Below are 115,343 nucleotides of genomic sequence, written 5' to 3' on the forward strand. Positions count from 1 at the left end.
GCATCATTTCTTTGCAACTGTTATTTCTGGGGTCGAACGTGTGGCAAATCAAAAAGGATATCAAGTTATTATAACTCTATCTGGTGAGAGCTTTGATAAAGAAGTAGTGAACATGGAAATGCTGGCTAATGGAAGTATAGACGGTTTTATTATGAGTCTTTCTAAAGAGACAATGGAAAAACAAGATTTTCATCATTTAAGAGAGGTGACTAATCAGGGTATGCCTATAGTAATGTTCGACCGTGTGTGTAATGATATACCATGCGATAAAGTAATTATAGATGACGTTGCGGCAGGTCATGAAGCGACCGAGTTCTTACTTAGAAAAGGTAGGAATAAACTAGGTATAATAAGTACGGTGGACTATGTTAATGTAGGTAGATTACGTTCTCAAGGTTTTAAAGAAGCGTTGCAACAGCGAGGTTTTGAAGTAGAAGATCATCAGTTTTTAAAGATAGAAGATATTGATAATTGTGAGGGTGCGATAGAAGATTTTATATTAAAAAATGATTTTGACTCGCTAGTTGCCGTGAATGAATTATTTGCAGTTACGGCTAGTAAAGCACTACAAAAAGCAGGTAAAAGAATTCCAGAGGATGTTGCGATGGTAGCATTTACAGATGGTATGTTGTCTAAATATGCTAGTCCAACACTTACCACTATAGGTCAACAAGGTGAAGAAATGGGTGGTATAGCCGCGGCAAAACTGATAGAAAAATTAGAATCAAAGCATCATGAGAATGAAAGTTACGAAACCGTTATCGTAAAAACTTCTCTAGTAGAGAGAGAATCTACACCTTAATTATATAAATTTACCACCGTGTTGAAAGGTGAACTTTTAACATAGAATCAAAACTTATCTTCTTCACACACAATAAGTTTTGATAAGTCATAAGGCTTGTCGTCATTAAATAAAAGATAACGATATGCAAAAACCTAAGTTAGGTTTCTGGGATATCTGGAACATGAGTTTCGGATTTCTCGGTATTCAGTTTGGTTTCGCCCTACAAGGCGGATTCATGTCCCGTATTTTTCAAACTCTAGGAGCTGTAAAGGATGAAATCCCACTACTGTGGATAGCCGCACCATTAACTGGTCTGCTAGTACAACCTATTATAGGTTTTTTAAGTGATAAAACTTGGTCATCAAGATTTGGTCGAAGAAGACCTTATTTTCTAGTAGGTGCCATTCTTAGTTCTATTGCTTTATTTTTTGTGCCATACTCATCTGCTTTATGGATGGCAGCAGGTTTTTTATGGATACTCGATGCGTCTATTAATATTTCTATGGAACCGTTTAGAGCTCTGGTAGCAGATAAGTTACCAGATTCACAGCGTTCTTACGGTTTTGTAATGCAAACTCTTATAATAGGTATCGGTACATTTATCGCTAGTTCACTACCTGCATTAGTATCTATGTTAGGTGTTTCTGACGAAGCTGCTCCTGGAGTCATACCGCCATCTGTTAAAGTTGCATTTGCAATAGGAGCTTTTGTTTTTCTAATCACAATCTTATGGACAGTGTTTAAAACAAAAGAATACTCACCACAAGAGATGGAAAAGTATAATGGGGAGATAGAAAATGATGACGCAGGGATGATGGAAAGTATTTCAAAATCTTATTCGCTCATACCGCCTACCATGATTAAACTAGGTGTGGTACAGTTTTTCTCTTGGTTTGCCTTTTTTACTATGTGGAGTCTAGCAACACCAGCGTTAACAGAGTCTGTTTTTGAAGCACCTGCGCCTATCGCTAGCGCATTTGATATGACAGACGCCGTACAGTCGGCTGCATTTGATACACAAAATACCGCATACCAAAAAGCGGCAAATAGCGTGGGTGGTTATATGGGGATTTATGGGCTTTCTTCTATGGTATTTGCATTACTACTTACTCTATATACTTCGCGTCGAAGAATTAATAGAAAATATGTTCACATGACTTGTCTTATCGCTGGTGGAGTAGGGTTTTTAATGATGAATTATATTACAGATCCTGCCATGTTAATTTTATCATTCACATTAATAGGTATCGCTTGGGGTAGTATTTTATCCATGCCCTATGCGATGTTGTCTAGTAGTGTTAATCCTAAACAGATGGGTTTAATGATGGGTATCTTTAATATGTTTATTGTAATTCCTCAAATTATAGCCGCTTTAGGCGGTGTTAACTGGACCTCTAGTTTATTAGGTAATGGCGCCATTCATGCCATGACAGTTGCTGGTATAGCACTAGTTCTAGCAGGTATAAGTAATTTCTTAATAACCGATAAAAACGCTATCACTTACCAAATTCAAGAATCAGATGATTAAAAAAGCATTCATATTTGACCTAGATGGTGTAATTGTAGACACTGCAAAGTTTCACTTTATCGCATGGCAGCGTCTTGCGGCATCTCTAGATATCAATTTTACAGAAGAAGAAAACGAACAGCTCAAAGGGGTTTCTAGAGTAAACTCCTTAAAGAAAATTCTAGAATGGGGAAACAAAGAAATCTCTCCAGATGTTTTTCAAGCCAAAATGGATCAGAAAAACACGGAATATCTAGACCTAATAAAAACCTTAGATACATCTGACATAATGCCTGGTGTACATGATTTTCTTTTAGAATTAAAGAAACAGGAACAGCCTATAGCTTTAGGTAGTGCGAGTAAAAATGCCCGACCTATTTTAAAGAAACTAGGTATCTATGACCTATTTGAGGTAATAGTAGATGGAACTAATGTGACTAAGGCAAAACCAGATCCAGAAGTCTTTTTAAGCGCCTGCGATCAATTAGGCTATGCCGCACAAGACAGTATCGTTTTTGAAGACAGTGTTGCAGGAGTACAGGCTGCAAATACGGCAAGAATGATATCCATAGGATTAGGAGAACCATCCATATTGAACGAGGCAGACGAAGTCTTTGCACACTTTACCGACATGCCACAAGATTATATCAACACATTACTAAGTAAGAAAAAATGAATCAAGAATATATCATACCAAACGCGTGGTCTATAATTGAAGAAGGATGGAAGCCGTCTCAAGTAGAATCTAGTGAAAGCCTTTTTTCCATCGGTAACGGTGCTATGGGGCAACGAGCAAATTTTGAAGAAAAATATACAGGTGCTACTTTTCAAGGTAGTTATGTAGCAGGAGTTTATTATCCAGATAAAACCAGAGTTGGATGGTGGAAAAATGGCTATCCAGAATATTTTGCAAAAGTACTTAACGCTCCTAATTTTATAGGGATCGATGTTTTTATAGATGGAGAAGAATTGGACCTTGCAACAGTTCAAGAAGTGACAGATTACCGTCGCGAGTTAAACATGAAAGAAGGATGGTACGAGCGTTCCTTTACAGCACACCTGTCTCAAGATAAAGCGATAAATGTAGTTGCAAGAAGGTTCATGAGTCTAGAAATAGATGAGCTAGCCGTTATTAACTATCAAGTAACTGCTGTAAAAGGAGATATAAGAATCTCTTTCCAGCCTTATATAGATGCAGGAATAACTAATGAAGATACCAACTGGGACGACGCGTTCTGGGAAGTAGAAGAATTAGTTTCAGAAGACCATCAGGCTCTCGTGTTAAGTCGTACTAATAAGACTAATTTCTATGTAGGTACCTACATGCAGTCAGAGTTGATTAAGAACGGAGAGCATGTCCAGTATGCAGAGCATTTTGATAAAAACGATACTGTTATACGTCATAAAGCAGCTTGTGATATCGCTCAAGGCGAAAGCGTAACTCTTAGAAAATATGCCGGTTATACTTCCAGCCTTAATCATGAGCATTTTGAACTTTTTCCTGCTGCAAAATCAGTTTTACAGAAAGCAACAGAGCTAGGTTATGAAAGTTTGCTTAAATTGCAGGCAGATTCATGGGCGCAAATTTGGGCCATGGCAGATATTACTATAGACGGTGATCTCAAAGCACAGCAAGGGATACGTTTTAATATCTTCCAGTTGAATCAAACATACTCAGGTAAGGACTCTCGTCTTAACATAGGTCCTAAAGGATTTACAGGAGAGAAATATGGAGGTTCTACCTATTGGGATACAGAGGCTTATTGTATTCCATTCTACATGGCTACCAAAGATCAACAGGTAGCACGTAATTTATTAAGATATAGATATGAGCAGCTAGACAAGGCCGTTGAAAATGCTGGGAAACTAGGATTTTCTTCTGGAGCTGCTCTATATCCTATGGTTACCATGAATGGAGAAGAATCTCATAACGAGTGGGAAATAACCTTTGAAGAGATACACCGCAACGGTGCGATGGTTTTTGCTATCTATAACTACGTTAGATTTACAGGAGATTATATCTACGTTCCCGAAATGGGACTTGAAGTGATGATCGCTATCGCCAAATTCTGGCATCAACGTGCGACCTTTTCACAGCGCGCAAATAAATACATGATCCTAGGTGTAACCGGTCCTAACGAGTATGAGAATAACGTAAATAATAATTGGTATACGAACTACCTAGCAAAATGGTGTATCAACTATGCTGTGGATAATATCAATAAAGTAAAAGACGGTTATAAGTCAGATTACGATAGAATTATTGCAAAAACTAAACTTACAGATTGTGAGATCACTGCATGGCTAGACGTAGCAAATAATATGTATGAGCCGTTTGATGAAGAACTGGGCGTTTATTTACAACAAGATGGATTTTTAGATAAAGAAATTATTCCAGTAAACGACCTTTCATCAACCCATAGACCTATCAATCAGAAATGGTCTTGGGATCGTATTTTAAGAAGTTGCTACATTAAACAAGCAGACGTATTACAAGGTTTTTATTTCTTTGAAGATCATTTTACCAAGGAACAATTAGAAAAGCATTTTGACTTTTATGAGCCGTTAACGGTTCATGAAAGCTCTCTTTCTCCATGTGTTCACAGTATACAAGCAGCAAAGTTAGACCGTATGGATCAGGCATATGAGTTCTATTTGAGAACATCACGACTAGATCTAGACGACTATAATAAAGAAGTAGAAGAAGGTTGCCATATTACTAGTATGGCTGGAACTTGGATGAGTATTGTAGAAGGTTTTGGTGGTCTTCAAATCATTGATGATAAGCCTAGTTTCACGACCAAACTTCCTGAACAATGGGATGGTTTCAGTTTTAAAATCAACTTTAGAAATCAGATTCTTGACGTGCAGGTAACGAAAACAGGTGCACAAGTAACTCTAGAAGGTAAACTTGCTCAAGATATTATACTTAATGGCGAGCACATTACTTTACAGCCTCAAATGGTAAATGCCTAGGCTATGAAGTTAGTACGCGATTAAAATTTTGTTAGTTGATTCAACATTTTACCTCACAAGTTTTCAAAACCTGTGAGGTAAGTTTTATGGAGTCATTAATTTAAAGTTTTTCCCTCAAGGGAAATGTTCGCAGGACAAAGGGTGTTTGCGCATGAGTGAAGTATGAGAAATAAAGACCGTAAACACCTAACTCTTATCTTTCCTCAAGGAAAGACGGTAGTTTATGTATGGCATAACCTGATTTCTGTAACTAGAAAAAAAGATTTTCCCTCGAGGGAAATGTCCGCAGGACAAAGGGTGTTTGCGCATGAGTGAAAACATATTGATAAATTACCGCCAAGCCTTTAGGATTTAAATAAGATAATAATCGCGAGCAAAGGGATTCCATGAAAACTTTCTCCTTTGGGGAAATGCCGCAGGCAATGGGGCTAGCAAAGCAATAAATATTAAATAAAGTGAAATGAAAAAACTACTAATCCTACTCATCGCAATTCTTATTATAAGTTGCGATAATCATCATAAAGAAAAAACTACCCTAGATACTAGAGCTAGTGCTATTGAGGTAATGACAACGCCTGTTTACAAAAATGTAGGGAGTAATAAATTTTCACTTTCCGATTACGTTTCAGATGTTACATCTATTGATAGTATAACTTTAGGAAAAGGATGTTATAAAAAGGATTTAGGTAGTAATAATGACATTAAAATCCCTGGGAAACTAGACGACTCCTATTATTTTGGACTGAATGATAATGCTCCCTTTGTCACTAATATCACATTATGGATCGATGGAATTAGGAACGATATTCCGGTTTATAAAACTCCACAAGGTCAGTTTTCATTGCCATACATTAATAGGACTAAGAATAAACCTAAGAAAGTTCAAGTTAAAGGAAGCTTTACAAATTGGGCAACTATAGACTTAGAAGAAAACAATGATGTCTGGATACATACGGTTGCACTTCCAGCTGGGAAACATCAATATATTTTTGTTTTGGATGGTGTCGAAGAAAAATTGACTGTAAATGATGAAAAGGTCATGAGTAATAATCAAGAAGGCTTTAATCGTTATATTGATAATTCTTTGTCAACAAATACAAAGCTATCCTACGATAAAATCCTTGACAAAGGATTTACTTTTAAGACATCAGGAAGTTTAGAAAACGTAGTTGTTCTCTATGAAAACCAACTCGTAGAAGCGATAAAAAGTAAAAATGATAATACGTATACAGTAAACCTACCAGAAAAAGACTTCTCAAAGCGTATTTCTAAAACACAACTGGTTAGAGTTTTAGCTAGTGATGAAAATGGTCGTACTAACGATTTATTGATTCCGGTACAAAATGGTCAGGTAGTAAAAGACCCAGCGCAACTTGCTAGAAATGATTTTCATAATCAGGTGTTGTATTTTATGATGGTAGATCGTTTTCTTGATGGAGATAAATCAAATACAAAACTTGTGAACGATCCAGAAATTTTACCAAAAGCAAATTATATGGGTGGCGATCTAGCAGGTGTTTTGGCAAAGATAAAAGACGGCTATTTTGAAGAATTGGGAATCAATACCGTATGGTTGTCGCCTATTACTCAAAATCCAGAAGGTGCTTATGGCTTGTGGCCAGAGCCTAAAACTAAATTTAGCGGTTATCACGGTTACTGGCCCATTTCTAATACTCAAGTAGATTACAGATTTGGTAATGAGATGATTTTAAAAGAAATTATTGAAGAGGCTCATAATCGCGATATGAATGTGATTTTAGATTATGTGGCAAACCATGTTCATGAAGAGCATCCTTTATATAAAGAACATCCAGAATGGGCTACAGACTTGTATCTAGAAGATGGTAGTTTAAACACAGAGCGATGGGACGACCACAGATTAACGACTTGGTTTGATACCTTTCTACCTACACTTGATTTTTCACAGCCAGAAGTAGTAGAAAAAATGACCGATAGCGCTTTGTACTGGGTTACCGAGTATAAACTAGACGGTTTCCGTCACGATGCGACGAAGCATGTGCCAGAAGAATACTGGAGAACACTGACTCAAAAAGTACGCAATAATACAGACAGACCTATTTACCAGATAGGAGAAACATACGGTTCTTATGACTTGATAAGAAGCTATGTGAGTACAGGAATGTTAGATGCGCAGTTTGATTTTAATCAGTATGATGCTGCTGTTTCCGCTTTCGCGAAAGCGGATGGAAGCTACGCAAACCTCACCGAAACCCTTAAAAAAGGTCTAGAATATTATGGTCACCATCATTTAATGGGTAATATCTCAGGAAACCAAGATCGTGCAAGATTCATAAGCTATGCAAGTGGTGATGTGAAATTTGATGAAGACGCAAAGAAAGCTGGCTGGACTCGTGAGATAGTCATGAGTGATTCTACCGCATTTGATAGACTAGGTATGTTACAAGCTTTTAATATGACCATGCCTGGTGTGCCGGTCATATATTATGGTGATGAGTATGGTTCTATAGGAGCAAATGACCCTGATAATCGCAGGATGATGAAGTTTAATGGCCTTTCTAGTAGAGAACAAAAATTACGTAAATTAGTTCAAGAATTAGTTTATCTACGTCGCAATTCTATGTCTCTAATTTATGGAACCACACAGGTAATCATGGAAGAAAATGGCTTGTTGGGTATAGAGCGTAATTATTTTAATGAGAGTACAAAGGTGATTTTTAACGAGAATTCTACGATTCTTAATGTGGGTTTAAATAATGCACGCTTTCGCGAAAGCGGAACCGCAATAAATGCCATTGTAACGGATAAGAATATTCAGATACTACCAGGCAATTTTGTGATTATACAAATGAAAAATGATCAAAAATAAAATTTAAAATAAGTTATAGAACTCCTACATTTGATACCTGACCATAAAATTAGGAAAACCAACTATTAATAAATTACTAGCTTAATGAAAAAATATATTTTAGGATTACTTGCCATCACAGCGTTATTAGCCTGCAAGGAAGAGGTGAAAGAAGAAACAGCTGTTGAAAATGTTGAGGTTAAAGAATACTCTCCTATCCAGGATGAAGATCTTGAAAATGCCGTTATATATGAGGCAAACATAAGACAGTATTCTCCTGAAGGTACTTTTAATGAGTTTACTAAAGATATTCCAGAACTTAAGGAGCTAGGAGTTAAAGTGATCTGGTTAATGCCTGTTTTTCCTATTTCAGAAAAGAATAGAAAAGCAAATGGGAACTTAATGGTAGAGGACATTAAAGACCCTAAAGAAAGAGAGAAATATCTAGGTAGTTACTATGCGGTAGCTGACTATGAAGAAGTTAATCCAGATTTAGGAACGCCAGAAGATTTAAAGAACCTTATTAAAACAGCACATGATAATGGTATGTATGTGATTCTGGACTGGGTTGCAAATCATACAGGATGGGATAATCGATGGATTAAGGAATATCCAGACTTTTTTACAAAGGATAAAAACGGTAAAATGATCCACCCAGAAGGTACAGACTGGACAGACACTGCAGACCTTAATTACGATAATAGAGACTTGTGGAATTATATGACGCAGGCTATGGCTTCATGGATAGAAAAATATGATGTAGATGGTTTTAGATGTGATGTGGCTCATGAAGTGCCTACTGAATTTTGGAATTATGCGACTAAAGAATTGGAAGACCGCAAACCGTTATTCATGCTAGCAGAAAGTGAAAAGAAAGATCTGTTTAAAGAAGCATTTGATATGGGGTATAATTGGGAAGGACATCATTTAATGAATGAACTGACTAAGGGCGACTTTGACGTTAAAAAGTGGGATGAGTATATGGAGCGTAATGAGAAAAATTATGAGAAGGATGATATTTTAATGAATTTCCTAACAAATCATGATGAGAATTCATGGAATGGATCGGTAAAAGAAAGAATGGGCGCAAAGGGTAATACTATGCTTACATTTAGTTATATGATACCTGGTATGCCATTAATTTATTCTGGTCAGGAATACGGTATGGATTACAGATTAAAGTTTTTTGAAAAAGATACTATTCCTAAAACTAAAGGGAAGACTTGGGATCTTATGAAAAAACTAGGAGAGTTGAAAAACAATAATGCTGCACTTAATGGAGGTAAAAACCCTGCTAGTTATACCAGATTAGAAACAAGTAATGATAATAGTATTTATGCTATTAAGAGAGAGAAAAATGGGGATGTTATTTATTACATTGTAAATTTATCTACAGAGAAGGAAAAAGTAAAAGTAAAAGGTATGTCAGGTAAAATAACTGATGCGATACGTGGTGGTACTGTTAATTTTAAAGAAGGTAACTTTCTTGATTTTCCACCATATGGATATCGTGTTTTTACTGTGGAAAAATAATACGGTTTTTAAAAATTTATAAAAAAGGCTTCTCATTAGGGAAGCCTTTTTTATGATACCTGGTGTCCGTTATAGAATTAAGAGGAGTATATAATAATGTTACTTATGTGGATATCTATTTTGCTTTTTATCTAATTTTTTAGAATTCATATATGCAAAAATGGATCAAAAAGTAAAAAGTGAAACTTTCGTGACAATTTTATTGTAATTATGCAAATATCATAGAGTAATGGTCATTTTGTAAAACCTGAAGAAGGAAGTTTTACGTATGTAATGCTGTAGTTTCTATTCTATGAATGCGAGCTTATTACCGATGATAAAAATGTAACGGTTAAAATTAAAAATTGATTTTTAAGAAATCTTCTCATACTGCTATTCTAGTCTTTGCCGCTTCTGGTAAGAAAGATGCGTGTCGTAAAGGTATTAAAGGCGGTGATGTGCTTTTTGATACTCTTACAGATCAAACGGTTGCTTTAGCTAGTAAAACTGGTTTGCCGTATTATGTACACACAGAAAAGCAACAAAAGGGATTTGATTTTGGATCTAGGTTAAGTAATTCTATTCAGGCAGTTTTTGAGCAGGGATATGATAATGTAATAGCCATAGGTAATGACACGCCGCATTTAAAATTATCACATTTTAAACAGACTATTGATAACCTAGAACAAGGGGTTGCTACAATAGGTCCTTCTCAAGATGGAGGTTTTTACCTTCTAGGAATTAATAAAGCTACTTTTTTAAAGGTAGAACATAAAGAAAACGAAGAATCTAAATTTTCAAGGTTACCTTGGAAAACGTCTCGATTAACTCATTCTCTTACAGATAGTTTTAGTGACGGTCTAGTACTGTATAAAATGCTAGATAAGTTGATAGATCTAGATGCAAAGGTAGATTTAAAGGCGATTTTAGATTACTCATTATCTTTAAATGAAATAATACTTCAGCTCATTTTATTATTAGTTGAAAGCGATAAAAGTATAGCGTCTAATAGTAGTATCTTTTATTTAATTAAAGATGCTGATGTATATTATAATAAGGGATCTCCTTGTTTTTAATTTCTACATGTAGCTATAAGCGCGTGATTTAGAAAATAAATTTGCGTGCATTTTTATCACTTTACTTTTATTAAATGAAACAATTATCCTTTTGGGTAATGCTATTAATGTGCATTACCGCATTTTCTCAAGATCTAACAGTTACCGTAACTGATTTCTCCACTTTTCAAGGTTTATCTGAAATTAAGGTAACCTTAATCAATAGCTCTAGAAATATTTCTATGGAGCAAACTACTGATGCTTTAGGAAAAGCAACTTTTAAATCCTTACCGACCATTAATGGTTATGTAGTAAAATTTGAAGGTAACGATCAGTATGAGTCTGCACAAAGTTCTGTTATTAACATACGTTCTAATGAGAATCCATCTGTAGTACTAAGTATTCTTTCAAAAAATGATGATAACACCTTAGATACGGTAGTTATCAATTCACAATCGAGTAACCGTATTAACCGTCGTGATGCTGAAGTTTCTTTTGAACTAGAGGCAACCGAAATTCAAGAGATTCCAGTAGAAGGTCGTGATATAACTAGAGTGTTATTTCGTTTACCTAACGTTACACAAGCAACAGGTTTCTTTCCAGAGGCACCTAATGTAAGTGTGAATGGAGCAAATCCATTATTTACATCATACACTATTGATGGTATGGATAATAATGAGCGTTTTCTAGGTGGACAGCGATTTGCGATTCCTTCTGGTTTTGTAAATGACATTACTGTTTTTACTAATAATTATAGTGCAGAGCAAGGTCTAACAGAAAATGGTGTCATAGATGTTACTACAAAGTCAGGTACCAATGAATTAACAGGCGAAGCCTTTTTTATCACACGTCCTGGTCCTAGTATAGATGGTACAAGTCAGTTTGCACAAAGAGATTTATCTGGTAATCAGGTTAAAGATGGTTTTGCTAGATACCAAGCTGGTGTAGGTGTAGGTGGAGCTTTAGTAAAAGATAAAACCTTTTATTATTTAAATATAGAACACACTACAGATGTAAAAGATAATTTATTAACGTCTCCACAATTAGGTGTTGCAGAAACTGTAGAAGGAACAAATACTTTTAATTATCTGTCTGCAAAAATTGATCATAAATGGTCAGATAGTTTCCGTAGTTCATTGAGAGCAAACGTAGGTTTTGTAGATATAGAACGTCAGGGTGGTGGACTAGATGGTGGTGCGTTATTTCCTAGTGCAGGAGATACGCAAGAAAGAAACTCTGTCAACATCGCTTTAAAGAACAGTTATAATATAGGTGATGTCTTTGCAGAATCTAATATCCAGTACTCTCGTTTTAGATGGAATTATTCTCAAGCAAATAACTTTGGTAGTCCTCAAGTAACGGTAAGAAATCCAGCAGATGAGACTATCGCTATTATAGGTAATCCAGGTTATATTTTTGACGCTTTAGAAAACACGGTGCAATTTCAACAGAAATTTAAATATTACTTAGATAACCACTCTCTTAAAGCAGGTTTAAATTACATACGTGGTGATCATGAGTTATTAGGTGGTGGTAATCCATCAGGTAATTATACAGTAGATTTAACGCAAGCACAATTAGATGCTTTAAGAGCTAGAAATCTAGGTGGCGCGCTTAATATAAACGACCTGCCGTCAGATGTAGAAGTGACTAATTACGGTGTAGAATTAAGACCTGCACAGTATGGTACAGATCAGTCTATTTATTCTATTTATGCAGAAGATCTTTGGTCGGTATCAGATCGTTTAAACGTGACACTAGGTTTGCGTTATGATTATGATAACCTGTCTAAAGGTGGTAGTGATGAAGGTGATAAAAACAACTTTGCACCTCGATTAAATTTGAATTATAAACTGACAGAAAAAAGTAGTCTACGTGGTGGATATGCTATTTCTTATGGTAAAATACCATATGCAGTATATAGTGATGCTTTACAACAAAACACAACTAGTGAAGATTATCAAGCGCAAATTCAGGAATTTGTAGATTTAGGTATATTACCATCAGACACTAACATTGATAGGGTAACCTTTGACGGTAACCTTACTGCAAACGTAGCAGGAGTTTCTTACCTTAATGGACCCACTGCAGCATCTTTACAAGATCAACGTGAAGGTGTTTTCTCAAATGAGAGACGTATTCTTAATCCTAATGGTTATGATAATCCATACTCACATCAGTTTGCTATAGGATACCAAGTACAAGTAGAAGATGATAAATTATTCTTTGTAGATCTTATTCATAATAGAGGTGAAGATCTTTTAAGATTGAGAAACTTAAATGCAGCTGCAGAGTATACGGTAGATCCTGATAACGTAGTTGTAAGAACACAGGCAGAAGCTGATGCTACACGACCTATTCCTATCGCTAATAATAGTGCGGTAATAGATGGGCAGACTAGAACAGGTGTCGCTAGAAGTGTTGTTATTACAGAAAATGGAGGTAAATCTCGTTATTATGCTGCTAGTTTTAATCTTCAAAAATCTAGAGGTGACGATAATTATTCTTACCGTATTAACTATACACTAGCTAGTCTAAAGAACGATACAGAAGACATTAACTTCAGAGCACAAGATGGTAACAACTATGGTGATGAATATGGTCCATCTATTAATGATAGAAGACATAACATAAACAGTATTTTTAATTATTACCCATTAGAAGGAACAACTATAACACTTGCAAACATCTTGCAAAGTGGACAGCCTATTAACCGTATTCCAGATGCTTTGCTATATGGGACGACAGATTTAAATGGTGACGGTAGCGGTTTTGGAGATGCATATCAAGGTAACAGTGATCGTTCTCCAGGAGAGGCTCGTAATAGTGACCGCCTTCCATGGTCGGTTAACTTTGACTTAGGAATACAGCACCAGTTTAAAATCAATGGCGATAAAAAACTAGAACTAAGAGCAGATGTCTTTAATGTTTTTAACGTAGAGAATTTGAGTGGTTATAGTAACAACGCAACACAATCTAATCAAATTCAGGCAGGTCCTGCTTCTAGTGGTCGTTTTGTCCAGCGCAACGCAGGTCCACCTAGACAGTTTCAATTTGGTGTTAGATATTTGTTTTAGAAATTTGAAAAGTTCCGCTTTCGCGAAAGCGGAACTTTTATCATACTCAATATAAGAGGTAAAGAATCTATGAAAAAAGTACATATGTACCTTATCCTAATCACAGCGGTTTTAATAACCGCTTGTGGTGGTAAGGAAAAGGAAGAAAATTCTATAGATCTGACTAGTGCTAGCTGGGAAGAAATAGAAAAAGAAGCGCATGGTAAAACCGTAAACATGATGATGTGGAGCGGTGACCCTAAAATTAATTCTTACATGAAGAATTATGTCGCTCCAGCAATGAAAGAACGTTATAATGTAGATGTAGAATTATCAAACGGTCAGGGAAATGCAGTTGTACAACTGATCATGACAGAAAAGCAAGCTGGTAAAAAAAGTAACATAGACATGATGTGGATTAATGGAGAGACTTTCTACCAGTTAAGACAAGTGAAAGGTCTATACGGTCCTTTTGTAGATCAATTACCTAATGCGCAATACATAGATTTAGACAATCCATTTATAGGAACAGATTTTCAAGAGCCCATTAATGGTATGGAAACACCATGGGGAAATGTACAAATGACACTTATCTACAATGGTGATAAAGTGGCCGATTTACCTCAAACACGTAAAGAATTACTTGATTTTGTAAAAGCAAATCCTGGTAAATTTACCTTTGATAATCACTTTACAGGACTTACCTTTTTAAAAGCGTTATTAATCGATATCGCTGGTGGTAAAGACGCACTAGCGGGAGATTTTAATGAAGAAAAGTACAATAAGTACAGTGCTCAATTATGGAGTTATGTTAAAGAATTACAGCCTTATCTATGGAAAAATGGCGAGGCATTCCCACAAAATGTGGCGCAAATGCACCAGCTATTTGCTAGTGGAGAGTTGCTGTTTACCATGAGTAATAACGATGCTGAGGTAGATAATAAAATTAACGAAGGTGTTTTTGCAGCTTCTTCTAGAGCTTATGTTCCTGAATTCGGTACCATACAGAATAGTCATTATTTAGGTATTGCAAGTGATGCAGTGGACAAAGCTGCAGCCATGGTCATGATTAATTTTATGATCTCTCCAGAGGCACAATTAGAAAAGCAAAATCCAGATGTGTGGGGTGACGGTACCGTTTTAAAAATGGATAGATTATCACAAGAATTCCAAGAGAAATTTCAAAACATTCCTTCTAGAAAACAAGCTCCTAACAGAAAAGATATTCAAGATAAGGCACTTCAAGAATTAGCACCTGAGTACATGATAAGGCTGGCCGAAGATTTTAGAAAAGAAATTATAAATAGTTAAATAGAAGAATACAATTTAAGAATGAGTTAAAGTAGCAACGGTTCTTTATTAATCTATTTAATCTTGTTAAAAATTTAAAGTAAAAATATAATTAAAGAAAACCATATTTAAATAAAGTGAAGCTTAAGTCAAAATATATCTCCATTACCATTTTCATCCTATTTGCAGCAGTGCCTGTTCTTTTAGGGTTTGGATATGCGTTGTTATATAGTTTCGGGCTTACAGGTATTTTAAGTGAAGGTTTTACAACAGAGTATTGGGAGAAAACATTACTAGCTACAGAGTTCTGGAAATCCTTAGGTTTCAGTCTTATGATAGCGTTGGTAGTCATGATTATATCACTGTTCTTTTCTATATGGATAGTGATCTCTTGGACTAAGAATTTATATAAAGGACTACTGTCTTATGTGACCTATTTACCACTCGCATTTCCCTCTATAGTAATGGCATTCTTTAGTTTTCAGTTGCTTTCTAAAAGTGGTTTTATAAGCCGTCTCATTTTTAATTTAGGATGGATCGATGACTTGACCCAGTTTCCAGACTGGACTAACGATGCTTATGGCGTTGCAATTATATTTAGTCTATGTTTATTAATCACACCGTTTTTTATCATTTTATATTCTAATTTATATCAAAATGAGCGCATTCCAGAGCTCAAAGCACTAGCCCAAACCCTAGGAGCAAAGAAAAATCAAATCACAACTAAAATAATAGTACCTATCTTATTAAAGAAAAGTGCTTTTACGATTATGTTGTTTGTCATATTTGTGATGGGAACTTATGAAATCCCTTTATTATTAGGTAGACAAGATCCATCTATGTTATCGGTTTTTATAATTCAAAAACTTCAAAAATTTAATCTAGCCGATATACCGCAAGCCTATGCAGTAGCGGTAATTTATATACTTTTAATAGCAACCTTGATAGCGGTAGTTTATAAAACGAGACCGGCATTCTTTAATCCAGAAAAAAACTGATGAAGAAAGCCCTCCAAATATTATTTATTCTATCGATCTTTTTCCCGATCGCATTCTTACTAGTACTTAGTTTAGGACGCAACTGGCCCTATCCAGAATTGTTACCGCAATCACTGTCCTTAGAAAACTGGGAATTTTTACAAAAGTCAGATAGTAAACTGTTACAAACATTTTTCTTATCTCTAGGTATTTCTATTCTGGTAGCAACGGTTACTACAGCGCTGGCTTTTATAACTAGTAAACATATCGCATTAAGTAAATACCGCAATAAGTTGATGTTGCTCGCATACATTCCTTATGTGCTATCGCCAGTTATACTAGCGGCGACATTACATTTCTTTTTTATATACGCTGGTATATCAGGTAACGTGAGTGGTGTTTTGCTAGCGCAGTTTTTTATAGCATATCCCTTTGGAGTTATTATACTCAATAACTTCTGGAACCATAAGACAAAAGCTATAGAAGAGCTTTCTAGAACATTAGGCAGTAGCAACTGGCAAACGTTTAAAAATGTATTATTACCCATTTCAAAAAATGCATTATTGCTATGTTTTTTTCAAACATTTCTAGTGTCCTGGTTTGAATTTGGACTTACTAATTTAATAGGAGTAGGAAGTGTGCAAACCTTAACGGTGCGCGTTTTCAGCTTTGTAAATGAGGCTAATATATTTTATGCAGCACTAGCGAGTTGCTTATTAATATTACCGCCTATGATTCTTATATGGATCAATAAGAGATACATATTTGCCACAGAAACCGTAATTTAAGACCATTGGAACCACTTTTACATATAGATAATATTACCAAAAGCTTCGGCAGTGAGACCGTTTTACACAACGTTAGTTTCACACTGCAAGAACATGAGGTGCTCAGTGTTCTAGGAAAATCAGGTAGTGGTAAAACGACTTTATTAAAAATATTAGCTGGATTAGAAAAAGAAGATGATGGTACTATTTCGCTTTCGCGAAAGCGGATGAACGACACGCCACCTAATAAAAGAAACATAGTTTATTTATACCAAGAGCCCTTACTGTTTCCACACCTTAATGTGTCAGAGAACATAGCATTTGGTTTAAAGATACGTAAGCAATCTGCAGGTGAGATTAAAACTAAGGTAGAAAATATGCTCCTAGAAATAGGACTAGAAAACCATGCAGAGAAGATGCCGCACCAGCTTTCTGGTGGACAGCGACAGCGTGTGTCATTTGCAAGAGCATTAATCATTGAGCCCAAAGTGCTGTTGTTAGACGAGCCCTTTGGTGCGTTAGATGCAGAGACTCGTGTGCAAATGCAAGAACTATTTAAAAAGCTCTCTAAAAAAATGAAGCTGACTTCTATATTCATTACCCATGATTTAAAAGAGGCACTGACTATGGGAGATCACATAGGGAAAATAGAATTAGGTCATTTTAAAAGATATGAATCAAAGCAAGATTTCTATGATGACGCAGATAGCGGTGCACAACAAGAAGCGGCTTTTTGGAAACAGTTTATGTAAAAGTGATTTAAATAATTAATATAAAGAAAGACCGTGGCACTTCTTTCTTGTAAAATACCTCGATAAGAGGAAAATGGATTGCTAGCAGCAGTCTGTAAAAAGATAAAATAATGACAGAAATAAAAAAAGATTTTAACCATTTACAATCCTTATACTGGGTGTTTACACAACTGTGTAATGATGATTGTGACCACTGTTATAACGATTCTAGTCCATTTGGGAAGCGTATATCTCAAGAAGACTGTATGGCGATTATAGATAATATGCCAGACCACATAGAGCGTATTATCTTAAGTGGTGGTGAGCCTCTAGCCGATATTAAATTACTGCATGCTATTCTAGATAAAATTCAAGACAAGTATAAAGGTAAAACGCAAGTAATGATCCAGACTAATGGTGATTTACTAAACCCTGCAAAGTTACAAGTCCTTATAGATAAGGGTGTTTCTAGATTTGACATCGCATCTATAGATAGATATCATAAAAAAGCTGGTGGTAGATTAATGGAGCTGGCAGATATTTTTGATACTTGCGGTGTAGTCGGTACAGAAAAAGATCCGCTTATAGAAGGTGGTCATTATCTAGCCGAAAATCCTTTAAGCTGGGGTTACTGGGGTGCAAGTGAAGAAATGTGGTTAGGTGGTAACTGGGCGAGAGGTAAGGCGATGAAGCACGATATATGGATGAAGGATCCTGAACATAATTTTTGTACCATCTTAAGTGGTGCAAGAAATTTCTTAGGTGGTCATGAAGATATTCCTAACGAGATAAGCATACAGTTATGGCGCATTAACCCATGTTGTCCAGGTACGCATTTCCCTATGGGTGATGCACGTAAACAAAAGGTGAGTGAGGTTCTGGATAGAGCAAGTAAGAACTTTGTTTTTAAAATGCTTAATGAAGGTGACCCACTTAAAATGGGATTAAAACTAGGTGTCTCTGAAGCAGATGCAAAGATTAAGAACGAAGAACTTAAAAACATCTGTCTGTACTGCGATCATTTCTTAAAGTGTAATAAAGATAAAATCTTTGATAAAGATGGCGTCATGGCAGACGTTGTTGAATAACACAATAACTTAATAAAAACTTTAAAAGCAAGGTGTAGATAAGCTATTACCTTGCTTTTAAATTTTCATACGCTGTGCTATTCACTATAGGTAGCTAGGTGAGTTAGTTTTCTCACTAGGCTTTATTTCTTAATTTTGTCACTTCTCTTAAAATTAAAATATGATTCCAGACTGGTTTTACAAATTACTTATCGCCATGTGTGTTATAAGTTTGTGTATCTTAGGTTATAAAATCGCCGACGGTGAACAAAACCGAAGTTTTATCTGGTTCGGCTTTTTATTTTTAATGGCTATATGGTATGGTCTAAGGCAGTTAAGAAACAATAAATAAGCATTTAAACTTTTATTAACCAGCATTCTATAAGACAGTTGGTGTAAAACGATTATTTTCACAACATGGCAATTTTTAAACGCGATCCTTGGATTCTCGACATATATCGTACGTATAGTGGTGCAAACCATTTGTATATACGTGGTCGCGCACTAGAAGATCAGCCTTTAAAACATTATGAGCAACAGACCTTGTACCAGACGCTGCGCAACACTTGGCGTACTTTTGCTACAGATGAGATAAGAAATGCTCAGGTAAAATTAACCTTGCCTAACGGTAAGTTTTTTGAGGTAAAAGCAGATCATGAAGGCTATTTTCTCTTTAATATAAAGACTGATATAGACCTTGATGCCTTAACAGATAAAGAAGGATACTTATCCTTAACGGTAAGTTTTGATGAGGATAATTCCGCTTTCGCGAAAGCGAAACGACAAAAACGTCTCAAAATAAATAAATTCTCTGGAGAGTCATTAATACCACTAGAAACTGCAGCTTATGGTGTTATAAGTGATATAGATGACACTATAATGCATACTGGTGTGACTAGTTTTCTTAAAATGCGTGTGGCTTTTAATACCTTTTTTAAGAATTATGACCGTCGTTTACCCTTAAAAGGGGCTGCCAGCTTTTATCAATTATTACATAGAGGCTCGTCGAGTAACGATCAAAATCCTATGTTCTATTTAAGTAATAGTCCATGGAATTTGTATAAATATTTAGAGAAATTTCTAGACTTTCATGGGTTTCCCAAAGGACCTATTTTATTGCGAGATTTTCCTACACCATGGGATAGAACGCCTAAATTAAAACGACCTCATAAAGAGCACGAACTAATAAACATCTTAAAACACTATCCCCATATGAAATTTATACTCATAGGAGATAGTGGTGAGCACGATGCCGATTATTATAAAGACGTCGCACAACAATTTCCTGATCGTATAATGGCTATTTATTTAAGGTCTGTAGATCATAAAAAGAAAATGTTGAGAGTAAAATCCATTGCGGACGGTTTTACCATATGCCCTATGTTATTAGTAAAAGAATCTAAAGAAGCCGTTACTCACGCTCGTGAGAATGGTTGGATAGTGTAAGAACTTGAATTCCAAAGAAGATTCAAGAAATTGGATTCAGGAATCAAGATTTATTTATAGCGATCCCGCTCTGCAGCGGAATGATAAATCAAAAATCAGATATCGTTAATCTCCAATCTCCAATCTCCAATCTCCAATCTTTTATCCTAATATTCCATTTTGTTTTTTATAGAAAGCATCGGCTTGTTTTTGCATGAGTTCTCTTGCTATTTTTTTCTTGTAGGTATAGAGTTCGTCTTCGTCTGCGATTTCTTTATAGACTCTGTTATTTAATTCTTTATCAGTTTGTGTAAGTATGGTTTGCTGTTGCTTTTGTTGTGTTACCCATGATATCACTCGATCTTCTCGCTCTGCATATTTGTAATCATATTCTCCTCGAGGTGATAATAATTTGGCAATGATAGGAGATGTTTCTATGGCTAGAAATAGTAAGAAGATGAAGAATGATGTGATAAAAGGTAATTTATTTAAGGCTTCAATACGCGCCATAAGTCCGTCTACGTTTTCTATAATAGGCTGCGATGCGGCCAGCTGTAAAGTTTCTTTAGTTTTTAAGTCGGCTAGTTGCGATTCTATGGCCGTTATTTTATCGGTATTTAAGATTTTTAATTCTTTAAGTTCTGCTAGAGCAGCATCATGCTTTTCTCGTTTCTCCTTGTATACCGGGCCTTTGCCTAATTTATTGGTTCCAGATGTTCCTTCGGCTTCTGTGATGTATGTGGAGTAGAGTGCTTCTACTTCGACTTCTTTTGTGGTGATTTCGGTTTTTAAATCTTGTATCGCTTTCGCGAAAGCGGACTCTTCAACAGCAAATAAACTAGCAACCTGCTCTTGATTATTTAAAGTCATCGCGTTTTTCTCTTCCAGTAAAACCTGATCGATTTCTTTCTCAAAAATCTTTAATTCAAGAGGTTTTGAAATAACAACAGCTATTATAAGTGCTAGAACTATACGAGGCGCAGCTTGCCACAATTCATTGATTTTACGGTCACTTTTCTTAAGTGTAGAAACTATATAACGGTCCAGATTAAAGATCAATAAACCCCAAACCAATCCAAAAGCACCGGCTATCCAGTAACTATCAAAAATGGTAAAAAGCGCATAACTGGCTGCAAAAAACGCCATAAGCGCGGTAAAGAAAACCGTTGCACCTATACCGGCATATTTATTACGCTCGCCAGCGCTGCACTGGTCCAGTAACTCAGCATCAGCACCACTGCAAAAGATAAAAAAAGATTGCATAAAAAAACGTTTATAAAAGGGTTGTCTTTTATAAACGCTTGAAATTGTGGATTGTTACAGTTTGAGAAGGAATATAATTCTGTTATTTTTTCACCTTCTTTTGAAACTGTTTATAACTAGGATTTGTATTGGACCAAGAATGTGGATCTAACTGAATAGTTGTGCTTTCTAAAGTAGATCCCAGCCATAAAAATGTGTTGCTCGCATCTATTTTTAATGCTTCTTTATAGTTTTTTGTATAATTACTTTTATTTCCAACTCTATAGAATACCGCATAAGTACCATTATTGAAACCTTCGATAATTTCCGGTTGTTTTAATAACTCTTGGTATTTCTGTTCTCCATCAATCCATACGGGATTAAAACCTACAGCTAGGTTTTTATATTCTATATCATTCAATAGTTTACCCTTGCTATCAAATATTTTAATTTGACTCAAGTTGCTAGAATCATACGTGTAATTTGCTCCATTTCTTTTAAATGCACCTTTATTTACCGTTGCATCTATAGTGACTACTTTCCATTGGGTTTCACGAACCATTGTAAATTTTACTTTTTCGTCTTTTGGTTTGTGCTCTTTGAAAAGCATTTCGTAAATTTTTTGCAGTTGGTCTGCACTCATTTTCTCTTTTGATTTATTGTACATATGTAACACCCTGGTGTTTTCATTAAATGAAACACCACAATCATGGTTACTTGTTATGAATGCATGAACTTCGTTCATCGTAGAGTTCCTATTGTTTATTAAATAAGAAATAGGTTTTTTCTGTTCTTGGCTTACCCTCAAAATGAGCATACGAGAATTATAATCTTCTCTATCTTGATCTTTATTAATGGAAGGGGTTTCTGAATCCGAGCTTGAAACTTTTATAGAGGCGCTTGATGAATTTTTAGAACTTTTTGTTGCACCTTCATTTGAAAAGTAAGATACATTTTTCCAAGAATCACTTTTTTCACTTGTCATCTTTAAAGAATTCACACCATTAACTGGCATAATTTGTACGCCTTTATTACCATTCTTTTCAATAAAAACTTTTGCTTTTTCTGCGTTTACTTTTACGTCATTGATGTAATAATTCATATTATCACCAGAGTTTTTTATATAATCTATAGGATCTGCAGGCGGCGGCGGTGGTAAATCTTTTTGGTCTAGATATTCTACGGTTTTATCCTTTACATCTATCTTATTTCCCCAGCGGTCATAAAAAGCCTTGTCATTTTCTTTTATGGTATAATAATGAATTTTTCCATCTACTTTTATATATCCTTGAACTTTAGATGGAGCTGCTGGCGGTGGCGGTGGAGGAATATCACCTGGAGTTATATCATTATCCCAATATAAATAGGGCCACGGTTCATTTTCTGCTTTTTGCTGGTCACTCATAGAATTAAAAATTAGTTGCATGCGTTTAGTGTCTTCCTTAAACACTACTACATGGCCTTTTTCTTCTATAAATTTTTGATGCTTTTTTGCCTGGAAATTATACTCTTCAATGTCTTTAGAAGTTACATTTTCAAGAACTTCAATGATCTCTATCTCTTCATCTGTTCTTCTTATTTCATAACCTTGACTTTCAAAATCTTGAAGTTCTCCATGTTCATTATAGATATCAATTTTATCTTCTGTTATTTTGTAAAAATGTGGTTTTCCTTGTATTGTGATTTTCCCTTCAGAATCAGTAGGATCTACTATAATCAGCTTTTTATTTGTAGGAATCTCTTCAACTTCTATGATTGTTTCCTCTACTTCTATAAATTCGGTCTCTTCTTTGCCACAACTTATAACAAGTAATGCTAGAATGGGTATAAGCGCTAGACTTCTTAGGACTAGGCTGGTATTTGATGTATGTGTTTTCATGATGTTAAATCTTTTTTTGATGATAGGAAATGTAAACGTGTTTGCCATCGCCTGTTGGTAGCTAGTGGTAGCATGTTTTAATAAAACCTCTTGATAGGATACCGTCGAGATTCCCTGGTTCAAAACAGCGCTATCTGCAAGAAATTCATGATTCAGCTTTATGGAATACCTAATGATGTATAACAATGGGTTGAACCATAGGACAATTAAAAGCAACTCAATAAATAATATGTCTAGTGAGTGCTTTTGATCTAAATGTGCTTTTTCATGTTCTAGAATAACCTTGGGAATGTTGTTGGATTCGTGGTCTTTCTTTGAAATGAAAATGCGCTTGAGAAATGAATGCGGTATGGTCAGGTGATTGCGCAAAATAAGCTGATAGGCTTTGTAAGAACTGATCTCATCTTCTTGTTGGATTCTAAAAGAGCTCAAATTCTTGCCAAAACGCCACAACATAATTGCAACACCTATAATGTAAATACCACTGAATACATAAAACCAATCGATCTCAAAACTAGGCTGATCTACCATAGTTTCTGTTATAACTAGAGAACTATAATCTACAAATGGAATCTCTTCTATGGGTATAATTATAGTTTTCACGACTATAAAAGGTATGATTATCGATATGATAAGTGCACCTATCAAATAGAATCTTTTAAAGGAATGCCATGATGTATTTTCTAGTAATAATTTGTATGCCAACCATAAGGTAAATAAACAGGCTGTGGAATTAATTAAAAAATGTTCCATTACTATTTATCTTTTATTTGTTGATCGATAATTTTTCTCAGTTCTTCTAACTCGTTTTTAGTCAAGTCGGTTTCCTTTGTGAAGAAAGATGCAAACTGTGAAGCGCTATCATTAAAGAAATTCTTAATCAATCCATTTACATGTTTTGAGAAATAGTCACTTTTTTTAACCAGTGGTTTATACTGACGGCTTTTACCGAATAGTTCATAGCCTACAAAACCTTTGTCTGTCATACGTTTTAAAAGAGTAGCAATAGTTGTGGTTGCTGGTTTAGGCTCTTCATATTCTTCTAACAGTTCTTTCATAAAAGCTTTTTCTAGCTTCCATAAATGACTCATAAGATCTTCTTCGGTTTTTGATAATTTCATTTTCTCAATAATTTATTAGAATCCAACTCTACAAATGTAGAACAATATTTTAATTCTACAAGTGTAGAGCATTTAATTTTGTATTGATTGCAGTTTTAGTATGGTGAAAAATGACTTAGGTTTTTATTAAAAGGTTTCCTTTTTGATCGGTCTGAGAGCCATCGGTGTAGGGTGTTTGTTAGAATCTTGTGTCTATTTATGATCACATATGTGAATTAAAAAGTTCCGCTTTCGCGAAAGCGGAATCATTAAAACAGCTTTTAGTCTTGTTATTTATGTATTAAATCGATGAACTGAGTTAAAATCATTGTTAAAAACGTTAAAATATTAATTTATAATTTAAAATTAAGCAAATTATTAACTACCGTTAATTAATTTGCAAAGACGTTTTTTATTATCTCTTTAATTTTGCAATACAAAGACGACTATATGAAATCAGTTATTACATTAATCATATTATTTGCTACCGGAATAGTTTTCTCGCAGGTAGGGATTAATACAAATTTACCAGACCCTAGTGCTATGTTAGATATTTCATCTGACGATAAAGGACTTTTAGTTCCTAGAATGACTACAGCCGAAAGATTATTAATAACCGCGCCGGCAGATGGTTTAATGGTGTACGATACAGATTTACAAGATTTTAAATATTACCGTAGTGGTGAGTGGAATTATATAGGAAGGTCGCAAATAAGAGAAAACTATAAGCTAGTTAAAGATATTTCAGATTTATCTGACGAGTTGATCGCAGGGTCTGGTTCTCAGTATTTATTAAATACAGATTTCTTATATGAAATTAATGGTAGTGTCACTTTTGATTTCCCAATTAATTTGAACGGTGCATATATGGAAGGTATAGACTCGGGAGAAGACATAATTATAAACGCTAGTGGTGCTGCCTTTTTCCAAGGTGCCTCTGGTGGTAGTCTAAGAAATCTAACGGTATCTGGTAATGGTAATCCTATTTTTGATATTACTGGTACTGGCACAGAATTGCTAGTTAGTAACAATACTATTTATGTAGGAGCAAATTCTGTAGGTACTTTGGATTCTTTAGGTACTGTGTTTTTTAGTATTTCTCAATTTTTAGGAAATACAGGTGGTCTTACGGTTTCTAATATGTCTACTTTTTTAATGAGTAATGTTTTCTGGACGGCATCAAATACAGGAACGTTTATCACTTTTTCTGGTACGTTCAATAATTTACAAATGAGTAGTGGTAGAATAGAGGCAGATACTGGTGAAGTAGGTGTGGATGTAAGTGCAAATCCTACTATTAATAATGATGCTACACTTTCTCAATTAAGTTTTGTAGGGCCTGGTATGCATGTAAATCCTTATACCGTTGGTACTTATACCGGTTTTAATTTTACAAAACACTGGAATGTGAATTGCTCTGGACTTCCTGTAGAAACAGATCAAGTTTCTGTAGCTGATATTAATTTTAATTTTACTGCTGGTGGTGGTGCTGGGACGACTTTTGGAAGTGTTAGTAATGGTACTCCTATAAAATTAGCTGGTGCAACAACTTCTAATAATTTATTTAGATTTTCTAGTTCTGGTAGTAATAGGGTGGTGTATGAAGGAAAGAAAAAACGTTTCTTTAATGTTTCTTCTAGTGTTTCTTTTGAGGGTAGTACGCCCGGAGATAGATATATCTTTTATATAGCTCGTGGACGTGCTGGTGATCCAACACCTACGGTAATAGACGCGACAGGCGTGTGGAAGGTAATTAATAATGCGGCTTCTGTGCCTCCTTCGACAACGGTGCGCGATATTAGTGCTGTTCCTATTGTGGGAGTATTTGACCTTGAGCCTAATGATTATATTGAGGTATGGGTAGAGCGTTTTAGTGGTACTGGTCAAATATTTACGGTTGCATTAAATCTAGCAATCAATTAATTTATATATCGCTTTCGCGAAAGCGCAACAAAGAAAAATCCCATTCTATCTAGAATGGGATTTTTTATATACATCAAAGAATCTGTAATTATTTACTCATTGCTGTAAAGTGTTTATAGAAATGTGGAATGGTCTCTATTCCTTTAAGATAGTTCCATACACCAAAATGCTCATTAGGTGAGTGAATTGCATCGCTGTCTAGTCCAAAGCCCATTAAAATGGATTTAGAGTTTAGTTCTTTCTCAAATAAGGCTACTATAGGAATAGAACCACCACTGCGTTGTGGAATAGGTGTTTTACCGAATGTGTCTTCATATGCTGCACTTGCTGCACGATATCCTAAAGAGTCAATAGGTGTAACATAAGCAGTACCACCATGATGCGGATTTACTTTTACCTTTACACCTGCTGGTGCTATGCTTTCAAAGTGTTTTTTGAAAAGGTCTGTAATTTCATGCCAGTCTTGATCTGGTACTAAACGCATAGAGATTTTTGCATAAGCTTTACTAGCAATAACTGTTTTTGCTCCTTCACCAGTATATCCACCCCAAATACCGTTTACATCTAGTGTAGGTCGTATGCTGTTGCGCTCGTTAGTAGTGTATCCTTTCTCACCGTGTTCTTGCGCGATGTCTAAGGCTTTATTATAGGCTTCTTGAGAGAATGGTGCTTTAGCCATTTCAGCACGCTCTTCAGTGCTTAATTCTTCTACTTTATCATAGAATCCAGGAATGGTGATGCGGTTATCCTCATCTTGTAATTGCGAGATCATGTCACAAAGAATGTTGATAGGATTAGCCACTGCGCCACCATAAAGACCAGAGTGTAAATCGCGATTAGGGCCTGTAACCTCTACTTCTACATAGCTTAATCCACGCAGTCCAGTAGTTATACTAGGTACGTCTTTTGCGATCATGCCAGTATCAGATATAAGAATTACATCGTTAGCTAGTTTTTCACGATTGCGCTCTAAGAACCATCCTAGTGACTCACTACCTACTTCTTCTTCACCTTCTATCATGAACTTTACGTTACATGGTAAGTCGTTGTTAGCAGTCATGTATTCCATGGCTTTGACATGCATGTACATTTGTCCCTTATCATCACATGCTCCACGAGCAAAAATAGCTCCTTCTGGATGTAGATCTGTTTTTTTAATTACAGGTTCAAATGGTGGGCTGTTCCAAAGATTGATAGGATCTGGCGGTTGTACGTCATAATGACCATAAACTAACACTGTAGGAAGGTCAGGATCTATGATTTTTTCTCCATAAACGATAGGGTAACCAGGAGTTTCACAAATTTCTACTTTGTCACAACCAGCTTCTAGAAGAGAGTTTTTAATAACCTCACTAGTTTTTATTACATCATCTTTATAGGCTGGGTCTGCACTGATAGATGGGATTTTGAGCAATTCTACAAGCTCGTTTATAAAGCGATCTTTGTTTTTCTCAACGTAAGATTTAGTGTTCATTTCAATTGTGTTTGATGTAAAGATAAGAAAGGTTGAAAATTTTTCTAATAAAGAATTTGTAATTGTTGAAAAGAGTGTATATTTGCCGTCCCAAATAGGGACATCAGTAAGCGGATGTGATGGAACTGGTAGACATGCTAGACTTAGGATCTAGTGCTTCACGGCGTGCAGGTTCGATTCCTGTCATCCGCACAAAAGAAAAGCTCTTCAGAAATGAAGAGCTTTTTTGGTTTAAAGCTTTTTATAAAACATTGAGTCAGTGCAGTTTTTTATTGAATTTCAGTATTTTTCAGGTAGATTTTTTTTTGATTTAAAAATAGGGCATAAAAAAAACCGCTATATAGCGGTTTTTATAATATAAATGATGGATTTAGTTACCGTTCATTTTGTCTTTTAATCCGTTAGTAGCTTTTTCAGTTGCTGCTTTAGCTTTAGCTGTAACATCGTCTACAGCTTTTCCAGCTTTGTCCATTCCTTCTGATGCAGCACCTTTTACAGTCTCTCCAGCTTCATTAACACCTTCTTTTACAGCGTCCATACTGTTGTTAGCGCCTTCTTTTACAGCATCCATGCTGTTGTTAGCTCCATCTTTTACTGCGTCGAGACCGTCATTTGCAGCGTCTTTTATAGATTCGCCAGCTTCGTTTACACCTTCTTTTACAGAATCCATTCCGTCAGCGGCAGCATCTTTCATGTCTCCTGCAGCGTCTTTCATAGAATCACCAGCTTCTTCCATTCCAGCTTTTGCGTCATCCATTCCTTTTTCTACTTCTCTACAGCTTACTGTGAAGATTAATCCTAAAGCTACTGCTCCTAAAAATACTTTTTTCATGGTTATGTTGTTTTAATTCTATGCAAATTTACATATTAATAGAGCTTCTGAAATTTTGTTTTTATAATTATACAAATAGTCGTTTAAAAGCTGTTTTAATAGTTTAAACGCATAGCAATTACCTATTTATGGTCGATTAATTGCGTCCTAGAAGTTTTCTTAATCGTATATAGATAAACTGGTTGGTCTTTACTCTATAAAGAGATAGTGCGCAAACAGTGGCGACAAATATGATTGCGCCGGCGCCAGTCTGATATGGATTGAGGTTTTTACCTATGATTTGATGCAGGCCTACACCTGTTAGGCTTCCGTAAATAATTACAAAGTGTATGACGTATATAGATAGTGTTTTCTGACCTATTTTAAGTATCAATGATTGTTTGACGTATTTTTCAAAACAGTAAAATGTTCCTAATAGAATAAGTACGTTACCTAACCTGGTGAATAGATAGTTGTAATAGGCGACTTTTTCAAATAGAGTTATATCGGACTGAAGATAGATCCAATTAAAGAATTTAGAGGAATACCATATAAGAGCTGTTCCTATTATTAATAGACCTGTAACTAATATAGTTTTAAATTTATTTTTTTCTAAAAAACCGTAGAATAAGGTAGCAATGAAAGCGCCGTATGCCATATATCCAAACCATGGAATTATAGTGAATACAGAGCCATTTGTTTTAGTTAAGTAATTTGCGATAAATAAAGGTAAGTGCGAGGTATCTAGAGATCTATAAAGAGGCTCGCAAAGAAATATTGTTGTGCCTAGACTAATCATGATTATTGAAAATACTGCAGACTTTTTAAAGGTGGCTAGATATATAAGTATGGTAAATAATATAGAAAGACCTATGCACTGAAGTACGTCTACGATTAAAAAGTAATCTTTAAACACGCCTTGTATCCAGTCAAATACTGGTGCTCTTAACGCATAACCTATAGATATGAGCATTGCACCTCTTATAGCTCCTTTCTTAATACGTATGTTACTGGTTCCATTTTTTTTGGACTTCACTAATAGGTAGGTAAAAATGATCCCAGAAATAGTGAAAAAGGTAGGTGCGGTGATGCCTCTAAAGTATTTCCAAATTTGAAAAACTATATTTTCTTCGTCTCTGTATTCTACAGCAAGTAATGTGTCTACAAAGTGACCTTGTAGCATCATTATGATGGCAAATGCTCTAACGGCATCAATGAAAAATAAACGATTAGCTTTCAAGAGAGGTTGATTGGTATTACAAAACTACGGTATTATTTCGATTGGAAGTATTTGTAGGAAAAGGTAAGGATTTAAATATTGCATAGAATGCTTAAGATCTAAAACTTCTATAAAACAAAAAAGCCTCTCCGTTTGGAAAAGCTTCTCAAAAAGTAATCTGTGATTACCTTCAAAGTCCTCAATTGTATCTGAGGACACACAACTTGAATTGCATACTTAAAAAGTATTGCGGTCTGGACGGGATTCGAACCCGCGACCCCATGCGTGACAGGCATGTATTCTAACCAGCTGAACTACCAGACCGTGTTCTAAAGAACGTTGCTAACTCGTTTCCTGCGTTAGCGGTTGCAAATATACGACTGTTTTGTAAACTGACAACACTTTTTTGAAAATAATTTCGAAAAAATTTGATAACAGCGATAGTTTTGTCACGTTTGTTTGGTTTTTATGAGTTTAAGTGCTTTGTATTCAGTGTTTAAAAACTATGTGGCCATAAAGAAAAAAATAATTTAATTTTTCTAAAAATATATATATTGATCGCTGTATTGATATTAAAGAATGATGTAAATAATTATCTTTGAATTATGATAAAACTTTTTGCAACAGACATAGATGGTACTTTATTAAATGATAAAAGATATCTATCAGATAGAACAATTGCTTCTCTTGAGAAACTAGACATGCCCAAAATTCTTATTTCGGCAAGAATGCCACAGGCTATGGTTTACCTTCAAGAGGCTTTGAGTATAGTGAAATCTCCTATGATATGTTATAACGGCGCCCTTGTGTTACATGAAGAAGAGGTGTTGTATGAGTTGAGTATTCCTTTTAATGAAATAAAAGCGTTGTCTGAAATAGCTCAAGAGAACGGACTTCATGTATCTCTTTATAGAAAAGAGGAGTGGTTTGTGCCTTCTATGGATAAATGGTCTGAGAGAGAAATTCATAATACTAGAGTGCAGCCTACTGTGCAGGATGTTTCTGTTACTTTGGATTATTTAGAAAAGACCCAAGATAAAGGTGGTGCGCACAAGATTATGTTTATGGGCGATAGAGATGCTATTGATTCCGCTTTCGCGAAAGCGGAACAGGAAATAGGTCCTAGTGTACGTCTTTATAGATCTAAAAGTACGTATATCGAGATCACACCTAGTGGAACATCTAAAGAAGTAGCTTTAAGAAAATTGTTGGATTTTAGATTTTCTGATATAGGAATGGAAAATGTTGTCGCTTTTGGTGATAATTATAATGACGAAGACATGCTAGGCGCTGTAGGTTATGGTGTTGCCGTAGAGAACGCAAGAGATGTCGTTAAAAAGGCAGCTAAATATTCTACAGTACATCATGCAGAGGATGGTGTTGCCCTTTGGTTAGAACAAAACGCATAAAAAAAAGGCAGCTCTAATAATTAGGAACTGCCTTCTTCATGAATGTTTAGGTTATTATTCTATAACCATAATGTCTTGTGTATCTAAGCCTACAGCGTTCATAACTGCGTCATAGTTGTTTATGTCTAAGTCTGAGCTAAAAAGTCCGACAGGAACTCTAACGATTCTAAAAGTTTGATTAGAGATGTCTGCATTGCTTAGTTGATTTAAATCTGTTGAGGCTGGAGCGTCAATGAAAATTCTTGTATCAGTAGTTGTAGCATCGTAATTATATTGAAATTCACCAAAGTCAGTATATAGTACTTGTGGTAATAATCTCCATACATCTCCAGCGTTTTCATCTACGTCAAAAAGTATATATACTAGAGTCATGTCATTTTCAAACTGGTCAATATTATTAGGTGTTGGAATGATTACTTCATAATCTGGAGCAATAAAATCAACTGTTGTTTCAAAAGATTGTGAGATAGTATCAGTGTTAGTGTCAATAAAATCGTCGTTACTGTTGCACGATGTTAACGTAATAGCGAGAGCAAAAAGAATAGTGATGTATTTCATAATAAGTAGTTTATATTTTTAGTTTTCAATAAGTGTGCCTAAATTTAGAACATGAGAAACTATTTACTTATTTTATTAATATTAATCTTTGTTAAAATGCATGGACAGCTTGCTGCTGCAGATAGCTTACTAGCGATAGGAGATTATAAGAATGCTATCGAGATTTATAAAACTACCGATGATAGTTACTTCAAACTTGCGAGAGCATACAGCCAGTTAGGTGAAGTGCATAACGCGCTATCTAGTTACCAAGATGGTTTTAAGAAGGATAGTGCGAGTTTGCGACCTCGATTTGAGTACGCTCGTCTTTCTTTAGGAAATAATGACCCTGCTACTGCTTTTGATGTTTTCGATAAATTAATAGTTGAATTTCCCGAGAATGCTACATACCGTTATTATATGGGTAAGACTTATAATGATTTGGGCAGGGTAGAGGATGCTGTGTCTTCTTTCGCGAAAGCGGTATCATTAAATGCTTCTTACAGAGCGGCCGATCAATTCTATGCGGATAAAACTAAGAAATTAGAATTTTATGAGCAGTTTGTTACTCAGTATCCTAATAGTTCTTACATGGAATATGTTGATGCGCGTAGGAAGGATTTACGTAAAGAGATCTTTCTAGCTGCCAAAAAATAGAAAGGTTGTAAATTAGCTCTATGAATAAAGGGTGTTTTGTATTAATGATACTTTTCTTAAGTGTTTGTGTTTCTTGTTTATCTGAGGAGGATAAAGAGGAGCGAGCGCAGGATATGGCTAGAAAAGAAATGCAAGGTATGGATATGGATTCTGTAGACCGTTACCCTGTATTTGATGATTGTGACGAGATGCTTACTACGTCAGATTGTTTTTATGAGATGTTATGTAACGTTATAGATCAAAAATTGAGAGAAGATTACATCGCTATACAACTGGAGCAAAAAGATAGTGTTTATGCTTCTATAAGCGTTGATAAAAAAGGTGTGATAGAATATGATAGTATTTTTAAATGTGCTCGTACTATCAATAAAGAGCGACTCGATTCTATACTAAAAGATCGATTAACTGATTTTCCAGTTATAAAGAGTGCTGTAAAACGATCCATACCAGTGTCTACTACGTATAGATTGCCTATTGTTTTTATTCCTGTGGATTCTCTAGGGAATTAACTTTCCTGCCTTGCCATTTAGGTTTTGTTAGGCTTTTGATTGCAATTAAAATTACTATAAATGGATATATGGTAAAGTTAATTATAGCAAGTTTCCATTTTACATTTTTAAATATTTGATCTCCTATCGATAGGGTAATGAAATCTGTGAAAACCTTTGTAAGAACTAGAGCTAGAAATGTCTTACTGGTAATTTGTGAAAAATACCACAGTATTGGGCTTGCAATAAAAGATATACTCATCACTAATACTTGTAAACTAACAAGTTTATTGAGTGCGCTCTTAGTTTCACTACCTTTTTGAGCCCAACGTGCACGTTGCGCTATTATGTCTATTAAATTGTTTTTAGAATGTGTATTTACAGTTGCGTTTTGAGATTTTAGATAATGACATTTTGTAATGTCTTTGCTAGCTAGTTTTTCTAATAAGAAAATATCGTCACCACTAGATATATGACTATTTCCACTATACCCACTTACATCATTAAAAGCCTTTTTAGTAAAACTCATATTTGCGCCGTTGCACATAAAAGGTTTATCATAAGCAAAACTACCTATAGTGATTAATTGTAAGGCTATCATTTCTTGATGTTGGAGGCTGGATAGTAAGTTGTGCTCTTGTTGTATTTGAACTGGTGCTGCGATAAAATGAGCATTTTTATGCTGTTGATATTTTGCGTTATAGCTAGAAATCCATTTAGATGGTAAAATACAATCTGCGTCAGTTGTAATAATATGTTTGTTTATGGCTTGTTTTATGGCTTGAGTAATTCCATCTTTTTTTGCGCTGGCAGATTTTGGTATTCTATCTAGTAATAAAATATCTAGTTTAGTATGGGTGCTTTTAAAAGAGTTTAAAATTTGAATGCCTCTATCTGTAGAACTATCATTAATAAAAACCCACTGTAATAGATTATAGTCATATTCCTGATTCCTTATTGATTCAAGTAATGTAGGTAGGTTGTTTTCTTCATTACGGTAATTAATAATGATGGTGAATGGTAATAGGTTGCTGTCTGTAATAGCATTTGTTTCTGGATAGGTTAAGGCTTCCTTAGAAAGCCATAAAATAACCAGTGCATAGCTTATCATTATTATAGAGAATAACCAGATCATTCTTTAACGGTTTTAAGTTTCTGAAAAGGTAATAATAAGCAGCCTAGAACTGTCGGCACTATGGAATTAGTGAACCATATAAGGGTAGTTGTTATAATTATAATCTCTGAATTATGAAATGTTTCTGTAAAAATGTACGTGGCAACTGTCCATTTTATGGCTATATCAAATAACTGAAATACGGGAATTATAGAAACCGCTAAGTAAAATATAGTGATGTTTCTAATCATTATTAAAATGGAAGAGTCGTTATCTAGAAGCAATAGTATTAGTAACCAATTGCTAGAAAACACAAGGTATCTCAATAGGGAATAGAATAATGTAGAAAACCACGTTGCTTTACTCATAGATCCGGAATCCCATTTTTTGAGTACCCATAGAGTTAGTGTAACTGCAAGTAAGCAAAGTAGTGTAACGGTAAATAGAAGTAAGAATACCGATTCTATTTCTAGGTTTTTTTTCAAGTAAAATAGTAGTCCTATAACTCCTAAAATGGTAGTGATTACCATTTGCGACGTGTTACCAGCTAGTATTCTTGATAGTATGTTTTTGCGTAGAAACTTGTTGTAGTATAAAGACTTGACAGCAAATTCTCCTGTTCTAAAAGGAGTTATAAAGCTGGCTGCTTGCGCTGTGAGGTTTTGAGTTACGCTTTCGCGAAAGCGTAACAAATAAAGGTCATTTATTAAGTATTGCCATTTTTTACTTTCTACCATCCAGCTAAGCATGCTTATTGCAATCATTAATGGTAAAGTGTAAAATGGTAAAGTTTTAATGGTAGCCCAAATGATGTCTGTATTTATGGAGCGATCTTGCCATTGTGAATAAAGTGCATATGCGCAAATCACAACGATGATGAATTTGATCAATGGAGCTAGGAATTGCTTAGATTTGTGAAGCGCGATAAACATGTGCGAAAAATACAACAATTGGCAACAGAAAAAATTATTCTAGGTATAGATCCTGGTACTGCGATCATGGGTTTTGGTATCATAAAGGTAAAAGGTAATACCATGAGTTTTATCCAGATGAATGAGCTGGATATGAGGAAAATAAAAGATCCGTATGTGAAGTTGCGTCGTATATTTGAGCGTACTATTGAGTTAATAGACACGTATAATCCAGATGAAATGGCTCTAGAGGCACCTTTTTTCGGTAAAAATGTACAATCTATGCTCAAATTGGGACGTGCTCAAGGTGTGGCTATGGCTGCAGGGTTATCTAGAGATATTCCAGTTTTTGAGTATGCGCCACTTAAAATTAAACAAGCGATTACTGGAAAAGGAAGTGCTAGTAAAGAACAAGTGGCAAAGATGTTGCAGAGTCTTTTAGGAATTAAAGAATTGCCTAAAAATCTGGATATGACCGACGGACTTGCTGCTGCAGTATGTCATTTTTATAACAGCGGCCGTATCGAAGTAAGTAAGAATTACAGCGGTTGGGCATCTTTTGTAAAACAAAATGAAAAGCGAATTAAAAAATAGAGAATGAAGAGTATTGTAGGGTTATTGATATTGATCTTTTTTATAATGTGCTCGACAATCGCTGCTGGGCAAGAAGCGGAAGTGTCTCAAAAAAATATTCCAGAATTATTAAATACCTATAATAAAATGAGCGTTCCGTATCTAAGTGTGCAAACCTTAAAAATGGATTATGATCAGTATGTAGTTCTAGATACTCGTAAGAAGGAAGAATACGACGTTAGTCACCTGCCAGGAGCTATATGGGTAGGAGAGAGATATAAAAATAAAAGGATGCCAGAGTTAAGTAAGGATGTAAAAATAGTAGTTTATTGTAGTGTAGGTATACGTTCTGAGAGTTTTGGTGAGAAAATGCTTAAAGATGGCTATACAGATGTCAGTAATCTTTACGGTAGTATATTCTCTTGGAAGGACGCTGGTTATGAAGTTTTAGATGTTAACGACACTCCTACAGATAATGTGCATGTGTACAGCAAAGTATGGGGTAGATTTTTAAAGTCAGGAGTTAAGGTTTTTTAATCATTTATTTTAACCATTTTACTCTGTATAATTGACTAGTAGTAAGCGCCTCGTCTTCTCCTAGTTTTATGTTTGCTGCTTCAGAAGATAGATAATACGTTTCTTTATTACTGTCGCTATTTATGGAAATGATGCCTTCTACCTGTGCGCCTCCTTCTATTAAGAGTTCTTCTTTTTTTGTAAACTCAAATTTGCCATTTTGATAATTAATTCTATATACAAAAGGAATTAAATTGGTATTATAACCGCATACGGTTACGGTATTAGTTCCATTATACGTTGCTCCAGTAACTAGACCTTTTATGTCGTAAGATGTTATATTTTGAGCTGTTTGATGCTGTTTATCTTTACCTATTTTGTAGATAATTGTGGTTTGATCCTTCCAGTCTTTTGAAAACACATAAAGATTCTCTTCTACTGCCACTATAGATTCTGCGTCATAAGGGTGATTTTGCTCACCTCTATCAAATGATTTTTGATCAGGGTAATCGATGTTTAATTGAGTTACTGTAGCATCTTCATTTTGTAAATCAGTTAATGCAATTTTATAAATAGTTAAGTCTTTACGGTCTCCATAGTTATTCCCTAAATCTGCTATGTAGAGATACTCGTCATCCTTTGTTATATCTTCCCAATCCACAGCTTTCATGTTTCTGTACGTTTTATTGTAGAGAAGATTTCCTAAGGTGTCTAAAAAGTATAATGTGGGCGAGTCTCCGCTATCGTTATGTGTTATAATTTGATTTTGATAATATTCTAGTCCAGATGTTTCTGTTATTACAGGTGCTAAATCTTTAAGGTGATCTATAGTTAATCCTTGATGTTTATTTTGAAGATTTGTTTCTTGTTTATATGTCTTACACGAGTATGTTGATATCGCTATTAAAATAATTAAAGTCAGCTGTTTCATTTTATAAAGTTCGTGAAAGTTAGTTGAACCACTCTTGGTTTAATTAAATTTTATCATTTCGCTTTCGCGAAAGCGGAATATATACAAACAAAAAAAATCCGATTCAGTTAAAAACTAAATCGGATTAATTATATAATAGTATGCTTAATTAAGCTATAGAAACTCTTTTGAATCCTACAACATCAGCACCTTTAGACTCTACAAATTTAGCAACAGTTTGCTTATCGTCCATGATGTAGTCTTGGTCTAATAAAGCTTGCTCTTTGTCAAGAGAAGTGTTATCAGCAACAAAACGCTCTAATTTTCCAGGTATGATTCTATCCCAGATTGCTTCTGGTTTCCCTTCCGCTTTAAGTTCAGCTTCATAAGTAGCTTTTGCTGTAGCAAGAGCTTCATCAGTTAACTGAGATCTAGAAATAAATAATGGAATGTTTAAAAGGTTTTTACCTAAACGACCACGTTCGATATTATCTTTTTCGATAGCAGCGATACGAGAAGCAGTTTCTGCTTGTACGTAATCTGCATCAAAATCTTTATAAGAAAGAGTAGTTGCTCCCATAGAAGCTACTTGCATAGAAACAGATTTTGCAACTTCTGCTGCATGATCACTACTAGTAGAAAGACCAGTTAAAGCACCGATTTTATTACCATGTACATAACCACCTACGAATGGAGCTTCAAAAGCTTCAAAACCACCTATTTCAATTTTCTCACCGATAACACCAGTTTGCTCAATAAGTTTTTCTTCTACAGTCATGCTGTCATCAAATTTAGAAGCAAGAACTTCTTCTTTTGAGTTACAGTTATGAGCTACAGCAGCAATCTTGTTTGCTAACTCTACGTAAGTGTCGTTTTTTGCAACAAAGTCAGTCTCACAGTTAAGAGATAAAAGAATACCTCTAGTGTTACCTTCATTGATATTTGCAACAACAACTCCTTCAGAAGAATCACGGTCAGCACGCTTTGCAGCTACTTTTTGACCTTTTTTTCTAAGGATCTCAATTGCTTGATCAAAATCACCTTCAGCTTCAACAAGGGCCTTTTTACAGTCCATCATTCCAGCTCCGGTTGTTTTTCTTAGTTTTCCTACTTCAGCAGCAGATATTTTAGCCATTTTAATAAGTTTTATACTAGTTAACTAGCGTTATAAGTTTATTCTTCTTCGTCTTTTGCAGGAGCAGCAACTTTAGCTTCTTCAGCTTTTGGAGCTTTCTTTTCTGCTTTTGCAGCTTCTTTAGCTTTATCTTCAGCGTTCTTTTCAGACTTGCGATCTTCAAGACCAGCTTTGATAGCACCAGTAACTTCTTTAATGATAATGTCAATAGATTTTGACGCATCATCGTTAGAAGGAATTACGTAATCGATATCACGTGGGTTTGCGTTAGTATCAACCATTGCAAAAATAGGAATACCTAATTTTAAAGCTTCTTTAACTGCGATGTGCTCACGTACAGTGTCTACAACAAAAAGTGCAGCTGGCATACGAGTCATGTCAGTAATAGAACCTAAGTTCTTTTCTAACTTTGCACGCATACGGTCTACTTGAAGACGTTCTTTTTTAGAAAGAGTTTCATAACGACCATCTTTCTTCATACGATCTACAAGAGCCATTTTCTTAACAGCTTTACGGATAGTTACAAAGTTTGTAAGCATTCCACCAGGCCATCTTTCAGTGATGTACGGCATGTTAGCTTCACCAGCATATTGTGCAACGATATCTTTTGCTTGCTTCTTAGTAGCAACAAAAAGAACCTTACGACCAGATGCAGCGATCTTACGTAGCGCTTCTGTAGCTTCGTTTAACTTTGCAGTAGTTTTATAAAGATTGATAATATGGATCCCGTTACGTTCCATATAGATGTAAGGAGCCATGTTAGGATCCCATTTACGAGTAAGGTGACCGAAGTGGACACCGGCGTCAAGTAGTGACTTGACATCTGAAGTATTTGCCATAATAAATAGTTTACGTTCTGTCGATAGCAATAATGTAGTGGTCATAAGCAATGCTTAATCGCCTTCATTATTTAGATGCTAAACTGAGCTCTGGTGGCAACCAGGCGTGACAGCAAATTAATATATAAATAAAAAAAAGAACAAATCCCGTTTAATTGTGAAATTAAACGGGAGTAATAATAATGTATTAACGCTTTGAGAATTGGAATTTCTTTCTCGCTTTCTTTTGACCGAATTTCTTACGTTCAACCATTCTAGGATCACGTGTCATAAGACCTTCTGGTTTCAATGCTAGACGATTTTCTTCATCGATCTCTACAAGAGCTCTTGAAATCGCAAGACGAATTGCTTCAGCTTGTCCAGTGATACCACCACCTGTTACAGTAGCTTTCACGTCGTATGTGTCAGTTGTTTCAGTTAAAGTAAAAGGTTGTTTTACTTTATATTGTAACATTCCTGTTGTAAAATAGTCAGAAAGTTCTTTTCTGTTAATTGTTACGTCACCTTTACCTTCTGAAAGGTAAACACGAGCAACGGCAGTTTTTCTTCTACCAATTTTGTGTAATGTTTCCATATTACTTTACCTCGTTAAGATTAATGGTTTTAGGTTGTTGTGCTTCATGTCCATGCTCAGTACCTGAATACACTTTTAGGTTACGGTAAATAGCGCTTCCTAATTTGTTTTTAGGTAACATACCTTTTACTGCGTGCTCTACAACACGTGCTGGATCTTTTTCAAAAAGCTCAGTTGCAGTAAGACTACGCTGTCCACCTGGGTAGCCAGTGTGTCTGATATATGTCTTCTCGCTCCACTTGTTACCGCTTAGCGATACCTTGTCGGCGTTTATTATGATTACGTTATCACCACAGTCTACGTGTGGAGTAAAATTAGTCTTGTATTTTCCTCTCAAAAACTTTGCAGCTATTGAAGACATACGACCTAGTGGCTGTTCAGCAGCGTCTATCAGTACCCATTCTTTGTTTACTGTTGCGCTGTTTGCTGAAACCGTTTTGTAACTTAAAGTATTCACCTTGAAATAGTTTTAATTCTGTGTATGATTTTACTAACTAAAATCGGGCTGCAAATGTAATCTTTTAATTCCGATTACCAAGCGCCTTTTTTTAATTTTATTATAAAATTCTAAACTAAGAATATTTTTTGCAATAATATGACTTTGTTTTAGTTATGCATCGATTTTAATTCGATTCTTTTTCAATTTTTTACGTTTTAACCAATATGTTCATTTATGCTTCATTTGTAATTGTTTCTAATAACTACTTGATTCATAGTTATTAGGTAACTTTGTGTTATATTTAGATAAATTTCTATATCATGAAAAATGTTTTCTTCTTATGTGTTCTAATCTTATCATTAAGTAGTTGTGAAAGTGATGACGCTGCTAGGTCTTCTTTAAACTCTACTGTCGCTGGTGATTATGTTCTTACATCTCTTATTTCTGATATTCCTGTAGATTTTAATGGAGATGGTGTCAGTAATGTAGAGCTGTTACTAGAGGCGTCTTGTTTTTCTTCTATGGATGTATCGTTCTTGATAAATGGTGACTTCACAAGTACTGTTGCTGAGCCAGCTTTTGATGGCAATAATAATTTAAGTTGTCCACTGAGTTCGCAGTCTGGTAGTTATTTGTTAGATGCAAATAGTGTCCTTACGGTAATAGCAAATGTAAGCGGCGGTACTATTACAGATAGTAAACAGGTTGTTTTTACGCCTACTACTTTTGAATTTACAGTTACTGGTGCTGAAATGGATCGTTATATAAGTGGCCGTAATTCTACACCTGCTGCTGGTATCAGTAGTTTAATGGCGGTTTATACTAGGAATTAATAATGGTAATATATTTAAAAAGCCACAATTTCATAGAAAATGAAATTGTGGCTTTTATAGTTTGAAGTAGTACTATGATTTATTCTTGTACGGTAACACCTTTCCAGAATGCTACGTACCCTTCTATTTCTTTTGCAGCATGTTTTGCTTCAGGGTAATACCATGCAGCATCCTTGTTCTCACTACCATCTACTTCTAAGGTGTGATAACTTGCTATACCTTTCCAAGGACAATTAGATTGTGTGTTGCTAGGTTTAAAGAATTCTTTCTTTATACTGTTTGCAGGAAAGTAATGGTTGTTCTCAATTACTTTTGTTTCATTACTTTCTGCAATGATTTGATCGTTCCAAATGGCTTTCATATTAGTTTCTTTTAAATAAGTAGTTTTTGAACAGCTTTTTGTTGTCTTCAAATATCTGAGTTATTTTAAGTCCAGATTGGTTTGCTAGCCATTCTACTATTTGGTCGTCATATTTTTGAGAAATTTCAGTGTGAATGGTTTCCCATTTATTGAAACTTACTTTTAGATTTAATTTTTTAATATGAACGTCGCATGCTTCAGTGGCCAAAAGATAGCTCTTAGCAGTTCCTGTTTCTGGATCATAAGCTTCCCAATGTTCAAATTTATCTACATTAAAATCTGCTTGCATTTCTTTATTTAATCGGTGTAATAAATTACGATTAAATTCTTGTGTAACGCCAGTCGTGTCTGCATAGGCATTTTGAATGGTAAGTGGATCCTTTTTTTGATCAAACCCCATAAATAAAACATCTTCAGGAGACATTATTTCCTGAATTTGTTTTAAGAAATTGATTGCCTCGTCATGAGATAGGTTACCTATGTTAGACCCTAAAACTATAATGGCCTTAGGTCTTTGATTGTATTTTGCTAACTCTTTAAGAACGTTGAAGTATGTTCCTTGTTCTCCTTGCACATCCATTTTAGGCCATGTTCCCTTAATGCTACTTGCTAGATCATCTATAGCATGTTGGCTTATGTCTATCGGTATGTAAGTGAATTTAGTGTCGTTTTCATGCAGCTCTTTAAGAAGTACTTTAGTTTTTTTACCATCACCGGCACCTAGTTCTATTAGGTCAAATCCCTTATCGTTTTCAAAAAGCTTTCTTAGGTCTGCTTTATATTGATCAACGATGTTATACTCTGCATTAGTTAAATAGTATTCTGGCAGTGCCATGATTTGCTGGAAGAGCTCGTCACCGCGATCGTCATAAATATATTTAGAGCTTAAAAACTTAGGAAAGGTCTTTAGTCCTTCTGTTACGTGTTGTTCAAATTCCAGTTGGAATGATTCTTTTTTTGTCATAATGATTTGGCAAGTCGCAAACTTGTAAATTGCCATCTAAGTGGCGCGTGAAAAAAGTTTCTATATGTAGGTCTAGCATGATTTGCTGGGGTGGCTATAGAGCTACCTCGCAAGACTTTTTGGTTGACCATAAATTTACCATTGTACTCACCTAGAGCGCCATCTGGTTTATTATAATTAGGGTAAGGAAGGTAGGCACTTTCTGTCCATTCCCATCTACTACCGTGGTTAAAGTGCGATTGTGCAGCTTCCCATTCAAATTCTGTCGGTAATCTCATGCCTTTCCATTGAGCAAAAGCAAATGCTTCATAATACGAGATGTGAGTGACAGCTGCGTCTGGATTTACGGCGGTATTTCCCTTTAATAGATAATTATGCCATTCTCCATTATTATTGTGCCAATACATAGGTGCTGTAATCGAGTTTTTCTTTACCCAATCCCATCCTTCTGTATGCCAAAGCATAACTTCAGAATATCCACCACTATTAATAAATTCGATCCAGTCTCTATTAGTCACTAATGTATTGCAAATAGCATATGGTTCTAAAAATACACGGTGTCTAGGTAATTCATTATCATAACAAAACTCTTCAGAGTTATGTCCTATGTGATAAATGCCTTCGTTGATATTAATAAATTCTTTGTTTTCCTTTTCAATCAACTGTTCGTTAGAAAAGTCTTTGTACTTAGGCTGTAATGGATTATTACCTAGTATATATTTAATATCTGTAAGTAATAGCTCTTGATGCTGTTTTTCATGATGTATGCCTATTTCTAAAATAGGTTCCATCTCTTCATTGAAATGATTTTCAATTAAATCAATCATGTTAGATGTAACGTGTTTTCTGTACTCGTAAACTTCTTTGACACTAGGTCTAGAAAGATTACCACGGTCCGTACGTACGACTCTTTTCCCTATACTCTCATAATAGCTGTTAAACACATAGGCATAGCTATCGTGGTATCTTTTATAATTAGGTAAGTAATGACCTAATAAAAACTCTTCAAAAAACCAGGTAGTATGACCTAGGTGCCATTTAGGCGGCGATACATCTACAATAGGTTGCACAACATAATCTTCCGTTTGTAACGGCTGGCATATGTGTTCAGAATCAGATCTTGTTTCTTTAAAAAGAGAGAGAAGTTTGTTCATTGAAATCATCTTCTCAAATTTATGGTGTTTTTTCTTTAAGTCTATTGTTCTCATAGACTTTTATGAAATTGTTGTGTTTTTTAATTGTTCGCTTTCGCGAAAGCGTTAACAAAAGTTAAATAACTTGTAGATTCTTTACTCTACCTTGACTATGCTCGTTATGGGTATGGTTACTCCTTTTTTTAAGATAATTGATTTTTGGGTGAGTCCCCATATGGTTGTGTTGATCATTAAAAGATTATTTAGCGAATCTTTAAATGTGATAAAAACCTTGTTCTTGTAAAGGTTCCCTAATTGCATGCCGCGATACAACTCATGAAATCTAATTTTCTGTTGGTCTTTATCTTCTAGTACATCGATAGAGTTAAATTTCAATAAATAAAGAAGCTCTTTTTGTGTACGGTAGACAGGAGATGGTAATTTATGCATAATTTATTTTTTAAAAGGTTAATAATTAATAGGTGTTTTTCCTATTGCTTACTGCTAATTAAAAAATAAGATGTCACAAAATGAAAACATAAAGTTCAATTTTAGATCTCATTTTGTTTATTGAGGTGCTATATAAGGTAGGTAATTTTGTTTGGTCCTGGAAAGGAGATGTGTTAATCCCAACCTTGATTATTCTTGCGGTAGTTAACTTGAGGAGTTTTATCTTTCATGAGATAACGTACGAGCCATATTATTAGAACTATTAACACGGCTAGAAATAGTACTATGATAACTAGAATAACTACTTTGGGTGTGATGCGGTTTGCACGTTCATCTGCTGCCTGTATACGCAGCTGTTCATTAAGATATTCTTGTTCTATTCGTTTTTTATGGCGTTGTTTTGCCTGTTCTTCTTTCTCAAGTGCGCGATAGTAACTTTTAGGACTTATTGGAGCGTAATTTCTAGCTTTGGCCTCTGCCAGGTTTATAGAAATGGGTTCTCCTTTTTGTTTATAGTATAATGGGTATATAGTGAATAATCCGTTTTCAGGAAACTCTGCTATGTTAGTATAGTGTTTCTGTCTGTAAATAATTTTATTAGTATCTGGATCGCGCATCTCTATCATGTGATAGGTGATGTTCTTTTGATTTTTCCATTCTAAAATTACTTTGCCTGCGTTATGAGATTCTTTTATGGTAAGGTCGTATAGGTATAACGCGCGAGTAGGTTTATACTGCGTGGTGTCTATAGCGTGATAATTTGCATATGGGTCTTCAATCGCAGTGGAAACACTGCAAGAGATTATGAATAAAAATGCAATAATTAATCTCATAAGTGTAATTTAAACCGCTACTATTCCTTTGATTGCAGGATGTGGGTCATAGTTCTCTAGTGTGAAATCATCATATTTAAAGTCAAATATGTTTTTCACATCTGGGTTTAATTTCATTTGTGGTAATTCTCTAGGCTCTCTAGTTAATTGTAAATCCACCTGTTCTCTTAAGTTATTGTATATATGAACATCTCCGAAACTGTGTATGAAATCTCCATATTCTAGATCACATACTTGCGCAACCATCATAGTTAATAGCGCATAACTTGCTATATTAAAAGGTACACCCAGAAATACGTCTGCACTACGCTGATATAACTGGCAACTTAATTTATTGTTAGATACATAGAATTGAAAAAAGGCGTGACATGGTGGTAAGGCTGCCTTTCCATTGGCAACGTTTTCAGAAAAACTCTTGCTAGTATCTGGCATTACACTTGGATTCCATGCAGTCACCATCATCCTACGGCTGTTAGGATTAGTCTTAAGTGTGTTAATAACCTCTTTAATTTGGTCTATTCCTTGACTATCCCAGTTGCGCCACTGGTGACCATAAACAGGTCCTAGATCTCCATTTTCATCGGCCCATTCATTCCATATTCTGACATTATGATCTTTTAAATATTGAATGTTAGTATCGCCTGATAAAAGCCATAGCAGTTCATGTATGATAGACTTAAGGTGTACTTTTTTAGTAGTTACTAGAGGGAAACCTTTTTGTAAATCAAAACGCATTTGATGGCCAAAAAGGCTGCGTGTACCTGTACCGGTACGGTCACCTTTATCAGTTCCGTTATCAATTATGTCTTGTAAGAGGTCTAAGTATTGTTTCATAAGAGTTTAGTAAATGATGATTCCGCTTTCGCGAAAGCGAATACAATATACAAAGAACTTGAAATTTTAGTTCAAATGATAATAAAACAAACTAAGATTGCAGATTTATTAATTTAAAAGAGAGTCTGGGTTTTTTGAAATAAAAGAACTTGCCCACTCAACAGCACTTTCTATATTATTAAAATAACCAAATGAACCATTGTATAACGATTGTTCATTTGCAGCTTGTATTTTTTGCTCCTTTGAAGTGCCTATTATAGCAATCCCTACGATCATTTTGGGGTTAACTAATTTGTACACCTTAGGCTCAACAGCATGTCCAAATTCACGATTAGAGATAAAAACAATTTTGTTTTTACCGTAAAACTCATTAATGTCATTGAGAATCTTAGACGCTATTTCATTGTTTACGACAACATCTGTATGCAGTTGACCAACTACATAGTTATCATAGCAATAGATTTTGCCAAAGCTATAATTGAAAACGTTTTTGTAGTTTTTAAAGTCCAATGCTTATCGGTTGTTAAATTTTATAACAAATTTACAACATTTCTTTAACATAAAATTAGGTTAAAGAAAATAGCGATTGTTTTTAACCGAAAAGCATTCCTGCTATAGTTGCAGTAAGTAATGCAGCACATGTACCGCCTATTAATGCTTTAACACCAAATGCAGCTAGAGTCTTGCGCTGTCCAGGTGCTAATACCCCTATACCACCTATTTGAATACCGATAGAGGCAAAGTTAGCAAAACCACATAAAGCATAAGTCGCAATAATAATTGATTTAGGATGTAGTATTTTCCCAGCTTCCTTTAACTCCTTTAATGATCCGTAAGCTATAAATTCATTAAGGATTGTTTTTTCTCCTAATAACTGTCCTACTAGAACTATATCTTCAGAGTGTACCCCTATAATCCATGCGATAGGGGCAAAAAGATTACCTAAAATATATTGCATTGAAAGACCGTCATATCTGCCATCGCTGGAAGATGCAATAATAGAATTAAGTCCAGAATATTCTCCTATAAGATCTTTAAGTCCAAAATTTACTACTGCTATTAATGCTGTAAAAACTAGTAGCATGGCACCTACGTTAACTGCTAGTTTTAAACCGTCTGTAGTACCTCTAGAAATAGCATCTAGAATGTTAGTCCCTATTTTATCTTTAGAGACTTTAAGAGAACGATCTATTTTATTAGTTTGTTCTTCTGGGTAGAGCATTTTTGCAATTACAATAGCGGCAGGAGCACTCATTATTGAGGCGGTAAGTAAGTGTTTTGTAAATAATATTTGTTGTGCCTCGCTCTCTCCACCTAGAAAACCAATAAATGCTGCTAGAACACCACCAGCTATGGTGGCCATACCGCCTACCATAAGACAAAGCATTTCTGACTTAGTCATCTTTTCTAAATATGGCTTTACCACTAGTGGAGCTTCTGTCTGTCCTATAAATATGTTTGCTGCTGCGGCAAGAGATTCAGCACCACTTAATCTCATCGTTTTGCTCATAACCCATGCAAGAACATAAACCACTTTTTGAAGTATGCCTAAGTAATAAAGTAATGATGTAAATGCAGAGAAAAACACAATAGTAGGAAGTACTTTAAAAGCAAATACATATCCCCAGTTTCCACTAGGGTCAATAAATTTACCAAAAACAAATTCAGCACCTGCTTCACTAACCGCTAGAAATCGAACAACGCCGGTAGATATGCCGTCAAATATATATGCGACACTCTCAAATTTAAGGACGGATATAGCAAAAACTACTTGTAACGTAACGCCCACTATAACCAGTCTCCAGTCTATTTTCTTTTTATTATTACTTAACAGGTAGCAAAAGCCAAGGATGAAAAACATACCTATTAATCCACGATAAAAACTTTCAAAGCTAAAACCTAGATCGTTAGATATTTGAATATTATTAGACGGTGCTGCTGCCACAGTTTTCTCTATTTTCTTAATTAAGAAGTGATAAGTGACATCGTTATTTTTAATTGATAAACTGTCGTTATTCACCTTTTTTAAATCAAACTGCCTTAATTGGGCGTTGTTTGAGTTAGGGTATAAGGCGATAAAATCATTTTGGATTATAAATTTACCATCAGTATTTAGGCTATCTACTCCAGTGTAAAACTTATAGTTTTGCTGTGAAAAGGTAATGCTGTCCAGATCGTGAGCACTTGCTTGTGTGTTATCAACTGTTGTTGCGGTATCAAATATCCATGTGCCTTCTACGGGCGTGTTTTCTTGTGCATTTCCTATAAATGAAAAGCAAAGTAATGCTAAAGCAGTAAAAAATCTGGCTATAAAGAATTTCATAGAATGGTAATGATTATCGTTTAGATATTTCGTCTCTAATTTGCGCTGCTAGTTCGTAGTCTTCGTTAGAAACTGCTTCGTCGAGCATTTTGTTAAGTTCTGATATGGAGAATTTGCTGTAGTCATCCACTTCTTGTGCCGCAGCGTTGATTAATTCTTCTATCATTTCTTCACCATCTAGCTCTTCCATTTCCAGTTCTTTGTCTGGTTTAATGTGTTGCTGTATACCTGCTTCTTCAAGAATATTTTCATAAGTGAAAACTGGAGCTTTAAATCGTACAGCTAGTGCTATGGCATCGCTCGTGCGAGCGTCTATAATTTCTTCTATTTTATCTCTTTCACAAATAAGACTGCTGTAAAAAACACCGTCTACTAGTTTATGAATGATAACTTGTTTTACCACGATAGAAAATCGTTGGGCAAATGTCTTAAATAAATCGTGGGTAAGAGGTCGCGGTGGACTCAATTCTTTCTCTAGTGCAATAGCTATACTCTGAGCTTCAAAAGCTCCTATTACAATAGGTAGTTGTCTTGATCCGTCTACTTCTTTAAGCACAAGGGCGTATGCACCATTTTGTGTTTGGCTATAAGAGATGCCTCGTATGTTAAGTCGTTTTAGACTCATTGTCTTTGATTGCTAGAAATAAAAAAAAGCTGTGCAAAAATGAGGTTTTTCTCCTATTGCACAGCCTTAAATCTAATAAATTCTTAACTAATTATTAAGAATCTTAAGCATTTGCAGCTTTAAACGCCTTTAATTTCTCGATTAGAGCAGGTACTACCTCAAAAGCATCACCTACAACACCATAATCTGCAGCCTTAAAGAAAGGTGCTTCTGGGTCTGTATTAATAACAACTTTAATCTTTGAAGAGTTAATTCCTGCCAGGTGCTGTATCGCTCCAGAAATACCGATAGCGATATAAAGGTTAGATGCAACTGGCTTACCAGTTTGCCCCACGTGTTCACTATGAGGTCTCCATCCTAGATCACTTACTGGTTTAGAACAAGCTGTTGCAGCACCTAGAACGTCTGCTAATTCTTCTACCATACCCCAGTTTTCTGGACCTTTTAATCCACGACCTGCACTTACTACTATTTCAGCATCTGCGATAGTTACTTTGTCAGTAGCTTTATCTACAGACTGTACAGTTACATTAAAATCTGTATCGTTTAAAGAAGGTGCAAATTCTTGTACGGCACAATCTGTTGCATTTTCTTTAAGTCCGTAAGCATTTTTAGAAAGTCCTACTAGTTTTACATTAGTAGTAATAGCAGTGTTAGAAAAAGCTTTGTTAGTAAAGACAGTTCTCTTAACTGTAAATGGCTCTGTAGAAGAAGGTAGTGCTGTAACGTTAGACACATATCCTGCTTCTAGTTGTACACTTACTAGAGATCCTAAATACTTAGAGTCTGCGCTAGAACTGATAACAACTACAGTTGCTCCTTCAGCTTTGGCAGCTTGTGCAATAGCGCTAGCATAGGCAGCGGCATTAAATTTTTCTAATTTAGAATCTGCTACGTTGTGTAATTTACTTACACCATATGTACCTAGCTCTCCAGCATCATTTGCATTAAAAGATATAGCGGTAACAGTTGTTCCCATCATATCTGCAACACCTTTTGCATAACTAGCTACTTCATAAGCGGTCTTTTTAAAACCACCGTTTTCTGATTCTGTATATACGAGTACTGACATATATTTTTATTTTTATATAAACATCCTCGTTATAAGGACGATTACTTGATTTGTTATGGGTCTCGCTTTCGCGAAAGCGAAACTCTTAATAATTTTAACCTACAAGATTTTAAACCTTGAACTTTTAATCTTTAAAGATTATATCGCTTTTGCCTCGTTGTGAAGTAAGTCGATTAATTTATCAAGATCACCGGCATCTACAAGAGTTACCTGACCTTTAGGTTCTGGCTTTTCAAAAGAAACACTATTAGTCTCTGTACTAGCATCTGTTGCAGGTACGACATTAAGAGGTTTTTTACGAGCCATCATAATTCCACGCATGTTAGGAATTCTTAGGTCACTTTCTTCTACAAGACCTTTTTGTCCACCTATTACTAGAGGTAGGCTAGCGGTAACGGTTTCTTTACCACCATCGATTTCACGTACAGCGGTTGCGTTAGTACCATCTATTTCTAGAGAGATACATGTGTTTACAAAACTAGCTCCTGTCATAGCGGCTACCATACCTGGTACCATACCACCATTATAATCGATAGATTCACGACCAGCGATAACTAGATCATAACCACCGTCTTTTACGACTGCGGTTAATTGTTTTGACACCTGGTAACCGTCAGTTGCTGGTGTGTCTACTCTTATTGCTGTGTCTGCACCTATTGCTAGGGCTTTTCTTAAAGTCGGTTCAACTTCTGCACCACCTACAGTAACTACATCCACACTTGCACCTTGTTTTTCTTTAAACCACATAGCGCGTGTAAGACCAAATTCATCATTTGGGTTGATGACAAATTGTACACCGTTAGTGTCAAATTGAGTATCGTTATCTGTAAAATTGATTTTGGAAGTGGTATCTGGCACGTGGCTGATACATACTAATATCTTCATATTTTATAGTCTTTAAAGTCTTTTTCAATCGTTTGCGAAGTTAGGAAAAAAACAAGTAATAAACTATGCATGCATAATAAATTTTTGTTTAATATTTCCTCAAGTATTGATTTTCAATATTTTTCATTCTAGGGTGTAACTCTTGTCTATCTTGATGTTTAGACGGTTCAAGAATGTTTTGTATGATAATAGTAGGTAAAAGGGATATTTTTTAGCCTAAAAATCTAGCATACTAAGTTCATGTAAGTTATTTTTGTTTTCTTGAAAAACTGAATAACATCATATCCTAATATATGAAGACAATACAATTCCGCGAGGCAATTTGCGAAGCGATGAGTGAAGAAATGAGACGCGACGAGTCTATTTACCTTATGGGTGAAGAAGTTGCAGAATATAATGGAGCTTATAAGGCTTCTAAAGGTATGCTGGACGAGTTTGGTGCAAAGCGTGTGATTGATACACCTATTGCCGAGCTAGGTTTTGCTGGTATAGCTATAGGTTCTACTATGACTGGTAATAGACCTATTGTAGAGTATATGACGTTTAACTTTTCTCTTGTTGGTATCGATCAGATTATTAACAATGCAGCAAAAATACGCCAGATGTCTGGTGGACAGTTTAAGTGTCCTATCGTTTTTAGAGGTCCTACTGCAAGTGCAGGACAGCTAGCAGCTACTCACTCACAAGCTTTTGAAAACTGGTTTGCAAACACACCAGGTCTTAAAGTAATTGTGCCATCTAACCCTTATGATGCAAAAGGTCTTCTTAAGGCAGCGATACGTGATGACGATCCTGTTATTTTTATGGAGTCTGAACAAATGTATGGTGATAAAGGTGAAGTGCCAGAAGGTGAATATGTTTTACCTATAGGTGTTGCAGAGTTAAAGAGAGAAGGTAATGATGTGACTATCGTTTCTTTTGGTAAAATTATCAAAGAAGCTTATAAAGCTGCAGACGAGTTAGAGAAAGAAGGTATCTCTTGTGAGATTATCGACTTAAGAACGGTACGTCCTTATGATAAAGAGGCGATTTTAAAATCTGTAAAGAAAACAAATCGTTTAGTGATTCTTGAAGAAGCGTGGCCATTTGGTAACGTATCTACAGAGATTTCTCACATGATACAGGCTGAGGCTTTTGATTACCTAGACGCTCCAGTTTATAAAATAAATACACAAGATACACCAGCACCATATTCTCCAGGTTTACTAGCAGAGTGGTTACCAGATTATACTGATGTGGTAGAAGGTGTTAAAAAAGTAATGTATAGAAAGTAATTTCTGACAACATTTTTGATCAAAACCCATTTCGTTAGAGATGGGTTTTTTTGATTTAAAGCTAGATATAATTTTTTTTGTCTTAAGTTACTATCATTTACGTCAGTAGTCCTACTTTTGACCTTTGCCATATGCTTATGAAAACTCTTTATAATAATTACGCTTTCGCGAAAGCGATAATAAAATCAGTCCTATATATAGGTATATTATTTTTTGCTATAACAAGTACTGCACAGACTAAAGTAGGTGGAGTGATTTATGACGATTTTGGTGATGCCGTTCCGTTTGCAAACGTAGTTTTCCCAGGCTCTAGTGAAGGTACTATCTCTAATGATAACGGACGGTTTTATTTACAGTCTGAGAACACGTATGACAAAGTAGAATTTTCTTTTGTAGGATATAAAACCCAAACTATAAAATTAGATAATAGAGTGAATCTAAACATGAAGGTTACTCTTGATACTGACACTGCAGAGTTAGATGCGGTAGTGGTGTATGCTGGTAAAACATCTAAAAAGAACAACCCTGCTATCGATATACTACGTAAAGTATGGGAAAATAGACGTAAAAATGGACTTGCTCAATTTAAGCAATACCAGTATGATAAATATGAGAAGCTAGAATTTGACATGAATACCATAGATAGCTCTTTGATCAACTCAAAGCTTTTCCGAGGTATGGAGTTCGTATTCGATTATGCAGACACGAGTAGAATAACCGGTAAAACCTACTTGCCTATATTTATTAATGAATCACTTTCTACTGTTTATGGAGATAACGAGATTAATAAAGAACTAGATGATGTTAAGGCAAACAAGAATTCTGGTTTTTCAAACAACCAGACTTTAATAGCATTTGTAAAGGATCTATATAACGACATAGATGTCTATGAACGTTATTTAAAATTCTTTGATAAAAGTTTTACGAGTCCAGTAGGTAAAAGTGGTATTGACACCTATAACTATGTATTGAGAGATACGGCTATAGTGGATGGAGTAGAGGCGTATAATATAGTTTACTATCCACGTCGTAAAAACGAGCTTACTTTTAAAGGTGATTTTTGGGTGGCGACAGAGTCCTATGCGATCAAGGAGATCAATATGCAAGCGACTAAAAGTGCCAACATAAATTGGGTAAAAGAAATTTATATAGAACAAGAATATGATGTTCTTAATGACAGTCTGTTCTTAATTACACGAGATTATTTCTTAAGTGATTTTGCACTTAACAAGAAAGAGAAGTCCAAAGGTATTTATGGAAAACGTACCACCTTATTTAATGATTATAAATTTGATATAGAAAAAGAGCCAGATTTTTATAGACGTAGAGTTAATGACTATGATCCAGAAATTTATAATCGTGATGAGGCCTACTGGGATGAAAACCGATTAGAAAAACTTAATAAAGATGAGAAACAAGTGTACACCATGCTGGATACACTTAAAAAGAACAAGAAGTTTAAACGTCTTTATAATATAGGTACTGTACTAGCTTCTGGTTATTATGAATTTGATGGTTTTGATTTTGGTCCTATATTTTCCACCTTTGGTTTTAACGATGTAGAAGGTTTGCGATTACGTGCTGGTGGTAGGACATACTTTGGTGCAAATGATCCCTGGAGAATAGAAGGTTATGGAGCTTATGGTTTTGATGATCAAAAATTTAAATTCGGTATAGGTGGTAAATGGCTGTTAGATAAACAAAGCCGTTTGATACTAAGTGGTGGTTATAGAAAAGATGTAGAACAACTAGCAGCCAGTCTTACTAAAACTAATGATGTTTTAGGGCGTAGTCTTGCCTCTAGTGCGATAGTAAGTGCAGGTAATAATGGTAGATTATCTAATATTAAATTAGGTCTTGCTGCCATTAGTTTTGAGCCGTTATATAACTTAGAATTTAGATTAGGTACGAGTTACAGAAAGATAACAACGGCTAATCCTGGTTTCTTTAGTCTAGACTATTTTGATGCAGACTCTCCAGGCGGCATACAGTCAGAAACTAACCAGGCCGAAGTAGATTTTTCTATGACTTATAAACCAGGGCGTAAAACGACTAATTATGGTGTAGATCGTACGGTTATAAATGAAGGAGCTTATCCTATTTTGTTCGTTAATTATTCTAAAGGTTTTAAAGATCTCTTTAGTAGTGATTTTGATTATGATAAGTTTCAATTTTATTACAGTCATCCTATCCAGATAGGTGCATTTGGTAGATTAACAGCACGTATAGAAGCTGGTAAAACCTTTGGAGAAGTGCCGCTAGCATTACTGGATGTTATACCTGGTAACCAGACTTATTTCAATGTTTCAGGATCATTTAATACGATGGATTTTTATGAATTTGTAAGTGATGAGTATTTGATGGTAAATCTAGATCATAATTTTAATGGTCGTATTTTTTCTCGTATTCCTGGTTTGAGAGATTTGAATCTACGTGAGTTAGTAGGTATAAAAGCTGCTTATGGTAGAATTAGTGATGAAAACATAGCCTTAAATGCCAGCGGTCTTAATTATCTAGCTCCAGAAGATATTTACTGGGAATATAGTGCTGGTGTAGGTAATATCTTTAAAGTACTGCGTATAGATGTAAGTTTTAGAGGTGGTTATAATTACCTGCCAGATGCTCGTAGAATGGCTATTACTGGTAGTTTTGGTTTCTTCTTTTAGAGTCATACCGCTGCAGAGCGGTATCGGCTAGTTTAGTCTTGCAATTGTTACATATCAAACCCCATTTACGATTATGTAAATGGGGTTTCTTTTTTGAAAGCCACAAGCTACTATACTTGAATTAAGAACAAAAAAAATCTCCAATTCAAATTAATTGAATTGGAGATTTTTAAAATATATATGCTGTATACTATTTACAGTTCAAAAGCTTTTTTAACTTCTTCTACAAAGTCTAATTTTTCCCAAGTAAATAACTCTACTTCTCTTTCTACCTTTCCATTGTATGGAGATTCAAAAACAAGCTTTTCTGTACGAGGTGTTCTACCCATGTGACCATAAGCAGCCGTTTTAGAGTAGATAGGGTTTCTCAATTTTAATCTAGATTCTATTGCAGCAGGACGCATATCAAATATCTCTGCGACCTTCTTAGAAATTTCACCATCAGTTAAATTTAATGTAGAGGTACCATAAGTTTCTACATTAATAGAAGTAGGTTCTACCACACCTATGGCATAGGAAACCTGCACAAGAACCTCGCTAGCAAGACCAGCAGCTACTAGATTCTTTGCAACGTGACGTGACGCATATGCAGCACTTCTGTCTACCTTAGAAGGATCTTTACCAGAAAAAGCACCACCACCGTGAGCACCTTTACCACCATAAGTATCTACTATTATCTTACGACCGGTTAATCCTGTATCACCATGTGGTCCACCTATAACAAATTTACCAGTAGGGTTTATGTGATAGGTAATATCATCATTAAATAAGTCCTGAGCATAAGCAGGTAATAATGCAGTAACACGAGGAATCAATATTTCAACAAGATCTTTTTTGATCTGAGCAAGCATTGCAGCATCATCTTCATTAAAAGGATCGTGTTGCGTAGAGATTACGATAGCATCTATACGCTGTGGCACGTTATCATCACTATACTCTATAGTTACTTGCGATTTTGCATCTGGTCTTAAATAAGTTATTTCCTTATTTTCACGACGCAATGCAGCAAGCTCTACTAATAATTTGTGTGATATATCTAGAGCAAGAGGCATGTAATTCTCTGTCTCGTTAGTTGCATAACCGAACATCATACCTTGGTCCCCAGCACCTTGCTCTTCTTTAGTAGCACGATCTACACCTTGATTAATATCTTGCGACTGCTCATGGATTAAAGATATTACACCACAAGAATCACCAGAAAACTGGTAAGCACCTTCCGTATAACCTATTTTATTGATCACATTACGTGCAATTTGAGCTGCATCGATGTAAGTGTTTGATTTTACCTCTCCGGCAAGAACGACCTGTCCAGTAGTTACAAGCGTTTCACAAGCAACCTTTGATTCTGGATCAAAAGCAAGAAAATTATCTAATAAAGCATCACTGATCTGGTCAGCAACTTTGTCTGGATGTCCTTCACTAACGGACTCTGATGTAAATAAGTAGGGCATTTTATATGTGCGCTTTCGCGAAAGCGTAATAAATACAAATCTCGCGTGATTAATAATATAAGAAAATAAAAGTGGCTGTATTGTTTTGCGCAGTACACTGTTTTAGCGTTTGTGTTTTCTTTTTTGAAAACGAGGTCGCAAGCAGCCAAATCTCTCCCCTTATTTGAATTGCAAATTTAATGAATGTAATTATTTATTGGCACATCACTTATAAGATTATTAACATGTGCTATAATAAGACTTTATGGATATTTTTAAATCCCTACAAATTAAGTAGGGTAAATAATGTATACGTTCATATATCATAATTTGAAAATACAGATAAACAACATTGGATATCATATTTTGGTTATTGTTAAATACCTGATATTAAGGCGTTTAAGTGTGATTAATGCTGTTTGGATAACAATGGCTTTATGAATTGCCTACTGAGGGACCTAAATGCAAACTTTAATTTTGAATCGATATTCTATCATCTAAAATAATAGAAGAATTATAAGGAAGTAAGTTATCGTTTACCCTTAAGATTTAAAATATAAATATGCCGCTCACTAAATATAGTAAAACAGTAACTCAAGATCCTACACAACCAGCTGCACAAGCTATGTTGCATGCTATAGGTCTTTCTAAGGAGGATTTGCTCAAACCATTTGTAGGTATTGCGAGTACAGGTTATGAAGGTAACCCATGTAACATGCATCTTAATGACCTTGCAAAATTGGTTAAAGGAGGAACTTTAGAATCGAACCTAGTTGGATTAATCTTTAATACTATAGGAGTAAGTGACGGTATTTCTATGGGAACACCTGGTATGCGCTATTCTTTGCCATCGAGAGATATTATAGCAGACTCTATGGAGACCGTGGTGCAAGCTATGAGTTATGACGCACTGGTGACGGTTGTAGGTTGTGATAAAAACATGCCAGGTGCACTAATGGCAATGATAAGATTAGACCGTCCTTCTATACTGGTTTATGGAGGTACGATAGATTCTGGCTGCCATAAGGGTAAGAAATTAGATGTAGTTTCTGCTTTTGAGGCTTGGGGCAGTAAGGTGGCAGGTACTATGGAAGAAGAAGAATATCAAAATATAGTAGAAAAAGCATGTCCTGGTGCTGGTGCTTGTGGTGGTATGTATACTGCAAATACCATGGCAAGTGCGATAGAAGCATTAGGTATGTCTTTACCATTTAATTCTTCTAACCCTGCATTAAGTGATGATAAGAAAGAAGAATCTGTCAGAGCAGGACAAGTCATGTTAGAATTATTAGAAAAGGATATTAAACCGTCTGATATTATAACACGTAAATCGTTAGAGAACGCTGTACGGTTAGTCACTATTCTTGGCGGTTCTACAAATGCTGTTCTACATTTTCTAGCGATAGCAAGAGCAGCGCAAATAGATTTTACACTTAAAGATTTTCAAGATATAAGTGATAACACGCCTTTCCTGGCAGATTTAAAACCTAGTGGTAAATATCTTATGGAAGATATTCATCGCATAGGAGGTATTCCTACTGTTATGAAGTACTTACTTTCTAAAGGATTAATTCATGGAGACTGTCTTACAGTAACTGGTAAAACAGTAGCTGAGAATCTAGCAAATGTGAAAGACCTTTCTGAAGAACAGGATGTGATTAGAACTGTAGAAAATCCAATTAAGATTTCTGGACACTTGAGAATGCTTTATGGCAACCTTGCTAGTGAAGGTAGTGTTGCAAAAATCACAGGTAAAGAAGGGTTGCAATTCTCAGGAAAAGCAAAGGTTTTTAATGGTGAATATGAAGCAAATGATGGCATACGCGACGGACTAGTAGAAAGAGGTGATGTAGTAGTCATAAGATATGAAGGGCCTAAAGGAGGACCAGGGATGCCAGAAATGTTGAAACCTACAGCAGCTATTATGGGTGCAGGACTAGGTAAAGACGTGGCGCTTATTACAGATGGTCGTTTTTCTGGCGGTACGCATGGCTTTGTTGTAGGCCATATAACACCAGAAGCTCAAGAAGGTGGAGTGATTGCTCTAGTTGAAGATGGTGATGTCATTACTATCGATGCAGAAGCAAATACCATACAATTAGAAATCTCAGATAAAGAACTAACTAAACGTAAAGAACAATGGCAGGCACCAGAGTTGAAGTTTAAAAGAGGTGTTCTTTATAAATATGCAAGAACGGTTTCTAATGCTTCAAAAGGTTGTGTCACAGACGAGTTTTAATGGCTAAAGACTGTAAACACGTACTCAACAAAAAGAATAAAAAATTACAATAATCAAAATCGATGATTATGAAAGAACATGCACTAATAAATTCCCCTACTTCAAGCAAAGTAACAGAAAAGATATCTGGTGCAGAAGCTATCATAAAATGTTTCCTTGCCGAAGGTGTAGATACAGCATTTGGTTATCCAGGTGGTGCGATCATGCCGTTGTATGATAAGCTTTATGGTTATCAGAAAGAGTTGAAACATGTACTCACTAGACATGAACAAGGAGCAACACATGCAGCACAAGGTTATGCACGTATATCAAATAAAGTTGGAGTTTGTATAGCAACTTCTGGTCCTGGAGCAACAAATCTTATTACTGGACTGGCAGACGCGATGATAGATTCTACACCTATGGTATGTATTACTGGTCAGGTAGCTTCTCATTTATTGGGTACAGATGCTTTTCAAGAAACAGATATTATAGGTATTTCAACACCAGTAACTAAGTGGAATGCTCAGGTAACTAAAGCAGCAGATATTCCTAAGGCTCTAGCTAAAGCTTTTTACATCGCTCAAAGTGGTCGTCCTGGTCCTGTATTAATTGATATTACAAAGGATGCACAGTTTGAAGAATTTGATTTTGCATATGAAAAATGTAAATCCATAAGAAGTTATGTTCCAGTTCCAGAGACAGATTTACAAACTGTAAAGGATGCTGCTCACTTAATTAATAAGGCTCAGAAGCCTATGATTGTTTGGGGTCAAGGAGTAGTACTGAGCGAGGCCGAAAAAGAATTGCAATTGGTTATAGAAAAAGCAGGGATTCCATCTGCATGGACCATTCTAGGTGCAAGTGCTATTCCTACTTCTCATCCACTTAATGTCGGTATGGTAGGTATGCATGGTAATTATGCACCTAATTTATTAACTAATGAATGTGATGTTTTAATAGCGATAGGAATGCGTTTTGATGACCGTGTTACTGGTGATTTATCTCGATATGCAAAGCAAGCCAAAGTGATACATTTTGAAATAGATCCATCTGAGGTGAATAAGAATGTAAAAGCAGATATTGCTGTTCTAGGTGATGCAAGAAACACTTTAGAACTATTACTCCCTTATTTAGAAAAAAGAGAACACCATAAATGGTTAACGAGATTTAAGGAACTTTATGAAGTAGAAGTAGATAAAGTTATAAAAGAGGATATGGAACCATCTGTAGATGGACTTACCATGGCTGAGGTTATACAGCAAATTAATGTACACTCAAAAAGTAAAGCAGCTATAGTAAGTGATGTAGGCCAGCACCAGATGATAGCATGTCGTTATGCTAGTTTTAAACAAACACGTAGTAACATTACATCAGGTGGATTAGGAACTATGGGGTTTGCGCTTCCGGCAGCTATTGGAGCACAAGTAGGTGCGCCAGATAGAGATGTCGTTGCAGTAATAGGTGATGGTGGCTACCAGATGACTATTCAAGAATTGGGAACCATTTTTCAGACTAAAGTACCTGTAAAAATTGTTGTGCTTAATAACGAGTTTTTAGGAATGGTGCGTCAGTGGCAACAGCTGTTTTTTGATAAGCGCTATGCCAGTACAGAAATGACAAATCCTGATTTTATAAAAATAGCCGAAGGATATCACATCAAAGCAAAACAAGTAACAGATCGTAAAGATCTTGCTGGTGCCGTAGAAGAAATGATGAAGAGTGAGGAAGCATATTTTCTTGAAGTCCGAGTGCAAAAAGAAGGAAACGTTTTCCCAATGATCCCAACAGGAGCATCAGTTTCAGAGGTGCGCCTCCAGTAGAAACGCATCGCATGCGTTCAAGCAGTGACGCATCGCATGCGTCCGAAAACAGAGCGTTCAAGACATGCGTCCGAAAACAGGGCGTTCAAGCAGTGATACATTGCATGCATCTGGAATAATGCGCATCGCTTGTTGAAGACGACGATATCGAGAAAAGTAAAGCAAAGCTGTTCATTGACAGCTGAACGAAATAAAAAATTATGGAAAACCAAGAACAACTTTTTACCATATCAATTTATACAGAAAACAACATAGGGTTGTTGAATAGGATTTCGGCAATATTTCAACGCCGTCATGTGAATATAGAAAGCATAAACGGTTCTGCATCAGAAATAGAAGAGGTGTCAAAATGGACCATTTTAGTAAATATGACCGAAGAAAACATGAAGAAGATAATCGGTCAGATAGAGAAACAGGTAGAGGTTATAAAAGCTTACTATCACTCTGACGAAGAAACCATTTATCAAGAGTCATGTCTGTTTAAAATTAAATCTGACCTTCTTTTTGAAGAACCTCAGATTCAAAACATAATTAAAGAAAGTAACGCACGCATAGTAACGGTAAATAAGGAGTTTTTTGTTTTAGAAAAATCTGGAAGAAGAAGCGAGGTCGATTTATTATATCGTGAATTAAGTGCGCACGGCATACTACAGTTCAATAGATCTGGACGTATAGCTGTTACTAAAGAACCAATGGAAATTTCAAAAATGCTACAGGCATTAAACTCATAAAATAAGTACCATGTCAAATTATTTTAATACCCTATCACTTTCACAAAAATTAGAACAATTATCTAAATGCAGATTCATGCAACAAGCAGAATTTGAAGATGGTGTTAACGCTTTAAAAGGAAAGAAAATCACCGTAGTAGGTTGTGGTGCACAAGGATTAAATCAAGGTCTTAATATGAGAGATTCTGGATTAGATATATCTTATGCATTAAGACAGGCTGCTATAGATCAAAAAAGGCAATCGTTTAAAAATGCTACAGAAAATGGTTTTACCGTAGGGACTTATGAAGAATTAATCCCTAATTCTGATCTAGTTTTAAACCTAACACCAGATAAACAGCACGCAGCAGTAGTAGAGGCGATTATGCCACATATGAAAAAAGGTGCAACACTGTCTTATTCTCACGGTTTTAACATAGTAGAAGAAGGTCAGAAGGTAAGAGAAGATATTACTGTGATTATGGTGGCTCCTAAATGTCCAGGCTCTGAGGTAAGAGAAGAGTATAAAAGAGGTTTTGGAGTGCCTACTTTAATAGCCGTGCATCCAGAAAATGATCCAGAAAATAAAGGATGGGAGCAGGCCAAAGCATATGCCGTAGCAACAGGTGGACATAAAGCAGGAGTTCTTGAGTCTTCTTTCGTTGCTGAGGTGAAGAGCGATTTAATGGGAGAACAGACCATTTTATGTGGAGTATTACAAACGGCTTCTATAATGTTGTTTGATAAAATGATCGCACAAGGCACAGACGCTGAGTATGCATCTAATCTTATTCAATACGGCTGGGAACGTACTACAGAGGCGTTAAAACATGGTGGTATTACTAATATGATGGACAGGCTAGATAATGTTTCAAAGATTAAAGCACACCAACTGTCAGAAGAGTTAAAAGTAATTTTAAAGCCTCTTTTTGAAAAACACATGGATGATATTATGTCTGGACATTTTTCACAAACCATGATGGAAGATTGGGCAAATGATGATGTAAATCTATTAAAATGGAGAGCCGATACGGAGAACACGGCTTTTGAAAAATCTACAGCAACTACAGAAAAAATAGAAGATCAAGAATATTTTGATCATGGTGTGGCTATGGTCGCTTTTATTAAATCTGGAGTAGAACTGGCGTTTGAGACTATGGTAGCATCAGGTATCGTAGAAGAAAGTGCTTATTACGAGTCGCTTCACGAGCTTCCTTTAATTGCAAACACCGTAGCTAGAAAAAAATTATTTGAAATGAATCGCATTATTTCTGACACGGCAGAGTATGGTTGTTACCTATTTGATCATGCATGTAAGCCTTTAGTTTCTTCATTTGTAGATGGTCTCGATGCGGCTGTTATTGGTAACGCTTTCGCGAAAGCGGAATACAAAACCGACAATCTAGAACTTATAGCAGTAAATAAAGCTATAAGAAACCACCCTATAGAAAAAATAGGTGAAGTGTTGAGAGACTCTATGACTGCTATGAAAACCATCTAAATAATAAGTCAGGGCAGGTGCTGGTGGTTCTTAAAATGTGGAACAATAAAAAATCTGTCTATTTAGTGAGCATTCGAGAATGATTACAAAGTGAAGAGAGATCAAGGTACAGTCTAAATGACTTTCCCTTGAATATAAAACGATGACGTACCACGACGGCTGGACGATAAAAGATATGAAAACAGTGACCTATTATCCCAAACTAGAAGATGTAAAACAAGCCGCAAATCGTTTACGCGACGTGGCTTGTTTAACACCTCTAGAGTTAAATACACTTTATTCCGAGAAGTATCAAAGTTCTATCTATTTTAAAAGAGAAGACTTGCAGCCAGTACGTTCTTATAAAATACGCGGTGCATATAATAAGATCTCTACGTTGAGTAAAGAAGATTTATCCAACGGAATAGTTTGTGCCAGCGCAGGTAATCATGCACAAGGAGTGGCTATGTCGTGTAAACTGCTAAATATACATGGCACGATTTATATGCCTACACCGACACCGGTGCAAAAAATCCAGCAGGTAAAAATGTTCGGTGGTAGGTATGTAACGATAGTCATGCATGGTGATACCTATGACGACTCTTACTATGCTGCCATGGAGGAGAATAAAAAATTAGGTAAAACATTTATCCATCCCTTTGATGATGAGAAAGTGATAGAAGGTCAGGCTACTGTAGGACTAGAGATTATGGAACAATCTAAGGTACCTATAGATTATGTTATCATGCCCGTAGGTGGTGGCGGTTTAAGCGCTGGTGTTTCTAGTGTGTTAAAGTACTTATCTCCTCATACTAAAATTATAGGAGTAGAGCCTAAGGGAGCTACCTCTATGGCGACCTCTATTTTTAATAGAGAAAATACGACACTGGATAAGATAGATAGTTTTGTAGATGGTGCTGCTGTTAAAAGAGTAGGAGAACGCAATTTTGAAATATGTCAACAGAATCTTACAGAAACTATTAATGTAAGTGAAGGTGCCATATGTCAGACCATTCTAGATTTATATAATAGCCAAGCAATAGTGGTAGAGCCTGCAGGCGCTATGTCTATTACGGCATTAGAATCTATTAGAGAAAAGATTAAGGGTAAAAACGTTGTTTGCGTGGTAAGCGGTAGTAATAATGATATTACTAGAACTGCAGAGATTAAAGAACGTGCTTTATTAGAATCTCAATTAAAGCATTACTTTATAGTTAGGTTTCCACAACGAGCAGGTGCATTAAAAGAATTTGTAGAGAAGGTTATAGGACCTAACGATGATATTACTCATTTTGAATACACTAAGAAAACAAATAGAATTAATGGGTCTGCGGTAGTGGGAATAGAATTAAAAAACACATCAGATTTTGATTCTCTTGTACAACGTATGAAATCACTTAATTTTTATGGAGATTATATAAATAACAATCCTACACTTTTTGAATTTCTAGTGTGATTATATTAAAATTTATTGAAATTCTATGGTGAACTTATTCTGTTTGTTAAAATAGAGATGTGTAGCTATAAATTTCTGTAATTGATAAATACTTGATTATAACGTTGTCAATATGCTAAATTTAAGAAGTTTGCATAAGTTTATAGTGACCGTTCCAAATAAATACTTACTTTTACAGCATGAATTTATCTAGAAATAAAAATATATCCTTACCGGTGCGCTTTACGTTGCGACGCCGCTGTGCTTAATCTCATTTAGCATTTAGATATAACTTTTATTTTTTTTACTTTGAATTCACTTCCATTATTATTTACTACTTTTTTAACTGCTCCTTCTAGGAACGGTTTTTCTGTGCGTCCTACTGTACGACGCCGACGCCCGTAAGGGTTCTTTCTTTTCGGGAATTTAGGTGAGTCCGGTTCTTCTTTTTACAACTACACTTTACACTTTTTAATTTATAAAATCAATCACAATGGAAATTGTCATTGCTCATAAATCGCATTCTAAATATGCACATGTCATTTGTGATACTATAGCCGACGCTGCCAAGGTGCGCGGTACAGGAATCGCAAAACGTACACCAGAATATGTCACTACCAAAATGGAAAATGGCAACGCGGTAATCGCACTGGATAACGGGAAATTTGCAGGCTTTTGTTACATTGAGAAATGGGGACACGGCAAGTTTGTCGCAAACTCAGGTCTTATTGTACATCCAGATTATAGAAATCTAGGACTGGCCAAACAAATTAAAGAACGCATCTTTTTACTATCAAAAGAAAAGTTTCCTGATGCAAAGATATTCAGCATCACCACTGGACTTGCTGTAATGAAAATGAATAGTGACCTAGGTTATAAGCCAGTTACTTTTTCTGAATTAACAGATGACCAGCAATTCTGGAACGGTTGCCAGACCTGTAAGAACTATGACATCTTACAACGTACAGAACAAAAAATGTGTTTGTGTACAGGAATGATCTATGATCCTTCTAAAAAAACAACCAAAGAAAAGAAACCTATTAAAAAGTCTGTTTTCAACAGATTAAAACAAATTAAGCAAACGCTTATTCTCAAAAAAGATCAAAATGAACAATAATAAAAAATTAGTAATAGCCTATAGTGGCGGACTGGATACCTCATATTGTGCTGTATATCTTTCACAAGATCTAGGTTATGAAGTGCATGCTGTGTGTGTAAATACAGGTGGTTTTACGCAAGAAGATCTTAAAACTATAGAATCTAACGCCTATAAAATGGGTGTTACTACGTTTAAAGCCATAGACGCTGTCAGTACTTTTTATGATAAGGTTGTTAAGTATTTGATTTATGGAAATGTATTGAAGAACAATACCTATCCGCTATCGGTAAGTGCAGAGCGTATTGTACAAGCCATTGAGATTATAGAATATGCAAAAACCATAGACGCGCAATTTATCGCTCATGGAAGTACCGGTGCAGGAAATGATCAAGTGCGTTTTGATATGATTTTTCAAACGCTAGCGCCACATATAGAAATCATTACACCTATAAGAGATGGTAAACTATCTCGTAAACAAGAGATAGATTATCTAATAGAAAACGGAATAGCCATGTCTTGGGAAAAGTCTCAATATTCTGTGAATAAAGGACTTTGGGGAACCAGTGTCGGTGGAGCAGAAACACTAACCTCGCTCAAAGCTTTACCAGAAGAAGCTTATCCATCACAACTTCAAAAAGAAGGAAAGGAACAAGTAAAACTTAGTTTCAAAAAGGGAGAATTAATTGCTGTAAATGGGAAAGAGCAATCTTCAGAACTGGCTATACAACAACTCAATGATCTTGCTTCTTCATATGCTATTGGTAGAGATATACATGTAGGCGATACCATAGTAGGTATGAAAGGTAGAGTAGGTTTTGAAGCTGCAGCAGCGTTGATTACTATTAAAGCACACCATTTATTAGAAAAACACACTCTTACTAAATGGCAGTTACAGCACAAAGATTATCTGTCTAGTTTTTATGGAATGCACCTGCATGAAGGGCAGTACCTCGATCCTGTAATGCGCGACATGGAGGCTTTCTTAGAAAGTAGTCAGACCAAAGTTACTGGAGATGTTTATGTCACTTTACAACCTTATCATTTTACTCTGGACGGTATAGAATCGGCAAATGATTTAATGAATGCAAAGTTCGGCACATATGGAGAGGAGAATAAAGCGTGGACAGCAAGTGAGGCCAAAGGTTTTATCAAGATCATAGGAAACAGCAATAAGATTTATAACCAGATACATCAGTAATCATGATTAAAGCAGGAATAATAGGTGGTGCAGGTTATACAGCAGGAGAATTAATAAGACTTTTAATTCACCATGATGAGGTAGTCATAGATTTTATATACTCGACTTCAAATGCTGGTAATGCGGTGAGTGATGTGCATCAAGACCTTTTAGGTACTACAGATTTGGTATTTATAAACCAATTAAATAACAGTGTAGATATTTTGTTTTTATGTCTAGGTCATGGCAATTCAAAATCTTTTTTAGAGAAGCATCAATTTTCAAAGAATACAAAAATTATCGATTTAAGTAATGATTTTAGGTTGATTGAATATGCACGCTTTCGCGAAAGCGAGTTCACATATGGACTGTGCGAGTATCAAAAAGAAGAGATTAAAAAAGCTACTCATGTTGCAAATCCAGGATGTTTTGCAACAGCAATACAACTTGCCATTTTACCTCTAGCTTCACAGCAATTGATAAAAAAAGATGTGCATGTAAATGCGGTTACTGGTGCAACTGGTGCAGGTACAAGTCTATCACCGACGACACATTTCACATGGAGAGATAATAATTTCTCACACTATAAAGCTTTTACGCATCAGCATCTTGGAGAAATAAATCAGACTTTAAAACAGTCACAACAAGATTTTAATTCTAATGTGCTATTCGTACCTAATCGTGGTGATTTCAGTAGAGGGATTTTTGCGACAGCTTATACTAAAATAGACCTATCACTAGAAAAAATAAAAGACTTTTATAAGGAATACTATAAAGACTCGCCATTTGTATTTGTGTCTGATAAAGAGGTGCATTTAAAGCAAGTAGTAAATACTAACAAGTGCCTAATTCATTTACATAAGCATAACGACATTTTATTAATTACGAGTGTTATCGATAACTTATTGAAAGGTGCGTCTGGGCAGGCAGTTCAAAATATGAACTTGATGTTCGGTTTTCCAGAGGATAAAGGTTTACAACTTAAAGCGAACTTTTTTTAAATACATACTATGAAAATAGCCATAATAGGAACAGGTAATTTAGGACGCTCCATCGCAAAGGGATTGATTCATAATAATGCAATCACCACACTGTATTTAACTAAAAGAAATTTAGAGGAACTAGAGTTTTTTCAAGATTATTCTGATGTGTTTTTAACTGCAGATAATGAAGAAGCGATCAAGAAATCTGACATTATCATATTTGCGGTACAGCCAGCACATTTTACTGATATTCTAGAAACAACTAAAGATTTATTTAACGAGAATCATGTGTTGATATCGACGATAACTGGTTTTACGGTAGATAAAATAGAGGCAATTGTAGGTTCAGATCAGCATGTGATTAGAGCAATGCCTAATACAGCGATAGCGGTTGGTAAATCGATGACCTGTCTGTGTCATAATGAAAAAGGTGCTCGTAGAATAAACGTTGCTCAGGCTATTTTTAATCGATTAGGAGCAACATTAGTTATTCCAGAAATACAAATGCAAGCTGCAACAGTAGTTTGTGCTAGTGGAGTAGCTTTCTGGATGCGATTAATAAGAGCAAGTACACAGGCGGCGATTCAGTTAGGTTTTGACGCTAGCGAGGCACAATTGTTAGCCATGCATACGGCAGAAGGTGCTGCAAGTCTATTGATAACAACAGGCAATCATCCAGAACAGGAGATCGATAAAGTTACCACGCCCAAAGGTTGCACCATAGAAGGTTTAAATGAGATGGAGCATAAAGGATTGAGCAGTTCCCTTATTCAAGGAATGATCGCTTCTTTTCAAAAAATTAATACGATTAAAGAAAAACAGATATGAGTTTATTTGAAGTATATCCACTTTTTGATGTGACGCCAGTGCGTGCACAAGATGTTTATGTCTATGATCATAATGATGTCGAGTATCTAGATTTGTACGGTGGTCATGCGGTTATTTCTATAGGTCATTCTCATCCAGAATATGTAAATAATATAAGTGATCAGGTTTCTAAGTTAGGCTTTTACAGTAATGCAGTTCAAAACCCATTACAAAAAGACCTTGCTCATCGATTAGTTGACTTTTCTGGTTGTAAAGATTACCAACTATTCATGTGCAATTCTGGTGCAGAGGCAAATGAAAACGCCTTAAAACTAGCTTCTTTTCATAATGGAAAGCATAAAGTGATAGCTTTTAAAAATGGTTTTCATGGTCGTACATCTGCTGCGGTGGCGGCTACAGATAATGCAAAAATTATTGCACCATTAAATGCACAACAAGAAGTAGAAATTATTGAGTTAGGAGATTTAGTGGCAGTAGAAAAAGCGCTAGATAAGAATAACGTCTGTGCGGTAATTGTAGAATGTATTCAAGGAGTAGGTGGTCTAGATGAAGATACTACTTTGTTTTATCAAGGTTTACAAGCTTTGTGTCGACAGTACAATACTTGTTTTATTGCAGATGAGGTGCAGTCTGGTTTTGGTAGAACTGGTGACTTTTTTGCATTTCAAAAACATGGACTAGAACCAGATATTATTTCTATTGCAAAAGGTATGGGAAATGGATTTCCTGTAGGAGGTATTTTGATCCATCCACAAATTAAAGCTTCTTATGGATTGTTGGGAACGACTTTTGGTGGTAATCATCTGGCATGTACTGCGGTTTCTACAGTGCTAGATGTTATAGAAAAGGAGCAATTAATGGATAATGCAAAAGCTGTTTCTGCTCACTTTTTAAAAAGAGCTCAAGAATTACCGCAGGTAAAAAATGTAAAAGGCCGCGGATTAATGTTAGGTCTAGAATTTGATTTTCCCATTGCGACATTAAGAAAGAACATTCTTTTTAATCATCACATTTTTACTGGTAGTGCAAAGAATCCTAACGTGATAAGAATATTACCGCCATTAACGATTAAAGAATCTCATATCGATTTATTCTTTGACGCTTTAAAAGCCGAATTATGAAAAAATATACAGAACTTAAAGATATAAAAGACCTCTCTCAACTAGTTAATGAGGCAATTGCAATAAAACAAACACCATATGAATTTCAACATCTAGGTAAGAATAAAACTCTAGTGATGTTGTTTTTTAATGCCAGTTTAAGAACACGATTAAGCACAGAAAAAGCAGCAAAGAACCTAGGTTTAGAAGTGCAAATATTAAATGTAAATGATTCTTGGAAACTAGAATTTGACGATGGAACGGTTATGAATGCAGACACTTCTGAGCATGTTAAAGAAGCTGCGCAGGTCATTTCTCAATATGCAGATGTGATTGCGGTAAGAGCTTTTCCTTCTTTAGTGAATAAAGAAAAGGATGCTCAAGAAGTAGTCTTGAATAGTTTTATTAAATATGCATCAGTACCTATTGTAAATATGGAAAGTGCAACCGCTCATCCTCTACAAGCCCTTGCAGACGCTATTACGATGGAAGAATTGAAAACCAAGAAAAATCCCAAAGTGGTCATTTCTTGGGCGCCACATCCTAAGGCATTACCACAAGCGGTAGCAAATTCATTTATCGAAGTGATGCAAATGGCAAAGGTAGATCTTACAATTACGCATCCGCAGGGATATGAATTATCTGATGCGATTGTAAAAGATACACCGGTGATTTATGATCAGGAAAAAGCTTTGAAAGAAGCCGACTTTGTCTATGTGAAAAACTGGAGCAGTTATACTGATTATGGTAAGATTTTAAGTCAAGACGCGAGCTGGATGATGACTCAGGAAAAATTAGGTAATGCAAAATTTATGCACTGTCTTCCTGTAAGAAGAAATGTTGTGGTAGAAGATGCTGTGCTAGATAGTGAGAACTCTATCGTCATCCACCAGGCTAATAATAGAACCTATGCAGCTCAAGTAGTTTTAAAAAATATTTTAGAAAACTTAGAATAATGGAACAGCTTAAAGTTATAAAAATAGGTGGACACATTATCAATGACCAGCAAGCACTAGATGATTTCTTAACCACATTTAGTGCAATAAAAGGATTAAAGGTTCTTATTCATGGAGGTGGAAAAGTAGCTACAGAATTAGCTCAAAAAATGAATCTTGAGGTAAAAATGATCGATGGTCGTCGCATCACCGATTCTCAAACACTGGACATTGCCACTATGGTTTATGCTGGTAAAGTAAATAAAACCATTGTAGCAAAATTACAAGCTAAGCAGTGCAATGCTATAGGATTTACAGGAGCCGATGGTAATACCATTTTGTCTAAAAAACGAGATGTAGAAGAGGTAGATTTTGGTTACGTAGGTGATGTTGTAAAAGTAGATACAGAGATTGTTGAGGTGTTGCTTTCGCGAAAGCGTACTCCAGTATTTTGTGCCATAACGCACGACGGACATGGGCAATTATTAAATACAAATGCAGATACTCTTGCTGCTGAACTCGCTATTGCACTAGCCAAAAACTATGAAACAGAACTGTATTACTGTTTTGAGAAAAAAGGGGTTTTACAGAATATCACAGATGAAGATTCTGTAATTAAGAATATCAACTTAGAAAGCTATAAAGATTTAAAATCTCAAGGAATTATCGCTGACGGAATGCTGCCTAAAATGCAAAATTGTTTTCATGCTATTCAAAATGGCGTGCAAAAAGTATGTGTAGGATTGCCGGATATGCTTCAAAATTCAAACAGTTTATTCACTACAATATGGAACTAATGAAACATCAATATTTAAAAAAAGAGGCTCTAGAGTTGTTGAAAAAAATGATTGAAACACAATCGTTTTCTAGTGAAGAAGAGGGAACTGCTTTACTGATAGAATCGTGGTTTAATGATCATGAAATTCCATTTAAAAGAGACCATCATAATATATGGGCGACTAATAAATATTTTGAAAAAGGGAAACCTACGTTATTATTAAACTCACATCACGATACGGTACAACCCAATAAAGCCTATATTAAAGATCCATTTAAGGCAATAGTTGAAGATGGTAAATTGTACGGTCTAGGCAGTAATGACGCTGGTGGTTGTTTAGTTTCTTTAATCGCTACGTTTACTCATTTTTATAACCAAAAAGATCTAAAATATAACCTAGTCATAGTCGCTAGTGCCGAAGAGGAAAGTAGCGGTCCCAATGGATTAAATAACATGCTAGATATTATACCGCATATAGATGTTGCTATTGTGGGCGAGCCTACTTTAATGAATCTAGCAGTTGCTGAAAAAGGATTGGTCGTTTTTGATGCCAAAGTAAAAGGTACTCCAGGACACGCTGCTCATCCTAATGATAATAATGCGATTTATAACTCTATCGAGGTTTTAAAATGGTTTCAAGATTTTAAGTTCGAAAAATCGTCTGACGCATTAGGTGACGTAAAAATGACGGTGACTCAAATTAAAGCCGGCGTGCAACATAATGCTGTACCATCACAGGTAGAGTTAGTAGTAGACGTAAGAGTTAATGATAAATACAGCAATCAAGAAATTGAAAAAATGCTAAAAGAACAGTCGCCATGTGATGAGATTACTGCTCGAGGTTTACGATTAAATTCTTCTTCTATTCCTGTAGAGCATGAGCTGGTGCAAGCAGGAATAGCGATGGGAAGAACCACTTATGGATCACCTACTTTATCAGATCAGGCGTGTTTAAGTTGTCCTTCTTTAAAATTAGGACCTGGTGATAGCACACGATCTCACAGTGCAGATGAATTTATATATCTAGAAGAGATTGAAGAAGGCATCGACATATACATCAATTTATTAACGAATATTTTTTAAAGATAGAATTATGAAACTTTGGGATAAAGGAATTGCGATAGATAAAAAAATGGAACAATTTACAGTAGGTAATGATCGCGAGATCGATCTACATATTGCTCCTTATGATGTAATAGCATCTCGTGCACATGCTAGAATGCTAGCAAAGATTAATATCATTTCTAGCGAAGAGTTAAAACAATTAGAATCTGGACTGGACGCCATTGCGTTACAAATAGAAGATGGTACTTTTATTATTGATGATCAGTTTGAAGATGTGCATTCTAAAATAGAACACGAACTGACCCTACAACTGGGAGAAGTAGGGAAGAAGATTCACACTGCAAGATCTAGAAATGATCAAGTTCTTGTAGCATTACAGTTGTATTATAAAGAGGCGCTCGGGCAAACTAAAGCTAGTGTAAAAACATTGTTTGATACATTATTAGAATTGGCCGACACATATAAAAATCAATTGTTACCAGGATATACTCATTTACAGGTAGCGATGCCGTCATCATTTGGTTTATGGTTCTCTTCTTATGCAGAGTTGCTGGTGGATGATGTTTATATTCTAGACGCTACGATGCGTATTGTGGATCAAAATCCGTTAGGAAGTGCCGCCGGATATGGAAGCTCTTTCCCTATAGATAGAGAATTTACGACTCAAGAAATGGGTTTTGCAGCGTTAAAGTATAATGTAGTGGCTGCGCAATTAACTAGAGGTAAAAATGAGCGAAGCATTGCTGCTTCTTTATCAAACGTGGCTAATACTCTTTCCAGATTTGCGATGGACATCTGTTTATACATGAGTCAGAATTTTGGGTTTATAAGTTTCCCAGATGAGTTGACTACCGGTAGTAGCATCATGCCACATAAAAAGAATCCTGATGTTTTTGAATTGATACGTGGTAAGTGTAATAAAATACAAGCTTTACAAACCGAAATGTTATTGATAACAAACAATTTACCTAGTGGTTACCACAGAGATTTTCAATTACTTAAAGAGAATGTGATCGCTTCTTTTATAGAATTAAATGACATTCTAGAGATCTTTAATTATTCAATAAAGAAGATTATAGTAAAGGAAATTGATCTTAATGATGATAAATATCAATACTTGTTTACCGTAGATAATATCAATAATCTAGTGGTAGATGGGGCGTCTTTTAGAGAAGCCTATAAAACAATAGGTGAGCAGGTCGAGAATGGAACTTATGTTCCCGATACATCAAAGCACCATACCCATTTAGGTAGTATTCATAATCTAGGATTAGATCAAATAAGAAATAAATTTCCTGATTAATTATTAAGAACGAAGAGGTGTAGTATCTTTCTACACCTCTTCGTTTTATTTTAGATAATCGTGCTTTGTCCTAAATGTATATTTTTAAAGTTTGCATTAGAATCATGCGGATTCATAATGAAATCTGCAATGAAGTCGCCTACTTTGTTAGTGGTGATGTTGTTATAGGTAGAGTTTAAGTCTGGCGTGGTAATGTTAAGTTCTAGAGAACGGTTTACAGCAGTTTTAACCATTTCTGACTCACTATAAAGTCCAAAGTGTTCTAATAACATTGCGGCACTAAGTATAGAAGCTAATGGGTTAGGGTTTTTATAATCAGTGTCATTTAAATGATTATGAATTGTTGGGAAAAAAAGAGATTGCTTTTGCCCTATGTAACTAGTGGAATGTAAGCCGATGGAGCCAGTCAAAACACTAGACTGTTGAATCAATACATTACTAATTACACGTTCTGTTAAAACGATATCAAATAAGTTAGGAGTTAATAGGAGTTGAGTAACAGCATTTTCTAAATTAGTGATGTCAAATTTTATTTCAGGATACTGTAGAGATAAATGACCAGCTACTTCACTCCATAGAGCAGATACTTGTGATGAGCTAGATTTATTTATAAGTGTTACTTTTTTACCTCTGGTTAGCGCTGCTTTAAATGCTTTTTTTGCAACAAGTTCTATCTCTTGGCGAGTATTTTCATTGGAATCAAAGGCATAATTGTTATTCTTAGAAGTGTGTTTCTCATTTAACTCGTTGCTTAAATTCAATTCGTTAAAAAACAAAATATTTGTTCCCGATATAACTTCCTTTTTAAGAGGAGAGTTTACAGTCAAAGATTGATAGCTCTTCACAATGGTAGAGCTTGCGTATACATTTAATTGTGCACGCAGCGTTTTACTTTGTAAAAACGAATCATTACTAGCTAAAATAGCGTCACTACTTTTACATAATTCTATGCCTTTTTTTAATGAAGAGTCTTCATCATTTAGGTCTGCAATTTTAAATAAAATTTGATGATCAAATTCTAATGCAATGGCATTTAATACTTTTATTGATTGAGTGGTTACTTCTGGGCCGGATCCATTATGGGGTACTACTGCTATGTTTAATCTCATTCTCTCTACTTATTTAATTTAAATCAATAGATTATTACCCTATTAAAATATTGATTTAAAGATTTGCTTTTACATTAAAGCTGATATTATTTCTTTATTGTATTACTAAGTTATATTTTGGACTATTCTTACTAACACATTAAGTCAGTATTTTACGATGTCCAACTAGGTTTTATGTTGTGTAATTTGTTGTAATAAAGTTAGTTGTATTAATAATTTAGTCGATGACAAAAGATCAAAAAGATGGGCTATTTACACTGGTTAAATCATTAACCAAGTCAGAAAAGCGTCAGTTTAAATTATACGTAGGGAGACTGGATGTTAATACAGATTCAAAATTCTTGAATCTGTTCATGCATCTAGATAAAGCTACTAGTTATAATGAAAAACAAATCTTGAAATCTACTGATATTCAAAAAAGACAATTAGCAAACGTAAAAACACATCTTTACAAGCAAATTCTAATAAGTCTTAAAACAAACCCTGCCCATCAAAATATAAGGTCTCAAATTAGAGAACAATTAGATTTTGCGTCTATTTTATACCATAAAGGATTATATAAACAAAGCTTAAAAATACTAGATAAAGCAAAAGAGTTAGCAGTTGCCCACGAAGAGAAGAATCTTGCTTATGAAATTGTAGAATTAGAAAAGATCATAGAATCACAATACATTACTAGAAGTATAAGTACTCGTACAGCGCAACTTACTACGCAAGCTAGAGAGCTGAGTAATTCTAATATAATAGCAAGCCAGCTTTCTAACCTTTCTTTACACATGTATACCGAGTTTATTAAAACAGGTTGTGTAAAGGATAAAGAAGAAAGTGAAAAGGTAACCGTTTATTTTCATGATCATTTACCCACATATGAATTTGAGGAATTAGGATTTAGAGAAAAACTATGGTTGTATAAAGCCTATTTGTGGTATAGTTTTTTGATGCAAGACTTTTTGAATTGTTATAAATATTCATCAAAATGGGTCGATTTATTCTATCAGGATAAAAAGATGATAGTTCTTAATCCTGTGTTTTTCATTAAAGGAAACCATTATTTACTAGAGTCACTTTTTTTCTTAAAAGAAAAAGAAAAATATCAGTCTACTTTAGATCAATTAGAGAAAACCATTACTGCAAAGAGTTTTCCTAAAAATGAAAATCTAGAAGCGCTTAGTTTTTTATATATTAATCTCAATAGAATTAGTCAGTATTTTATAGATGGTAGTTTTAAGGACGGATTACCATTAATATCAAAAGTGGAACAAGATCTCTTAGGATTTAAAGACCGTCTGGATGAGCATCACCAAATGGTGTTTTATTACAAATTTGCTAGCATGCATTTTGGGGCTGGAAATTATTCAGAAACTATTTTTTACCTTGATAAAATTATCAATAATAAAACACTTACCATGCGAGAAGATCTGTTGTGTTTTTCTCGTATTTTAAGTCTTATTGCTCATTATGAAGCTGGTCAAGATGAACATCTTGAAACTTATTTAAGAAGCGTATATAAGTTCTTAATCAAGATGAATGATCTGTATGAAGTGCAAAAAGAAATGATCAAATTTATACGAGGTTTACAAGATATTTATCCTCATGATTTGAAAAAAGCTTTCCAAGATTTGCTTCTTAAACTTAAAAATTATGAAAATCACCCTTATGAAAGGCGTGCCTTTTTATATTTAGATGTTATTTCTTGGTTAGAAAGCAAGGTTTTAAATGTTCCTATAGATCAGGTCGTTAGAGATAAGTATTTGACTAATTCAAGAATTTAAAACCTTTACCCTATTAGATTGGTAGGATAAAAATTTGTTAAAAATTTGGAAATAAGAATAAGTTTTCTGAATCTTTACACTCACGTTCATAACCATACTGAAATTATCAAGAAAGGACGAGGGAACAGACCCATCGACTCCTTAGCAACCCTTTATTTATGTCGACAATAAATAATGAAGGTGCTACATTCTGCTCACAACTTTGTGAGACGAGATGATACAAACGCATAGTAGGTTATACTACCACAAGTTTCTTTTTTGATTTTATTTTCTGGATTTTTTCAGAGAATAAATCCGTATTTCTAATTGGTTTTGAGCATAACTCAATTTTTAATTTTTAAAGAAACAATTATGTCTCAAAAATTTTCAACAAACGCACTTCATGCAGGTCATGATTTTAAAAACAATGGTGGTACAAGAGCAGTGCCTTTGTATCAATCTACTAGTTACGTGTTTAACAACAGTGATCATGCGGCAAACCTATTCTCGCTAGCAGAGCCAGGTTTTATTTACACAAGAATTAATAACCCTACGGTAGATGTTTTAGAACAGCGTCTAGCAGCACTAGAAGGTGGGATAGCAGCCGTTGCAACCGCTTCTGGAACAAGTGCTATTTCTACGGCATTGCTTACCTTACTGAGAGCAGGAGACCACATTGTTGCCAGTAACTCACTTTATGGCGGTACTTATAATTTGCTTTCTGTGACCTTACCACGTTTAGGTATTACAACCACGTTTGTAAATCCTAATGATAAAGATGCTTTTACTAATGCAGTACAAGAAAATACTCGCGCCATATTTGTAGAATCGTTAGGAAATCCTAAACTAGATGTTCTAGATCTTAAAAAAATAAGCGAGCAATCTAGAGAAGCTCGTGTACCGCTTATCGTAGATAATACAGTGGCTACACCTTATTTACTTAACCCTATAGAACATGGTGCTAACATTGTAATTCATTCACTTACTAAGTACATAAACGGTAACGGTACTGCACTAGGTGGGATTATAGTAGATGCAGGAACCTTTGACTGGACTAATGGTAAATTTCCAGAATTCACAGAGCCTAGTGCTGGTTATCATGGTTTGGTATATAGCGAGGCGCTAGAAGCAGCAGCCTTTATCGCCAAAGTGCGTATAGAAGGTTTAAGAGATCTAGGTGCTGCCATCTCTCCATTTAATGCATGGCAAATTATTCAAGGTCTAGAAACACTGCCGCTTAGAATTGAAAGACACTCTAAGAATGCGTTAGAATTAGCAACATGGTTACAAAGTAGAGAAGAAGTAGAATGGGTTAATTATCCTGGTCTAGAAACTAGTAATTATCATGATCTGGCAAAAGAGTACTTGCCAAAAGGTCAAAGTGGTGTAGTTACATTCGGCCTAAAAGGCGGCTATGAAAGCGCAAAAAAAGTAGTGGATAGCACAAAGCTTTTCTCGTTGTTAGCAAACATAGGCGACAGTAAATCTCTTATAATTCATCCGGCTAGTACAACACACCAGCAATTAAGTGATGAGGAGCAAATAAGTAGTGGAGCTACTAAAGATTTAATTCGTCTTTCTGTAGGTTTAGAAGATGTTTCAGATCTAACTGCAGATCTTGAAGAAGCCTTTGCTACTATAGATAAAACAGTACTTGCATAAATGGCTCACAAGCTAAAACACATCGAGCTTCCTGATTTTAAATTAAGATCGGGAAAGGTGCAAGATATTAGTGTTTCCTATCAGATTTTTGGGCGTGCGTTACATACCGCGCCCATCATTCTGGTTAACCATGCGCTTACAGGAAACTCTTCTGTAACGCAGTGGTGGAAAGAGCTAGTAGGTGATAGTAGAGTTATAGATACGACTCAATTTACCATTATCGCCTTTGACATACCTGGTAATGGATATGACGGTAACATCGATCATTTAATATTTAATTATCAGGACTGGACATTGTTTGATGTAGGTTCCGCTTTCGCGAAAGCGTTACACATATTAAACATTTCCTTTATAGATTTAGGAATAGGAGGCAGTATAGGTGGTGCGATATTGTGGGAAATGCTAGCGCAACAGCCTGAATTATTTGGTACCATAGTACCTATCGCTGCAGACTGGAAAGCGACTGACTGGATTATCGCCTGTTGCCACGTACAAGAAAATATACTCGCGACTTCTACAAAGCCAGTAGAACTAGCAAGACAACATGCGATGACATTCTATAGAACGCCGATAGGTTTAAATTCTAAATTTGGAAATGTAAAGGAAGAAAATTCTTTTAAAGTTCAAAAGTGGTTGGACTATCATGGAGTAGAGTTAAAAAAGAGATTTTCCCTACCAGCCTATAGATTGCTCAATAGATTATTATCTAGTGCACAAGCCAGTACAGATAACCAAATAGCGTCTACGATTGCAGCTTCTCAAACAGCCATAGAGCTAGTTGCCATAGATAGCGATGGACTATTTATAGCCCATGAAGATAGAAAGACGTACCATTTATTAAAGCGAGATCGGGATATTAATTATCACGAGATCACTTCTATTCATGGGCACGATGCTTTTTTAATAGAACATGATCAGGTACAAGAAATTCTATGTCAGATTATAGAAAGTCGTTTACCTAAAACATCAAAATCGATTTGTAATAAAATCAGATTGCTTGAAACAATTTAGTGATCTATCCAAAACTCACAAATGAAACAAATACATTTATATATATTCGGAATAGGGAACGTGGGCAGTACGTTGATTAATCAAGTGCTGCAATCGCATTCCTTTTTTAAAAACAAACATAATTTAGACCTTAAAATTATAGGTCTTGCAAATTCAAAGAGAGTACTTATTGATCCAAAAGGGATAAATCAAAAATGGAAAGAAGATTTTAGTTCTATTTCTAAAGTCAGGGAAAATGATAGTTTTTATAAAATTGAAAACTTGCATGAAGCAACTAAAATAGCAATAGATGCCACGGCAAGTAAAGAGGTATCTCAATATTATCCTGAATTATTAGACCATGATTTTAATATTATTACGGCTAATAAGATTGCAAACACATTATCGCAGTCCTTTTATGACGTCATACGCACAGCTCTTAAAAATAAAGGATTACAGTTTGAGTACGAGACTAATGTAGGTGCAGGTCTACCTATAATTAATGCGGTACGAGATCTCTATAATAGTGGTGAGCAACTGTTTGCTATTAATGGTGTTTTTTCTGGATCTTTGAGTTACATTTTTAACCGTTTTAGTGAAGAGAATAAGCCATTTTCTGAAATAGTAATCGATGCATTAAAAGATGGTTATACAGAGCCAGATCCTAGAGAAGATCTATCTGGTAACGATGTGGCTAGAAAACTATTAGTACTTGCTCGAGAAGCAGGGTTAAAACTAGAATTTGACGATATAGAAATTGATAACCTAGTTATTCCTTCTTTGAGAACAGCCTCGCTTAATCAGTTTCTAGACCAAGTAACTTTGTTAGATGAGGTGTTGCAGGAAAAGAAAGATGCACTCACGAGCGATCAAGTATTACGACATCTAGGTGAGCTAGATGTGGTTAATGGAGTGCTTAAAGTATCGCTTAAAGCTGTACCTAAAAGTAGTCCAGCTGGGCAGTTAAAAGGCAGTGATGGCTTCTTTGAAATTTATTCAGAAAGTTATGCGTCTAATCCGCTGGTGATAAAAGGTGCTGGTGCTGGTAGAGAAGTAACAGCCAGAGGTTTACTGTCCGATATTATTAAGGTGAGTAAAACTTGTAAAGAGGTGTTAATTACTATATAAACCAGTATCTATAATTTATTGGATTTATGTTCCGCTTTCGCGAAAGCGGAACATGAATCATAATTTATTGAGCAACACTAAATGTAAAGGTGGTGTTTTTGCCAAGTTCAGAGTTTACTGAAATTTCTCCTCCTAATTTTTCTACCAGTTGTTTTACGGTAGAAAGGCCTATACCGTGACCTTTTTGTCCCTCACGGTCATATTCACCTACGGTAGAGAATAGGTCAAATATAGAGTCTAACTTATCTGCAGGTATACCTCGACCGTTATCTGTGACTTTAAAAATGTAATGACTATCATCTAGATTGATGCTTAAATCTATAACGGTTTCTTCTTTGTCATTATACTTAATACTATTTCCTATTAAATTTAAAAATATTTGCTCAAGAGCAACGCGGTTGCAGTGAATAGTATGATTCACTTCTGGCAGGTGAATGTCGCAATGGTGCTTTATATTGATAAGCTCTATAATGTTCTCTAGAAGATCATTAACATCAAAGCTTTTACGGTCATCTACATTATAAGATGAGCTCTCGTAATGAGCAAGAATATTTGTAATATAATCACTTAATGACAGTGACGATTTTTTTAGGTAACTAAGGTATTCTCTACCAGAATCATCTAGAATACTAGAGTATTTTTTATTTAAAATATCAGAAGTCACAATAAGATTAGCCAGTGGCATTTTCATATCATGTGATACGGTACCTGCAAAATTTTTTAAAAGGTCATTGTGCTTTTTCAAATGAGATCTAGACTCTTTAAGTTCTGTGTTGAGTACGTGTAGTTTTAGGAGTTCTTGAACCTGTTGGGCTAGATTGAGCAATCCTTTTCTTTGTTTATCGTTTAGTTTTTTAGGCTTGTTATCTAATACACAGAGAGTTCCTAACGCAAATCCTGTCTGGTCTAGTATAGGTACACCGGCATAAAATATTACAGGATTATCCTTATCATGGGCTAGTGGATTATTTTTAAACCTAGGGTCTTCTAGTGCGTTAGGGATTTCCATTAACTTACTAGGATTGTGAATAGCGTGTGCACAAAAACTAACCTCTCGTGGTGTTTCACAAACTGCCATACCTAGGTTAGATTTAAACCACTGTCTGTTCTCGTCTACTAGAGAAATTACCGCGTTACGAGTGCCACATATATAAGATGCTAGTTCTGTAATATTATCATATTGTTGTTCTGGTAAAGAATCTAGAATGTTAAGGCTTTCTAAGGCCTTCATTCTAGCTTTTTCATTAAGTGGCAATGGTGCTGCAATCATAAAGTGGAATTCGTGGTTTTTGCAGTTCTATGTTTGATGTAAAACTCATTCAAAGTTAGGCTTTACGACTGGTGTTCGAGCTAGATGAAGACTTGTTTTCGATAATGTGATGTTTTGGAAAATATTTATTTTCAGATGTTTAGGGGAATAACGTCTGTGTTTTTTTGTAAGAAAAAAAATGAAAATATTTTCATTTTTAATTTTAATTGAGTCGTAACCTTAAATAATGTTTTAAGGATCAACAGTTTTTAAATATTTTCTAAAATTTTATTTGTAGGAAAAAGTATACAGTTAATTCGTTTATTATATCTTTTTTGAATAAATAATCAGTCATAATTATTAATTTTAACCTTGTCGTTCATCGATTAATTATTAATATTTTAAGTGGTTTTGTTTAACTTTTGTTGTTTCTTAAAGTTTTATTTCGTGTCTAAGAGCTTCTATTTGTACTTGTCATTAATGAACTACTCAAATTAAAACAGAAATAATCGGACCGTATAAAATCAATAGAGATTTATTTTACTTTAAATATATTTATCTCTGATGGAAGGAATTTGTTTTGCAATCTGGATACAACGGTAAGTATAAAGAATATGAAGGTAAACTAGGTTAACATAAATACGAAGTAAGAGACGGTTTTTGAAGAAAGAAACGTTTATATCTATTAACGTAGAATCTAAGAATGTATTAAATTTGGGAATGCTATCTAGAAAAACAAAATACGGTATAAAAGCGCTCACCTACCTTGCAAGACAAGAAGATCAAGTGCCCACGTCTATTGCTACTATTGCAGAGTCAGAAAAAATCCCTCATAAATTTCTTGAGGCTATTCTTTTAGAACTGCGCAAGAACAGTATACTGGGCAGTCGCAAAGGAAAAGGTGGTGGTTATTATCTTATGCAATTACCAGAGAAAATAAGAATGTCTACGGTACATCGCATTTTAGAAGGTCCTATCGCTATGTTACCTTGTGTAAGTCTTAATTTCTATGAAAAGTGTGAAGACTGTGTGGATGAAGATGCATGTTCTGTTAATAAATTAATGATTCAGGTAAGAGATAATACGCTCGCTATTTTAGAAAATCAAACACTCCATGATTTGATCTAAATATGCTGTAATCATAGAAATAATCAGTTTTGTGTGACAGGATTATCAAATCCTCAAAATTTAATTGGCAAAATATTAATACGATATTATCCTATAAGGCTTGTAGGGTTTAAAAATTGTTATATATTTGCAGTGTTAAGTTTTAACAATAGTTTTGGATAGGTCACACAACGCGAGTAGCTTACGATATTAAGATGGGCTGTTTTCTTATTATAACTGCTCGCGGCTGGCCGTTCAAAAACAATTATTCTCCATCTTCTTAGATGGATTTTTTGTTTCTACTAGTTTCTAATTTTCTACAGCATATTAAAAGATTAAAAAATCACTCCAAATATTTATTTAAATAATTACTCTACTAACCCTATAGGGTAAAAGTTTATTTATTTAGTTTTGCATGTTAAATAAAAGTTCCTTTGATTTTAGATAGAATTTATAAACCTGATTTTCTTGATAATGCAAAATCTAGTGATCCTAACTGGAAAATTGCACTATGGAAAACAATAAGCTGGCGTGTCATAGGTACATTAGATACCATAGTGATATCGTGGTTACTTACTTCCAAGATAGATATAGCACTTACTATAGGAGGTATAGAGGTTTTTAGTAAAATGGTTTTATACTTCATTCATGAACGTTTATGGGATAAAATCACAAATCCAAATAATGAAAAAAATAAACAAACAGTCCGTACAAAAGTTTAATGAGGCTCTTAAAAATGAGCAGCCTTTGTATAGAGTTAGCCAGGTACTAGAAGAAGCGGTGAACCCTATTATAACAACTAATTTTAGACCTTATGAAGTGGCTATTCTTCATTTGGTAACACAAGTAAAGAAAGATATACCAGTCATTTGGTGCGATACAGGTTATAATACTATTCAGACTTATAAACATGTAGAGTATGTAAGAGAGTTACTTGATTTAAATCTCAAAATATATGTACCTAAGCAATCTGTAGCATATAGAAATGTAATTATGGGAATTCCTGATTTGGATAATCCATCCCATGCTCTTTTTAGTGAACAAGTGAAGTTAGAACCTTTTAAACGTGCGATGAGTGAATGGAGTCCAGACGTGTGGTTTACGAATCTTAGAAAAGGACAGACCGCATTTAGAGATTCTATAGATGTACTTTCTTACGGTGCAAATGACGTTCTTAAGGTATCTCCTTTTTATGATTATGATGATAACCAACTGGACGAATACCTAGAACAATATAATTTAAAAAACGAACTCAAATATTATGACCCAACAAAAGTTGTCGAAAATAGAGAATGTGGAATCCACAATTAATATGCTTCTAGAGCCTAATTTATTAGAATCCGAAGCTATTTATATCATTAGAGAAGTAGTAGGTCAGTTTGAAAAGCCAGTTTTATTATTCTCCGGCGGTAAAGACAGTATCACATTAGTACATCTTGCTCATAAAGCTTTTTATCCAGCGCCCATTCCTTTTCCTTTATTGCATATTGATACAGGTCATAATTTCCCTGAGACCATTTCTTTTAGAGATGAGTTAGTAGAAAAACTAGGTTTGAAATTAATTGTAGCACATGTTCAGGACGATATAGATGCTGGGATTTCAAAAGAAGAATCTGGACGTTATGCCAGTAGGAATTTATTACAAACGGCTACTTTACTTAATGCTATTGAAGAACATGGTTTTGATGTTTGTATAGGTGGTGCTCGTAGAGACGAAGAAAAAGCCCGAGCCAAAGAACGTGTTTTTTCTGTACGTAATGAATTTGGAGAATGGGATGAGAAAAATCAAAGGCCAGAGGTTTTTGAATTACTTAACGGTACCATAGATCATGGGCAAAATGTTCGCGCATTTCCATTATCTAACTGGACAGAACTAGATGTGTGGAATTACATAAGGTCAGAAAAAATAGAGATTCCTAGTATTTATTTTGCTCATGAACGCGAGGTTTTTATTAGAGATAGTATGATCTGGTCAGTGTCTCCACATGTTTATAAAGATGAAGATGAGGTGACTCAAAAAAGTTGGGTGCGATTTAGAACGGTAGGAGATATGAGTTGTACCGCGGCGGTATTCAGTCATGCGACAGAAATTGATGCCGTTATTGAAGAAATTACAGATAGTACAATTTCTGAACGTGGTGCTAGAATAGATGATAAACGTAGTGAAGGTGCGATGGAAAAACGCAAGCAACAAGGCTATTTTTAAAAGAAAGAATTATGAAGAATGTGCTTAAAATAGCAACAGCAGGAAGTGTAGATGATGGTAAAAGTACTTTAATAGGTAGACTGCTGTATGAAACTAAATCCCTAGAAGAAGATAAATTACAAGCGATTGAGACCAGTAGTAGAAATAAAGGTTATGATTACTTGGACTTTTCTCTAGCAACAGATGGTTTAATAGCCGAAAGAGAACAAGGTATTACGATAGATGTAGCGCATATTTATTTTTCTACAAATTTGCGTAGTTATATCATTGCAGACACTCCTGGTCATGAAGAGTATACTAGAAATATGATTACAGGAGCTAGTAATAGTGATGTTGCCATCATATTAGTAGACGCTAGAAGAGGTAAGCTGCCACAAACAGAAAGGCATTTTTTAATCAATCATTTGTTACTTACTAATCATATTATTGTTGCGGTAAATAAAATGGATCTGGTTGATTATAGTGAAGAAGTATTTTTAGATATTAAGAAAACTATTGAAGAACTTGCAATAGAATATCCTGATGCAAATAGAACGATACATTTTGTTCCTATATCTGCACTTAAGGGAGATAATGTTATAGAACCTTCATTAAATACCTCATGGTATAATGAAAAGTCTGTTTTAGATATATTAGAAAATATAGAGGTTAATAATACCTTTAATACCGTTTCTTTAAATATTCAAAATGTAATAAGACCCAAGACAGAACAATACCACGATTTCAGAGGGTATGCTGCTACAGTGCGAGGTGGAGACCTTTCTGTAGGTGATGCCGTAGAGGTAGTCGCGTCTAGTCAGAAATCAACAATAAAAAGTATTTATCTAGCAGGAGAATCTTTTCAAACAGCTAGAGAAGAGTCGGCTGTAATAGTAGAGTTAGAAAATGATATTAATGTAACTAGAGGTGATTTCTTAATAGTAGGAAGTGATAAATATGTAAAGCAAAAAAACATAGAAGCACAATTATGCTGGATGGATCATACTGCTCTATCAGAAAGATCTACCTATCTTCTACAACAAGGTACTTCTAGAGTACGATGCAAATTAAAAGTAAGCGGTAAAAAGTTAATGGAGAATCATCGCAATGAGACAGATACTTTAGCGATAAATGATATAGGTACCGTAAGCGTTAAAACCAGTAAGGAGATTATAGGGACCTCTTATGCAACAGATAAGAATTTAGGAAGATTTATAATTATAGATGAAAAAACAAACAACACTGCAGGCGTAGGTTTCATCTTATAAATTCAACATAGATTAATTTATTTTATTAAGAAAAATCTAAATGATTTCATGTTTAGATTTTTCTTAATCATTTGCTTAACACGTTATTGATCACGACCTTTGCAATAGCCACATTATAGGCATACAAGTTGCTATGGAACAAGACATGATCACTACAGATATTTTAATAATAGGTGCAGGGCCTACAGGTTTATTTACCGTTTTTGAAGCAGGTTTATTAAAACTTAAATGCCATCTTATTGATGCACTAGCACAACCAGGTGGACAGTGTTCAGAGCTGTATCCTAAAAAACCTATTTACGACATACCTGGCTTTCCAGAGGTTCTCGCTGGCGATCTTGTAGATAATTTAATGAAACAAATAGAGCCTTTTCAACCTGGTTTTACTCTAGGTGAAAGAGCTGAAGAGATAGAAAAACTAGAAGATGGCACATTTATAGTTACTACTAGTAAAGGCACAAAACACCACACAAAAGTAGTTGCCATAGCCGGCGGATTAGGTTCTTTTGAACCACGCAAACCTGCCATAGAAGGAATTGAAAAGTATGAAGACAACGGTCTAGCATACATGATAAAAGATCCAGAAGTTTATAGAGATAAAAAAGTTGTTATCGCTGGTGGAGGAGACTCAGCACTAGACTGGTCTATTTTTCTTGCAGACGTTGCTTCTGAGGTGACATTAGTACATAGAAGAGAAGAATTCCGTGGAGCGCTGGATAGTGTAGAAAAAGTTCAAGATCTCGTAGATGCCAAAAAAATAAGACTTGTTACTCCTGCTCAAATTCTTGATGTAAAAGGTGAAGAAAAAGTAGAGTCTGTATTATTACAACATAATGACGAGGCAAAACGTATGGAGGTTATCGAGTGTGATGCTTTTATACCTTTATTCGGTCTTGCGCCTAAATTAGGACCTATAGCAAATTGGGGATTAGAGATAGAGAAAAATGCGATTAAAGTAGATAATACCCTAGATTACCAAACTAACATACCTGGTATTTATGCCATAGGAGATGTAAATACATATCCAGGAAAATTAAAACTGATTCTTTGTGGTTTTCACGAAGCAACATTAATGTGTCAAAGTGCTTACCAACGCATCTTTCCAGATAAACGCTACGTGATGAAATACACGACTGTAGGCGGTGTAGACGGTTTTGATGGTACTCGCAAGGAGGCAGAAAAAGCGGTAGTTAAAAAAATAGGGAACAAATAAATGCAAGACGTTAATATTACCATTATAGATAGAGAAGGCGTAGAGCATAAAGTTCTTGCACCTACGGACATGAACATGAATCTCATGGAAGTATGTAAGTCTTATGATCTACCAGTACAGGCAGTTTGTGGCGGTATGGCTATGTGCGCAACCTGTCAGTGTTATGTGATAAGTGATCACGATCTAGGAGAACGTAATGATGACGAGCAAGCCATGCTTTGGGAGGCCGAGAACGTAAAAGAGAATTCACGTCTAGGCTGTCAGGTTCCTATTACTGAGGCTTTAGATGGATTAGTCGTAGAACTAGCGCCAGAAGATTAGAAAACTTATTTTCATAAGTATACCATAGCAACTAGCAAGATGTAACTGTATTTATCTAGCTAGTTGCTATAATTTTATCCATTAATATTTTTTTCTTGTTCTTTATCGATTTAAACTTAAATCATTAGAACTAACTGACCTTTCCTTGTAGCTTCGTTCACATGATGAAAAGGTATATTATTGTGTTTGTTTTTCTCGCTTTCGCGAAAGCGGTAACCGCACAATCTACGTCGCAATTTCCAAAAATAGCCACGCTAGACGTTTCTTATATGAACGGTACGATTCTAGAACACAATCCAGATATTTCTCATTTAATCACAGACCATCCTACAGGAATATTATTAAGTTATAATCGCAAAACATTTGGAGAAGAGGAGTGGCAGTCACGTTTTGGTTTTCCTGATTGGGGTTTTAGTGCAGCTTATCAAGATATGAAAACGTATGAATTAGGAGAGGCTTATAGTGCCTATGCACATTATAATTTTCATTTCTTTAATCGCAATTTACAGCTTAGAATAGGGCAAGGGCTGGCCTATGTGACAAAACCATTTGATGCGATAGAAAACCCACGCAATAATGCCTATGGTTCTAGAATTACAAGTACTACCTATTTAAATGCGGTCTATAGAAAAGAAAATCTGTATAAAGGATTAGGTTTTCATGCAGGTGCAACTATCATACATTATTCTAATGCTAATGTGCGTGCACCTAATAATTCCACTAACACTTGGTTTTTTCAAGCAGGTTTAAATTATACGCTCAATCGGGAGAATATACCAGAATTTAAGGTTTGGGAAAAACGTAAATATTCAGAACCTATACATTATAACATAGTAGCAAGAATGGGTTTTAATGAAAGTGATTACCGTGGCAGCGGTCAGTTTCCTTTTTATGACTTTTCTTTTTATGCAGATAAACGTATCAATATAAAAAGCAGTTTACATGCAGGTACAGAGCTTTTTGTAAGCGAGTTTCTTAAAGAATATAGAGATTACTTAGCAAATAGTTTTCCCGAAGAAGGAATTACTGGAGATGAAAATTTTCAAAGAGTGGGAGTTTTTATAGGTCACGAACTTCATTTAGGTAAAACTAGTGTAATCACACAATTCGGTTATTATGTGTACTGGCCTATTCCCTTTGAATCTAGAATTTATAATAGAATGGGTTTACAGCGCAGGCTTACCGATGACATTTTTGCAAGTGTAACTTTAAAATCTCATGGCGCCGCTGCCGAAGGGGTAAGTGTAGGAATAGGATATAGATTATGAGGGAGAAAATAAATTTAAAAGCGAAAGTAACTCTACCACCTAGGACTAAGATTCATTTTTTAGGAATATTCTTATGTGTCTTTATAGTAGCAGGAATAATAGGTTGTGATTCTGAAGATGGATTAAATTGTACACAAACCGCAGGTGAATTAATAGAGCAAGAAGTAACAACGACTGCGTTTGATAAAATCTTAATTTATGAACGCATGAAGTTGATCGTTAAAGATGGACCTGTTCAAAAAGTAGTGATTAAAACGGGATCAAATTTATTAAATGATATAGACGTCACCGTAGAGGATAATAGACTAGTGGTGGTTAATAATAACGGTTGTAACGTCGTTAGAGAATATGGTATTACTATCATAGAAGTTACCTCGCCTAACATAACAGAGATAAGATCTAGTACTGGTGAGGATATTTCTTCTGACGGTGTTATAGGCTGGGATACGCTAACCTTATTATCTACAGACGGTCCAGAAGAAGATTTCTATCATTCTGATGGAGATTTTAAGCTAGATTTAAATGTCCAGAACTTAACTATTAATACCGATAATATTAGCAATTTCTATCTTTCTGGTAATGTAGTAAACGCAAATTTGAATTGGGATAAAGGTGATGGGAGATTAATCGCACCAGATCTAGTTATCCAGAACGCACAGATATTTCACCGTGGGACAGCTTCATGGAATATGGATGTAAAACAAAACATCGCCGGAACCATTTCTGGATACGGCGATGTTATTTTAAAGGAACGACCTACAACTATCACTGTTCAAGAAACATGGCGCGGTAGGTTAATTATTCCTGAATAATTACTTTAAAACAATAGGAAGCTCAGCTCTGTAAGTTCCCCATCCTGCTTTTAAATGTACTGTGTTGTCCTTTTTTGGAGAATAAAGTGCGATACTTAATTGCTCTAAACTTTTACCGTCGTTAGTAGCAGGAACGGATACCGTTACTATATCTAGGTTTGCTTTATGAGAATAGTTACCCCATCCATCATTTTCAGTATTGATGTGGAAAGTCCATTCTTTTTCAGTAGGAGTTACTACTATAGAGTAACGACCAGCCTTAACCAGTTTACCACCTATCATAGCATCTGTCATTAAAAGAAGCTCTGTACTTTCATTTGCACCTAGTCTCCATGACTTACCATATTGAGTAATACCATCTTTTTTGTTCTCAGTAGTTCTAAAAACGTTACGACCATTAAGAGCTGGACGTCCATAAAGAACTCTAATTTTAGGCTCTGCAGCCATTTTAGCTTTTTCAGTTTTTGCAAATGCACGGTGTGCCGCTCCAGATGGAAAGAATGCAGCATCCATAGGACTCTTATCTAATTTTAATTTAGTAAGATCTTGTGCAAAAAGAGCACTACTAGAAAGTACTACTGCAAGTAATAAAATGTATTTTTTCATGATTGTGTTTTTATGAGCTCTAAAAATAAAGACTACTTATCACGAAAACATCACTTTAACACTTCTATAAGAATTAAGAATTACTTGAGCTCTGTTTTATAGAGCATTAAACCGCTGGGTGGTGCTATGTGAGATAAATGTATTTTTTTACTGCCGTCTAGTGTTTCCTTAAACTCATCTAGCGTGAGTTTGTACATACCTAGGTCAAATAGCATTCCTACCATTAAACGTACTTGATGGCGCTTAAAACCTTCTCCTTTTACTCTAAAAACGAAGCTCTCCTCTGGAAAGAAGTTTGCCGTAAAAAGCTCATTCTTTTCTATATAACAACTTTCTATAGTAGAAGTAGTAATAGTAGTCTCTGTCGGTTTATAGGTATAAGACCAGAAATCATGCGTGCCTTCAAAAAGACTAGCCGCTTGCATCATTATATCGATGTCTAGCGATTCTTTCATGTACACCATCATAGAAGCACAAAAGGGATGGAATTTTTCTCCATGAGAAAACAGATAGATGTACTCCTTAACTTTAGGAGCCTGTATCACATTAAAATGCTTATCCGTTTTTTGAACCGCTAGCGCTCTTATGTCACTGGGTAAATTCTGATTAAAATCTAATAGAAATTGCTGCATTTCTAGTTCTTCATCGGCATCTAGAAAAAGCTCTATCCACGCTTCATTAACAGACACCTTTGCATCTGTTCTTCCAGCAGCGAGAATTTTAAAATTAGAATGATCCAGAACATAGCGCAAGGTTCTAGTTACCATGTGCTCTACCGTAGGTATGTTGTTGGGTTGTTTCTGCCAGCCGTGAAATCTAAACCCCAGATACTGCATTTTTATCAGAAAAAACTGTCTTCTATGTTGTGCAAAAGGTCCTGGATTCATGTAATAGATTAAGAATGTAAAAGTACAAAGTTAAAAGACCATTTATAGTTCTCCATTCCACTCTGCATGAAATTGGTCTAAAAAGCCTTGCATGTAATCATGACGTTGTTGTGCTATTTGCTTACCAGAATCTGTATTCATTAAATCTTTTAAAAGAAGTAATTTTTCATAAAAATGGTTGATAGTAGGTGCCGTGCTTTTTTTATACTGTTCCTTAGTCATATTAAGATCTGGCGCAATATTAGGATCATAAATAGCTCTGTTTTTAAAACCTCCATAATTGAAAGTACGCGCTATTCCTATCGCTCCCAGTGCGTCCAGTCGGTCTGCATCTTGTACTATATCCAGTTCTTTACTAGTAAAATCTTTACTCTGGTGACCACCTTTATAAGATATGTATTTGATGATATTTTCCACATGGACTATTACCTCTTCTGGTAATTCTAGCGATGTAAGAAATTCTCTTGCGACGCGTGGCCCAACGGTTTCATCTCCATCGTGAAATTTTGAGTCGGCTATGTCGTGTAATAGAGTGCCTAATTCTACGACGCCTTTATCGCAATCTTGGTTTTTTGCAATGAGTTTTGCATTTTTCCACACACGTTCTATGTGGAACCAGTCATGTCCACCTTCGGCTCCTTGTAATTGTGTTTTTACAAATTGTACCGTACTATCTATAACTTGTTGTTGTGTCATGAGGTTGTTTTATCTCGCTTTCGCGAAAGCAAAATTAGAACAAACATCGTTACTCTTAAAAGCATAAGATGAATCTTATCATAAATTAAACTTTCAGAAAATATTGAAAGTTTAAAAAGTAGTTGTATATTTGGGGTATGAAATTAGAAGAAGGAAGATCAAAATTTATTCAGGCATGGGGTTCTTTAGGAAGCTCTTGGGGAATATCTAAGTCCATGGCTCAAATCCATGCGCTATTGCTTTCTTATCCTGAAGGATTAAGTGCAGACGAGATCATGGAAGAAGTACAGCTTTCTAGAGGTAACGTTAATACTAATGTGCGTGAGTTAATCAACTGGAGACTAGTGCGCAAAGAAACGGTTCTAGGAGAGCGCAAAGAGTTTTTTATAGCCTTGCACGATGTACATTCTATTGCTCAAAATATTATGGAAGAGCGCAAAAGAAGAGAGCTAGAACCAGTAAGACGTTTGCTTAACGAACTTAAAGCTGCAAAATTAGAAGGGAACAAAGAGGAAATTGAACATTTTCAAAATTTACTTTCTGATCTAGCTGATTTCGTAAGCCAGATGGAGAATTTAACCAACTTAATGACTAAAATTAATAACAATAACTACATGAAAAAGCTGATCAAAGCGATCTCCTAGCTTTTTTATTTGAATTAAACTTTCAGTTTTTATTGAAAGTTCTAAAACTATAAATTATGAAAAATATTATTTATTATAATCTTGGATTATTAGCAATTGCTCTGATACTTACCATTTGTTCTCCGATGCTTGGTTTACTATCCATGATTGCTTATGGACCACTACAGGTTTTAATGAGCTTTTTAATTATGTGTTATACAGAAAATACTCAGTCTAGGTTACATTCAGGTATTCATGTAATATTATCTGTTATAATTTTGATTTTATTCTATTCAAATATTAGTTCTGGTAATGAGTTAATTATTCAATCTTCTATAGTCGTTTCTATAGGTTTGTTCCTTTACTCATTTGTTGTTCATTATTTAAGTTACAAAAATGCCTTGACTCATGAATAATCTCATCGCATACATCACCTATTTAATAGTGGTAGTGACGGCTATTCTTTATGTAGGTCACTTATGTTATAAATACGGTCACGTTTATGTAGCACAAATTATCCCAGAAGATCCACAACTTACACACCAGGTGAACAAAATCTTACTAGCAGGTTATTACTTGTTAAATATAGGATATGGTATTTATGCTATTTCTATTTGGGATAGGCTGCATAATCTAGCAGATGTGATAGAATCTGTCATGACGCACCTGGCTTACATCACTCTTATACTAGCAGCAATGCATTATTTCAATATGCTAGTTATTAATATCATTTTAAAACAAAAATCTAAAACTAATATTTAAAATTAATACTTATGGAAACTTCAAAAATTGTAATCGGCTATTTTATTTATCTACCTATCATTTTAACCTTAACGTTTTTTGTGTCACGTACCTTATTTAAGAATGGAAAAATATTTATGCTCGATATTTTTCATGGCCGTGAGGATATTGCAAACTCTACTAATAAACTTTTTGAAGTAGGTTTTTACTTGCTCAATATCGGTTTTGGATTATGGATGTTAAAAATAAGTAGCAGTGGTTTTAATGAAACCTATCAAAACCTAATCGAGATATTAAGTACAAAAATAGGTGGCTTCTCTATCTATCTAGGTGTGATGTTATTTTTTAATATGATGTTGTTTTTCAGAGGTAGAAAGAGAAGTAAGGTTTCAAGACAACAGTCTGTAATAAGAGATAGAATGTTTGAGCAACAGCAAACAAAACAACCTTATAATCAACCAAGACCTACACAAGGTTCATAACAACCCACATCATGATTAAAAATCATAAATTACTTATCGATAAAAACTGTCCTATGTGTGTGGTGTACGGTAGTACATTTACTAAACTAGACATGGTAGACAGCAATACCATAACTCCTTACCAGTTAGTAAGTGAGGAGTTTACAACTACCATAGATATGCATCGTGCTCAAAATGAAATCGCTCTACACGATACCGTAACAGGTGAAACGATTTATGGTCTAGATTCTATGATACATATTTTTTCTCAAGGAAAAAGCTGGATAAGTAAACCATTGCACTTTCCCCTTATTTATGCGCCATTAAAACAGCTCTATAAATTTATTACTTATAATAGAAAAGTCATAGTAGGAGGCAAGAGAACACCGGTAAATGAGAGAACCTGCGAGCCAGATGTTAACTATTTTTATCGCACACTTTTTATATTCTTTACGGCTGTTTTTACAGGCCTAGTTCTTAATAATTATACCTATCACATTACTGATTATTTTGGTTTTCAGACACCTTGGTATGTAGAATATATGATTTGCTTCGGTCAGGTAGTATGGCAAGGTGTGATGATTACTCTATGGTCACGCAAGAACAGTTGGGATTATCTAGGTAACATGAGTGCCGTATCTGCACTAGGTGGGATTTTATTATTGCCCATTCTATTATTACAGCAATTTATAGAATTGCACCCATACCTTTATATAGGTTATTTCATGCTCGTTGTAGGAGTTATGTTATTGGAACATATAAGAAGATGTAGAAACATGCATTTAGGATGGATACCTACTGTATCTTGGCTCACTTTCAGAAACGTCGTTTTAGGAATTATAATACTTTTATTCTCATGAAAAAAATAGTCATCGCTGGTGGGACTGGCTTTTTAGGAATCGCTCTCAAGAATTATCTTGAGGCACAAGGAATTGTTGTAGTTACGCTTTCGCGAAAGCGAGATCCAAAAACAATTTACTGGAATGGTAAAGATCTAGGCGAGTGGACCGAGCATCTAGAAGGTGCAACGGCGCTCATTAATCTAGCAGGAAAATCGGTGGACTGTCGTTATACCGATAAAAATAAAGCGGCGATTTTAAGTTCTCGTATAGACAGTACACGCGTGCTAAATCTCGCGATGGAACAAGCGGTAAATAAGCCACAAGTATTTATAAATTCTAGTACAGCGACCATTTATGTACATTCTGAAACGACTATAAATACAGAAGAGACTGGTGTGATAGGAGATGATTTCTCGATGAATATTGCAAAATCATGGGAGAAAGAATTCTACTCAACTACCATAGAAAATGTGCGTAAAATAGCCATACGCAGTTCTATAGTGATGGGCAAAGATGGTGGTGCTTTTCCAAAATTAAAAACCATCACTAGATTAGGAATGGGTGGCAAACAAGGAAATGGAAACCAATTTATAAGTTGGATTCATATTAATGATTTTTGTAAAGCAATCGACTTTTTAATCTCATCTCAATTATCAGGATCTGTAAATGTCACTGCACCACAGCCTAGACCAAATAAAGAATTCATGGGTATTTTAAGGAAAGAGTTGTTTGTTCCTTTAGGTATATCACAATCTAAATGGCTCGTAGAATTAGGCAGCGCGATTATAGGATCAGAATCTGAATTGTTAATGAAAAGTAGGTATGTGTATCCGCAACGATTGTTAGATACTGGTTTTAAATTTGAGTATGAAACTGTAGAGGATTGTGTGGAGGAGTTACTGTCTTAGAACTATTGATTTTACTATGGAATCATGAATAGCCTGTTTCTTTGCACTGCTGCTTATGGTTAATAGAGAGATCCAACCTAGAGAATATTTTAGAAAGGTTCTTATAATAACTAGAAAAAAGTTGACAGCTGTTCCTTGATCGTTATCCTTTTCTACTTTAATGTTTATATACTGCTGTCCTATGGTTCCTTTAAAAAAGGAAATACATATAGGTTCATACAAAAAGAAGAAGGATATAAATAATAGCATTCTTAGTGACGTAGGTACGTTTTCAAAATTAGAAAGTAATTCTGAGGTAATAAACATAGTGACTATGAGTAATATTTGATCAATTGTAAAGGCTTTAATTCTATCGGAGAGGCTGGCATATTTCATAATTAGCTCAATTTACCCCTTTTCTTATACTTCACATAAAAATCTTCTATAACTTCAAATTCTGATTTCTTAGAAGGTAACTTCATTTTTTGAATTTTTGAAGAAGGAGTGATCCATGTTTTTTCTCCATCGATTAATACTTGAATAGGCATTTCAAAACCTTCTACTACATCTATCCAGCGGTAGTGCAGGTTTCTTTTTTTGATAGAATATTCTAACTTAGGAATGCGAGTATCGCGCAAGTATTGATTAAAAATAGGTTTTAAATCCATTTCCATTTGATCAGAAATATAATTTTCTATTTGTGCGGTGGTTACTGTTTTATGATAGAATTCAAAATTAAGACCACGCAAGATCTGTCTCCATTTTTCGTCATCATTAGTAATCTGTCTCAGAGTGTGTAAAAAGTTGGCGCCTTTGTAATACATGTCTCCAGACCCTTCATTATTAACATCATATTTACCTATCAAAGGTTTGTCATTCATCACCTTGCGACGTGTGCCTATTACATAAGCGGCGCTGGCCTCTTTACCATAATAATAGTCGACAAAGAGATTTTCTGAATACGAGGTAAAGCTTTCATGAATCCACATGTCTGCTATATCCTTGTTTGTAATATTGTTTGCAAACCATTCATGACCAGATTCATGTATGATGATGAAGTCAAATTTCATTCCCCAGCCACTACCAGAAAGGTCACTGCCTAGATAGCCATTTACATATCTGTTGCCATAAGTTACAGAGCTTTGATGTTCCATACCTAGATAAGGCACTTCTACTAGTTTATAGCTGTCTTCATAAAATGGGTAGGGCCCGAACCAGTGTTCAAAAGCTTTCATCATTTTAGGTGCGTCCTTAAATTGTTTTTTGGCTTTCTCCAGATTATCACGTAAAACATAATAATTCATATCCAGTGGACCAGCCTCTCCTTGATATACTTCAGAAAAGTTTACATAATCACCTATGTTGATATTTACACCATAATTATTGATAGGATTTCTTACTTCCCATGTGTAGGTAGAACTGCCGTCTGGTTTTAATTCCGTATTAGTTAAACGTCCATTAGATACATTCATCAATCCTGCTGGAGCGTTTACAGAGATAGTCATACCGTCTACTTCTTGATACATGTGGTCTTTACATGGCCACCATACGCTAGCACCTAGACCTTGATTAGAAGTAGCAATAAAATCTTTTCCGTTGCTATCTTTTCGCCAAGAAAAACCACCATCCCATGGCGCATTTCTAGCCTCACGTGGATGACCTTCAAAGTCTATTTTTATTTGATTCTTAGAACCAGTAGTTTGATTTTCTTGTAAGGTGATAAAATGAGCATTCCCTTCATGTTTTACTTCTAGTTCTTTACCATTTTGTGTCGCCATAGTAATATGCATAGGCTCTTGCAAGTCTATTTGCATAACCTGATAAGGTTTTAGCACTTCATAAGTAATGGTATTAGAACCGTAAATAGATTTATCTTCTGGTAGTACGGTTACATCTAGGTTATAATAAGTAATATCCCACCAGGCACGTTCTGGAGTTATAGAGCCACGTAAAGAATCTTGTCTTGTAAATTGATCTTTGTCCTGCATTAATTGAGCTGTACTCAAAGAACTGGCACTAAACAGAATAAATAGAAATACTATAAATGGATACTTATTGAAACTCATAAAAAGATGTTGTGAGGTGCTGACTATTAATACTGTTTACTGTAAGCGGCATGCACAGTTTTTTGTGCTTTTTTATCTTGTGTAGTGAATCTTTTTGCAAGACTACGTCTGCCTTTTACAGGATGATGCTTCCATAAGAAGCCACCAGCCATCCAGTCTTCATGCCATACATTATTATATAGACCTTCTAACAGTATATGTTGTGCTTCTTGATTTACAGCTTTGTCTTCACCAGCATTTGCCCATGGCTCTTTACCTGCGTAATCGGCACTTATATAACCGTATTCAGTAAAAAGAATTTGTTTGTTGTATGTATCTGAGATATCTTTAAGTTCTTTTTTCCATTTTTTCCAACTGTTAGTTATGGTATTGTGATCAGGTGTTTTTTCTTCACTCATCGGGAAATAAGCATCTACTCCTATATAATCTAATTGATCCCAAAAAGAAACATATTTATAACTGTCCCAATTACCGGCATAAGTAAGTTTTCCCTTGTAGATTTTACGTATGTTTTTTATGAGTTTTTGCCAGTAAGCTGGACGGGCTTTTACAAAAGAATCTAATTCTGTACCTATACAAAACATTTCTATATTTTCTTGAGCTGCAACCTGTGCAAATCTCATGATATATGCTGTGTAACTATCTTCTAGAATCTTCCATTCGGCCTCAGTCTTTAAATTAATGTGACCTGTGTACTGTCCGCGACTTATCCATAATTGAGGTTTTAAAAGAACCTTTAAATCTTGGTCTTTCATGTGCTTAGACGTTACAGAGACTCCATGCGATTTTTCACCCCACCAGCCTTCTCTTTCATTGAAAACAACCTCAGGTTCTTCCAGACTTCTCATCCAGGCATATGGGATTACCGCAGCATAATTGGCATGATATTTTTTTAATGGTGTTATAGAAGATTCTTTAACGGTATCTCTGGTTGCGACAAATGATATACCGTTAATTTTTGTTGTGCTAGTGTTTTGAGATAGACAGGAAAACGTGCTGATCAATAGAAATAGGGGCAAATAAAATTTCATAATATAAGTATTGAGTAACTACCGTAAAAAAATTAATATATAGTTGTAGCTACAATAATCTTCTTTTTTTTGATAAAAACAATTTAATTAATACAATTTTAGCTTTGATTGGAATAACTATGAAATATCAATTTTCTTGCCAGCTTGTTTTTATAGTAGATAGTATAATTTTTATCTCGCTTTCGCGAAAGCGGAATATTTAAAAACTTCCTTGTTATTAAAATGTGATATGTATTACGGATTATTGTGTAAATTAGAAACGTCAATATTTTCTTAATAAAATGTTTAGGGAATAATATACTATACGAAGTGTGGTATGTAAATATTTCTAATCTTAAGAAATTAGTTGATTTGTCATTTTAATAATCAAGCCATGGAACATATAGTAATAATAGGAAACGGTGTCGCAGGAGTCACAGTAGCAAGGCATATCAGGAAAAATTCTGATAAGCGCATCACAATCATTTCTGGAGAGACAGATTACTTTTTTTCTCGTACAGCATTGATGTATGTCTACATGGGGCATATGAAATTTGAGCATACACAACCGTATGAGAGTTGGTTTTGGAAAAAGAACCGTATCGAGTTAAAAAATGCCTGGGTAGAAAGTGTTTCAGGTGCAAATAAAAGCATACAATTTACTGACGGTCAGACTATGAGTTTTGATAAGCTGATAATAGCTACCGGTAGTATTCCTAATAAATTTGGCTGGCCAGGTCAGGATTTAGACGGCGTGCAAGGTATGTATCACAAGCAAGATTTAGAAAAATTAGAAAAAAATGCGCCTGACAACAAAGCTTGTAAACGTGCTGTAATAGTAGGTGGTGGTTTAATAGGGATAGAGATGGCAGAGATGCTTCACTCACGTCATATACCAGTTACATTTTTAGTAAGAGAAAGCAGTTTCTGGAATGGTGTTTTACCAGCTGGAGAAAGCGCACTAGTGAATGAAGAAATTCTTGCAAACGGTATTGATTTAAGATTAGAACAAAATCTAGAGGAAATTATAGACGACGGAAACGGGAAGTGTAAAGCGATAAAAATCCAAGAGACAGGTGAGATTATTGAGTGCGATGTAGTTGGTCTAACGGCTGGTGTGTCTCCTAATGTAAATTTCTTAAAAAATTCTGATATAGAATTAGGCCGTGGTGTCATGGTTAATAGATTACTAGAAACTAGTGTTAAAGATGTTTATGCGATAGGTGATTGTGCAGAGCAACGTGAGGGCATAGGTAGACGTAGACCTATTGAGGCCGTATGGTATACAGGTCGTATGATGGGTGAGGCGTTAGCACAGACTATTTGTGGGAATGCGACAGAATATAATCCTGGACACTGGTTCAATAGTGCTAAGTTTATGGACGTCGAGTATCAGACTTATGGATGGGTAAGCGGTTCTAGAAAGCCCGATTTTGAAGATCAGTTTCACTGGAGACATCCGGTAGAAAATATTTGTGTTACGGTAGCATACCATAAAGATACCGACGAGTTTTTAGGTATCAACACCTTTGGTATAAGAATGCGTCACGAGATATTTGATCGCTGGTTAACTGAAAATCGTAAGGTAGATGATGTAATGACTTATTTAAAGGATGCTAATTTTGATCCTGAATTTTATTCTAAGCATGAAGATGCGATCATCTCGCATTACAATCAAGAAAGAGGAAAACATATTAAACCGGTTAAAAAAAGCTGGAAACGCATTTTTGCTTAATTAAACACAATCACAAATAATCAAAGCTTTATGAAAGCAATACACCATATAGGATTAGTCATCTTTTTAATAGGACTAACCATTTTTACAGGATCTATTTTTGCAGGTTCTTTTGATCTTCAAAAAGAGCAGCTTAATTCATTTCTAGAGTCTAAAGGAATAGCAAATGAGTTTATAATTAAAGAATTAAATGAAGACGTGGTCTCTAAAGGACCTATGGGAATTTTTGAATTCTCTAGCAGCGTACGCGGTGCATTAGAAAAAAATAATGTTCATTATGATGCACTTATTGCAAAATATGATGCTGCAAAGGACTGGGATAATAAAGGAAAACAGTATCAGTATAGAATAAACGAGAAAGATTTCCGTGCGATGAGTTTTTCTCTAGCTAAGAAGTCTGCAATAGGCTTTGTGGTGGAGAATAAAGGCCTGATGTGGTTCCTTACTTTTGGGTTAGGTATTATAGGTGCACTTATGTTTATAGCACCACAATTACAGTTATTGGGTAGAAAAGGTATTAAGAATAATGGTATTTATCACAGTGCTGCTACTAGCCGTGGATGGATAGCGTGGCTGGTACTTGTGTATCTAGTGACGTTTTATATTGCACTCTACTTCATGGCAGACTATGTGGTGAACTGGACGTTTATAGTAGATCCTATAAGTTTATTTTTAAGTGGTAATGAGGCAAGCCAGTGGTTTGTTTACGGTTTTCTTTACTGTGTTCTTATGTCTGTAATGGCCGTGAGAATGTATATTAAATACCGTCATAATAAGTATCAAGTATTAAGAACAACATCTGTATTGTTTTTCCAGATTGTACTTGCATTCTTAATACCAGAAATTATGACCAGCTTACAAATGCCAGCTTATGATTTTAAAAATGCCTTTCCACTAGATTATGATTTTTTCTTCTCTTGGAATCTAGATAGTTTATTAGATAGTGGTGCGATAGGTCTGTTTATATTAGTTTGGGGTATCGTTCTAACAATAATTATTGTACCGATTATGGTTTACTTCTTTGGTAAAAGATGGTACTGTAGTTGGGTATGTGGATGTGGTGGTCTTGCAGAGACTTTAGGAGATCCATACCGTCAGAATTCTAGTAAGAAATTAATATCATGGAAACTAGAACGCTGGTTAATTCACTCTGTTCTGGTATTCTCTCTGGTAATGACTATAGTAACGCTTTATGCTTATTTTACAGGAGCTAACTCTTTACTAGGTATTCCAGCAAACTGGATTAAAGACGCTTATAGTGTACTGATAGGAGCATGGTTTGCAGGAGTTATCGGTACCGGTTTCTATCCTATTTTTGGTAACCGTGTATGGTGTCGTTTTGGTTGTCCACTTGCCGCTTATTTAGGACTTGTTCAACGTTTTAAATCTCGTTTTAGAATTACTACTAACGGTGGTCAGTGTATCTCTTGTGGTAACTGTTCTACCTATTGTGAGCAAGGTATCGATGTAAGAGCTTATGCTCAAAAGGGAGAAAATATAGTAAGAGCTAGTTGTGTAGGTTGTGGTATTTGTAGTGCGGTATGTCCTCGTGGTGTGTTAAAACTAGAAAATGGTCCAGAAACTGGTCGTATCAACCCTACTGAAGTATTACTAGGTAACGATGTTGATTTAATGGACCTACTTAATAAAGGAAAATAATAGTTAGTTGTGAGTTTCGCTTTCGCGAAAGCGGAACACACATCCTTTTTCAAATAAAGAAAAAGACTATAATAAATTTGCTTTCAATTTAAAACACCTTATCCAGCCGTGATGGTTAGATAAGGTGTTTTTGCTTTTAATAATAATAGGAATGTTGTTATGGGGCGATAGTGTTTATGATTTGAGAAGCATGCACGCGACTATTTTCTATAAACCATTTATGTGTTTCTAGACCACCGCAAATTACACCTGCTAGATAAAGCCCTTTTACATTAGTCTCCATAGTTGCATCGTCATAGGTAGGAATTTGTTTTTCTCCGACTAGTTCTACTCCTATAGATTTTAAAAAACTGAAATCAGGTCGGTAACCAGTGAGTGCTACGACAAAATTATTGTCTATTTTAATGATTTTACCAGCATGATTAATAACAATACTGTCTTCTAGTATTTCTTTAACCTCACTATTGTAATAAGCCTTTATAGAGCCTTCTTTAATACGGTTTTCTATATCAGGCTTTACCCAATACTTAACGCGATCTCCTATAGATTCTCCACGAATAATCATAGAAACGTGACCTCCTTTTCTGTAGATCTCTAGAGCAGCATCTACAGCGCTATTACTCGCTCCTATGACAGCCACATTTTGAAATGCATATAAGTGTGGGTCGTTATAATAATGAGTCAGTTTAGGAAGTTCTTCTCCTTTTACATTCATTTTATTAGGTAGATCATAAAACCCTGTAGAGACGATAATGTTCTTTGCGTGATAAGAACATGTGTCTGTTGTTACTTTAAAGTTTTTAATTTGATCTACAGAAATTACTTTTTCAAACAATTTGATGTTTAAATCGTTAGATACAGCAATGCGTCGGTAGTATTCTAGAGCTTCTTGTTTACTAGGTTTAGGATCTTTGGAGATAAAAGGAATGTTATCCAGTTCTAGTTTTTCACTTGTAGAAAAGAACTGCATGTTTGCAGGATAATTATATAGTGAGTTTACTAGAGGTCCTTTTTCTATAACTAGATAAGAAAGATTTTTCTTCTTTGCCTCTAGTGCACAATTGATACCTATAGGCCCAGCACCTATGATGATGACGTCAAATAACTTTCCATTTTTCATAAGCTTCAAAGTTAATTGTACTGTTCAATAATGCTCTTAAGAAAAGATTAATGATTGTTAATTATTGTGTTTTAATAGGGTAGATAAAATAACATCGATGGTAAATGTAGGAATCGACTTAGAGATTTTACTTTTAACGCATAAAAAAATCGTCTTGAGAAAGTATTAGATTCTCAAGACGATTTCTTTTTAAATAAGATGCGGTATTATGCGCTTATCTCTACTTTTCTATTTAGTATTAAATTAAGGTAAAGATTTACTTTATCCTTTAATTCGTGTCTAGGACATATAAAATCTAAGAAACCTTTTTCAAGTAAAAACTCTGCAGTTTGAAAACCTTCTGGTAATTCTTTTCCAGTAGTATCTCTTACTACACGTGGTCCAGCAAAAGCAATTAAAGCTCCAGGTTCTCCTATGTTTATATCTCCTAACATCGCAAATGATGCTGTTGTACCACCAGTAGTTGGGTCTGTACATAAAGATACATAAGGAATACCAGCGTCACTTAATTGAGCAAGCTTTGCACTAGTTTTTGCAAGTTGCATTAATGATAATGCAGCCTCCATCATACGAGCACCACCAGACTTAGAGATGATCATGAATGGAATGTTGTTTTTAAGAGAATAGTCTGCTGCACGAGCGATTTTTTCTCCTACCACACTACCCATAGAACCACCGATAAAAGCAAAATCCATACAGGCTACAACTAGATCGTTTCCTTTTGATTTACCTACTGCTGTACGTACAGCATCTTTAAGACCTGTTTTCTTTTGAGCTGCTTCTACACGGTCTGTGTATTTTTTAGTATCCTCAAATTTTAATGGATCTTTTGAAGTGATATTAGGGTTCAATTCTTTGAACTCATTATTATCAAATAAAATTTCAAAGTATTCATTACTTCCTATTCTTACGTGATATCCATCTTCTGGACTAACGTAAAAATTATTTTTAAGTTGATCTGTATCTACTACTTTACCTGTAGGTGATTTATACCATAAACCTTTAGGAGTATCCTTCTTTGCCTCTGTAGGTGTTGTAATACCTTTTTTATCTCTTTTAAACCAAGCCATATTCTAGTTATATGTTAAGTGTCTAAGTAATGATTTTTATAACTCTGACCACTTATTATTTTTAAATGTTTCTACCTTAAGAAATCATGAATACACATGATGTTATAAGGACTGAAGAAACAATTTTATTATAATGTATTGATATTATTTAAATCTTCAAAAGCTTGTTTTAATCTAGCTTTAAAAGACTCTTCTCCATGACGCAACCATTTACGTGGGTCATAATATTTTTTGTTAGGTACGTCTGCTCCAGTAGGGTTTCCTATTTGAGAAAGTAAGAAATCGTTGTTAGCATCCATGTATTTCTTTACACCATCAGAAAATGCCCATTGAAGATCTGTGTCAATGTTCATTTTTACAACACCGTAACCTATCGCTTCTCTTATTTCTTCTAGAGTAGAACCAGACCCACCATGGAATACAAAATCGATGTGATTATGCTCAACGTTATACTTCTTAGAGATAAATTCTTGAGAATTCTTAAGAATTTTAGGAGTAAGTTTTACATTACCTGGCTTATATACACCATGAACGTTACCAAATGCAGCAGCGATAGTAAATTTATCACTTACCTTCATAAGTTCTTCATAAGCATATGCTACTTCTTCTGGTTGTGTGTATAATTTAGACTCATCTACATCACTGTTATCTACACCATCTTCTTCACCACCAGTAATACCTAATTCTATTTCTAGAGTCATGTCCATTTTAGACATTCTTTCTAGATATCTTTTACATATTTCTATGTTTTCTTCTAGAGGTTCTTCACTCAGGTCTATCATGTGTGATGAGTATAAACTTTTTCCGCTTTCGCGAAAGCGTGCCTCACTAGCATCTAATAAACCATCTATCCAAGGAAGTAATTTCTTTGCACAATGATCGGTATGAAGAATAACACTTGCGCCATATGCCTCAGCTAGTCTGTGAACATGCTCTGCACCAGCAATACCACCTAAAATAGCAGCTCTATGGTTATCATTATTTAATCCCTTTCCAGCATTAAATACACAACCTCCATTAGAGAACTGAATAATTACTGGAGAGTTTAAGTCTGCAGCAGTTTCCATTACAGAGTTTACTGTGTTAGATCCTACAACATTAACAGCAGGAAGTGCATATCCATTTGCTTTTGCATGATTAAAAATATCTTGAACTTGGTCGCCAGTGGCAACACCTGGTTTTATATTGTGACTCATAATTTTTATTCTTGGAGTAGCAAAAATAAGCAAAAATAAACGCCTATTTTCAGATTCTAGAATGGATAATTAATACCCACGTTAAGTACGGATTTTGAAATTTTAAATTCTTTAAACCATCTTCTATCTTCTTCTAGTGCAGGGTTATACGTTTTAAAGCCCATATCAAACCTTAATACAAAGAAACCGAAGTCGTATCGCAATCCAGCACCTGTACCTAGTGCAAGGTATTCTAAATCGCTAATGTTATTAAAAATGGCGTCAGGGTCTTCTTCACTATCGAGTACATTGTAAATGTTACCTATATCTGCAAATACGGCTCCTTTAAAGGCTCCAGAAATAGGGAATCGATACTCTGCATTGAGGGCTATTTTCATATTAGCCTCGTTAAAATCATTTAATCCACCTGTTTTACCTGGTCCCAGTTCATAGGCTTGCCATGCTCTATTATCATTAGGTCCACCAGCAAAGAAAGATCTTATGAACGGTATGTTATCAGAGTTTCCATATGGAATAGCAATACCACCGAATGCTCTTATCGCAAATACATGGTTGTTTACATATTGCCAGTGTTTTATATAATCGATTTCTGTTTTAACGTACTGACTGTATTCCACACCAAAAACTCGTCTTCTGTCGTTTTCATTTTTTTCTATTCCTGCCAGACTAGAAATGCCGGAAAGTACATTACCTGCACCTTCTATTCTAAAGTTAAATCTAGAGAAGTCGTCATCATAAATTCCTTCTCTATTATTACGAGTCCAACTGTAACTGGTAGATATGATCAGGTTATTTTGCGATAATCTGTCTCTACGTTCTCGTACGTTTCTTATTTGTTCTCTCTGCTCATCACTTACAGATAAGCTTCCATTTAAAGAGTTGTTAATAAATGCGGTTGTGCCATCTGGTATGGTGAGATTTCCAGAGTCGTTTACATATATAGGATCGGTAAGGTTTAAGCTGTTAGCTATGTCATTGATACTGCTGTAACTACTTTGATAGACATTAAAAAAATTACCAGGGTCTAGATTTCGCACATATTGAGCATTGATTAAATCAAACCTGGTGCTTTTTATTTCAGTCTGTCGCCAGTTATAGGTAAGCGCTCCATTTAAACTCTGTTTATCTAGTCCTATATTCGTCTGACTAAAGTAACCCAAAGAAAAATCTGTAGATGGTGACATGTATTTAGGTATCAAGTTATCTATATCAAATGGTAAAAATAATCTAGGGAAACTTAGCTTAGCATCGGCTCCTAATTCTTGTAAATCAAAAAATCTAGTATCACCATTTGCGGCATTTGTACTAGCTCCGATATTACCCCTAAAAGAAATGTCTAGGAGTTCACTGCCTCTAAATAAATTTCTAATTAAAAGAGATGTGTTAAGACCGACACCTATAGCTTGTATATTACTATGTGTAGCTTCTACCCCATAAGTGAATTCAAACTTTTTCTTTGATGTAAGTAGAATATTTGCAATAAGGTCGGTTCCTGTAGAGTCTCTAGGGTCCTCAACATATCTTATTGTAGGGTATTGAAAACTTTGTAGTTCTGTGATTCTTCTATAAGTTCTGTCCCTATCTATATCCTTATAAAGATCACCTTTATGAATAAATATAGCGTCTGTTAGAGTAGACTTCTTGTATTTGCGCTTTCCAAAACGTAGGATGTTATAGTCTAGATAGCTTAGTGTATCTGCCTTTCTATTGTTTAACGCATCTTGATAATCAGGTATAATATTTACTTCACTTATTTTATGCACTTTGTACGGCACACTTATCGTGGAGTCTGCATCTTGTATCTCTCTGTCTTTGATGATAAGAGTGATGTTTGCTTTATTGTTAGTGTTAACAGTATCACCTTCAAATCTTATATTATCCTTTTCCATATAAAAGACTCCGTTATTACGGAAATAAGTATTCAGTCGGTCCTTTTCTGCATTTATATCTGGTGTGTAATACTGCTCTCCTTTTTTAAGAATGTTTTCAGAATCTACTAGTTGATATAAAGAATCAATTACTGGTGTTGCGATTTGAGTATGGAGACTATCGATTAGATATGGGGTGTGCCTATTTACATAATATTCAATACGAGCCTTTTTATCATCTTTAGAATCTATGATCTTATGATCTACCTCTGTATTGAACCATCCTTGATTCCAGTACCAGGCTCTTAATCTTTCTTTTGATTTCTCAATAGCTGTTTTATCAATTAAACTAGGGGCTTCTCCAGTTCTTTTAAGCCAATTATTAAAATCAACAAGACTTTGACCTAATTCCATAGTCTGCTTTTCTGAAAGAATAGCATTACGTCTTTTTAAACCCTTAGGATTATCCTGCATCCATTTTAAGTAGATAGAATCTCTGTGAGGTCGTGCTAGGTTATAAATATGGAGTCTTAATGGATAATTAAGAAGTTTTTGATTAGGCTGTAATGTAGGTAGAGTAAGTACTCTTGGATCTTTAGGTGACAGGCTATCAACTAGAATCGTGTTTTTGGTAAGCAGTTGCTTACCGTCAGGAACGCGTTTAATTGCATTGCAAGAAACCAATAAAATAATAAGCAATATAAATAAGCCTATTTTTGCATGAAGTCCCGATTTTCCCATAGTACAATATTCAAAAATACGATTATAAATGATTACCAAAAGTAAGTTAAAGCTTATCAAATCTCTCAGCAGAAAAAAAACTCGAGAAGAGCATCAGCTTTTTATTGTTGAAGGATACAAATCTATAAGAGAACTAGTTAATTCTGGTCTTATTGTAGAAGATATTCTCATAACTTCAGGAAATAATCATTTAGATGGATTAGATCCGGTAGTTATTAGTGAAAAAGACATGAATTCTATCTCTAGTTTAAAGACTCCACCAGGTTATCTGGCCGTTTTTAAAATGAATAAGAAGTTAGAATTGCCACAAATAGGTAAGGTAATAGCGCTAGATGATATTAAGGATCCAGGTAATTTAGGGACTATTATTAGACTAGCAGACTGGTTTGGAATTTCAGATATCGTGTGCAGTAAAGAAACAGTAGATGTTTATAACTCTAAATGTGTGCAGGCGAGCATGGCTTCTCTAGCTAGAGTACAAGTTCATTATACAGATTTGCATGACTATTTAAAACAGTCTTTGCTTCCTATATTTCCTACGGCCATGAATGGGAAAAACATTTACTCTAGTGCACTACCAGAAGAAGGAATTATCGTTATGGGTAATGAGTCTGCTGGTGTAAGTGATGCTATTCTTAAAATAGGAAACTCTATCAGTATACCACAATATGGAGAAGTTCAAGAAACTGAAAGTCTTAATGTAGCTATGGCAACATCTCTTATACTAGGCGAGTGGTTGCGTACTACTGGAATGTAAAGTTGATAAAAATACCTCTAGTCTGCATGCTATCTATGTTTCCTGTCCACGGACTGTTAGGATCTGCGTCGCGTACTAGTTCATCTCCCATAGCAAAAACACCTCTTATCGATGGTGAGAACTTGAAGTAATATAAGTATAGGTCAAATCCTATACCTAGTTCATAATTAAAAACACTAGACGTCTGTCTAAACTGTCCAGAACTGTTGTCATCTGGATTATCAGAATTACTTGATAAGTTATTAGACCATGACGCACCAGCAACGACAAAGGGTTTCCAGTTATTTAATCTCTTAGTAGAGAACTTTACTAATAATGGTACATGTATATAAGTAGAAGTAACCTCACGTTCCATTTGCGCAGCAGTAGTAAGCGATGCGTCTGGAAAAGTTAAGTTTCTAGTAGCAAACACGATACCTGGTTCTAGTCTTAAGTTAATATATTCATTAATACGCATGTCACCTATAAGACCTACATTAAAACCGGCACTAGATTCTGTGACGATCTCTTCAGTAATCTCGTTATAATCAAATTTATAATCATAAGAGTTAAAACCTAAATAGTAACCCCAAGTAAGAAATTGCTTGTCAAAGTTTTCTAGGTTCTTGATTTTTTCTTTTGAAAATAATTGAGCACTAGCGGTCTGAAAACCTAGTGCTAAAATAATGATGACTATAACCTGTCTCATATTATGTATTATGCTTTTACTGCTTTATAAATGGTAGATGCACCATGAAATTGTAACTCGTTTTCTACCTCTTTAAACCCTACTTTCTTTAAAATATTGTTGAAACGCTCTCCATAAGGAAATTTAGAAGCGCTTTCTGATAAATATCCATAAGCGATTTTATCCTTAGAGAACAATTTACCTAAGGTAGGTACCACAATACCAGAATAGAAATAATAACCTTGCTTAAAAGGGAACTTTGTAGGCACACTAGTCTCCAGCACCACTAGAATCCCACCAGGTTTTAAAACTCTTAGTATTTCACCCAGCCCTTTTTCCAGATCTTCAAAATTACGTACACCATAAGAAACGGTAACGGCATCTATAGAATTATCTTCAAACTGTAGGTTTTCAGAATCTCCTAAAACCATTTCTATACGGCTGTCTAGATTTTCTTCTTTTACCTTAACCTTTCCTACTTCTAGCATACCGCTAGAAATATCGAGACCTATTAATCTTTTGGCATCTGTTTGTTGCGCCATTTTAATGACTAGGTCACCAGTACCAGTAGCGATGTCCATAATCACTTGTGGTTTATGAGCGGCGATCATTTTAACAACGTTATCTCTCCATTTTTGATCTAGACCCAAGGATATCATTCTATTCAGTCCATCATATTCACCACTAATGGTGTCAAACATTTTGGTAACCTGTTCTTTTTTTCCAGAATCTTCTCCGTTATATGGCTTTACTTCTTCAGACACGAGCTTTAATTTAGATAGCAAAGATAATGCAGCGCGTTGAGGTTATTGCTATTCCGCTTTCGCGAAAGCGAGATAAACATCCATAAAACCGTTAAAAATCAAGCTTTTTTTAAATTATAGATCACATAACAGTATCTTTGGGACACTACAGAAACGATTGTATGAAAATCATTATTGCAGGAGCTGGTGAGGTAGGTTTTCACCTAGCTAAGCTTTTATCTTACGAGTCACAGAATATTACACTAATAGATCCAGAACAGGATAATTTACATTATGCTGATACACACCTAGATATTAGGGTGGTACGTGGCGATTCTACTTCTATAAAAATTCTTCAAGATTCTAGAGTAGAAGAGGCAGATCTGGTAATAGCTGTTACTAGTAGTGAGACGACTAATATTACTATCTGTGTACTGGCAAAACAATTAGGTGCAAAACGTACCGTGGCGCGTATTACAAATACAGAGTTTTTAGAGCATCAGGATGCTATAGGTTTTTCTGGTTTTGGTATTGATGAGTTGATATCTCCAGAAGCGCTAGCGAGTAAAGAGATAGAGTTATTGCTCAATCAAAGTGCTTTTAATGATAGTTATGAATTTGAGGACGGCGCTCTTACTATGGTAGGTGTTAACCTGCAACGTACGGCGCAATTTGTAGGTAAAACGGTGCAGCAGGCTGGAGAGATTTTTCCAGAGATTCATTTCATGCCGATTGCTATACAAAGATTTGGTACCCAATATACGTTAATACCTCGTGGGGATACACAGTTTAAAGAAGGCGATCAAGTGTATTTTATAACCACAGCAGGTGGTGTAGAAGAGCTTTATAAATTAACCGGTAAGACTAAACATGCCATGCGCAATGTGATGATTTTAGGCGGTAGTAATATAGGTAAGCAAACTGCTCTACAACTCTCTAAAGCAGGTATAAACGTTAAGTTAATAGAGAATGATGCAAAAAAAGCATTTGACCTAGCAGATGCTCTGCCTGAGGTTCTTGTTTTAAACGGTGACGGACGTAACGTAGAGTTGCTCCAAGAAGAAAACATTCATGAAATGGATGCGTTTATAGCCGTGACAGGAAATAGTGAGACTAATATTATCTCTTGTCTTATGGCAAAGAGTAAAAGTGTGAAGAAAACTATATCTCTAGTAGAGAACATGGATTACTTTCAGTTATCTCACAGTATAGGAATAGATACACTGATTAATAAAAAGTTACTTGCAGCCAATAATATTTTTAGATACGTACGTAAAGGTGAGGTAGTTGCAATGACTAAGCTCAATAACATGAATGCAGAGCTACTAGAATTTATCGTACAACCAGAAAGTGCTGTCTGTGGTAAAACTATAGCCAATGCTGGCGTACCTAGAAGTGCTATTATAGGTGGTGTAATAAGACAGGGAATAGGTAATATAGTTTTAGGTAGCTTTAAGATAGAAGCTGGTGATAGAGTGGTGGTTTGCTGTTTACCACGTTCTATTACTAAGGTAGAAAAACTGTTTTTATAATGACTAGAATTACTAAACTTAATTATAAAATTATAGTCTTTATCATGGGACTACTACTGGTTTTTAACGGTGGTTTCATGTCTGTGTCTGCCCTGGTAAGTGCTATTTATAGAGAGAGTGAAGGGTTTGATATCCTTGCAGCATCTGGTGTGGCAGTTTCTATAGGTGCTGTCCTGATGTATTTAACTCGCAATCATGTAAAAGAATTGCGTAAAAAAGAAGGATATTTAATTGTAACATTAGGTTGGTTGATTATGGCTTTTGCCGGCACGATGCCTTATATGTTCACAGGTTCCATACCTAATTATACCGACGCATTTTTTGAAACCATGAGTGGTTTTACAACAACTGGTGCAAGTGTGGTAAATGACATAGAGATATTACCTAAAGGAATTTTATTCTGGCGCAGTATGACACACTGGATAGGCGGTATGGGAATTATCGTTCTAGCAGTAGCCATATTGCCATTATTAGGAATAGGTGGTATGCAACTATTTGCTGCCGAAGCTCCTGGACCTAGCGCAGATAAATTACACCCACGTATAACAGATACCGCAAAAAGACTATGGCTTATATATGTAGGTTTTACGGCTATAGAAACCGTACTTCTTAAAATAGCTGGTATGGGCTGGTTCGATGCTATTAACCATGCATTGAGTACGCTGTCTACAGGTGGCTTTTCTACAAAAAATGCGAGTACAGCTTACTGGAATGATAATCCAGCTATACAGTGGATTATTATAGTTTTCATGTTTATAGCCGGAGCTAACTTTGTACTAAGTTACTTTGCTTTTAAAGGTAAATTCAACAAGGTGTGGAGAGATACTGAGTTTAAATGGTATTCCGGTTTTGTAGTTGGTTTTTCTGTTTTAGGAGGTACATTAATCTATTTATATGCAGACCCTTCCATATCTTCTATAGACCATCCTATGGTTTTGGGTGAGATGGAGAGTGCTTTTAGACACAGTACGTTTCAGGTTCTTGCAGTAATGACCACGACAGGATTTGTCACAGCAGACTATACTTTGTGGACTCCATTTCTTACCATTATGTTTTTTGGTTTATTCTTTTTAGGTGGTAGTGCAGGATCTACGTCTGGTGGTGTTAAAGTAGTGCGACACATTATATTAATACGTAACGGTATTATGGAATTTAAAAGAACATTACACCCTAATGCGATACTGCCAGTACGATATAATGGTAGAGCATTACAAAGTGGTATTGTTTTTAATGTATTAGGATTCTTTATTCTTTATATGCTATCCTTTATAGTAGGTGCTATTGTACTTGCTGCTTTAGGATTAGACTTTGATACTGCCATAGGTGGTGCGTTAAGTACACTAGGTAATGTAGGTCCAGCTTTTGGTGACCTGTCTCCAGTAGATAATTTTGCAGGACTGCCACAATTAGGTAAATGGTGGTGTAGTTTCTTAATGTTAATAGGTAGGCTAGAATTGTTTACGGTCTTGATATTGTTGACGCCTTTCTTCTGGAGGAATAGGTAGAAACTGAAATAATGATATAAAAAAAAGGTTGATTAGAATTACCTATTTATCCCATAATGAATAATCATGTCTCTTACTTCGAATTCTTTTAATTGACTGATTTTAAATAAACAAACACATATAATTTAAAAAATATTTCTACATTAGAAGTTGGTTTACAAATGTGATTTTAGTGACGTAAGTATATTAAACTCATGTGTTGAAGATGGTAAATATTCTGTGAACGGATGTTATTCATCATCGATGCCAGTTGTAAACTGTCACTAGCGACTGATATACTTGCGCCAGCAGACGTTTAATTCATAATTATGAAAAAGCAGTACAAGTTTTTAATTATTATAGTTCTTTTCGCTTTCGCGAAAGTTACTCATGCTCAAAACTATCAATGGGATTGGGCAAATCATGGTGGTGGAACTATGTCTCATTCTTCTCAGTCAAATAGCTATAATGATTATGAAAGAGTTCTTGATATAGCAATCGATACAAATAATAATTATTATTATTTAATGACTTTTGCTAACGGAAATCCTGATTATAATGGTAATTCATTATTATTTAATGACATATATGATATATACTTATTATCAACAACTTGCGATGGAACTTTTAGATGGGATAAGGAAATAGGAAGTTCTTCAGTAGATTTTGGATATAGTTTAAATGTAGATTCTAGTAATAACGTTTATGTAACAGGTCAGTTGAGAGGTTTAACAAGTGGTGTAGACCCATATTGGGATACAGATTTTAATCTCAATTCGACTTTAGGTAGAAATGATGTAGGACCACACAATAGAACATCATATTTGGTAAAGTATAATCAAGCTGGGAACTTTCAATGGATTAAATTCCCAGATAATGGTATGTTAACTGGTAATGAAGTCTTACCAGGTTTTCTTTCTAGGCAAGCAGTAGTAGAACCTAACGGAACATCACATTGGTTAGTCAGTATTGGGCCTGGCACTCATGTAGATGGAAATGTCACAGTTCCTAATACCGTAGATCGAGAATGGAAAATAATACGTTATGATACTAATGGGACTTATGTAGGCCATACAGATATCGATTACACAGGGGACTTTAATGATTTTAATTTTAATTTTGCATATGACCCTTTACTCAATCGGTATTATTTTTCTAATATAAAAACTAGCTCTTCATCTGATTTGATTTACCGCGGCAATACATTAGCTGGTAATGCTTTTATAGTTGCGATTGATGGTGTAACTGGAAATGATGTATGGATACATGATGCCAGTAATGCATTAGGTATGGAGATTCACGATATTAAAGTGGATGATAGTTCTAACGTTTATTTTACTGGTCGTTCTCAAACATCAAATGGTGTTACTTCCATGTTTGCTGGATATTCTTTTACACAACAATCCAATGGTGGTGGGGCACAAGGAACCTTTGCAATTGCCTTAGATGCTACTGGTAATTTATTATGGGGTTCAAATAGTGACACTTTTTCAAGAGGTGCATTAGCGTTATCAGTAAACGCTACTGAAGTTGCCGTTGCTACAAACATGGATGCTACAGATACGTGGGATGGCATTACTTCTCAATATGGAGTTAATTTAGGCGAGGATCCAGCGGTTGTTAGATTAAATAAAGCTACAGGGACAGCAATATCTATAAATCAAATTGAAGGAACAGCAGGTCAAAGAGATGAGCTTACCGCTATAGCTACTGATAACTTTGGTAACTATGTAGTAGGTGGTTATATGAGAAACTCGCTGTTTCTCAATAACCCTAACGTTCCTACGATTACTAAAAATGGTGGTGATGCAGACTTTTTTATAGCTAGACTGGCCAAAACAGATTGTAATGGAGTGCTACTAAGTAATGAAGATGTAGAAAAATCTATAACTAGCATTTCTCCTAATCCTGCAACAGACTTTGTACAAATAAATAGTGAGCAAGAATTTAGCTCTTTCTCTATTTACAACGTTTCTGGTCAACAAGTCTTGGCAAAAAAATTAAACACAAATCAAAGACTGGATATCTCTTCTCTATCAAATGGAATGTATTTCTTGAAACTTGAGAACGATGGTCAAGAAATAGAGACCTTGAAATTGGTTAAAAAATAGATTATTGTTTCGCTTTCGCGTAAGCGGTAAAATCATTAATCTCTCACACTTTCTGAGCTCTTTACGGCGCGATTATCCAGAGTGACCAGTGCTAGTTTGCAACTGGTACAGAATATGAATAAAAAAAATTTACAACTATTAAACTCTTTTTAAGGATAAACTTTTCTGCCGTTGTAAATCTCTTGCTCATAATCTTACAGTGAGAGTTTACATTAAATTTTCACTTTAATTGAATAGATAGGGGACACTGAAAACAAAAAAAGGAAAGCCTTAAAGAGCTTTCCTTTTTATAATACTATATGTTTTATGTACTTAAGAAAGCACCACTTTAATTCTTCTCATCGCCTCAACGATTTGTTCTTCACTTGCTGCATAAGAAATACGTATACAGTTAGGTGCGCCAAAGGCATCTCCAGAAACCGTAGCAACATTTGCTTCTTCAAGAATCAGAAGAGAAAAATCTGTAGCATTTTCTATTTTATGACCTTTTACCGTTTTACCAAACCACTCAGAAACATCTGGAAATATATAGAAAGCACCTTCTGGGCTGTCTGTTGTAAAACCTTTTATTTCTGATGCTAGTCCTAAGATTAAGTCACGACGCTTTGCAAAAGCATCGATCATGTATTGAATCTTAGAAATCGGTGCTTCTAATGCTGTAATCACAGCACGTTGTGCAATACAGTTAGTACCGCTAGTAACCTGTCCTTGCATCTTGTTACATGCTCTTGCTATCCATGTAGGTGCGCCTATATAACCTACTCTCCAGCCTGTCATGGCAAATGCTTTACTCACTCCATTAATAGTTACCGTACGGTCGTACATACTAGGTATAGCAGCGATACTCGCATGTTTACCTGTATAATTAATGTGCTCATATATTTCATCACTTACTACCACGATATCTGGATAGTCTGCAAGTACGTCTGCAAATGCTTGTAGCTCTTCTTCACTAAATAAACTACCACTAGGGTTGTTAGGAGAAGAGAATAACATCATCTTAGTCTTAGGCGTGATGGCAGCTCTTAGTTGCTCTGCAGTTATTTTAAAATTTTGTTCTACACCAGCTCTTACTTCTACAGGAACACCTTCTGCTAGTTCTACTATAGCGGCATAACTTACCCAGTAAGGCGCAGGAAGAATACACTCATCACCTTTATTAAGTAGAACCATGGCTACATTTGCAATAGATTGCTTTGCACCAGTAGATACTACTATCTGACTGCGGTCATAAGTAAGGTTGTTATCTCTTTTAAATTTATTGATAATAGCATCCTTTAATTCTGGATAACCATCTACAGGAGTGTAGCTATTATAGTTCTCGTTAATAGCATTTATTGCTGCTTCTTTAACAAAGTCTGGTGTGTTAAAATCAGGCTCACCTAGACTTAAGCCTATAATGTCTTTTCCTTGTTCTTTTAATTCACGAGCCTTTGC

The 115,343-nt window shown here is 35.2% G+C and carries 103 protein-coding genes, 2 tRNA genes and 1 riboswitch (2 of these 106 only partly in view); of the genes, 63 read left to right on the forward strand and 42 right to left on the reverse strand.

Going from position 1 to position 115,343, the window contains the following annotated elements; all coding sequences use genetic code 11:
- The 14 genes from ABJF08_RS02455 to ABJF08_RS02520 all read left to right on the forward strand — a co-directional run.
- Positions 1-802, forward strand: partial view of a LacI family DNA-binding transcriptional regulator gene (locus tag ABJF08_RS02455; protein WP_348114458.1) — the 3' portion only. The gene continues 218 nt to the left of window position 1, outside the view; only the last 802 of its 1,020 coding nucleotides appear in the window; its start codon lies off the left edge, out of view; the stop codon is at positions 800-802.
- Positions 803-926: 124 nt separating this feature from the next.
- The gene (locus tag ABJF08_RS02460; protein WP_348114459.1) at positions 927-2,312 is read left to right on the forward strand and encodes an MFS transporter; all 1,386 of its coding nucleotides are present in this window, start codon (positions 927-929) and stop codon (positions 2,310-2,312) included.
- Positions 2,305-2,967, forward strand: coding sequence for a beta-phosphoglucomutase (gene pgmB, locus ABJF08_RS02465; protein ID WP_348114460.1), 663 nt, complete (start codon positions 2,305-2,307; stop codon positions 2,965-2,967). The genes ABJF08_RS02460 and pgmB overlap by 8 nt, the downstream gene beginning before the upstream one ends.
- Positions 2,964-5,267, forward strand: coding sequence for a glycoside hydrolase family 65 protein (locus tag ABJF08_RS02470; protein WP_348114461.1), 2,304 nt, complete (start codon positions 2,964-2,966; stop codon positions 5,265-5,267). The genes pgmB and ABJF08_RS02470 overlap by 4 nt, the downstream gene beginning before the upstream one ends.
- A gap of 460 nt (positions 5,268-5,727) precedes the next feature.
- A complete protein-coding gene (locus tag ABJF08_RS02475; protein WP_348114462.1) occupies positions 5,728-8,115 on the forward strand; it encodes an alpha-amylase family glycosyl hydrolase in 2,388 nt (795 codons plus the stop codon).
- Positions 8,116-8,199: 84 nt separating this feature from the next.
- Positions 8,200-9,627 carry an alpha-amylase family glycosyl hydrolase gene (locus tag ABJF08_RS02480; protein WP_348114463.1) on the forward strand — a complete coding sequence of 476 codons (1,428 nt, stop codon included), beginning with the start codon at positions 8,200-8,202 and terminating at the stop codon, positions 9,625-9,627.
- Positions 9,628-9,971: 344 nt separating this feature from the next.
- A complete protein-coding gene (locus ABJF08_RS02485) occupies positions 9,972-10,682 on the forward strand; it encodes a DUF2064 domain-containing protein (protein WP_348114464.1) in 711 nt (236 codons plus the stop codon).
- A gap of 74 nt (positions 10,683-10,756) precedes the next feature.
- Positions 10,757-13,738, forward strand: a complete 2,982-nt coding sequence (locus ABJF08_RS02490; RefSeq protein ID WP_348114465.1) for a TonB-dependent receptor — start codon at positions 10,757-10,759, stop codon at positions 13,736-13,738.
- Between the two features lie 69 nt (positions 13,739-13,807).
- Entirely contained in the window at positions 13,808-15,028 is a 1,221-nt protein-coding gene (locus ABJF08_RS02495) for an ABC transporter substrate-binding protein (RefSeq protein ID WP_348114466.1), read from the forward strand.
- A gap of 116 nt (positions 15,029-15,144) precedes the next feature.
- Positions 15,145-16,005, forward strand: a complete 861-nt coding sequence (locus ABJF08_RS02500) for an ABC transporter permease subunit (protein ID WP_348114467.1) — start codon at positions 15,145-15,147, stop codon at positions 16,003-16,005.
- Positions 16,005-16,772: an ABC transporter permease subunit gene (locus ABJF08_RS02505; RefSeq protein ID WP_348114468.1), complete on the forward strand. Its 768-nt coding sequence runs from the start codon at positions 16,005-16,007 to the stop codon at positions 16,770-16,772. Before ABJF08_RS02500 ends, ABJF08_RS02505 begins: the two co-directional genes overlap by 1 nt.
- A 5-nt stretch (positions 16,773-16,777) precedes the next feature.
- On the forward strand, positions 16,778-17,503 hold the full coding sequence (locus ABJF08_RS02510) for an ABC transporter ATP-binding protein (RefSeq protein WP_348114469.1): 726 nt from the start codon (positions 16,778-16,780) through the stop codon (positions 17,501-17,503).
- Between the two features lie 110 nt (positions 17,504-17,613).
- Positions 17,614-18,570 carry a radical SAM protein gene (locus tag ABJF08_RS02515; RefSeq protein WP_348114470.1) on the forward strand — a complete coding sequence of 319 codons (957 nt, stop codon included), beginning with the start codon at positions 17,614-17,616 and terminating at the stop codon, positions 18,568-18,570.
- A gap of 396 nt (positions 18,571-18,966) precedes the next feature.
- Positions 18,967-19,995, forward strand: a complete 1,029-nt coding sequence (locus tag ABJF08_RS02520) for a phosphatase domain-containing protein (RefSeq protein WP_348114471.1) — start codon at positions 18,967-18,969, stop codon at positions 19,993-19,995.
- A 141-nt stretch (positions 19,996-20,136) separates the two neighbouring features.
- Here the strand turns inward: ABJF08_RS02520 and ABJF08_RS02525 are convergent, their stop codons facing one another.
- The 3 genes from ABJF08_RS02525 to ABJF08_RS02535 form a co-directional block, all read right to left on the reverse strand.
- Positions 20,137-21,237, reverse strand: coding sequence for a DUF4407 domain-containing protein (locus ABJF08_RS02525; protein ID WP_348114473.1), 1,101 nt, complete (start codon positions 21,235-21,237; stop codon positions 20,137-20,139).
- An 82-nt stretch (positions 21,238-21,319) separates the two neighbouring features.
- The gene (locus ABJF08_RS02530) at positions 21,320-23,848 is read right to left on the reverse strand and encodes a M56 family metallopeptidase (protein WP_348114474.1); all 2,529 of its coding nucleotides are present in this window, start codon (positions 23,846-23,848) and stop codon (positions 21,320-21,322) included.
- A gap of 2 nt (positions 23,849-23,850) precedes the next feature.
- Complete coding sequence (locus ABJF08_RS02535) at positions 23,851-24,216, reverse strand: BlaI/MecI/CopY family transcriptional regulator (RefSeq protein ID WP_104513872.1); 366 nt, start codon at positions 24,214-24,216, stop codon at positions 23,851-23,853.
- A 429-nt stretch (positions 24,217-24,645) separates the two neighbouring features.
- Between ABJF08_RS02535 and ABJF08_RS02540 the strand changes: the two genes are divergently transcribed.
- On the forward strand, positions 24,646-26,118 hold the full coding sequence (locus ABJF08_RS02540) for a cell wall anchor protein (RefSeq protein ID WP_348114476.1): 1,473 nt from the start codon (positions 24,646-24,648) through the stop codon (positions 26,116-26,118).
- Between the two features lie 88 nt (positions 26,119-26,206).
- On the opposite strand, the gene ABJF08_RS02545 is transcribed toward ABJF08_RS02540, so the two are convergent.
- On the reverse strand, positions 26,207-27,592 hold the full coding sequence (locus ABJF08_RS02545; RefSeq protein ID WP_348114477.1) for a dipeptidase: 1,386 nt from the start codon (positions 27,590-27,592) through the stop codon (positions 26,207-26,209).
- A 110-nt stretch (positions 27,593-27,702) separates the two neighbouring features.
- On the opposite strand from ABJF08_RS02545, the gene ABJF08_RS02550 reads away from it, so the two are divergent.
- Positions 27,703-27,784, forward strand: a tRNA-Leu gene (locus tag ABJF08_RS02550).
- Positions 27,785-27,962: 178 nt separating this feature from the next.
- On the opposite strand, the gene ABJF08_RS02555 is transcribed toward ABJF08_RS02550, so the two are convergent.
- The 3 genes from ABJF08_RS02555 to ABJF08_RS02565 all read right to left on the reverse strand — a co-directional run bounded on the left by ABJF08_RS02555 (position 27,963) and on the right by ABJF08_RS02565 (position 29,946).
- The gene (locus tag ABJF08_RS02555) at positions 27,963-28,424 is read right to left on the reverse strand and encodes a hypothetical protein (protein WP_348114478.1); all 462 of its coding nucleotides are present in this window, start codon (positions 28,422-28,424) and stop codon (positions 27,963-27,965) included.
- Positions 28,425-28,560: 136 nt separating this feature from the next.
- Positions 28,561-29,643 (reverse strand): heparan-alpha-glucosaminide N-acetyltransferase domain-containing protein, encoded by a 1,083-nt coding sequence (locus ABJF08_RS02560; RefSeq protein ID WP_348114479.1) that lies wholly within the window; start codon positions 29,641-29,643, stop codon positions 28,561-28,563.
- Between the two features lie 229 nt (positions 29,644-29,872).
- Positions 29,873-29,946 (reverse strand) — tRNA-Asp (locus tag ABJF08_RS02565).
- 281 nt (positions 29,947-30,227) lie between these two features.
- Between ABJF08_RS02565 and ABJF08_RS02570 the strand changes: the two genes are divergently transcribed.
- Positions 30,228-31,031 (forward strand): Cof-type HAD-IIB family hydrolase, encoded by an 804-nt coding sequence (locus ABJF08_RS02570; RefSeq protein ID WP_348114480.1) that lies wholly within the window; start codon positions 30,228-30,230, stop codon positions 31,029-31,031.
- Positions 31,032-31,085: 54 nt separating this feature from the next.
- Here the strand turns inward: ABJF08_RS02570 and ABJF08_RS02575 are convergent, their stop codons facing one another.
- Positions 31,086-31,589, reverse strand: coding sequence for a dihydrolipoamide dehydrogenase (locus ABJF08_RS02575; protein ID WP_348114481.1), 504 nt, complete (start codon positions 31,587-31,589; stop codon positions 31,086-31,088).
- Positions 31,590-31,640: 51 nt separating this feature from the next.
- Between ABJF08_RS02575 and ABJF08_RS02580 the strand changes: the two genes are divergently transcribed.
- Entirely contained in the window at positions 31,641-32,225 is a 585-nt protein-coding gene (locus tag ABJF08_RS02580; RefSeq protein ID WP_348114482.1) for a tetratricopeptide repeat protein, read from the forward strand.
- Between the two features lie 20 nt (positions 32,226-32,245).
- On the forward strand, positions 32,246-32,734 hold the full coding sequence (locus tag ABJF08_RS02585; RefSeq protein WP_348114483.1) for a hypothetical protein: 489 nt from the start codon (positions 32,246-32,248) through the stop codon (positions 32,732-32,734).
- Here ABJF08_RS02585 and ABJF08_RS02590 read toward each other — a convergent pair.
- Both ABJF08_RS02590 and ABJF08_RS02595 read right to left on the reverse strand, forming a co-directional pair.
- The gene (locus tag ABJF08_RS02590) at positions 32,706-33,848 is read right to left on the reverse strand and encodes a glycosyltransferase (protein WP_348114484.1); all 1,143 of its coding nucleotides are present in this window, start codon (positions 33,846-33,848) and stop codon (positions 32,706-32,708) included. The two genes, ABJF08_RS02585 and ABJF08_RS02590, sit on opposite strands and share 29 nt — an antisense overlap.
- Positions 33,845-34,759: a lysylphosphatidylglycerol synthase domain-containing protein gene (locus ABJF08_RS02595; protein WP_348114486.1), complete on the reverse strand. Its 915-nt coding sequence runs from the start codon at positions 34,757-34,759 to the stop codon at positions 33,845-33,847. The genes ABJF08_RS02590 and ABJF08_RS02595 overlap by 4 nt, the downstream gene beginning before the upstream one ends.
- An 18-nt stretch (positions 34,760-34,777) precedes the next feature.
- On the opposite strand from ABJF08_RS02595, the gene ruvC reads away from it, so the two are divergent.
- Together ruvC and ABJF08_RS02605 are read left to right on the forward strand one after the other, a co-directional pair.
- Entirely contained in the window at positions 34,778-35,332 is a 555-nt protein-coding gene (gene ruvC / locus ABJF08_RS02600; protein ID WP_348114487.1) for a crossover junction endodeoxyribonuclease RuvC, read from the forward strand.
- A gap of 3 nt (positions 35,333-35,335) precedes the next feature.
- On the forward strand, positions 35,336-35,848 hold the full coding sequence (locus ABJF08_RS02605) for a rhodanese-like domain-containing protein (protein ID WP_348114488.1): 513 nt from the start codon (positions 35,336-35,338) through the stop codon (positions 35,846-35,848).
- Positions 35,849-35,852: 4 nt separating this feature from the next.
- Here the strand turns inward: ABJF08_RS02605 and ABJF08_RS02610 are convergent, their stop codons facing one another.
- From ABJF08_RS02610 to rplM, 5 genes are all read right to left on the reverse strand, one after another.
- The gene (locus tag ABJF08_RS02610) at positions 35,853-36,758 is read right to left on the reverse strand and encodes a hypothetical protein (protein WP_348114489.1); all 906 of its coding nucleotides are present in this window, start codon (positions 36,756-36,758) and stop codon (positions 35,853-35,855) included.
- 148 nt (positions 36,759-36,906) lie between these two features.
- Positions 36,907-37,872 (reverse strand): translation elongation factor Ts, encoded by a 966-nt coding sequence (gene tsf / locus ABJF08_RS02615; protein WP_348114490.1) that lies wholly within the window; start codon positions 37,870-37,872, stop codon positions 36,907-36,909.
- A 38-nt stretch (positions 37,873-37,910) separates the two neighbouring features.
- Entirely contained in the window at positions 37,911-38,711 is an 801-nt protein-coding gene (gene rpsB, locus ABJF08_RS02620; protein ID WP_104513859.1) for a 30S ribosomal protein S2, read from the reverse strand.
- 187 nt (positions 38,712-38,898) lie between these two features.
- Positions 38,899-39,285, reverse strand: a complete 387-nt coding sequence (gene rpsI / locus ABJF08_RS02625; protein WP_104513858.1) for a 30S ribosomal protein S9 — start codon at positions 39,283-39,285, stop codon at positions 38,899-38,901.
- Position 39,286: 1 nt separating this feature from the next.
- On the reverse strand, positions 39,287-39,742 hold the full coding sequence (gene rplM, locus ABJF08_RS02630) for a 50S ribosomal protein L13 (RefSeq protein ID WP_348114491.1): 456 nt from the start codon (positions 39,740-39,742) through the stop codon (positions 39,287-39,289).
- A gap of 302 nt (positions 39,743-40,044) precedes the next feature.
- Between rplM and ABJF08_RS02635 the strand changes: the two genes are divergently transcribed.
- On the forward strand, positions 40,045-40,557 hold the full coding sequence (locus tag ABJF08_RS02635) for a hypothetical protein (protein ID WP_348114492.1): 513 nt from the start codon (positions 40,045-40,047) through the stop codon (positions 40,555-40,557).
- A 79-nt stretch (positions 40,558-40,636) separates the two neighbouring features.
- Here the strand turns inward: ABJF08_RS02635 and ABJF08_RS02640 are convergent, their stop codons facing one another.
- The 11 genes from ABJF08_RS02640 to ABJF08_RS02690 form a co-directional block, all read right to left on the reverse strand.
- On the reverse strand, positions 40,637-40,918 hold the full coding sequence (locus ABJF08_RS02640; RefSeq protein WP_348114493.1) for a DUF427 domain-containing protein: 282 nt from the start codon (positions 40,916-40,918) through the stop codon (positions 40,637-40,639).
- 1 nt (position 40,919) lies between these two features.
- Positions 40,920-41,882 (reverse strand): L-histidine N(alpha)-methyltransferase, encoded by a 963-nt coding sequence (locus tag ABJF08_RS02645; protein ID WP_348114494.1) that lies wholly within the window; start codon positions 41,880-41,882, stop codon positions 40,920-40,922.
- The gene (egtB, locus tag ABJF08_RS02650) at positions 41,879-43,045 is read right to left on the reverse strand and encodes an ergothioneine biosynthesis protein EgtB (protein WP_348114574.1); all 1,167 of its coding nucleotides are present in this window, start codon (positions 43,043-43,045) and stop codon (positions 41,879-41,881) included. The genes ABJF08_RS02645 and egtB overlap by 4 nt, the downstream gene beginning before the upstream one ends.
- 126 nt (positions 43,046-43,171) lie before the next feature.
- A complete protein-coding gene (locus ABJF08_RS02655; RefSeq protein ID WP_348114495.1) occupies positions 43,172-43,465 on the reverse strand; it encodes a hypothetical protein in 294 nt (97 codons plus the stop codon).
- 173 nt (positions 43,466-43,638) lie between these two features.
- A complete protein-coding gene (locus ABJF08_RS02660) occupies positions 43,639-44,298 on the reverse strand; it encodes a hypothetical protein (RefSeq protein ID WP_348114496.1) in 660 nt (219 codons plus the stop codon).
- A 9-nt stretch (positions 44,299-44,307) separates the two neighbouring features.
- Positions 44,308-45,132 carry a thymidylate synthase gene (locus tag ABJF08_RS02665; RefSeq protein WP_348114497.1) on the reverse strand — a complete coding sequence of 275 codons (825 nt, stop codon included), beginning with the start codon at positions 45,130-45,132 and terminating at the stop codon, positions 44,308-44,310.
- Positions 45,133-45,240: 108 nt separating this feature from the next.
- Complete coding sequence (locus tag ABJF08_RS02670; RefSeq protein WP_348114498.1) at positions 45,241-45,642, reverse strand: thymidylate synthase; 402 nt, start codon at positions 45,640-45,642, stop codon at positions 45,241-45,243.
- An 82-nt stretch (positions 45,643-45,724) separates the two neighbouring features.
- Positions 45,725-47,455 carry a nucleoside transporter C-terminal domain-containing protein gene (locus ABJF08_RS02675; protein ID WP_348114499.1) on the reverse strand — a complete coding sequence of 577 codons (1,731 nt, stop codon included), beginning with the start codon at positions 47,453-47,455 and terminating at the stop codon, positions 45,725-45,727.
- 13 nt (positions 47,456-47,468) lie between these two features.
- Positions 47,469-48,080, reverse strand: a complete 612-nt coding sequence (locus tag ABJF08_RS02680; RefSeq protein WP_104513847.1) for a bifunctional nuclease family protein — start codon at positions 48,078-48,080, stop codon at positions 47,469-47,471.
- 103 nt (positions 48,081-48,183) lie between these two features.
- Entirely contained in the window at positions 48,184-49,152 is a 969-nt protein-coding gene (locus ABJF08_RS02685; RefSeq protein ID WP_348114500.1) for an electron transfer flavoprotein subunit alpha/FixB family protein, read from the reverse strand.
- 138 nt (positions 49,153-49,290) lie between these two features.
- On the reverse strand, positions 49,291-50,037 hold the full coding sequence (locus tag ABJF08_RS02690; RefSeq protein ID WP_348114501.1) for an electron transfer flavoprotein subunit beta/FixA family protein: 747 nt from the start codon (positions 50,035-50,037) through the stop codon (positions 49,291-49,293).
- Between the two features lie 293 nt (positions 50,038-50,330).
- Between ABJF08_RS02690 and ABJF08_RS02695 the strand changes: the two genes are divergently transcribed.
- Positions 50,331-51,311 carry a pyruvate dehydrogenase complex E1 component subunit beta gene (locus tag ABJF08_RS02695; RefSeq protein WP_104513844.1) on the forward strand — a complete coding sequence of 327 codons (981 nt, stop codon included), beginning with the start codon at positions 50,331-50,333 and terminating at the stop codon, positions 51,309-51,311.
- Positions 51,312-51,448: 137 nt separating this feature from the next.
- On the forward strand, positions 51,449-53,977 hold the full coding sequence (locus tag ABJF08_RS02700) for a DUF5686 family protein (RefSeq protein ID WP_348114502.1): 2,529 nt from the start codon (positions 51,449-51,451) through the stop codon (positions 53,975-53,977).
- A 194-nt stretch (positions 53,978-54,171) separates the two neighbouring features.
- Here ABJF08_RS02700 and metK read toward each other — a convergent pair whose 3' ends face one another.
- Positions 54,172-55,428, reverse strand: coding sequence for a methionine adenosyltransferase (gene metK / locus ABJF08_RS02705; protein WP_348114503.1), 1,257 nt, complete (start codon positions 55,426-55,428; stop codon positions 54,172-54,174).
- A gap of 541 nt (positions 55,429-55,969) precedes the next feature.
- On the opposite strand from metK, the gene ilvD reads away from it, so the two are divergent.
- From ilvD to argH, 14 genes are all read left to right on the forward strand, one after another.
- Positions 55,970-57,646 carry a dihydroxy-acid dehydratase gene (ilvD, locus tag ABJF08_RS02710; RefSeq protein ID WP_348114504.1) on the forward strand — a complete coding sequence of 559 codons (1,677 nt, stop codon included), beginning with the start codon at positions 55,970-55,972 and terminating at the stop codon, positions 57,644-57,646.
- Between the two features lie 68 nt (positions 57,647-57,714).
- A complete protein-coding gene (gene ilvB / locus ABJF08_RS02715; protein ID WP_348114505.1) occupies positions 57,715-59,448 on the forward strand; it encodes a biosynthetic-type acetolactate synthase large subunit in 1,734 nt (577 codons plus the stop codon).
- Between the two features lie 200 nt (positions 59,449-59,648).
- Complete coding sequence (gene ilvN / locus ABJF08_RS02720; protein WP_348114506.1) at positions 59,649-60,179, forward strand: acetolactate synthase small subunit; 531 nt, start codon at positions 59,649-59,651, stop codon at positions 60,177-60,179.
- Positions 60,180-60,189: 10 nt separating this feature from the next.
- A complete protein-coding gene (gene ilvC / locus ABJF08_RS02725; protein WP_348114507.1) occupies positions 60,190-61,659 on the forward strand; it encodes a ketol-acid reductoisomerase in 1,470 nt (489 codons plus the stop codon).
- 142 nt (positions 61,660-61,801) lie between these two features.
- The gene (gene ilvA, locus ABJF08_RS02730) at positions 61,802-63,094 is read left to right on the forward strand and encodes a threonine ammonia-lyase IlvA (RefSeq protein WP_348114508.1); all 1,293 of its coding nucleotides are present in this window, start codon (positions 61,802-61,804) and stop codon (positions 63,092-63,094) included.
- A gap of 472 nt (positions 63,095-63,566) precedes the next feature.
- Complete coding sequence (locus ABJF08_RS02735; RefSeq protein ID WP_348114509.1) at positions 63,567-64,190, forward strand: GNAT family N-acetyltransferase; 624 nt, start codon at positions 63,567-63,569, stop codon at positions 64,188-64,190.
- Positions 64,180-65,370: an argininosuccinate synthase domain-containing protein gene (locus ABJF08_RS02740; RefSeq protein WP_348114510.1), complete on the forward strand. Its 1,191-nt coding sequence runs from the start codon at positions 64,180-64,182 to the stop codon at positions 65,368-65,370. The genes ABJF08_RS02735 and ABJF08_RS02740 overlap by 11 nt, the downstream gene beginning before the upstream one ends.
- A gap of 2 nt (positions 65,371-65,372) precedes the next feature.
- Complete coding sequence (gene argC / locus ABJF08_RS02745) at positions 65,373-66,350, forward strand: N-acetyl-gamma-glutamyl-phosphate reductase (protein ID WP_348114511.1); 978 nt, start codon at positions 65,373-65,375, stop codon at positions 66,348-66,350.
- 9 nt (positions 66,351-66,359) lie between these two features.
- A complete protein-coding gene (gene proC, locus ABJF08_RS02750; RefSeq protein ID WP_348114512.1) occupies positions 66,360-67,160 on the forward strand; it encodes a pyrroline-5-carboxylate reductase in 801 nt (266 codons plus the stop codon).
- Positions 67,157-68,281, forward strand: coding sequence for an aminotransferase class III-fold pyridoxal phosphate-dependent enzyme (locus ABJF08_RS02755; RefSeq protein WP_348114513.1), 1,125 nt, complete (start codon positions 67,157-67,159; stop codon positions 68,279-68,281). Before proC ends, ABJF08_RS02755 begins: the two co-directional genes overlap by 4 nt.
- Positions 68,278-69,216: an N-acetylornithine carbamoyltransferase gene (locus tag ABJF08_RS02760; protein ID WP_348114514.1), complete on the forward strand. Its 939-nt coding sequence runs from the start codon at positions 68,278-68,280 to the stop codon at positions 69,214-69,216. The genes ABJF08_RS02755 and ABJF08_RS02760 overlap by 4 nt, the downstream gene beginning before the upstream one ends.
- A complete protein-coding gene (gene argB, locus ABJF08_RS02765) occupies positions 69,216-69,992 on the forward strand; it encodes an acetylglutamate kinase (RefSeq protein ID WP_348114515.1) in 777 nt (258 codons plus the stop codon). Before ABJF08_RS02760 ends, argB begins: the two co-directional genes overlap by 1 nt.
- Positions 69,992-71,056 carry a M20 family metallo-hydrolase gene (locus ABJF08_RS02770; RefSeq protein ID WP_348114516.1) on the forward strand — a complete coding sequence of 355 codons (1,065 nt, stop codon included), beginning with the start codon at positions 69,992-69,994 and terminating at the stop codon, positions 71,054-71,056. The genes argB and ABJF08_RS02770 overlap by 1 nt, the downstream gene beginning before the upstream one ends.
- A gap of 10 nt (positions 71,057-71,066) precedes the next feature.
- Positions 71,067-72,341, forward strand: a complete 1,275-nt coding sequence (gene argH / locus ABJF08_RS02775; RefSeq protein ID WP_348114517.1) for an argininosuccinate lyase — start codon at positions 71,067-71,069, stop codon at positions 72,339-72,341.
- A gap of 50 nt (positions 72,342-72,391) precedes the next feature.
- Here the strand turns inward: argH and ABJF08_RS02780 are convergent, their stop codons facing one another.
- Positions 72,392-73,450 (reverse strand): isocitrate/isopropylmalate family dehydrogenase, encoded by a 1,059-nt coding sequence (locus ABJF08_RS02780; RefSeq protein ID WP_348114518.1) that lies wholly within the window; start codon positions 73,448-73,450, stop codon positions 72,392-72,394.
- Positions 73,451-73,674: 224 nt separating this feature from the next.
- Here ABJF08_RS02780 and ABJF08_RS02785 point away from each other — a divergent pair, with 224 nt between their 5' ends.
- From ABJF08_RS02785 to ABJF08_RS02800, 4 genes are all read left to right on the forward strand, one after another.
- Entirely contained in the window at positions 73,675-75,222 is a 1,548-nt protein-coding gene (locus ABJF08_RS02785; protein ID WP_348114519.1) for a hypothetical protein, read from the forward strand.
- A gap of 100 nt (positions 75,223-75,322) precedes the next feature.
- A riboswitch (SAM riboswitch) is annotated at positions 75,323-75,443 on the forward strand.
- A gap of 127 nt (positions 75,444-75,570) precedes the next feature.
- Entirely contained in the window at positions 75,571-76,863 is a 1,293-nt protein-coding gene (locus ABJF08_RS02790; protein WP_348114575.1) for an O-acetylhomoserine aminocarboxypropyltransferase/cysteine synthase family protein, read from the forward strand.
- On the forward strand, positions 76,864-77,874 hold the full coding sequence (locus tag ABJF08_RS02795) for an alpha/beta fold hydrolase (RefSeq protein WP_348114520.1): 1,011 nt from the start codon (positions 76,864-76,866) through the stop codon (positions 77,872-77,874).
- A gap of 21 nt (positions 77,875-77,895) precedes the next feature.
- Positions 77,896-78,981 carry an aspartate kinase gene (locus tag ABJF08_RS02800; RefSeq protein ID WP_348114521.1) on the forward strand — a complete coding sequence of 362 codons (1,086 nt, stop codon included), beginning with the start codon at positions 77,896-77,898 and terminating at the stop codon, positions 78,979-78,981.
- Between the two features lie 64 nt (positions 78,982-79,045).
- Here the strand turns inward: ABJF08_RS02800 and ABJF08_RS02805 are convergent, their stop codons facing one another.
- On the reverse strand, positions 79,046-80,251 hold the full coding sequence (locus ABJF08_RS02805) for a GAF domain-containing sensor histidine kinase (protein WP_348114522.1): 1,206 nt from the start codon (positions 80,249-80,251) through the stop codon (positions 79,046-79,048).
- A 699-nt stretch (positions 80,252-80,950) separates the two neighbouring features.
- Here ABJF08_RS02805 and ABJF08_RS02810 point away from each other — a divergent pair.
- From ABJF08_RS02810 to ABJF08_RS02850, 9 genes are all read left to right on the forward strand, one after another.
- A complete protein-coding gene (locus tag ABJF08_RS02810) occupies positions 80,951-81,358 on the forward strand; it encodes an Rrf2 family transcriptional regulator (RefSeq protein WP_348114576.1) in 408 nt (135 codons plus the stop codon).
- A 413-nt stretch (positions 81,359-81,771) separates the two neighbouring features.
- Positions 81,772-82,059 carry a DUF2061 domain-containing protein gene (locus tag ABJF08_RS02815; RefSeq protein WP_348114523.1) on the forward strand — a complete coding sequence of 96 codons (288 nt, stop codon included), beginning with the start codon at positions 81,772-81,774 and terminating at the stop codon, positions 82,057-82,059.
- Positions 82,022-82,648: a phosphoadenosine phosphosulfate reductase family protein gene (locus tag ABJF08_RS02820; protein WP_348114524.1), complete on the forward strand. Its 627-nt coding sequence runs from the start codon at positions 82,022-82,024 to the stop codon at positions 82,646-82,648. The genes ABJF08_RS02815 and ABJF08_RS02820 overlap by 38 nt, the downstream gene beginning before the upstream one ends.
- A complete protein-coding gene (gene cysD, locus ABJF08_RS02825) occupies positions 82,644-83,543 on the forward strand; it encodes a sulfate adenylyltransferase subunit CysD (protein ID WP_348114577.1) in 900 nt (299 codons plus the stop codon). Before ABJF08_RS02820 ends, cysD begins: the two co-directional genes overlap by 5 nt.
- Positions 83,544-83,554: 11 nt before the next feature.
- Complete coding sequence (locus tag ABJF08_RS02830) at positions 83,555-84,790, forward strand: GTP-binding protein (protein ID WP_348114525.1); 1,236 nt, start codon at positions 83,555-83,557, stop codon at positions 84,788-84,790.
- A gap of 145 nt (positions 84,791-84,935) precedes the next feature.
- Entirely contained in the window at positions 84,936-86,003 is a 1,068-nt protein-coding gene (locus ABJF08_RS02835) for an NAD(P)/FAD-dependent oxidoreductase (RefSeq protein WP_348114578.1), read from the forward strand.
- Complete coding sequence (locus ABJF08_RS02840; RefSeq protein ID WP_348114526.1) at positions 86,004-86,324, forward strand: 2Fe-2S iron-sulfur cluster-binding protein; 321 nt, start codon at positions 86,004-86,006, stop codon at positions 86,322-86,324.
- A 161-nt stretch (positions 86,325-86,485) separates the two neighbouring features.
- Positions 86,486-87,592 (forward strand): acyloxyacyl hydrolase, encoded by a 1,107-nt coding sequence (locus tag ABJF08_RS02845; RefSeq protein WP_348114527.1) that lies wholly within the window; start codon positions 86,486-86,488, stop codon positions 87,590-87,592.
- Positions 87,589-88,404: a head GIN domain-containing protein gene (locus tag ABJF08_RS02850; RefSeq protein WP_348114528.1), complete on the forward strand. Its 816-nt coding sequence runs from the start codon at positions 87,589-87,591 to the stop codon at positions 88,402-88,404. The genes ABJF08_RS02845 and ABJF08_RS02850 overlap by 4 nt, the downstream gene beginning before the upstream one ends.
- On the opposite strand, the gene ABJF08_RS02855 is transcribed toward ABJF08_RS02850, so the two are convergent.
- The 3 genes from ABJF08_RS02855 to ABJF08_RS02865 form a co-directional block, all read right to left on the reverse strand.
- Positions 88,405-89,010 (reverse strand): DUF2911 domain-containing protein, encoded by a 606-nt coding sequence (locus ABJF08_RS02855; protein WP_348114529.1) that lies wholly within the window; start codon positions 89,008-89,010, stop codon positions 88,405-88,407. It lies immediately after the preceding gene.
- Between the two features lie 80 nt (positions 89,011-89,090).
- Positions 89,091-89,897 carry a tRNA pseudouridine(38-40) synthase TruA gene (locus ABJF08_RS02860; protein WP_348114530.1) on the reverse strand — a complete coding sequence of 269 codons (807 nt, stop codon included), beginning with the start codon at positions 89,895-89,897 and terminating at the stop codon, positions 89,091-89,093.
- Positions 89,898-89,939: 42 nt separating this feature from the next.
- Positions 89,940-90,593 (reverse strand): HD domain-containing protein, encoded by a 654-nt coding sequence (locus ABJF08_RS02865; protein WP_348114531.1) that lies wholly within the window; start codon positions 90,591-90,593, stop codon positions 89,940-89,942.
- Positions 90,594-90,730: 137 nt separating this feature from the next.
- Between ABJF08_RS02865 and ABJF08_RS02870 the strand changes: the two genes are divergently transcribed.
- The 6 genes from ABJF08_RS02870 to ABJF08_RS02895 are packed head-to-tail and all read left to right on the forward strand — an operon-like array spanning position 90,731 to position 94,168.
- Positions 90,731-91,237: a transcriptional regulator gene (locus ABJF08_RS02870; RefSeq protein ID WP_348114532.1), complete on the forward strand. Its 507-nt coding sequence runs from the start codon at positions 90,731-90,733 to the stop codon at positions 91,235-91,237.
- A 56-nt stretch (positions 91,238-91,293) separates the two neighbouring features.
- Positions 91,294-91,632: a hypothetical protein gene (locus ABJF08_RS02875; protein WP_348114533.1), complete on the forward strand. Its 339-nt coding sequence runs from the start codon at positions 91,294-91,296 to the stop codon at positions 91,630-91,632.
- Positions 91,625-91,978, forward strand: coding sequence for a hypothetical protein (locus ABJF08_RS02880; RefSeq protein ID WP_348114534.1), 354 nt, complete (start codon positions 91,625-91,627; stop codon positions 91,976-91,978). Before ABJF08_RS02875 ends, ABJF08_RS02880 begins: the two co-directional genes overlap by 8 nt.
- A gap of 11 nt (positions 91,979-91,989) precedes the next feature.
- A complete protein-coding gene (locus ABJF08_RS02885; RefSeq protein WP_348114535.1) occupies positions 91,990-92,439 on the forward strand; it encodes a hypothetical protein in 450 nt (149 codons plus the stop codon).
- 11 nt (positions 92,440-92,450) lie between these two features.
- Positions 92,451-93,278, forward strand: a complete 828-nt coding sequence (locus ABJF08_RS02890) for a hypothetical protein (RefSeq protein ID WP_348114536.1) — start codon at positions 92,451-92,453, stop codon at positions 93,276-93,278.
- Entirely contained in the window at positions 93,275-94,168 is an 894-nt protein-coding gene (locus ABJF08_RS02895; RefSeq protein ID WP_348114537.1) for a TIGR01777 family oxidoreductase, read from the forward strand. The genes ABJF08_RS02890 and ABJF08_RS02895 overlap by 4 nt, the downstream gene beginning before the upstream one ends.
- Here the strand turns inward: ABJF08_RS02895 and ABJF08_RS02900 are convergent.
- The 3 genes from ABJF08_RS02900 to ABJF08_RS02910 form a co-directional block, all read right to left on the reverse strand.
- Entirely contained in the window at positions 94,157-94,543 is a 387-nt protein-coding gene (locus ABJF08_RS02900) for an RDD family protein (protein ID WP_348114538.1), read from the reverse strand. The two genes, ABJF08_RS02895 and ABJF08_RS02900, sit on opposite strands and share 12 nt — an antisense overlap.
- Positions 94,544-94,545: 2 nt before the next feature.
- A complete protein-coding gene (locus ABJF08_RS02905) occupies positions 94,546-96,135 on the reverse strand; it encodes a M1 family metallopeptidase (RefSeq protein WP_348114579.1) in 1,590 nt (529 codons plus the stop codon).
- Positions 96,136-96,239: 104 nt separating this feature from the next.
- Positions 96,240-97,244 (reverse strand): glycoside hydrolase, encoded by a 1,005-nt coding sequence (locus ABJF08_RS02910; protein WP_348114539.1) that lies wholly within the window; start codon positions 97,242-97,244, stop codon positions 96,240-96,242.
- A gap of 373 nt (positions 97,245-97,617) precedes the next feature.
- On the opposite strand from ABJF08_RS02910, the gene ABJF08_RS02915 reads away from it, so the two are divergent.
- Positions 97,618-98,958 carry an FAD-dependent oxidoreductase gene (locus ABJF08_RS02915; protein ID WP_348114540.1) on the forward strand — a complete coding sequence of 447 codons (1,341 nt, stop codon included), beginning with the start codon at positions 97,618-97,620 and terminating at the stop codon, positions 98,956-98,958.
- 30 nt (positions 98,959-98,988) lie between these two features.
- Positions 98,989-100,617 (forward strand): 4Fe-4S binding protein, encoded by a 1,629-nt coding sequence (locus ABJF08_RS02920; protein WP_348114541.1) that lies wholly within the window; start codon positions 98,989-98,991, stop codon positions 100,615-100,617.
- A gap of 157 nt (positions 100,618-100,774) precedes the next feature.
- Here ABJF08_RS02920 and ABJF08_RS02925 read toward each other — a convergent pair whose 3' ends face one another.
- The 4 genes from ABJF08_RS02925 to ABJF08_RS02940 form a co-directional block, all read right to left on the reverse strand.
- Entirely contained in the window at positions 100,775-101,737 is a 963-nt protein-coding gene (locus ABJF08_RS02925; RefSeq protein WP_348114542.1) for a YpdA family putative bacillithiol disulfide reductase, read from the reverse strand.
- A 206-nt stretch (positions 101,738-101,943) separates the two neighbouring features.
- Entirely contained in the window at positions 101,944-102,807 is an 864-nt protein-coding gene (gene accD / locus ABJF08_RS02930) for an acetyl-CoA carboxylase, carboxyltransferase subunit beta (protein ID WP_348114543.1), read from the reverse strand.
- 128 nt (positions 102,808-102,935) lie between these two features.
- Complete coding sequence (fbaA, locus tag ABJF08_RS02935) at positions 102,936-104,003, reverse strand: class II fructose-bisphosphate aldolase (RefSeq protein WP_348114544.1); 1,068 nt, start codon at positions 104,001-104,003, stop codon at positions 102,936-102,938.
- Positions 104,004-104,059: 56 nt separating this feature from the next.
- Positions 104,060-106,612: a BamA/TamA family outer membrane protein gene (locus ABJF08_RS02940; RefSeq protein ID WP_348114545.1), complete on the reverse strand. Its 2,553-nt coding sequence runs from the start codon at positions 106,610-106,612 to the stop codon at positions 104,060-104,062.
- Between the two features lie 28 nt (positions 106,613-106,640).
- On the opposite strand from ABJF08_RS02940, the gene ABJF08_RS02945 reads away from it, so the two are divergent.
- On the forward strand, positions 106,641-107,369 hold the full coding sequence (locus ABJF08_RS02945) for an RNA methyltransferase (RefSeq protein ID WP_348114547.1): 729 nt from the start codon (positions 106,641-106,643) through the stop codon (positions 107,367-107,369).
- Here ABJF08_RS02945 and ABJF08_RS02950 read toward each other — a convergent pair.
- Both ABJF08_RS02950 and ubiE read right to left on the reverse strand, forming a co-directional pair.
- Entirely contained in the window at positions 107,356-108,057 is a 702-nt protein-coding gene (locus ABJF08_RS02950; protein ID WP_348114548.1) for a porin family protein, read from the reverse strand. The two genes, ABJF08_RS02945 and ABJF08_RS02950, sit on opposite strands and share 14 nt — an antisense overlap.
- A gap of 8 nt (positions 108,058-108,065) precedes the next feature.
- Positions 108,066-108,800 (reverse strand): bifunctional demethylmenaquinone methyltransferase/2-methoxy-6-polyprenyl-1,4-benzoquinol methylase UbiE, encoded by a 735-nt coding sequence (gene ubiE / locus ABJF08_RS02955; RefSeq protein ID WP_348114549.1) that lies wholly within the window; start codon positions 108,798-108,800, stop codon positions 108,066-108,068.
- 161 nt (positions 108,801-108,961) lie between these two features.
- Here ubiE and trkA point away from each other — a divergent pair, with 161 nt between their 5' ends.
- From trkA to ABJF08_RS02970, 3 genes are all read left to right on the forward strand, one after another.
- Positions 108,962-110,311: a Trk system potassium transporter TrkA gene (gene trkA / locus ABJF08_RS02960; RefSeq protein ID WP_348114550.1), complete on the forward strand. Its 1,350-nt coding sequence runs from the start codon at positions 108,962-108,964 to the stop codon at positions 110,309-110,311.
- Positions 110,311-111,816, forward strand: coding sequence for a potassium transporter TrkG (locus ABJF08_RS02965; RefSeq protein ID WP_348114551.1), 1,506 nt, complete (start codon positions 110,311-110,313; stop codon positions 111,814-111,816). Before trkA ends, ABJF08_RS02965 begins: the two co-directional genes overlap by 1 nt.
- Before the next feature lie 308 nt (positions 111,817-112,124).
- Complete coding sequence (locus ABJF08_RS02970) at positions 112,125-113,906, forward strand: T9SS type A sorting domain-containing protein (protein ID WP_348114552.1); 1,782 nt, start codon at positions 112,125-112,127, stop codon at positions 113,904-113,906.
- 312 nt (positions 113,907-114,218) lie between these two features.
- Here the strand turns inward: ABJF08_RS02970 and ABJF08_RS02975 are convergent, their stop codons facing one another.
- On the reverse strand, positions 114,219-115,343 hold the 3' portion of the coding sequence (locus ABJF08_RS02975) for a pyridoxal phosphate-dependent aminotransferase (protein ID WP_348114553.1). 63 nt of this gene lie beyond the right edge of the window; only the last 1,125 of its 1,188 coding nucleotides appear in the window; its start codon lies off the right edge, out of view — the gene reads right to left on this strand; the stop codon is at positions 114,219-114,221.

It is taken from the genome of Nonlabens sp. (assembly GCF_039941875.1).
Taxonomy (GTDB): Bacteria; Bacteroidota; Bacteroidia; order Flavobacteriales; family Flavobacteriaceae; genus Nonlabens.

Bases quoted from the DNA above. Each gene is read 5' to 3' on its own strand.
- ABJF08_RS02460 (WP_348114459.1), top strand. From the start codon at position 927: ATGCAAAAACCTAAGTTAGGTTTCTGGGATATCTGGAACATGAGTTTC.
- pgmB (WP_348114460.1), top strand. From the start codon at position 2,305: ATGATTAAAAAAGCATTCATATTTGACCTAGATGGTGTAATTGTAGAC.
- ABJF08_RS02470 (WP_348114461.1), top strand. From the start codon at position 2,964: ATGAATCAAGAATATATCATACCAAACGCGTGGTCTATAATTGAAGAA.
- ABJF08_RS02475 (WP_348114462.1), top strand. From the start codon at position 5,728: ATGAAAAAACTACTAATCCTACTCATCGCAATTCTTATTATAAGTTGC.
- ABJF08_RS02480 (WP_348114463.1), top strand. From the start codon at position 8,200: ATGAAAAAATATATTTTAGGATTACTTGCCATCACAGCGTTATTAGCC.
- ABJF08_RS02490 (WP_348114465.1), top strand. From the start codon at position 10,757: ATGAAACAATTATCCTTTTGGGTAATGCTATTAATGTGCATTACCGCA.
- ABJF08_RS02495 (WP_348114466.1), top strand. From the start codon at position 13,808: ATGAAAAAAGTACATATGTACCTTATCCTAATCACAGCGGTTTTAATA.
- ABJF08_RS02505 (WP_348114468.1), top strand. From the start codon at position 16,005: ATGAAGAAAGCCCTCCAAATATTATTTATTCTATCGATCTTTTTCCCG.
- ABJF08_RS02515 (WP_348114470.1), top strand. From the start codon at position 17,614: ATGACAGAAATAAAAAAAGATTTTAACCATTTACAATCCTTATACTGG.
- ABJF08_RS02520 (WP_348114471.1), top strand. From the start codon at position 18,967: ATGGCAATTTTTAAACGCGATCCTTGGATTCTCGACATATATCGTACG.
- ABJF08_RS02525 (WP_348114473.1), bottom strand. From the start codon at position 21,237: ATGCAATCTTTTTTTATCTTTTGCAGTGGTGCTGATGCTGAGTTACTG.
- ABJF08_RS02530 (WP_348114474.1), bottom strand. From the start codon at position 23,848: ATGGAACATTTTTTAATTAATTCCACAGCCTGTTTATTTACCTTATGG.
- ABJF08_RS02535 (WP_104513872.1), bottom strand. From the start codon at position 24,216: ATGAAATTATCAAAAACCGAAGAAGATCTTATGAGTCATTTATGGAAG.
- ABJF08_RS02540 (WP_348114476.1), top strand. From the start codon at position 24,646: ATGAAATCAGTTATTACATTAATCATATTATTTGCTACCGGAATAGTT.
- ABJF08_RS02545 (WP_348114477.1), bottom strand. From the start codon at position 27,592: ATGAACACTAAATCTTACGTTGAGAAAAACAAAGATCGCTTTATAAAC.
- ABJF08_RS02555 (WP_348114478.1), bottom strand. From the start codon at position 28,424: ATGAAAAAAGTATTTTTAGGAGCAGTAGCTTTAGGATTAATCTTCACA.
- ABJF08_RS02570 (WP_348114480.1), top strand. From the start codon at position 30,228: ATGATAAAACTTTTTGCAACAGACATAGATGGTACTTTATTAAATGAT.
- ABJF08_RS02575 (WP_348114481.1), bottom strand. From the start codon at position 31,589: ATGAAATACATCACTATTCTTTTTGCTCTCGCTATTACGTTAACATCG.
- ABJF08_RS02580 (WP_348114482.1), top strand. From the start codon at position 31,641: ATGAGAAACTATTTACTTATTTTATTAATATTAATCTTTGTTAAAATG.
- ABJF08_RS02585 (WP_348114483.1), top strand. From the start codon at position 32,246: ATGAATAAAGGGTGTTTTGTATTAATGATACTTTTCTTAAGTGTTTGT.
- ABJF08_RS02590 (WP_348114484.1), bottom strand. From the start codon at position 33,848: ATGATCTGGTTATTCTCTATAATAATGATAAGCTATGCACTGGTTATT.
- ABJF08_RS02595 (WP_348114486.1), bottom strand. From the start codon at position 34,759: ATGTTTATCGCGCTTCACAAATCTAAGCAATTCCTAGCTCCATTGATC.
- ABJF08_RS02605 (WP_348114488.1), top strand. From the start codon at position 35,336: ATGAAGAGTATTGTAGGGTTATTGATATTGATCTTTTTTATAATGTGC.
- ABJF08_RS02610 (WP_348114489.1), bottom strand. From the start codon at position 36,758: ATGAAACAGCTGACTTTAATTATTTTAATAGCGATATCAACATACTCG.
- tsf (WP_348114490.1), bottom strand. From the start codon at position 37,872: ATGGCTAAAATATCTGCTGCTGAAGTAGGAAAACTAAGAAAAACAACC.
- rpsB (WP_104513859.1), bottom strand. From the start codon at position 38,711: ATGGCAAATACTTCAGATGTCAAGTCACTACTTGACGCCGGTGTCCAC.
- rpsI (WP_104513858.1), bottom strand. From the start codon at position 39,285: ATGGAAACATTACACAAAATTGGTAGAAGAAAAACTGCCGTTGCTCGT.
- ABJF08_RS02635 (WP_348114492.1), top strand. From the start codon at position 40,045: ATGAAAAATGTTTTCTTCTTATGTGTTCTAATCTTATCATTAAGTAGT.
- ABJF08_RS02640 (WP_348114493.1), bottom strand. From the start codon at position 40,918: ATGAAAGCCATTTGGAACGATCAAATCATTGCAGAAAGTAATGAAACA.
- ABJF08_RS02645 (WP_348114494.1), bottom strand. From the start codon at position 41,882: ATGACAAAAAAAGAATCATTCCAACTGGAATTTGAACAACACGTAACA.
- egtB (WP_348114574.1), bottom strand. From the start codon at position 43,045: ATGATTTCAATGAACAAACTTCTCTCTCTTTTTAAAGAAACAAGATCT.
- ABJF08_RS02655 (WP_348114495.1), bottom strand. From the start codon at position 43,465: ATGCATAAATTACCATCTCCTGTCTACCGTACACAAAAAGAGCTTCTT.
- ABJF08_RS02660 (WP_348114496.1), bottom strand. From the start codon at position 44,298: ATGAGATTAATTATTGCATTTTTATTCATAATCTCTTGCAGTGTTTCC.
- ABJF08_RS02665 (WP_348114497.1), bottom strand. From the start codon at position 45,132: ATGAAACAATACTTAGACCTCTTACAAGACATAATTGATAACGGAACT.
- ABJF08_RS02675 (WP_348114499.1), bottom strand. From the start codon at position 47,455: ATGAAATTCTTTATAGCCAGATTTTTTACTGCTTTAGCATTACTTTGC.
- ABJF08_RS02680 (WP_104513847.1), bottom strand. From the start codon at position 48,080: ATGAGTCTAAAACGACTTAACATACGAGGCATCTCTTATAGCCAAACA.
- ABJF08_RS02685 (WP_348114500.1), bottom strand. From the start codon at position 49,152: ATGTCAGTACTCGTATATACAGAATCAGAAAACGGTGGTTTTAAAAAG.
- ABJF08_RS02690 (WP_348114501.1), bottom strand. From the start codon at position 50,037: ATGAAGATATTAGTATGTATCAGCCACGTGCCAGATACCACTTCCAAA.
- ABJF08_RS02695 (WP_104513844.1), top strand. From the start codon at position 50,331: ATGAAGACAATACAATTCCGCGAGGCAATTTGCGAAGCGATGAGTGAA.
- ABJF08_RS02700 (WP_348114502.1), top strand. From the start codon at position 51,449: ATGAAAACTCTTTATAATAATTACGCTTTCGCGAAAGCGATAATAAAA.
- metK (WP_348114503.1), bottom strand. From the start codon at position 55,428: ATGCCCTACTTATTTACATCAGAGTCCGTTAGTGAAGGACATCCAGAC.
- ilvD (WP_348114504.1), top strand. From the start codon at position 55,970: ATGCCGCTCACTAAATATAGTAAAACAGTAACTCAAGATCCTACACAA.
- ilvB (WP_348114505.1), top strand. From the start codon at position 57,715: ATGAAAGAACATGCACTAATAAATTCCCCTACTTCAAGCAAAGTAACA.
- ilvN (WP_348114506.1), top strand. From the start codon at position 59,649: ATGGAAAACCAAGAACAACTTTTTACCATATCAATTTATACAGAAAAC.
- ilvC (WP_348114507.1), top strand. From the start codon at position 60,190: ATGTCAAATTATTTTAATACCCTATCACTTTCACAAAAATTAGAACAA.
- ilvA (WP_348114508.1), top strand. From the start codon at position 61,802: ATGACGTACCACGACGGCTGGACGATAAAAGATATGAAAACAGTGACC.
- ABJF08_RS02735 (WP_348114509.1), top strand. From the start codon at position 63,567: ATGGAAATTGTCATTGCTCATAAATCGCATTCTAAATATGCACATGTC.
- ABJF08_RS02740 (WP_348114510.1), top strand. From the start codon at position 64,180: ATGAACAATAATAAAAAATTAGTAATAGCCTATAGTGGCGGACTGGAT.
- argC (WP_348114511.1), top strand. From the start codon at position 65,373: ATGATTAAAGCAGGAATAATAGGTGGTGCAGGTTATACAGCAGGAGAA.
- proC (WP_348114512.1), top strand. From the start codon at position 66,360: ATGAAAATAGCCATAATAGGAACAGGTAATTTAGGACGCTCCATCGCA.
- ABJF08_RS02755 (WP_348114513.1), top strand. From the start codon at position 67,157: ATGAGTTTATTTGAAGTATATCCACTTTTTGATGTGACGCCAGTGCGT.
- ABJF08_RS02760 (WP_348114514.1), top strand. From the start codon at position 68,278: ATGAAAAAATATACAGAACTTAAAGATATAAAAGACCTCTCTCAACTA.
- argB (WP_348114515.1), top strand. From the start codon at position 69,216: ATGGAACAGCTTAAAGTTATAAAAATAGGTGGACACATTATCAATGAC.
- ABJF08_RS02770 (WP_348114516.1), top strand. From the start codon at position 69,992: ATGAAACATCAATATTTAAAAAAAGAGGCTCTAGAGTTGTTGAAAAAA.
- argH (WP_348114517.1), top strand. From the start codon at position 71,067: ATGAAACTTTGGGATAAAGGAATTGCGATAGATAAAAAAATGGAACAA.
- ABJF08_RS02780 (WP_348114518.1), bottom strand. From the start codon at position 73,450: ATGAGATTAAACATAGCAGTAGTACCCCATAATGGATCCGGCCCAGAA.
- ABJF08_RS02785 (WP_348114519.1), top strand. From the start codon at position 73,675: ATGACAAAAGATCAAAAAGATGGGCTATTTACACTGGTTAAATCATTA.
- ABJF08_RS02795 (WP_348114520.1), top strand. From the start codon at position 76,864: ATGGCTCACAAGCTAAAACACATCGAGCTTCCTGATTTTAAATTAAGA.
- ABJF08_RS02800 (WP_348114521.1), top strand. From the start codon at position 77,896: ATGAAACAAATACATTTATATATATTCGGAATAGGGAACGTGGGCAGT.
- ABJF08_RS02805 (WP_348114522.1), bottom strand. From the start codon at position 80,251: ATGATTGCAGCACCATTGCCACTTAATGAAAAAGCTAGAATGAAGGCC.
- ABJF08_RS02810 (WP_348114576.1), top strand. From the start codon at position 80,951: ATGCTATCTAGAAAAACAAAATACGGTATAAAAGCGCTCACCTACCTT.
- ABJF08_RS02820 (WP_348114524.1), top strand. From the start codon at position 82,022: ATGAAAAAAATAAACAAACAGTCCGTACAAAAGTTTAATGAGGCTCTT.
- ABJF08_RS02830 (WP_348114525.1), top strand. From the start codon at position 83,555: ATGAAGAATGTGCTTAAAATAGCAACAGCAGGAAGTGTAGATGATGGT.
- ABJF08_RS02835 (WP_348114578.1), top strand. From the start codon at position 84,936: ATGATCACTACAGATATTTTAATAATAGGTGCAGGGCCTACAGGTTTA.
- ABJF08_RS02840 (WP_348114526.1), top strand. From the start codon at position 86,004: ATGCAAGACGTTAATATTACCATTATAGATAGAGAAGGCGTAGAGCAT.
- ABJF08_RS02845 (WP_348114527.1), top strand. From the start codon at position 86,486: ATGATGAAAAGGTATATTATTGTGTTTGTTTTTCTCGCTTTCGCGAAA.
- ABJF08_RS02850 (WP_348114528.1), top strand. From the start codon at position 87,589: ATGAGGGAGAAAATAAATTTAAAAGCGAAAGTAACTCTACCACCTAGG.
- ABJF08_RS02855 (WP_348114529.1), bottom strand. From the start codon at position 89,010: ATGAAAAAATACATTTTATTACTTGCAGTAGTACTTTCTAGTAGTGCT.
- ABJF08_RS02860 (WP_348114530.1), bottom strand. From the start codon at position 89,897: ATGAATCCAGGACCTTTTGCACAACATAGAAGACAGTTTTTTCTGATA.
- ABJF08_RS02865 (WP_348114531.1), bottom strand. From the start codon at position 90,593: ATGACACAACAACAAGTTATAGATAGTACGGTACAATTTGTAAAAACA.
- ABJF08_RS02870 (WP_348114532.1), top strand. From the start codon at position 90,731: ATGAAATTAGAAGAAGGAAGATCAAAATTTATTCAGGCATGGGGTTCT.
- ABJF08_RS02875 (WP_348114533.1), top strand. From the start codon at position 91,294: ATGAAAAATATTATTTATTATAATCTTGGATTATTAGCAATTGCTCTG.
- ABJF08_RS02880 (WP_348114534.1), top strand. From the start codon at position 91,625: ATGAATAATCTCATCGCATACATCACCTATTTAATAGTGGTAGTGACG.
- ABJF08_RS02885 (WP_348114535.1), top strand. From the start codon at position 91,990: ATGGAAACTTCAAAAATTGTAATCGGCTATTTTATTTATCTACCTATC.
- ABJF08_RS02890 (WP_348114536.1), top strand. From the start codon at position 92,451: ATGATTAAAAATCATAAATTACTTATCGATAAAAACTGTCCTATGTGT.
- ABJF08_RS02895 (WP_348114537.1), top strand. From the start codon at position 93,275: ATGAAAAAAATAGTCATCGCTGGTGGGACTGGCTTTTTAGGAATCGCT.
- ABJF08_RS02900 (WP_348114538.1), bottom strand. From the start codon at position 94,543: ATGAAATATGCCAGCCTCTCCGATAGAATTAAAGCCTTTACAATTGAT.
- ABJF08_RS02905 (WP_348114579.1), bottom strand. From the start codon at position 96,135: ATGCAGGACAAAGATCAATTTACAAGACAAGATTCTTTACGTGGCTCT.
- ABJF08_RS02910 (WP_348114539.1), bottom strand. From the start codon at position 97,244: ATGAAATTTTATTTGCCCCTATTTCTATTGATCAGCACGTTTTCCTGT.
- ABJF08_RS02915 (WP_348114540.1), top strand. From the start codon at position 97,618: ATGGAACATATAGTAATAATAGGAAACGGTGTCGCAGGAGTCACAGTA.
- ABJF08_RS02920 (WP_348114541.1), top strand. From the start codon at position 98,989: ATGAAAGCAATACACCATATAGGATTAGTCATCTTTTTAATAGGACTA.
- ABJF08_RS02925 (WP_348114542.1), bottom strand. From the start codon at position 101,737: ATGAAAAATGGAAAGTTATTTGACGTCATCATCATAGGTGCTGGGCCT.
- accD (WP_348114543.1), bottom strand. From the start codon at position 102,807: ATGGCTTGGTTTAAAAGAGATAAAAAAGGTATTACAACACCTACAGAG.
- fbaA (WP_348114544.1), bottom strand. From the start codon at position 104,003: ATGAGTCACAATATAAAACCAGGTGTTGCCACTGGCGACCAAGTTCAA.
- ABJF08_RS02940 (WP_348114545.1), bottom strand. From the start codon at position 106,612: ATGGGAAAATCGGGACTTCATGCAAAAATAGGCTTATTTATATTGCTT.
- ABJF08_RS02945 (WP_348114547.1), top strand. From the start codon at position 106,641: ATGATTACCAAAAGTAAGTTAAAGCTTATCAAATCTCTCAGCAGAAAA.
- ABJF08_RS02950 (WP_348114548.1), bottom strand. From the start codon at position 108,057: ATGAGACAGGTTATAGTCATCATTATTTTAGCACTAGGTTTTCAGACC.
- trkA (WP_348114550.1), top strand. From the start codon at position 108,962: ATGAAAATCATTATTGCAGGAGCTGGTGAGGTAGGTTTTCACCTAGCT.
- ABJF08_RS02965 (WP_348114551.1), top strand. From the start codon at position 110,311: ATGACTAGAATTACTAAACTTAATTATAAAATTATAGTCTTTATCATG.
- ABJF08_RS02970 (WP_348114552.1), top strand. From the start codon at position 112,125: ATGAAAAAGCAGTACAAGTTTTTAATTATTATAGTTCTTTTCGCTTTC.